General features: G+C 40.4%; 110 protein-coding genes, 1 tRNA gene and 1 pseudogene (2 of these 112 running past the window's edge). 61 read left to right on the top strand and 51 right to left on the bottom strand.

All coding sequences use genetic code 11. From position 1 onward, the window contains the following. Positions 1 to 894, top strand: the 3' portion of a protein-coding gene (locus tag MTN96_RS08090; protein ID WP_248531154.1) for a dipeptidase. The gene continues 594 nt to the left of window position 1, outside the view; only the last 894 of its 1,488 coding nucleotides appear in the window; its start codon lies off the left edge, out of view; it ends in the stop codon at positions 892 to 894. A gap of 74 nt (positions 895 to 968) precedes the next feature. On the opposite strand, the gene MTN96_RS08085 is transcribed toward MTN96_RS08090, so the two are convergent. Beyond that, positions 969 to 1,754, bottom strand: a complete 786-nt coding sequence (locus MTN96_RS08085) for a putative porin (RefSeq protein WP_055252978.1) — start codon at positions 1,752 to 1,754, stop codon at positions 969 to 971. Positions 1,755 to 1,993: 239 nt separating this feature from the next. Between MTN96_RS08085 and MTN96_RS08080 the strand changes: the two genes are divergently transcribed. Further along, positions 1,994 to 2,182: a 2TM domain-containing protein gene (locus tag MTN96_RS08080; protein WP_024034257.1), complete on the top strand. Its 189-nt coding sequence runs from the start codon at positions 1,994 to 1,996 to the stop codon at positions 2,180 to 2,182. Positions 2,183 to 2,240: 58 nt separating this feature from the next. Here MTN96_RS08080 and MTN96_RS08075 read toward each other — a convergent pair whose 3' ends face one another. The 3 genes from MTN96_RS08075 to MTN96_RS08065 form a co-directional block, all read right to left on the bottom strand. Continuing rightward, on the bottom strand, positions 2,241 to 2,678 hold the full coding sequence (locus MTN96_RS08075; protein ID WP_029773410.1) for an OsmC family protein: 438 nt from the start codon (positions 2,676 to 2,678) through the stop codon (positions 2,241 to 2,243). 146 nt (positions 2,679 to 2,824) lie between these two features. Further along, a complete protein-coding gene (locus MTN96_RS08070) occupies positions 2,825 to 2,962 on the bottom strand; it encodes a DUF2256 domain-containing protein (RefSeq protein WP_248531153.1) in 138 nt (45 codons plus the stop codon). Position 2,963: 1 nt separating this feature from the next. Next, entirely contained in the window at positions 2,964 to 4,466 is a 1,503-nt protein-coding gene (locus MTN96_RS08065; RefSeq protein ID WP_248531152.1) for a cryptochrome/deoxyribodipyrimidine photo-lyase family protein, read from the bottom strand. Positions 4,467 to 4,550: 84 nt separating this feature from the next. Between MTN96_RS08065 and MTN96_RS08060 the strand changes: the two genes are divergently transcribed. The 4 genes from MTN96_RS08060 (at position 4,551) to MTN96_RS08045 (ending at position 9,560) form a co-directional block, all read left to right on the top strand. Then, complete coding sequence (locus tag MTN96_RS08060) at positions 4,551 to 5,159, top strand: flavin reductase family protein (RefSeq protein WP_248531151.1); 609 nt, start codon at positions 4,551 to 4,553, stop codon at positions 5,157 to 5,159. 71 nt (positions 5,160 to 5,230) lie between these two features. Next, positions 5,231 to 7,159 (top strand): prolyl oligopeptidase family serine peptidase, encoded by a 1,929-nt coding sequence (locus MTN96_RS08055; RefSeq protein ID WP_248462578.1) that lies wholly within the window; start codon positions 5,231 to 5,233, stop codon positions 7,157 to 7,159. Between the two features lie 262 nt (positions 7,160 to 7,421). Continuing rightward, positions 7,422 to 8,876, top strand: a complete 1,455-nt coding sequence (locus MTN96_RS08050; protein WP_248531150.1) for an ATP-binding protein — start codon at positions 7,422 to 7,424, stop codon at positions 8,874 to 8,876. 9 nt (positions 8,877 to 8,885) lie between these two features. Beyond that, positions 8,886 to 9,560, top strand: coding sequence for a response regulator (locus tag MTN96_RS08045; protein ID WP_121637146.1), 675 nt, complete (start codon positions 8,886 to 8,888; stop codon positions 9,558 to 9,560). 18 nt (positions 9,561 to 9,578) lie between these two features. Here MTN96_RS08045 and MTN96_RS08040 read toward each other — a convergent pair whose 3' ends face one another. Next, a complete protein-coding gene (locus MTN96_RS08040; RefSeq protein ID WP_024034251.1) occupies positions 9,579 to 10,433 on the bottom strand; it encodes a PA4780 family RIO1-like protein kinase in 855 nt (284 codons plus the stop codon). Positions 10,434 to 10,687: 254 nt separating this feature from the next. Between MTN96_RS08040 and MTN96_RS08035 the strand changes: the two genes are divergently transcribed. Next, a complete protein-coding gene (locus tag MTN96_RS08035; protein WP_248531149.1) occupies positions 10,688 to 10,963 on the top strand; it encodes an EF-hand domain-containing protein in 276 nt (91 codons plus the stop codon). Positions 10,964 to 10,974: 11 nt separating this feature from the next. Beyond that, the gene (locus MTN96_RS08030) at positions 10,975 to 11,427 is read left to right on the top strand and encodes a hypothetical protein (protein ID WP_248531148.1); all 453 of its coding nucleotides are present in this window, start codon (positions 10,975 to 10,977) and stop codon (positions 11,425 to 11,427) included. A gap of 128 nt (positions 11,428 to 11,555) precedes the next feature. Here the strand turns inward: MTN96_RS08030 and MTN96_RS08025 are convergent, their stop codons facing one another. The 5 genes from MTN96_RS08025 to MTN96_RS08005 form a co-directional block, all read right to left on the bottom strand. Continuing rightward, positions 11,556 to 12,857, bottom strand: coding sequence for an MFS transporter (locus tag MTN96_RS08025; protein WP_248531147.1), 1,302 nt, complete (start codon positions 12,855 to 12,857; stop codon positions 11,556 to 11,558). 4 nt (positions 12,858 to 12,861) lie between these two features. After that, a complete protein-coding gene (locus MTN96_RS08020) occupies positions 12,862 to 14,802 on the bottom strand; it encodes a bifunctional diguanylate cyclase/phosphodiesterase (protein ID WP_248531146.1) in 1,941 nt (646 codons plus the stop codon). 146 nt (positions 14,803 to 14,948) lie between these two features. Beyond that, entirely contained in the window at positions 14,949 to 15,788 is an 840-nt protein-coding gene (yghU, locus tag MTN96_RS08015; protein WP_248531145.1) for a glutathione-dependent disulfide-bond oxidoreductase, read from the bottom strand. 90 nt (positions 15,789 to 15,878) lie between these two features. Beyond that, positions 15,879 to 16,460 carry a rhomboid family intramembrane serine protease gene (locus MTN96_RS08010; protein WP_248531144.1) on the bottom strand — a complete coding sequence of 194 codons (582 nt, stop codon included), beginning with the start codon at positions 16,458 to 16,460 and terminating at the stop codon, positions 15,879 to 15,881. Positions 16,461 to 16,564: 104 nt separating this feature from the next. Beyond that, positions 16,565 to 17,248: a type 1 glutamine amidotransferase domain-containing protein gene (locus MTN96_RS08005; protein ID WP_029773419.1), complete on the bottom strand. Its 684-nt coding sequence runs from the start codon at positions 17,246 to 17,248 to the stop codon at positions 16,565 to 16,567. A 164-nt stretch (positions 17,249 to 17,412) separates the two neighbouring features. Here MTN96_RS08005 and MTN96_RS08000 point away from each other — a divergent pair, with 164 nt between their 5' ends. Then, the gene (locus MTN96_RS08000; protein WP_024034243.1) at positions 17,413 to 18,336 is read left to right on the top strand and encodes a LysR family transcriptional regulator; all 924 of its coding nucleotides are present in this window, start codon (positions 17,413 to 17,415) and stop codon (positions 18,334 to 18,336) included. Positions 18,337 to 18,348: 12 nt separating this feature from the next. On the opposite strand, the gene MTN96_RS07995 is transcribed toward MTN96_RS08000, so the two are convergent. From MTN96_RS07995 to MTN96_RS07975, 5 genes are all read right to left on the bottom strand, one after another. After that, complete coding sequence (locus MTN96_RS07995) at positions 18,349 to 19,083, bottom strand: dienelactone hydrolase family protein (protein WP_248531143.1); 735 nt, start codon at positions 19,081 to 19,083, stop codon at positions 18,349 to 18,351. Between the two features lie 77 nt (positions 19,084 to 19,160). Further along, positions 19,161 to 20,492: a glycerophosphodiester phosphodiesterase family protein gene (locus MTN96_RS07990; protein WP_248531142.1), complete on the bottom strand. Its 1,332-nt coding sequence runs from the start codon at positions 20,490 to 20,492 to the stop codon at positions 19,161 to 19,163. Positions 20,493 to 20,547: 55 nt separating this feature from the next. Further along, positions 20,548 to 21,411, bottom strand: coding sequence for a carboxylate/amino acid/amine transporter (locus MTN96_RS07985; protein WP_248462566.1), 864 nt, complete (start codon positions 21,409 to 21,411; stop codon positions 20,548 to 20,550). 103 nt (positions 21,412 to 21,514) lie between these two features. Beyond that, positions 21,515 to 23,650, bottom strand: coding sequence for a M3 family metallopeptidase (locus MTN96_RS07980; protein WP_096042068.1), 2,136 nt, complete (start codon positions 23,648 to 23,650; stop codon positions 21,515 to 21,517). A gap of 211 nt (positions 23,651 to 23,861) precedes the next feature. Next, entirely contained in the window at positions 23,862 to 24,068 is a 207-nt protein-coding gene (locus MTN96_RS07975) for a hypothetical protein (protein ID WP_004587392.1), read from the bottom strand. Positions 24,069 to 24,265: 197 nt separating this feature from the next. Between MTN96_RS07975 and MTN96_RS07970 the strand changes: the two genes are divergently transcribed. From MTN96_RS07970 to yegD, 6 genes are all read left to right on the top strand, one after another. Continuing rightward, positions 24,266 to 25,129, top strand: a complete 864-nt coding sequence (locus MTN96_RS07970) for a mechanosensitive ion channel family protein (protein WP_024034237.1) — start codon at positions 24,266 to 24,268, stop codon at positions 25,127 to 25,129. Between the two features lie 409 nt (positions 25,130 to 25,538). Next, entirely contained in the window at positions 25,539 to 27,803 is a 2,265-nt protein-coding gene (locus tag MTN96_RS07965) for a TonB-dependent receptor (protein ID WP_024034236.1), read from the top strand. Between the two features lie 106 nt (positions 27,804 to 27,909). Further along, positions 27,910 to 28,209 (top strand): hypothetical protein, encoded by a 300-nt coding sequence (locus tag MTN96_RS07960; RefSeq protein ID WP_004587389.1) that lies wholly within the window; start codon positions 27,910 to 27,912, stop codon positions 28,207 to 28,209. A gap of 53 nt (positions 28,210 to 28,262) precedes the next feature. Next, complete coding sequence (locus MTN96_RS07955) at positions 28,263 to 28,919, top strand: HAD family phosphatase (protein WP_248531141.1); 657 nt, start codon at positions 28,263 to 28,265, stop codon at positions 28,917 to 28,919. Between the two features lie 33 nt (positions 28,920 to 28,952). Beyond that, positions 28,953 to 29,795, top strand: a complete 843-nt coding sequence (locus MTN96_RS07950) for a DNA ligase (protein ID WP_248531140.1) — start codon at positions 28,953 to 28,955, stop codon at positions 29,793 to 29,795. 61 nt (positions 29,796 to 29,856) lie between these two features. Then, positions 29,857 to 31,221, top strand: coding sequence for a molecular chaperone (gene yegD, locus MTN96_RS07945; RefSeq protein ID WP_248531139.1), 1,365 nt, complete (start codon positions 29,857 to 29,859; stop codon positions 31,219 to 31,221). A gap of 11 nt (positions 31,222 to 31,232) precedes the next feature. On the opposite strand, the gene MTN96_RS07940 is transcribed toward yegD, so the two are convergent. The 3 genes from MTN96_RS07940 to MTN96_RS07930 are packed head-to-tail and all read right to left on the bottom strand — an operon-like array spanning position 31,233 to position 33,589. Beyond that, on the bottom strand, positions 31,233 to 31,697 hold the full coding sequence (locus MTN96_RS07940; RefSeq protein ID WP_004587385.1) for a methylglyoxal synthase: 465 nt from the start codon (positions 31,695 to 31,697) through the stop codon (positions 31,233 to 31,235). A 60-nt stretch (positions 31,698 to 31,757) separates the two neighbouring features. After that, positions 31,758 to 32,399: a LysE family translocator gene (locus tag MTN96_RS07935; RefSeq protein ID WP_154944778.1), complete on the bottom strand. Its 642-nt coding sequence runs from the start codon at positions 32,397 to 32,399 to the stop codon at positions 31,758 to 31,760. Next, positions 32,396 to 33,589: a multidrug effflux MFS transporter gene (locus MTN96_RS07930; protein WP_248531138.1), complete on the bottom strand. Its 1,194-nt coding sequence runs from the start codon at positions 33,587 to 33,589 to the stop codon at positions 32,396 to 32,398. Before MTN96_RS07930 ends, MTN96_RS07935 begins: the two co-directional genes overlap by 4 nt. Before the next feature lie 183 nt (positions 33,590 to 33,772). On the opposite strand from MTN96_RS07930, the gene MTN96_RS07925 reads away from it, so the two are divergent. Then, a complete protein-coding gene (locus tag MTN96_RS07925) occupies positions 33,773 to 34,246 on the top strand; it encodes a hotdog fold domain-containing protein (protein WP_029773430.1) in 474 nt (157 codons plus the stop codon). A gap of 7 nt (positions 34,247 to 34,253) precedes the next feature. Here the strand turns inward: MTN96_RS07925 and MTN96_RS07920 are convergent, their stop codons facing one another. The 3 genes from MTN96_RS07920 to MTN96_RS07910 form a co-directional block, all read right to left on the bottom strand. Then, positions 34,254 to 34,745, bottom strand: coding sequence for a polymer-forming cytoskeletal protein (locus tag MTN96_RS07920; protein ID WP_004587381.1), 492 nt, complete (start codon positions 34,743 to 34,745; stop codon positions 34,254 to 34,256). Then, positions 34,735 to 35,898: a M23 family metallopeptidase gene (locus MTN96_RS07915; RefSeq protein WP_248531137.1), complete on the bottom strand. Its 1,164-nt coding sequence runs from the start codon at positions 35,896 to 35,898 to the stop codon at positions 34,735 to 34,737. The genes MTN96_RS07920 and MTN96_RS07915 overlap by 11 nt, the downstream gene beginning before the upstream one ends. Positions 35,899 to 36,036: 138 nt before the next feature. Continuing rightward, the gene (locus MTN96_RS07910) at positions 36,037 to 36,351 is read right to left on the bottom strand and encodes a YebG family protein (protein WP_024034226.1); all 315 of its coding nucleotides are present in this window, start codon (positions 36,349 to 36,351) and stop codon (positions 36,037 to 36,039) included. A 345-nt stretch (positions 36,352 to 36,696) separates the two neighbouring features. Between MTN96_RS07910 and MTN96_RS07905 the strand changes: the two genes are divergently transcribed. After that, positions 36,697 to 36,993, top strand: coding sequence for a ComEA family DNA-binding protein (locus MTN96_RS07905; RefSeq protein ID WP_024034225.1), 297 nt, complete (start codon positions 36,697 to 36,699; stop codon positions 36,991 to 36,993). Positions 36,994 to 37,004: 11 nt separating this feature from the next. On the opposite strand, the gene MTN96_RS07900 is transcribed toward MTN96_RS07905, so the two are convergent. Continuing rightward, positions 37,005 to 37,307, bottom strand: coding sequence for a DUF6170 family protein (locus MTN96_RS07900; RefSeq protein ID WP_054982151.1), 303 nt, complete (start codon positions 37,305 to 37,307; stop codon positions 37,005 to 37,007). Position 37,308: 1 nt separating this feature from the next. Beyond that, positions 37,309 to 37,827 (bottom strand): disulfide bond formation protein DsbB, encoded by a 519-nt coding sequence (dsbB, locus tag MTN96_RS07895; protein ID WP_248531136.1) that lies wholly within the window; start codon positions 37,825 to 37,827, stop codon positions 37,309 to 37,311. A 522-nt stretch (positions 37,828 to 38,349) separates the two neighbouring features. Here dsbB and fadR point away from each other — a divergent pair. Both fadR and MTN96_RS07885 read left to right on the top strand, forming a co-directional pair. Beyond that, positions 38,350 to 39,063 (top strand): fatty acid metabolism transcriptional regulator FadR, encoded by a 714-nt coding sequence (gene fadR, locus MTN96_RS07890; RefSeq protein WP_004587375.1) that lies wholly within the window; start codon positions 38,350 to 38,352, stop codon positions 39,061 to 39,063. A 235-nt stretch (positions 39,064 to 39,298) separates the two neighbouring features. Next, entirely contained in the window at positions 39,299 to 39,904 is a 606-nt protein-coding gene (locus MTN96_RS07885) for a peroxiredoxin (protein ID WP_004587374.1), read from the top strand. An 88-nt stretch (positions 39,905 to 39,992) separates the two neighbouring features. Here MTN96_RS07885 and MTN96_RS07880 read toward each other — a convergent pair whose 3' ends face one another. Beyond that, positions 39,993 to 42,590, bottom strand: a complete 2,598-nt coding sequence (locus tag MTN96_RS07880; protein ID WP_248531135.1) for a TonB-dependent receptor — start codon at positions 42,588 to 42,590, stop codon at positions 39,993 to 39,995. Between the two features lie 637 nt (positions 42,591 to 43,227). Then, the gene (gene smpB, locus MTN96_RS07875; RefSeq protein ID WP_004587371.1) at positions 43,228 to 43,707 is read right to left on the bottom strand and encodes an SsrA-binding protein SmpB; all 480 of its coding nucleotides are present in this window, start codon (positions 43,705 to 43,707) and stop codon (positions 43,228 to 43,230) included. Positions 43,708 to 43,852: 145 nt separating this feature from the next. On the opposite strand from smpB, the gene MTN96_RS07870 reads away from it, so the two are divergent. Both MTN96_RS07870 and MTN96_RS07865 read left to right on the top strand, forming a co-directional pair. After that, on the top strand, positions 43,853 to 44,290 hold the full coding sequence (locus MTN96_RS07870; protein WP_055253005.1) for a type II toxin-antitoxin system RatA family toxin: 438 nt from the start codon (positions 43,853 to 43,855) through the stop codon (positions 44,288 to 44,290). After that, positions 44,290 to 44,607 (top strand): RnfH family protein, encoded by a 318-nt coding sequence (locus tag MTN96_RS07865; RefSeq protein ID WP_024031817.1) that lies wholly within the window; start codon positions 44,290 to 44,292, stop codon positions 44,605 to 44,607. The genes MTN96_RS07870 and MTN96_RS07865 overlap by 1 nt, the downstream gene beginning before the upstream one ends. A 64-nt stretch (positions 44,608 to 44,671) precedes the next feature. On the opposite strand, the gene MTN96_RS07860 is transcribed toward MTN96_RS07865, so the two are convergent. Continuing rightward, entirely contained in the window at positions 44,672 to 45,031 is a 360-nt protein-coding gene (locus MTN96_RS07860) for an outer membrane protein assembly factor BamE (RefSeq protein WP_004587368.1), read from the bottom strand. 107 nt (positions 45,032 to 45,138) lie between these two features. On the opposite strand from MTN96_RS07860, the gene MTN96_RS07855 reads away from it, so the two are divergent. Beyond that, positions 45,139 to 45,453 carry a GIY-YIG nuclease family protein gene (locus MTN96_RS07855; RefSeq protein ID WP_004587367.1) on the top strand — a complete coding sequence of 105 codons (315 nt, stop codon included), beginning with the start codon at positions 45,139 to 45,141 and terminating at the stop codon, positions 45,451 to 45,453. Here the strand turns inward: MTN96_RS07855 and MTN96_RS07850 are convergent. The 3 genes from MTN96_RS07850 to ilvC all read right to left on the bottom strand — a co-directional run bounded on the left by MTN96_RS07850 (position 45,439) and on the right by ilvC (position 50,253). Further along, positions 45,439 to 46,617: a tetratricopeptide repeat protein gene (locus MTN96_RS07850; RefSeq protein ID WP_121637161.1), complete on the bottom strand. Its 1,179-nt coding sequence runs from the start codon at positions 46,615 to 46,617 to the stop codon at positions 45,439 to 45,441. The two genes, MTN96_RS07855 and MTN96_RS07850, sit on opposite strands and share 15 nt — an antisense overlap. Before the next feature lie 79 nt (positions 46,618 to 46,696). Next, positions 46,697 to 48,616 (bottom strand): methyl-accepting chemotaxis protein, encoded by a 1,920-nt coding sequence (locus MTN96_RS07845; RefSeq protein WP_024031820.1) that lies wholly within the window; start codon positions 48,614 to 48,616, stop codon positions 46,697 to 46,699. 164 nt (positions 48,617 to 48,780) lie between these two features. After that, positions 48,781 to 50,253 (bottom strand): ketol-acid reductoisomerase, encoded by a 1,473-nt coding sequence (ilvC, locus tag MTN96_RS07840; protein WP_029773436.1) that lies wholly within the window; start codon positions 50,251 to 50,253, stop codon positions 48,781 to 48,783. A gap of 139 nt (positions 50,254 to 50,392) precedes the next feature. Between ilvC and ilvY the strand changes: the two genes are divergently transcribed. The 6 genes from ilvY to MTN96_RS07810 all read left to right on the top strand — a co-directional run bounded on the left by ilvY (position 50,393) and on the right by MTN96_RS07810 (position 55,801). Beyond that, a complete protein-coding gene (gene ilvY / locus MTN96_RS07835) occupies positions 50,393 to 51,298 on the top strand; it encodes an HTH-type transcriptional activator IlvY (protein ID WP_121637162.1) in 906 nt (301 codons plus the stop codon). A 121-nt stretch (positions 51,299 to 51,419) separates the two neighbouring features. Next, on the top strand, positions 51,420 to 52,466 hold the full coding sequence (locus MTN96_RS07830; protein WP_248462546.1) for a GGDEF domain-containing protein: 1,047 nt from the start codon (positions 51,420 to 51,422) through the stop codon (positions 52,464 to 52,466). Positions 52,467 to 52,577: 111 nt separating this feature from the next. Beyond that, positions 52,578 to 53,441 carry a MipA/OmpV family protein gene (locus MTN96_RS07825; RefSeq protein WP_282451978.1) on the top strand — a complete coding sequence of 288 codons (864 nt, stop codon included), beginning with the start codon at positions 52,578 to 52,580 and terminating at the stop codon, positions 53,439 to 53,441. 1 nt (position 53,442) lies between these two features. After that, the gene (locus MTN96_RS07820) at positions 53,443 to 53,823 is read left to right on the top strand and encodes a DUF3019 domain-containing protein (RefSeq protein WP_024031825.1); all 381 of its coding nucleotides are present in this window, start codon (positions 53,443 to 53,445) and stop codon (positions 53,821 to 53,823) included. 14 nt (positions 53,824 to 53,837) lie between these two features. Next, on the top strand, positions 53,838 to 54,530 hold the full coding sequence (locus MTN96_RS07815; RefSeq protein ID WP_024031826.1) for a response regulator transcription factor: 693 nt from the start codon (positions 53,838 to 53,840) through the stop codon (positions 54,528 to 54,530). 23 nt (positions 54,531 to 54,553) lie between these two features. Next, positions 54,554 to 55,801, top strand: a complete 1,248-nt coding sequence (locus MTN96_RS07810) for an ATP-binding protein (RefSeq protein ID WP_248531134.1) — start codon at positions 54,554 to 54,556, stop codon at positions 55,799 to 55,801. A gap of 312 nt (positions 55,802 to 56,113) precedes the next feature. Here MTN96_RS07810 and MTN96_RS07805 read toward each other — a convergent pair whose 3' ends face one another. Both MTN96_RS07805 and MTN96_RS07800 read right to left on the bottom strand, forming a co-directional pair. Beyond that, a complete protein-coding gene (locus MTN96_RS07805; RefSeq protein ID WP_138577502.1) occupies positions 56,114 to 56,335 on the bottom strand; it encodes a DUF3820 family protein in 222 nt (73 codons plus the stop codon). Positions 56,336 to 56,739: 404 nt separating this feature from the next. After that, positions 56,740 to 58,314: a cation:proton antiporter family protein gene (locus tag MTN96_RS07800; RefSeq protein ID WP_248531133.1), complete on the bottom strand. Its 1,575-nt coding sequence runs from the start codon at positions 58,312 to 58,314 to the stop codon at positions 56,740 to 56,742. 266 nt (positions 58,315 to 58,580) lie between these two features. Here MTN96_RS07800 and MTN96_RS07795 point away from each other — a divergent pair, with 266 nt between their 5' ends. Both MTN96_RS07795 and MTN96_RS07790 read left to right on the top strand, forming a co-directional pair. Next, positions 58,581 to 59,324 (top strand): sporulation protein, encoded by a 744-nt coding sequence (locus MTN96_RS07795; protein WP_004587355.1) that lies wholly within the window; start codon positions 58,581 to 58,583, stop codon positions 59,322 to 59,324. A gap of 58 nt (positions 59,325 to 59,382) precedes the next feature. Next, positions 59,383 to 59,832, top strand: coding sequence for a GNAT family N-acetyltransferase (locus MTN96_RS07790; protein ID WP_248531132.1), 450 nt, complete (start codon positions 59,383 to 59,385; stop codon positions 59,830 to 59,832). Between the two features lie 101 nt (positions 59,833 to 59,933). On the opposite strand, the gene MTN96_RS07785 is transcribed toward MTN96_RS07790, so the two are convergent. The 6 genes from MTN96_RS07785 to MTN96_RS07760 form a co-directional block, all read right to left on the bottom strand. After that, positions 59,934 to 61,286: a sodium-dependent transporter gene (locus MTN96_RS07785; RefSeq protein WP_248531131.1), complete on the bottom strand. Its 1,353-nt coding sequence runs from the start codon at positions 61,284 to 61,286 to the stop codon at positions 59,934 to 59,936. A gap of 471 nt (positions 61,287 to 61,757) precedes the next feature. After that, positions 61,758 to 63,050, bottom strand: coding sequence for a HAMP domain-containing sensor histidine kinase (locus MTN96_RS07780; RefSeq protein ID WP_055253011.1), 1,293 nt, complete (start codon positions 63,048 to 63,050; stop codon positions 61,758 to 61,760). 17 nt (positions 63,051 to 63,067) lie between these two features. After that, positions 63,068 to 63,775: a response regulator transcription factor gene (locus MTN96_RS07775; RefSeq protein ID WP_054982162.1), complete on the bottom strand. Its 708-nt coding sequence runs from the start codon at positions 63,773 to 63,775 to the stop codon at positions 63,068 to 63,070. Positions 63,776 to 63,970: 195 nt separating this feature from the next. Beyond that, on the bottom strand, positions 63,971 to 64,354 hold the full coding sequence (locus MTN96_RS07770) for a DUF3019 domain-containing protein (RefSeq protein WP_248531130.1): 384 nt from the start codon (positions 64,352 to 64,354) through the stop codon (positions 63,971 to 63,973). Further along, positions 64,344 to 65,201 (bottom strand): MipA/OmpV family protein, encoded by an 858-nt coding sequence (locus MTN96_RS07765; RefSeq protein WP_004587349.1) that lies wholly within the window; start codon positions 65,199 to 65,201, stop codon positions 64,344 to 64,346. Before MTN96_RS07765 ends, MTN96_RS07770 begins: the two co-directional genes overlap by 11 nt. A gap of 87 nt (positions 65,202 to 65,288) precedes the next feature. Further along, a complete protein-coding gene (locus MTN96_RS07760; protein ID WP_029773447.1) occupies positions 65,289 to 66,092 on the bottom strand; it encodes a hypothetical protein in 804 nt (267 codons plus the stop codon). Positions 66,093 to 66,228: 136 nt separating this feature from the next. On the opposite strand from MTN96_RS07760, the gene MTN96_RS07755 reads away from it, so the two are divergent. Continuing rightward, positions 66,229 to 67,353 carry a serine hydrolase domain-containing protein gene (locus MTN96_RS07755; protein ID WP_374274993.1) on the top strand — a complete coding sequence of 375 codons (1,125 nt, stop codon included), beginning with the start codon at positions 66,229 to 66,231 and terminating at the stop codon, positions 67,351 to 67,353. A gap of 136 nt (positions 67,354 to 67,489) precedes the next feature. Here the strand turns inward: MTN96_RS07755 and yhbY are convergent, their stop codons facing one another. Beyond that, positions 67,490 to 67,786 carry a ribosome assembly RNA-binding protein YhbY gene (yhbY, locus tag MTN96_RS07750; protein ID WP_004587346.1) on the bottom strand — a complete coding sequence of 99 codons (297 nt, stop codon included), beginning with the start codon at positions 67,784 to 67,786 and terminating at the stop codon, positions 67,490 to 67,492. A gap of 88 nt (positions 67,787 to 67,874) precedes the next feature. Here yhbY and rlmE point away from each other — a divergent pair, with 88 nt between their 5' ends. The 7 genes from rlmE to MTN96_RS07715 all read left to right on the top strand — a co-directional run bounded on the left by rlmE (position 67,875) and on the right by MTN96_RS07715 (position 74,115). Beyond that, complete coding sequence (gene rlmE / locus MTN96_RS07745; RefSeq protein WP_004587345.1) at positions 67,875 to 68,504, top strand: 23S rRNA (uridine(2552)-2'-O)-methyltransferase RlmE; 630 nt, start codon at positions 67,875 to 67,877, stop codon at positions 68,502 to 68,504. Positions 68,505 to 68,570: 66 nt separating this feature from the next. Then, positions 68,571 to 70,514, top strand: coding sequence for an ATP-dependent zinc metalloprotease FtsH (ftsH, locus tag MTN96_RS07740; protein ID WP_004587344.1), 1,944 nt, complete (start codon positions 68,571 to 68,573; stop codon positions 70,512 to 70,514). 70 nt (positions 70,515 to 70,584) lie between these two features. Next, on the top strand, positions 70,585 to 71,430 hold the full coding sequence (gene folP / locus MTN96_RS07735; RefSeq protein WP_248531129.1) for a dihydropteroate synthase: 846 nt from the start codon (positions 70,585 to 70,587) through the stop codon (positions 71,428 to 71,430). After that, on the top strand, positions 71,430 to 72,770 hold the full coding sequence (gene glmM / locus MTN96_RS07730) for a phosphoglucosamine mutase (protein WP_004587342.1): 1,341 nt from the start codon (positions 71,430 to 71,432) through the stop codon (positions 72,768 to 72,770). Before folP ends, glmM begins: the two co-directional genes overlap by 1 nt. A gap of 80 nt (positions 72,771 to 72,850) precedes the next feature. Next, on the top strand, positions 72,851 to 73,600 hold the full coding sequence (tpiA, locus tag MTN96_RS07725; protein WP_248531128.1) for a triose-phosphate isomerase: 750 nt from the start codon (positions 72,851 to 72,853) through the stop codon (positions 73,598 to 73,600). 1 nt (position 73,601) lies between these two features. Further along, positions 73,602 to 73,949, top strand: coding sequence for a preprotein translocase subunit SecG (gene secG, locus MTN96_RS07720; RefSeq protein ID WP_004587340.1), 348 nt, complete (start codon positions 73,602 to 73,604; stop codon positions 73,947 to 73,949). 81 nt (positions 73,950 to 74,030) lie between these two features. After that, a tRNA-Leu gene (locus MTN96_RS07715) sits at positions 74,031 to 74,115 on the top strand. 292 nt (positions 74,116 to 74,407) lie between these two features. Here the strand turns inward: MTN96_RS07715 and MTN96_RS07710 are convergent. Continuing rightward, positions 74,408 to 74,621, bottom strand: a pseudogene (locus tag MTN96_RS07710) (hypothetical protein); the annotation flags it as partial. Between the two features lie 512 nt (positions 74,622 to 75,133). Between MTN96_RS07710 and MTN96_RS07705 the strand changes: the two are divergent. From MTN96_RS07705 to MTN96_RS07680, 6 genes are all read left to right on the top strand, one after another. Further along, positions 75,134 to 75,604, top strand: coding sequence for a hypothetical protein (locus MTN96_RS07705; protein ID WP_029773455.1), 471 nt, complete (start codon positions 75,134 to 75,136; stop codon positions 75,602 to 75,604). Between the two features lie 55 nt (positions 75,605 to 75,659). Further along, the gene (locus tag MTN96_RS07700) at positions 75,660 to 76,136 is read left to right on the top strand and encodes a hypothetical protein (RefSeq protein WP_024031845.1); all 477 of its coding nucleotides are present in this window, start codon (positions 75,660 to 75,662) and stop codon (positions 76,134 to 76,136) included. Between the two features lie 54 nt (positions 76,137 to 76,190). Beyond that, positions 76,191 to 76,889, top strand: coding sequence for a molecular chaperone (locus MTN96_RS07695; RefSeq protein WP_064386815.1), 699 nt, complete (start codon positions 76,191 to 76,193; stop codon positions 76,887 to 76,889). Positions 76,890 to 76,975: 86 nt separating this feature from the next. Further along, positions 76,976 to 77,617 carry a hypothetical protein gene (locus tag MTN96_RS07690; protein WP_248531127.1) on the top strand — a complete coding sequence of 214 codons (642 nt, stop codon included), beginning with the start codon at positions 76,976 to 76,978 and terminating at the stop codon, positions 77,615 to 77,617. Further along, on the top strand, positions 77,614 to 80,025 hold the full coding sequence (locus tag MTN96_RS07685) for a fimbria/pilus outer membrane usher protein (RefSeq protein ID WP_248531126.1): 2,412 nt from the start codon (positions 77,614 to 77,616) through the stop codon (positions 80,023 to 80,025). Before MTN96_RS07690 ends, MTN96_RS07685 begins: the two co-directional genes overlap by 4 nt. Beyond that, positions 79,979 to 80,860 carry a hypothetical protein gene (locus MTN96_RS07680; protein WP_248531125.1) on the top strand — a complete coding sequence of 294 codons (882 nt, stop codon included), beginning with the start codon at positions 79,979 to 79,981 and terminating at the stop codon, positions 80,858 to 80,860. The genes MTN96_RS07685 and MTN96_RS07680 overlap by 47 nt, the downstream gene beginning before the upstream one ends. Here MTN96_RS07680 and MTN96_RS07675 read toward each other — a convergent pair. Continuing rightward, the gene (locus MTN96_RS07675; protein WP_096042048.1) at positions 80,850 to 81,440 is read right to left on the bottom strand and encodes a LuxR C-terminal-related transcriptional regulator; all 591 of its coding nucleotides are present in this window, start codon (positions 81,438 to 81,440) and stop codon (positions 80,850 to 80,852) included. The two genes, MTN96_RS07680 and MTN96_RS07675, sit on opposite strands and share 11 nt — an antisense overlap. A 414-nt stretch (positions 81,441 to 81,854) precedes the next feature. On the opposite strand from MTN96_RS07675, the gene MTN96_RS07670 reads away from it, so the two are divergent. Then, on the top strand, positions 81,855 to 84,077 hold the full coding sequence (locus MTN96_RS07670) for a TonB-dependent receptor (protein WP_248531124.1): 2,223 nt from the start codon (positions 81,855 to 81,857) through the stop codon (positions 84,075 to 84,077). Positions 84,078 to 84,355: 278 nt separating this feature from the next. On the opposite strand, the gene MTN96_RS07665 is transcribed toward MTN96_RS07670, so the two are convergent. Continuing rightward, positions 84,356 to 85,120, bottom strand: coding sequence for an outer membrane protein assembly factor BamD (locus MTN96_RS07665; RefSeq protein ID WP_024031852.1), 765 nt, complete (start codon positions 85,118 to 85,120; stop codon positions 84,356 to 84,358). Between the two features lie 141 nt (positions 85,121 to 85,261). Between MTN96_RS07665 and rluD the strand changes: the two genes are divergently transcribed. From rluD to clpB, 3 genes are all read left to right on the top strand, one after another. After that, on the top strand, positions 85,262 to 86,239 hold the full coding sequence (gene rluD, locus MTN96_RS07660) for a 23S rRNA pseudouridine(1911/1915/1917) synthase RluD (protein ID WP_004587336.1): 978 nt from the start codon (positions 85,262 to 85,264) through the stop codon (positions 86,237 to 86,239). Then, entirely contained in the window at positions 86,239 to 86,970 is a 732-nt protein-coding gene (gene pgeF / locus MTN96_RS07655; protein ID WP_055253021.1) for a peptidoglycan editing factor PgeF, read from the top strand. The genes rluD and pgeF overlap by 1 nt, the downstream gene beginning before the upstream one ends. A gap of 97 nt (positions 86,971 to 87,067) precedes the next feature. After that, positions 87,068 to 89,644: an ATP-dependent chaperone ClpB gene (gene clpB, locus MTN96_RS07650; protein ID WP_004587334.1), complete on the top strand. Its 2,577-nt coding sequence runs from the start codon at positions 87,068 to 87,070 to the stop codon at positions 89,642 to 89,644. A 46-nt stretch (positions 89,645 to 89,690) separates the two neighbouring features. Here the strand turns inward: clpB and MTN96_RS07645 are convergent, their stop codons facing one another. After that, positions 89,691 to 91,238, bottom strand: coding sequence for a methyl-accepting chemotaxis protein (locus MTN96_RS07645; protein WP_248531123.1), 1,548 nt, complete (start codon positions 91,236 to 91,238; stop codon positions 89,691 to 89,693). Between the two features lie 617 nt (positions 91,239 to 91,855). On the opposite strand from MTN96_RS07645, the gene gshA reads away from it, so the two are divergent. Both gshA and MTN96_RS07635 read left to right on the top strand, forming a co-directional pair. Continuing rightward, positions 91,856 to 93,442, top strand: coding sequence for a glutamate--cysteine ligase (gene gshA / locus MTN96_RS07640; RefSeq protein ID WP_248531122.1), 1,587 nt, complete (start codon positions 91,856 to 91,858; stop codon positions 93,440 to 93,442). Positions 93,443 to 93,575: 133 nt separating this feature from the next. Next, positions 93,576 to 94,187: a transglycosylase SLT domain-containing protein gene (locus tag MTN96_RS07635; protein ID WP_024031857.1), complete on the top strand. Its 612-nt coding sequence runs from the start codon at positions 93,576 to 93,578 to the stop codon at positions 94,185 to 94,187. Between the two features lie 62 nt (positions 94,188 to 94,249). Here the strand turns inward: MTN96_RS07635 and MTN96_RS07630 are convergent, their stop codons facing one another. Both MTN96_RS07630 and MTN96_RS07625 read right to left on the bottom strand, forming a co-directional pair. Next, positions 94,250 to 95,518, bottom strand: a complete 1,269-nt coding sequence (locus MTN96_RS07630) for an HlyC/CorC family transporter (protein ID WP_004587330.1) — start codon at positions 95,516 to 95,518, stop codon at positions 94,250 to 94,252. 61 nt (positions 95,519 to 95,579) lie between these two features. Further along, the gene (locus MTN96_RS07625; protein ID WP_024031858.1) at positions 95,580 to 96,386 is read right to left on the bottom strand and encodes an inner membrane protein YpjD; all 807 of its coding nucleotides are present in this window, start codon (positions 96,384 to 96,386) and stop codon (positions 95,580 to 95,582) included. Positions 96,387 to 96,639: 253 nt separating this feature from the next. Between MTN96_RS07625 and ffh the strand changes: the two genes are divergently transcribed. From ffh to tyrA, 6 genes are all read left to right on the top strand, one after another. Beyond that, positions 96,640 to 98,019 carry a signal recognition particle protein gene (ffh, locus tag MTN96_RS07620; protein WP_024031859.1) on the top strand — a complete coding sequence of 460 codons (1,380 nt, stop codon included), beginning with the start codon at positions 96,640 to 96,642 and terminating at the stop codon, positions 98,017 to 98,019. A 250-nt stretch (positions 98,020 to 98,269) separates the two neighbouring features. Beyond that, positions 98,270 to 98,518: a 30S ribosomal protein S16 gene (rpsP, locus tag MTN96_RS07615; RefSeq protein ID WP_004587327.1), complete on the top strand. Its 249-nt coding sequence runs from the start codon at positions 98,270 to 98,272 to the stop codon at positions 98,516 to 98,518. Positions 98,519 to 98,535: 17 nt separating this feature from the next. Continuing rightward, entirely contained in the window at positions 98,536 to 99,072 is a 537-nt protein-coding gene (gene rimM / locus MTN96_RS07610) for a ribosome maturation factor RimM (RefSeq protein WP_004587326.1), read from the top strand. Beyond that, positions 99,072 to 99,839 (top strand): tRNA (guanosine(37)-N1)-methyltransferase TrmD, encoded by a 768-nt coding sequence (gene trmD, locus MTN96_RS07605; protein ID WP_248531121.1) that lies wholly within the window; start codon positions 99,072 to 99,074, stop codon positions 99,837 to 99,839. Before rimM ends, trmD begins: the two co-directional genes overlap by 1 nt. Positions 99,840 to 99,872: 33 nt before the next feature. Beyond that, positions 99,873 to 100,232 (top strand): 50S ribosomal protein L19, encoded by a 360-nt coding sequence (gene rplS / locus MTN96_RS07600; protein WP_004587324.1) that lies wholly within the window; start codon positions 99,873 to 99,875, stop codon positions 100,230 to 100,232. A gap of 251 nt (positions 100,233 to 100,483) precedes the next feature. Continuing rightward, positions 100,484 to 101,617, top strand: coding sequence for a bifunctional chorismate mutase/prephenate dehydrogenase (tyrA, locus tag MTN96_RS07595; RefSeq protein WP_248531120.1), 1,134 nt, complete (start codon positions 100,484 to 100,486; stop codon positions 101,615 to 101,617). 104 nt (positions 101,618 to 101,721) lie between these two features. Here tyrA and MTN96_RS07590 read toward each other — a convergent pair whose 3' ends face one another. After that, on the bottom strand, positions 101,722 to 102,879 hold the full coding sequence (locus tag MTN96_RS07590) for a chorismate mutase (protein WP_055253024.1): 1,158 nt from the start codon (positions 102,877 to 102,879) through the stop codon (positions 101,722 to 101,724). A 358-nt stretch (positions 102,880 to 103,237) separates the two neighbouring features. Here MTN96_RS07590 and MTN96_RS07585 point away from each other — a divergent pair, with 358 nt between their 5' ends. Beyond that, entirely contained in the window at positions 103,238 to 106,252 is a 3,015-nt protein-coding gene (locus MTN96_RS07585; RefSeq protein ID WP_248531119.1) for an EAL domain-containing protein, read from the top strand. 12 nt (positions 106,253 to 106,264) lie between these two features. On the opposite strand, the gene MTN96_RS07580 is transcribed toward MTN96_RS07585, so the two are convergent. Continuing rightward, positions 106,265 to 106,594, bottom strand: coding sequence for a stress response translation initiation inhibitor YciH (locus tag MTN96_RS07580; protein WP_248531118.1), 330 nt, complete (start codon positions 106,592 to 106,594; stop codon positions 106,265 to 106,267). 129 nt (positions 106,595 to 106,723) lie between these two features. Between MTN96_RS07580 and MTN96_RS07575 the strand changes: the two genes are divergently transcribed. From MTN96_RS07575 to MTN96_RS07560, 4 genes are all read left to right on the top strand, one after another. After that, positions 106,724 to 107,029, top strand: a complete 306-nt coding sequence (locus tag MTN96_RS07575) for an STAS domain-containing protein (protein ID WP_004587319.1) — start codon at positions 106,724 to 106,726, stop codon at positions 107,027 to 107,029. Further along, a complete protein-coding gene (locus MTN96_RS07570) occupies positions 107,029 to 108,678 on the top strand; it encodes a fused response regulator/phosphatase (protein ID WP_029773472.1) in 1,650 nt (549 codons plus the stop codon). The genes MTN96_RS07575 and MTN96_RS07570 overlap by 1 nt, the downstream gene beginning before the upstream one ends. 56 nt (positions 108,679 to 108,734) lie before the next feature. Continuing rightward, a complete protein-coding gene (locus MTN96_RS07565) occupies positions 108,735 to 109,394 on the top strand; it encodes a GAF domain-containing protein (protein ID WP_024031866.1) in 660 nt (219 codons plus the stop codon). A gap of 80 nt (positions 109,395 to 109,474) precedes the next feature. Beyond that, complete coding sequence (locus tag MTN96_RS07560; RefSeq protein WP_004587316.1) at positions 109,475 to 110,665, top strand: amino acid aminotransferase; 1,191 nt, start codon at positions 109,475 to 109,477, stop codon at positions 110,663 to 110,665. Between the two features lie 279 nt (positions 110,666 to 110,944). On the opposite strand, the gene MTN96_RS07555 is transcribed toward MTN96_RS07560, so the two are convergent. From MTN96_RS07555 to MTN96_RS07535, 5 genes are all read right to left on the bottom strand, one after another. Continuing rightward, the gene (locus tag MTN96_RS07555) at positions 110,945 to 111,790 is read right to left on the bottom strand and encodes a Tim44 domain-containing protein (RefSeq protein WP_248443113.1); all 846 of its coding nucleotides are present in this window, start codon (positions 111,788 to 111,790) and stop codon (positions 110,945 to 110,947) included. Positions 111,791 to 111,950: 160 nt separating this feature from the next. Continuing rightward, complete coding sequence (locus MTN96_RS07550; protein ID WP_029773475.1) at positions 111,951 to 112,703, bottom strand: DUF3379 family protein; 753 nt, start codon at positions 112,701 to 112,703, stop codon at positions 111,951 to 111,953. Next, a complete protein-coding gene (locus MTN96_RS07545; protein WP_039972214.1) occupies positions 112,703 to 113,260 on the bottom strand; it encodes a sigma-70 family RNA polymerase sigma factor in 558 nt (185 codons plus the stop codon). The genes MTN96_RS07550 and MTN96_RS07545 overlap by 1 nt, the downstream gene beginning before the upstream one ends. Before the next feature lie 63 nt (positions 113,261 to 113,323). Next, a complete protein-coding gene (locus MTN96_RS07540; RefSeq protein WP_248443119.1) occupies positions 113,324 to 114,988 on the bottom strand; it encodes a BatD family protein in 1,665 nt (554 codons plus the stop codon). Further along, a protein-coding gene (locus MTN96_RS07535; protein ID WP_248531117.1) for a VWA domain-containing protein crosses the window boundary here: on the bottom strand, positions 114,982 to 115,343 show its 3' end. It continues 1,543 nt past the right edge of the window; 362 of the gene's 1,905 nt are visible here — the last part of the coding sequence; its start codon lies off the right edge, out of view; its stop codon occupies positions 114,982 to 114,984. Before MTN96_RS07535 ends, MTN96_RS07540 begins: the two co-directional genes overlap by 7 nt.

Here is a 115,343-nt window from a genome sequence, read left to right as displayed (position 1 = left end):
TCATACCCAGTTGTAGTTGCCGAGAAAGGCTGGAGCTTAATTGCTCCTACCTTTAATGCTACCTCAAAACAAACCGGTATGTATGTGAGTGATTTAGCGGGTGGCGCGTTTAAAAGCCAAATACCAGAAGATGCAAGCTTAGTGCTGCATAACGCAAGCGCTGTAGTTATTAACTCATTAAAAGCTAAAGCTAAAACACTTAGTGAAGTTGAGTTTAACTTTGAAGAGCAAGCTGAAGGCTTAAAAATAACTGTAAAAGGGATGTCTGCGCACTCATCAGAGCCAGAGTCGGGCGTTAATGCTATTGCACACCTGAGCGAGCTATTTAAAAACGTAGCACTTGAAAATAATAGCGATGGCCAGCTTATAAAATTTGTAAATCAATTAATTGGTTTAGATATTCATGGTAAGCAATTTGGTAATATTGCCTACGAGCATGAATTCATGGGCCCAATGAGCGTTGCCCCTACCGTAATTGAACGCGATGGTAACGCGCTAACGTTAGCCATTAACGCACGCCGCCCAGTTGGTAAAGATGAAAACCTACTTAAAACGCAAATAAACAGCGCGATTAAGGAATGGGAAACTGCAAATAACGTAACGCTTACTAATGTCGAGACCATTATTGGTACACCTATGCTGTTAGATAACGCACCGCACGCACAAAGGCTGCTCGATATTTTTAAACATTTTACAGGTGACGAACAAGCTGACTTTGTATCAATAGGTGGCGGCACTAACGCAAAGCTATTTGATAATGCAGTATCGTTTGGCCCTTCAATGCCAGGCAAACGTTATACCGGCCACTCAGAGCATGAATTTATTACGCTTGAGCAATTAGCGCTTAATTTACGTATGTATACCGCAATGATGATAGAGCTAGGTAATATGTAAGCTATAGCTGTTTTAATATAAAAGCCGCCTTGTTTAGCTGAAGTGAATCCAGCAAGGCGGCTTTTTTGTATTTACTAAAACTGAGCTACAAAACTGAGATTGTATATATCGTAGTCATCGTTATCGGTGTAATTAGCTGTAAAATAGTAGTTATCGTTAATAAAGTATTTACCTTCAACAACTAAATCTGAGTCGTATAAACCAACGCCTACTGCAACATGCTTATTAAAGTAATAATTTGCCAATACATTAAAAATTGAATCATCGCCAGCATCGAGATAGTCAGCATTTATAGTAAAGTAGCGTTCATCGTAAAGGTGAGCAAAGTAACGTGATGATAAGTCCCACGACTCTATTTCATCATCCGTCTCAACAGTAAAACCAATGTAGTCGGTGTCATTAATTTGGTGATTATATTGTGCTTTAAATAAATAAACTGTATCGCCATATTCGTAATCTACCATACGTGCAGATACTTTTAGCGAATCAGCAAATAAGTAACCTATGCCAAGTGAATAGGTATCAGTATCGCCAATATTAGGTAGCTCTATGGTTGCAAAAGCATTACCGTAAAAGCCTTCTCCAAAAATCCCTTTTCTACTAAAACCATCTGAATTAAAGTAATTTAAGCCTATATTACTATCTGTATCTAGGTAGCCATAATCATCCCACACTCCCGAGCTTTGTTGCTCTTCAAAGTAATAATGCGTAGATAATCCGTACACATTATCGCTGTAATAGCGTGAATCTATTTTTGCGTAGTTGATTGTATTAAACCATTGCTTTGATGCTGATTGTTCAGCGTTTACTGATGCTGTACAGCTAAGTGCAAGCAAAGAGAGTGGCATTAAGTAGCGCATAAGTATCCTTTCTTATTAATTAAAGAGGTGTATCTAGAAAAGGTATTATATTAAATACTCTTTAAAATACATTTAAATAATTGTAAGTAACTGTATGTTTGTATAAGTATTTGTAGAGATGCGCTTGAAGGGGCTGCTATAAATTTATGACTAATGTCATATTAACTGATGACAAATAGCACCTTTCAGGCTTAAAAATTAAGGCAATAATAACCTTACATTTTAAGAGGAGAGCAAACATGAATACACCAGCATTTTTTGATAATTTAAAACGTTACTTTGTGGCTTTGGTATTTTTGACCGCGATAAACTTAATTACATCGCCAAATAATTTATGGGTAGTGTGGCCTGCTTTAGGGATGGGTATAGCACTGCTAAATGAGTTATTAAACTCAAATAACTCAAAAAGGGTTAGGGATGAGTGTTAAGCCAAGTAACAGGTTACCTGGCTTAACGCGTAAAACCGTAAGGTTTAAAAATTACGTTTTATGCGGTTGAGTCGAGCGTTGCGTTTAGGGAGATTTCGGTATTAAGTAGCTTTGAAATAGGGCAGCTTTTTTTAGTTTGCTCACACAATGCCTGAAATTGCTCGTTAGCAATATCTTTAATACGTGCGTTTACTTCAAGCGCTATATGGGTGACTGCAAAGCCGTCATCAACCTCATCAAGGCTTACGGTGGCTTTGGTATCAATTTTATCGGCTTTAAAACCGGCATCACCAAGTGCAAGCGAAAGCGCCATACTAAAGCAGGCACTGTGCGCAGCTCCCACTAATTCTTCTGGGTTGGAACCAGGCTCGTCTTCAAAGCGAGTATTAAAACCAAATGGTTGTTTATCAAGTGCGCCGCTTTGTGTAGAAATACTGCCTTTACCTGTTTTAATATCGCCTGACCAGGTTGAGTTTGCCGTTTTTTTAATCGTCATCATCTTCTCCTTGCGTTGCATGTAAGCTTTTCAGGCTGAGTAAGTGCTATTTACATAAAACACCTAAATACAGCCTTAAAAGCCGAGTTATTCATACCATTGCAAAATAGACGCCAGCTCACGCATAGCATAAAGGATTAATACCTTTACTTTTTATTACGTTTACAACGCTCTGAGCAGTAAATAACGTTATCCCAATCGCGCTGCCACTTTTTACGCCACGCAAAAGGCTTGTTGCAAACAGGGCACACTTTTTGTGGTAAGTGACTTTTTTTATGTGCCATATTAATTACTTTTTGCGGTGTTTTTGTGTGTGCGAGTAAGCCCTACATGCTTTTTTAATATATTAGGAATTGCACGTTTAACATCGGCGCGCTCGCGGTATTGCCATAAACGTTCGCGCGCTTGTTTGGAGGCTTGAGTTAAATCAAGCATTGGCTCGGGGTAGTCTTCACCAAGTTTAAAGTCGTTAAACAGCGCTTCCATTGGTGTTTGTTGCCAAGGCTCGTGTAAATATTCTATCGGCAGCTTTTCAAGTTCGGGGCACCATTTTTTAATAAAGGCGCCGGTTGGGTCTTGATCTTCAGATTGCTTAATTGGGTTGTAATGCCTAATGGTATTAATACCCGTAACTGAGGCCTGCATTTGTATTTGTGGGTAATGAATGCCAGGTTCAAAGTCTAAAAAGTAATTTGCCAAAGGTAAGCTTGCCTGCTGCCAGCTTATATTTAAATGATGCGTTACAAAGCTAACCAACATAGCGCGCATTCTAAAATTAATATAGCCCGTGGTTTTTAAACAGCGCATACAGGCATCAATAATGGGTATACCCGTTTGGCCTTGTGCCCAGCGTTCAATATCGTGTTGTACGTTGTCATCGTTTCTATATGGGAACTGATGATACCCCGCATTGAGCGCTTTAAATTCCATCGTACTCTCACTTTCAAATTTTTGCATAAAATGGCAGTGCCAATGCAAACGCGATACAAATGCAGCAAGCGGGCGCTTCCAGCCTTTTTTGCTTGGGTGTTTTGCATGGTATGCATCAATAGCCATTTGATAAACCTGTTTAAGGCTAATATTACCCCAAGCTAAATAAGGCGAAAGCCTAGAGCAATGAATACGGCTTAAGCTGGGGCTAGATATGCCTTTTTGATACCCCTTACCGCGCTCAGCAAAAAAGCTTTGCAATATTGTGTGCGCAGTTAAAGGCCCACCTACTTGAAAGTTGTCATCATTTTGCGTGTAGCTGTCGGGCAATTTAGGTGTTTGGTAGTTATTAAGTGTAATGGTTTTTATGTTTTTCCAATTAGGAATAGCAATAGGAGCCTGCATTGTTTGTTGCCAGCGTGCGTTCCAATTTTTACGGTTTTTTTTGCCACGAATAACGCCGCCCGTTTGTGACTCAAGCCAGTTAACTTTGTTAGCTTTACACCATGTAGCCACGGCTTTATCGCGTTCAAAGGTATTGTTTAAGCCAATTTCTTGATGGCTAAATATGTTTGCTATTTGGTATGTTTGATTAAGCGTGTTTAACAGTGTCAGCATGTTTTGGTTAAAAATATACAGCGTTGCTTTGTAGCGAGTTAGCTGCTGATTTATTTCGCCTATTGATTGATAAACAAAACGCCAATGGCGCGCATTATAATGTGCATCCTCAAGCATTAGTGGCTCAAAGTTGTATAGCAGTAACGTGGGTAAATCATCACTAAATGCATTTTTAAGTGGTTGATGGTCGCTAAGGCGTAAATCGCGTTTAAACCACACTATGTTTATTTTTTTGCGCATATTTAAAAAAGTGGCTGCAGTTATGAAATACTGTACGCAATACAGCGCTTTTACGATTTGCAGTACGACGTATAAAGGAAAATTATGTTTTTAGATTTAACGCAAAGCACGCAGCACAATGTTTACTCGTATTTAGTGGGGGGTATTAGCCCGCGTCCTATTGCTTGGGTAAGCACACTTAGTAAGGAGGGGATTGCTAATATTGCCCCTTACTCTTTTTTTACAGTGGCCAGCTGTAACCTGCCAGTGCTGAGCGTGACCCAAGTAAACCCACGCGAAAAAGCCAATAAAGACACGCTTTTAAACCTTCAAGCCACTAACAACTGCGTGGTTAATATTGTTAGTGAAGAGCTAGTAGAAAAAATGAATCAAAGCTGCGCTAATTATCCACATAATGTGAGTGAATTTGAGGCGGCAAATATTGAAACAATCGCCAGTACACACGTAACATCCCCAGGCGCCGCAGCGGCTAAAGTAAGATACGAGTGCACTTTAAGAGACGTTATTCAGATAAGCGACGAACCAGGTGGCGGCAAAGTTATGCTACTCAACGTGGTGGGGATTTATATTGACGATAACGTGTTAGTGAATGGCTATATAGATCCCACGCGATTAAACAGCGTAGGTAAAATGGGTGGAGACTACTTTAGCTCTACTAAAGATAAATTTGTACTAAAGCGGCCACAATTGTAAAATAACAGATTAACTTTATACACTTACTGTTAACTCATTAAGCGTTACTTATAAAAACAAATGGATATTGAATGTCTAAACTTTACCTCACTTTAGTATTTGCCCTACTTAGTTTTAGCTGCCTATCAGCCTCTGATAAAAAGCTACCCATAGAAGCGTTTGCAGGCTTAAAAAGCATAAGCCAAGTTAAGCTCTCACCAGATGGAAATAACATTGCGTATGTTAGAAACCTTGATGGCGATTTAGTTTTAATGGTGCAAAGCCTTACAACAGGCAAGGGCAAGCCGATTATTAAATCTGATAACCACACTGTATTTTTTGACTGGTTTAGTTGGGCAAATAATGATGTGTTGTTATTGGGCGCACGATACATTAAATATCAATTTGGTGGGGTTAAGTATGCGTCTACATTAATGTATTCGTATAATCTAAGTGATGATAAAGGAATAAAACTGGCTTTTAGAGCAAACAACACGCGTGATGAAAAGCAGCCTCAGTTTTCTGACCGAATTATTAGCTTTTTACCGGAGCAAGAAAATAAAATACTCGTGCAGGGCGACTTTAAAATTGCCAATACCCCTGCTGTGTATGAACTTGACCTAACTACCTTACGTAAAAAACAAATACAACGTGCTCGTGCAGATGTAACCAGTTGGTTTGCTGATAGACAAGGCAAGGTTCGTATTGCTAAAAAAATGGATGAAACACAATTCACTTACGAGCTGTACAACGAGCAAAATGAGTCGTGGCAAACACTATTTAGCTACGAAGTATTTAGTGAGCAAAGCATTTCGATACTTGGCTTTGATAAAGACCCTAACTTTTTATACATCACTGCGCTACATGAAGGGCGTGATGCATTATTTAAGCTTAATCTATCAACTAACAAACGTGAACTCATTTTTAGCGACGACAAGTACGATGTAGATGGCGATATTTTTTACTCCCGTAAAACTGGCGAAGTGGCAGGCTTTACGCATTCGCATTTAGAAGATGGTATTGCGTATTGGGATGAAGACTTAGACAAGCTACATCGCTCTTTACGAGCATCACTACCTAAAGATTCATTTGAAATGGATATTGTTAGCACCAGCGACGATCAGCAAAAATATGTACTGTATGTCAGCTCAGATAAAACATCAGGCGCCTACATGTTAGGTGACAGAAAGCGAGGTGATTTAACATTTTTTGCAGACGTTTACCCACACATTAACGAAAGCGTATACGCCGGTAAAGAGCACATTAGCTATAAAGCACGTGACGGGCTTATTATAGAAGGCTACTTAACGCTGCCTGTTGGCTATGAGAAAGGCGATAAGTTACCCACTATTATATTTCCACATGGTGGGCCTATGGCGCGAGACTATGCAGGCTTTGACTATTGGACTGCGCTACTGGCATATAATGGTTACGCCGTGTTACAGCCTAACTTTCGTGGCTCAAGTGGTTATGGTTATGACTTTTTAATGCAGTCGATCCAAGGTTTTGGTTTAGCCATGCAAGATGACTTACAAGATGGAGCTAACTGGTTAATAGACCAAGGGATTGCTCAGGCTGATAAAATTTGTATTGGTGGTGCAAGCTACGGTGGATATGCCGCCTTAATGGCTGTTATTAAACACCCTGAAACATTTAAATGTGCGGCAAGTTTTGCAGGGGTAACTGACCTTGAGCATATTGTGAGTAAAGCCCGCCACTTTACAAACAAAGACATAGTACGAAAACAGTTTGGAACAAATAGCGATAAGTTAGAGGCCAATTCGCCGGTCAATTTTGCTAAATCAATCAACAAACCTGTTTTACTTGTGCATGGTAGCGACGACAGTGTTGTCCCTATTTACCATAGTAGAGAAATGGAAGATGAACTAGATGACGAAGATAAAGATGTTACTTACATTGAGCTAGAAGATGGCGATCATTACTTGTCCTATCAGCCGCATAGAATTAAAACGTTACAAGCGTTTCTCGATTTTTTTGATAAGCATTTAAAAAACGATTAATAACAAAGGCGACTTAGGTCGCCTTTTTTGAGCGTAATTTTTCATATAATGCACATTGTTTGCACTTTTACTTGTTAACGTTATACGTTGTTGTTAAAGGCGCTATTTATAAGTCGCTATAATAGAACACGCAATTAATACAATTGTTATTACAGACTATTCTTTAAAGGGCTTAGAGCTTTTAAAAATACGTTTTAGCAGTAAAAAAATACGCAATAAATAACAGCTCAAATGCTTTTAGAGTCAGGTTTATAAAAAATAAATGAAAATTCATAACAAACTTTTTTTAATATTATTTAGCTTCACCTTTAGCATTATTGCAGGGCTAGTTGTGCTTATTCAGTACAGTATTGGCCAAGGTATTATTGATTTTGTAAACGCCAAAGAAGTAAAAGCATTAGAGCCATTAGCGGTACAGCTGGCTAATAAATACGCGCAAACTCCCTCGTGGGATAAAATTATAGGTAACGATCAGCGCTTTTTAAGGTTGGTTGAATCGCAATTGCAATCAAGCCAGTTTTTACCTAGTTTACGCGATATGCCACAGCGCCCAGAAATTCGCGGTGAACGCAGACCCAGACCCCCACAGCATATGGCGCAACGAGATCGACGCCCACCGCCCGAGCATGCCGCGCACTATGCACTACTGGATGAAAACCAGCAGCGTATTTTTGGTAAATTATTTGAGGATTTAAAGTACATTAAAACGCCCATAGAGCTTGAAGGTAAAACAATTGCTTACCTTGCTGTTTCAAAAAGAAAAAGCCTAGCAGATGGGTACGAGCTGGATTTTTTAAAGCAACAAACTAACTATTTATGGCTTATTGCGTTAACCGCAGGGCTACTTACCTTAATGTTGTCTTTTTTACTGGCAAGGCATTTAGTTGGCCCTGTAAAGCAAATAGCCAGTGGTATGCATAAGCTAACCAAAGGGCAGTACAGCACCAAACTTTTATTAGATAGAAAAGACGAGCTGGGCCAGCTTAGTGAAGATTTTAATACCTTGGCCTTTACGCTCGCTAAAGATGAGCAAGTACGTAAACGCTGGTTAGCTAATATTTCTCATGAACTAAGAACGCCAATGAGCATTTTACTCGGTGAGCTCGAAGCTATGCTGCTTGGAATACGTGAACCAAATAATAAAAATATAAGTTCTGCTAACGATGAAGCGCTGCATTTAAAACGCTTGATTGACGACCTACACATGCTAAACAGCGCAGAGCTAGGTGGCATGCATTACACCATGCAACCTACCGACGTAGGCTTTTTACTTAACTCCATAGAGCAAAAGTATCACGTTATTTTTGAGCAGCATGCTATTAATTTTTACCTTCTTAATAGTGCTAACAACACCACAGTAAACGCAGATAAAACACGTATACTGCAATTGCTAGATAATATATTAATGAATGCGGTGCATTACGCCCAGTGCTCAACTATTTCTTTAAGTGCCAATAACGTAAATATTAAAGGCCAAGCCTATTTAGAGCTTATAATAGAGGACAACGGGATAGGCGTTGAGCAAACGCATTTATCGCACTTGTTTGAATATTTATACCGTGTAGACAGCTCTCGCAATCGCCAAGAGGGTGGCTCTGGTTTAGGCTTGTCTATTTGTCAGCATATAGTTAAAGGTCATAATGGCCAAATATCAGCCGAAAAAGCCAGTATTGGCGGGCTTGGCATTGTTATTAAATTACCCTTATTAGTTCAGTAGAGGATAAATATGAGTGAGCAAATACTCATTGTTGAAGATGAAATAAAACTTGCCAATTTAATGAGCGACTTTTTAACAAGTCATCATTATCAAACGCACCTTATTCATCATGGTGATGAAGTACTTAGCTGGCTTGAAAGTAATAAGCCAAGTGTTATTTTATTAGATATTATGTTGCCAGGGCAAAGCGGTATAGAACTGTGCAAAGCGATAAGAAAGTTCTCTAATGTGCCCATTATTATGGTTTCGGCAAAGGTGGAGGAGATTGACCGGTTACTCGGACTTGAACTGGGCGCCGATGACTATATTTGTAAACCGTTTAGTTATGCTGAGCTGGTGGCGCGAGTAAAAGCAATTTTAAGGCGTGTGAATACCACAAAAGAGCCGATAAATAATGCCATGACACTGGATGAAAGTACTTACAGTGTAAACTATAAAAATAGCAGTATAGAACTAACTAATTTTGAATTTCAGCTATTTAAGCCTTTGTATTCAAACCCTAACAGAATCTATTCACGCGATAGCTTAATGGACACCATGTACGCAGACCAACGTATAGTTAGCCACCGCACTATAGACAGCCACATAAAAAAGTTACGTAAAAAGCTTGATGAAGTAACGCAAACCGACAGCGTTATTCAGTCGGTTTACGGTGTGGGCTATCGGTTTGTTCACCCTCAATAGCTAAACGTGAGCGCAGCTTTACTCATCGTCAGCGTTTTTAATACGCTCTAAACGGTCGAACTCTTCGTATTCGGCCGCTTGTATTTCATCGAGTACCGCATCTACGTCTGCAGATTCGTTACTGTCTTCAAATTCTCCGCTGAGCACAGTGTTTGGCGTTAAGCTGGCCTCTTCAAACAGTGCCCACATTTCTTTAGCGTAATGAGTGTTTAATAGGCTAGGTGCAAACTGCGCATAATAACGACGTATGTTGTTTACATCGCGCGTAAACATTGCTTGCGCACTGTTATTGGCTGCGGCGTTTACAGCTTGTGGAAGGTCAATAATTACAGGCCCTTTACTATCAACAAGTACGTTAAATTCTGATAAGTCACCGTGGATAATACCCGCGCACAGCATTAATTTAATATAATGAACCATCATACTGTACTGCTCAATAGCGTCTTGCTGTGTAAGGGTCACATGCCCTAACTGTGGAGCAACATCTCCGTCTTCATCGCACACAAGCTCCATTAACAACACACCATCAATACAGTAATAAGTATCAGGAACTCTGACGCCAGCGCGTGATAAACGTGAAAGCGCGTCTACTTCTGCATTTTGCCAAATTTCTTCTTCTAGTTGTCGCCCATAACTAGAGCGTTTACCCATGGCGCGGGCTTGGCGTCCGCCTCTTACTTTTCGGCCTTCTTGATACTGAGCTGCCTTTTTAAAGCTGCGTTTAACGGCATCTTTGTAGACTTTAGCACAGCGAATTTCGCCACCGCTGCGCACCACAAATACATCCGCTTCTTTACCGCTCATTAAGCGGCTTATCACTTCATCAATTAGGCCATCATCAACGAGTGGCTGGAGGCGTTTAGGTATTTTCACTGCGATACAACTAGAAAAATTGGAAGATTAAACATGTATGTTAATAAGTCCTTAGTATGTTAGCTCTCAAAACAGGTGTTGAAAGTGGTTTTAAGTAATTAGTTATCACAATAACCGAAATACCGAATAAGGTAAAAATAACATGATAAAAATCGGATTTATTTTTATTTCCTTATTGTTTGCACAATGTTTGCATTTTTTAAGCGTACTTTATATTCATACCCTTTATTAATATTTAACCCAAGGTGACCACGATGAAGCATTTTTCTACTTTTGCCGTTGCTGCATTATTATCAATGGCTTTTTCAGCCAATGTTGCAGCCAGAGGCGGTGATAACCCACCACCTAAACCTGACTTTTCAAGCATAGATGCAGATAGTGACGGTGTGATTAGCCTTGCAGAATTTAGCGAAAGTGCGCCACCGCAAGGCGATGCGCAAACTATTTTTGACGAAATAGATGCCGATGGGAATGGCGAAATTAGCGAACAAGAGTTAAGTGAACACAAGCCACCACGCCGCTCACGTTAAGGGAGAAAAATATGATCAACAGTATTGGTAGTTCAGCGAGTTTTATGACTCAACAATCTAGCCAAGTAAGCGCTTTAACTTCAGAGCAAACTGAGTTTGTTAAAGAAACACTTGCAGAATTTGATGCACAAAACCTAAGCACGGAAGATGCGCAAAGTATTCAAGCTGCATTTGAAGAGCAGGGGATTTCACCTACAAAAGAGTTGGCTGATTTAATGAGCGAACTTGATTTTGACGCTAAAAGTATTGGCGATGCAGGACGCCCTGAAGGGCTGCGCCCGCCACCGCCGCCGCAAAACTCGCTAGAATCTGTTGATACTGACGAAGTGGTTAGCTACTTAGATGAGTTATTAACTGAGTATTCAAGCCAGCTATCTGATGAAGATAAAGAATCAATTCTTTCATCGGTACAAGAAAAATTTGGTTTAAGTGAAGGTGATTCACTGCTAAATGTAACTGCTTAGGTGTTATAACTTGAGGTAAAGCTGACTGTTTATCCTTAGGTCTTAAGTCCAAAGCCCGGCAATTATTTTGTTGGGCTTTTTTATTATACCAATTCGCTTGATTGGTCACGTATTATTGCGCATTGGTATTACTCCGCTTGAGGCAAAAAAATCGCGCTAATAGCACCTAACAAACCGAGCAGGCTATACAGCAGAATAAGCTGTGCGGTTGATAAAAATGCTTCTAAAAGCCCTATACTGCCTAACATTAAAAGCAAAATGCCAATTACAGTATTACTAACCGACACGTAATCAGTGCGTTTATTGCCTTGTGCCATATCCACTAAATATGTTTTACGCCCGAGCCGTACGCCTTGATGAGCAATGCAAAGCAAAAAATAAAAACCAGGTATTACCCAAGCATATTCAAACAGCTGGCTATACCATGTGGCTATTACAAACACGCTCACGCCGTTTATGGTGACAATCAACGCACTGATCACAAGCACCTTTTGGCTAGAAAAATCGCTGAGTCTTCCCCATATTGGCCCAGAAATTAAACTTGCTAAGCCAGACACGGCTAAAAATACTGCCAATAATGAAAATTCAAACTGCTGAGAGCTTGCTAAAATAATATAAAAAGGCGCGCTTAGGGCTGAGCAAAGTAAAAAGGCGCGGGTAATTACAAAGTGTGCAAATTGTTTATCTTGATAAAGCAGCTTTAATTTACTTAGCGCATTTAAAAAGCCATTTTTACCGCCTTGTGTCGCCCCTTTGTATTCGTTTATGCGGCTATAAAAAAGTGCAGCAACAACCCACAAAACGGCGCCTAAACACAGCGCAATTAATACCGTATTTTGCTCTTTTTGCCCCGAAAAAAACCACATCATTAAACCAAAAGTGAGTGTGGCAAAGCCGGCAATACTTGCCGCCAGGCCACTAATATTGCCCCGCTTTTTTTTAGGAATAACTTTACCTAATACATCTTTAGCGGCAATAGAATTAAACCCGCGGGCGAGACTAAAGAGCACCAGCAGAGCTAAAATTGCATAGCCAGCCTGAGCGCCTTCTAACACAAATGAAACACCAACCATAGCGCCAATACATACCGCTTGGGCAAATGCACCGCAAACCCAGACCCACTTTCTTACAGAGAGTTTACGGATAATATTGGCTATCGCTAATTGTGGTAATAAAGAGCCCGATTCTCTTATAGGCACGAGCCACGCTATAAACGCGCTTGGCACGTTTAAGCTTTGCATTAACCAAGGCAGAGTTATTTTAGGGTTGAGGAGGGCATCGGCAAACTTACTAAAAAGCTGGCTTGTTAATAAAAGAATAAAGTTACCGGCCACTTCTTTGCAGTCATCTTCGTTTATGTCTTTACAGGCGCGTGCGTCTTCATCGTTGTTAAGGCGTTTATAGACTTGCTCTTTAGTGAGTTTTTTCATACTGCTAGCTACACAATTTGTTTTGCTCTTTGAGGTACGAATCTACAAAGTGTTGTTCCATAGGTTTAGAAAAGTAATAACCTTGTAGGTGAGACACACCAATTTCTTTTAGCATGTTGGCTTGCTCTAGGGTTTCTACACCTTCAGCGACTACTATAAAATCAAGTGTTGAGGCCATTTGCACAATCGCATGAATTATACTTAAGCCTCGCTTATCCATGTTTTGAATGAAGCTTTTATCTATTTTTACTATGTCTACACCAATATCTAACATGCTCGACAAGGAAGAGTACCCAGTACCGAAGTCGTCAATAGAAATACAAAATCCTTGTTTTTGAAGCTCTTTTACTGCTGCTAAAAAGGTGAGCTTATCTTCAGCAAACACAGATTCAGTGATTTCAAGGTGCAGGTTTTCTGGCTTTACGCCGTATTGATCAACGATATTTACAACCTTAGTGACAAAATCAGGGTCTTGAAGTTGTATTACAGATACATTAACGCTCACAGCAATAGGGGGTTGTACGTTTTTAAACGTGCAAGCTTGCACACACGCTTGCTCAATAACCCATAAGCCAAGTTCGGTTATGAGGTTGTATTGCTCGGCAATGGCAATAAATTCATCAGGAAATATCGCTTCGTCATTTAATTGCCAGCGTAAAAGTGACTCAAACGAGGTCACCTTCGCTGTTTGGCTATCCACAATAGGCTGAAACACTAACCGCAAGCCGTTGTCTTTTATTGCACTTGCCAAGCGCTTACTGAGTAATTGTTCGCGCTCTTGTTGGCGCTTTAAGTCATTGTTGTAAATATTTACGCAGCCTTTGGCAATACGTTTTTGATGGTACATAGCTAAATCTGCTGAACGAATTAACGCGCTTAAATCGCCTTCATGCTCAGGAAATAACGCTATGCCAATAGTGGCAGATACCCAGCTTTGGTATTTATATCGTTCATGCTCGGCACGAATGCTTTTAATAACCTTTTTGGAAAAATCAAATAAGTCTTGTTCATCCTCATAGGTTGTTAAAATTAAAAATTCATCTCCGCCCCAGCGGCATTTGTATAAGTGGCGGGTGCAAACGTTAGTGAGTCGCTCGGCTATTTCTTTAAGTACTTGGTCGCCAACTTTATGACCCATAGAGTCATTAATTTGCTTAAAGCCATCTAAGTCTACAAACAGTAAAGCGAGCTTTTCCTCGGGGTGATCTGCCAGTTGTTTATTTGCCACTTTTAAAAAAGCGGTTCGGTTTAACAAGCTTGTTAGTGGATCAGTATTTGATAAACGGTAAATTTCTTCTGTGCGTGTTTCTACTTTGCTTTCCATTTCGTTAAGTAGTTCGCGGTTTTGATTTCGTAACTTTATGGCCGTTTGGGTAAATGTGGCCGACTTATAAGAAGAGGCGACCATAATTGCCGAAAAAGTAATGCCCAAAAAGCCTAATACATAGTGGTAATAGTCATCAGATAAGGTTAGTACTATAGAGTAAGGCATTAATAAAATAATGCTGTAACACACCGAGGTAAAGCGACTACCCGAGAGCAAATTGGCTGAGCCACCAGCAAATGCCGACAAAATAGCTATTGTGGTGGTAATTTCAACGGTGGATGAGCTTTTATGAAACCACAGTGCGTAACATGACCACGAAATCGCGGTCGCTATACACCCCACCGAAAAGCGTTTTAAAAAGTTATTTGCATTAAAAGGCTGGTTAACTTCTTTGGTGTAGTTAAAGTAAATAACATCCATTAGCCTTGCTGCTAAAACAACCAGCATAAAAAAAAGCCAAATTATTTTTTCTTGATTTGTTCTTTCATCCGTTAGGTCAAATGCAAATACAAGTACAAAGCTAACTAACGCCGAAACACCAATGCCAGATAAAGCATTAGAATATAAAAGTTTTACGGCTTCTCTGCGTTCATCACTATTTAAATTTTTATATTGCACTCATTAAAGCCTTATGAAAAGTAATGCGGGTATAGCAGGTTACATTTTATAAAAACACAATAATAAATATAGTTTAATGACAGGGAAAATGCAGATTTTAAATAAAAAAATGCCCATAACACAATGTCTTGTTATGGGCTGTTAGATTAAAAGTCGCTGGCGTTATGTCGTTCGCTAAGTTGCTCTTCTTCAGGGCCCCAGGTGCGATTAACACGTTGACCGCGTTTAACAGCGGGGCGCTTTGCTATTTGCTCTGCCCAGCGCATTACATGAGTGTAAGAGGCAACATCTAAAAACTCAGCGGCGTCGTATAATTTTCCAAGCACCAACGAGCCATACCAAGGCCAAATGGCAATGTCGGCTATAGAGTATTCACTACCCGCCATGTATTCGTTTTCACTTAAGTGGCGATTTAATACATCGAGCTGGCGTTTAGTTTCCATAGTAAAACGGTCTATTGGGTATTGCATTTTTGTTGGTGCGTAGCTATAAAAATGACCAAATCCGCCACCTAAATAAGGCGCTGAACCCATTTGCCAAAATAGCCAATTACGGCACTCGGTCTTGGCTTTAAAATCTTTTGGGATTAGCACATCAAATTTTTCTGCCAAGTATTGTAAAATTGAACCCGACTCAAAAATGCGTGTTGGTGGCGTGGTAGAGTGATCCATTAGCGCAGGAATTTTAGAGTTTGGATTAATATCAACAAAGTCTGAGCCAAATTGGTCGCCTTCGCCAATGTTAATTAAATAGGCATCGTAGTCGGCATCGGTTAGGCCAAGCTCTAATAACTCTTCAAACATAATGGTCGCTTTTTGGCCATTAGGCGTGGCTAATGAATAAAGTTGAAACGCATGCTTGCCAATGTCTAAGGTTTTGTCATGAGTGGCGCCAGCAATAGGGCGGTTAATATTAGCAAATTTACCACCACTTTCTCTGTCCCACGTCCAAACTTTAGGCGGCGTGTATTCGTGTTCATTACTCATAAATAACCTCAATTTAAAAATGTAATTAATTTATATACTCATAGATAACAAGCTGGGGGCGTAAAAAATTAATTAAAGGCAATGAAAAAATTATCGTGCTTTTAATTTATCTGCTTTGGCAAGTTTATACCCTAAAAAGAACCCACTTAACGCACCAAAAAGGTGACTTTCGAACGAGACATGAAAGCGTTGTGGTAGCACGCCCCAAATAAAGCCGCTGTAAAGCACTGCCACTACTAGGGCAATAACAATAGACTTAAATGAGCGCCTAACCACGCCATAGCACAGTATAAATCCCCATAAACCATAAATAACGCCGCTTAATCCAACATGAAAACTACTTCGACCAAAGGCCCACACTAATAGCCCGCCAATTAACGCAGTAAATATAAACACGGTATAAAAGCGTTTTACACTGTATTGGCAAATTAGCCAGCTAAGTACAGCAAAAGGCAACATGTTGCTAGCAAAGTGCCACCAGCTGCCATGTAAAAATGGGGCGCATAAAATGCCGATTAACCCTTGAACGCTGCGAGGGTAAATACCTAAACCATTAAGCGTAATGCCAGGTAAACTATTGATCACTTGTAGTATTAGGCATATAAAAACTACGCTAAATATTGCAAATCGCGTACCGGTTATCAGTGAAGATGATGATGGGGTAGTTGGCATATAAACGCCTTAGTAGGATTATTTTGTACCAGTATAGGAGTATGTTTTCGCTATTAAAAGCGATTTAATAAGCGCGGCGTTATGCGCCGCGCACAGGGGGTATTTTAACCTAATTTGGTTAATAGCTTTTTCGCCGCAAGCTCTGAACTTGCTGGGTTTTGGCCTGTAATCACTAAACCATCTTCGAGCGCTAATACGCCCCAGTCGTCAGTTTTTTGATAATCGCCGCCTTTTTTAATGAGTTCATCTTCAACTAAAAATGGCACTACGTCTGTTAATTGCACGGCGGCTTCTTCTGAGTTAGTAAAGCCTGTTACTTTTTTACCGGCTACGAGCGCATTGCCCTGTGCATCTTTAACATTTAAAAAAGCGGCACTTGCGTGGCAAACAGCCGCTACTGGCTTTTGCTCTTTTACAAACTTTTCAATAAGTGAGATTGAATCGCTGTTATCTACTAAATCCCATAGTGGGCCGTGGCCGCCTGGGTAAAATACCGCGTCAAAGTCGCTGGCGTTTACTTCACTTAACTTTTTGGTGTTTGCCATAAGTGTTTGTGCTGCGCTGTCGTTGTCATAGCGCTTTGTTGCATCGGTTTCAAAGTCAGAAAGCGTGCTAGTTGGGTCAATCGGCGGTTGGCCACCCGCAGGGGAAGCAAGTGTTACCTCTGCACCAGCATCAACAAATGCATAGTAAGGTGCTGCAAATTCTTCTACCCAAAAACCTGTTTTTTCGCCTGTGTTGCCAAGCTCTGAATGTGAGGTAAGTACCATAAGTATTTTTTTAGCCATAACAATATTCCTTCGATTAGTGAGTAAATTAAAGCTTGGTGTTAACCAAGGTGCTGTAATAACTATATGCACTTAAAAGGATTTAAACAACGATGATAAATTTAACTTTATTGGTTTAATTGTTGATACAATTATTGGGTTGAATAATCATTGGTGGGTTTGTTATGAAAGTGTCGTTTGAGCAACTTAAGAGCATGGTGGTATTTGCGCAAATTGTCGAGCAGGGCAGTTTAACCGCGGCTGCAAAGCAGTTGGGGTTAACGCGTGCGGTGGTAAGTTATCACCTTAAAAAATTAGAAACGCAATTAGAAGTTACGCTGCTAAATCGATCAACACGTACTATGGCTTTAACTGAGGCGGGTATTGCGTATTATGAGCGCTGTAGAGTGATCACAGAACAAGCAAACGCAGCTAATCAGCAAATAGAAAACATTAAAAGTGAGCCACAAGGAGTATTAAAAATTAGCTGCCCTGTTAATGTAGGCATGCAACTAATTGTGCCTGCAATTAATACGTTTAAACGCCAATACCCCAAAATTGAAATAGACCTGCAACTAACCGATGATGTGGTTGATATTATAAAAAACGGCTTTGATATTGCTATTCGTGGGGTCGCTTTAAGCGACTCAAATTTACAAGCCACTAAACTAACAACCATGAGTACCTGTATTTGTGGCTCAGCTGAGTATTTTGAACACTTTGGCAAACCTAAAACGCCAGCTGAATTAGCCTTGCATAAATGGGTGGTGTACCAACTTAGCAGTAAAACATTAACCCTTAGCAAAGAGGGCAAAAAATACGATGTAATATTACAAGGCGGCATAAGCACCAATAATGCCGCGGCGCGTACCGCGTTTGTAGAGGCTGGGCACGGGCTTGGGCGCATTCCGTTGTATGATGCGTGGCCTAAAGTGCAAGCAGGGCTGTTAGAAATAATACTCGATGATTATAAAACAAAAGATATTGAGCTTTATGGCGTGTTTCCACCTGGGGCGGCAGGCTCCAAAAAGCTCAGGTTGTTTATTGATTATTTAAAAGCATATTTTGTTAAACAGCATACTGCACTGGGCATGCTAAAAAGCACGTAAAACCGCACTTAATTACAAAGTACGATTAAATAATGCAACCGCTTGTTGGTACATAGTAATTGCAAGCGCGGCATCGTAACGCTCGCCCTCATCACGCATAAACGCATGCTGTGCGTTTACTTCTTGCCAGTGGTAGTTAATACCCGTGGCTACACATTGCTGGTAAATTTTACTTCGGCCTTGTTGCGGTACATGTGGGTCTTGCTTACCCCAAATAAAGTGTATTTCACCTTGAATATCAGCCATGCGTTCAAACGAATTGTTACCTGCATTAGCAGTTAAGGTATCACTATGAATATCGGTGGCGTATAAACAAAATGCGGCTTTTATGTGTGGGTTTAATGCGGCTCTGTAAGCTAAATGCCCACCAATACACACTCCCATGGCGCCTACTGTGCCAGAGCAGTAATCTTGGCTTTGTACAAAGTCGATGAGTGCTTGTGTGTCGCTGTCGTGGTGCTCAAGTGGCTTTTGCCATTTATCGGCATTGCCTTTATCTTTACCCGCGTCATCGTACGCAAGTACAGTACCAATCGGGTTTAGCTCATGAAATACCTCAGGCACTAACACAACAAAACCATGGCTTGCTAAAATAGCAGCGCTGCGCGCAATAGGCGCGGTTTGCTGAAAAATCTCCGAGTAAAAAATAATACTTGGGTATTGGCCAGCTGCTTGTGGGCGGTAAACGGTAGTACGCATTAAGCCTGTTGGGGTGGGTAGGTCGGTATTATGTTGTTGGATTATCATAAAAGCGCTCAGTTAAATAATTAATAAGGTTATGGTAACTGAGCGCAAAAAAATAAACGACCACTGATACTGGTTTTTTAAATGCTTGCAGGCATTTTATTACAACTTGCGTAGTAGCTTACGGTCGCGGGCCAATCCGAAAATATACCCATAACCCCGACATCCTGCGCGAGTACATCAACCACCGTCATCATGTCGCCATCGTTATCGATAACATCGGCGATTGATTGATAGTAGTAGCCACCGCCCTCGTTAAGAGGCCCCGAGCGCTCAAGGCTCCATGCTATCAGTTCAAGCCCTGCAGCTTTTGCGTCAATGGCGTATTGTGAGGGGACAATATTACTTTCGTTGTCTATGGTGAGCATCATCCAAATAGGGGGCGCTAATATTTTAACGCCATCGGCTACTAGCTCTTCCATACTTGGTTGCCATGTTGCAGGGTTACTTGGATCAAAGCCCGCTTCGCTGTCACGGCCATCTAAATATACGCTTTGATTTGCAAAGTCGGGGTTGTTATTTATCCAATATTTCACATCATCAAGATTAAACGATTGCGGGTACACATCACTGCTTGGTACGTCCAATTGCGTGTACTCATCAAGCATTTTTTGCGCGTATTGCTGTTGTGTCATTCCCTCAAAAGGCATGCTCACTTGCGGAGATTTTAGCTCTGGGGTCATTTTTACATCCAAGCTTTTAAATAACTCAATACTTTGTTTATGAGTTACTAATGTTCCACTTGTGGCGTATAAATCGGTGCGCCAGCTGGGCGTGCCCTGCATATATTCACCAACAGTAGTGGCTTGGGTGTTGGCGCCATCCATTTTACCTTCAAGCGTTAAAAATTCGCTCAGGCTGATATCACTTGTGCAGCATTTAGCGGTGGCAGGCGTGCCACTTGCTGCGTTAGCTGGAGTAAAAGGCACACTGCATTTAGCGGCAAGTTCATCAATGGCTAATATATTGGTGGTGGTGTGCAAATCGCACTGAGAGTGGCGACACACGAGCTCTTTGTCGCTGGTAAAGGTTACATCGCACTCGACAATACCTGCGCCCATACGCGCCGCAGCTGTATAAGACTCCTTTGTATGCTCAGGGTATTGCATTGGCGCACCACGATGACCAATAGAAAAATCTGTACGGTAAAATGGCCCATCCGTACACGATTCTAATTTTGTTTTTAAATCGCTCTGTGCCATATCGTTAATAAGGTAGTCGGCACGAGTACCTAATTGAATATCAGGCGCCTCGCCTTTTGCAACTTCAACAATTACAGGCGTCGGTACTTCAACAACCTCAACGGTGGTATTGGTAACGACTACGTCTTTTTCTACAACTTCGACATCGTCGTCGCAGCCGCTCAGTAGCGCAAGTATTACTGAGCTTGTTATTAGGGTGAGATGTTTCATGTTTGTTCCTTAACGTTATTTTATTCAACCCTAATCGCATTCAATGACAAATTAGCTACAAGGATGTGACGTTCTGTTTATTTGTCCCTATTTGATTAATTACCAGTGCCGCTAACATAATTGCACCCCCCATACTTAAGCGCATAATGTCGGCATTTTTATTCCATATAAGCACGTTAACAATAATACCGGCAGGAATAAGCACGTTGTTCATAACGGCTAATGCTCCCACATTTACTTTTGTTGCTCCTTTGTTCCATAAAAAGTAACCAAGGCCCGAGGCAACAATACCTAAATATATTAAAATACCCCACTGAGTAGGTGTACTCGGCAATTTGCTTGTATTGCCAAATAAAGCGTAGCAAGCACTCGCCACCACTAAGGCGCCAATAAAAAACCAACCAAATACGGTTTTGTCATCCAACTGATTAGTGGCCATTAAACGTTTATAAGTTACTTGTCCGGTGGCAAAACTAATATTGGCACCCTGAACCAGTAATAAACCGATGATGAAATGACTATTGAGGCTTTCCCAGCGAATAGCTACCGCGCCCAGTACGGCAATAAGCGCAACCGCAAAAAAGCGAGGGTTAAAATGCTTATTAAATGCATCGTTTAAAAGCGTTATATAAAGCGGCGTCATAACGGTAAAGAGCAACACTTCGGGTACGCTTAAAAATAAAAAGGAGTGATAGTAAAAGCTGTACATAACACCTAGTTGCACAGCGCCTATCAGCATTAACTTAAGTGCGAGTGGTTTTGAGGTAAGTTTAGGTTTTAAAAAGGGTAAAAAAACCAATGTGGCTAATGCAACTCGTATTAATACGCTAAACCACGCATCAACTTGGCCTGCTAGGTACACACCAATTAAACTAAATGAAAAAGCCCAAAGTAGGGTAACTGCAAATAAATAGCCCATAATTGTCGTTTTTTATAATTTATAGTGTGGCTAGTTTATCTGTTATAAACAATAAAAGCCCGCAAGCGGGCTTTTATAAGGTTAAAATTAATAAACGAGGTTATTAATCAACTAAACCACGGCGCTTAAGAAGTGCGTCTGTCGTTGGTTTTTGGCCTCTAAACTCAATGTAGCTTTGCATTAAATCGCGGCTGTTACCTTTTGATAGGATTTCTTCACGGAACTTGTCACCGTTTTCACGGGTTAGGCCACCGTTATTTTCCATATGGGCAAACGCATCGGCTGCAAATACTTCAGTCCATAGGTAGGCGTAGTAACCTGCTGAGTAACCACCGGCAAAAGTATGGCTAAAGTAGTTTGATTTATAACGCGGTGGCACTGGGTAGTAATCAATACCGTGTGCTTTTAGCGCATCGCTTTCAAACTTTTGAACATCACTGATTTTTTTATCAGAACCAAATGAGTGCCATTCCATATCAAGTAAAGCAGCTGCTAAGTATTCAGTAGTACCAAAGCCTTGGTTGAATTTTTGCGATGCTAATACTTTATCAAGTAATGCTTGTGGAATTGGCTCACCTGTTTTGTAATGCTTAGCGTAGTTAGCAAGTACCGTAGGTTCAATCATCCAGTCTTCGTGTGCCTGTGAAGGAAATTCAACAAAGTCACGTGCTGTAGCAGTACCCGCTAGGCTTGGGTATTTAACATTTGAGAATAAACCGTGCGCAGCATGACCAAATTCATGGAACATAGTCGATACTTCGTCGAAGGTCATTAGCGTTGGCTCACCTTCAGCTGGTTTTGGAATGTTTTGTGCGTTGTAAATAACCGGTTTAGTGCCTTTTAAGCCGCTTTGGCTTACATATGCACTCATCCATGCACCGCCACGCTTACCTTCACGTGCGTATGGGTCCATGTAAAATAAACCAATAGCGCTGCCATCTGCGTTAAATACTTCGTACGCTGTTACATCTTCGTGGTAAACAGGTAAGTCTTTACGCTCTTTAAAGGTGATACCGTAAAGCTTGTTCATTGCGAAGAATAAACCATCATGGATCACAGAGTTCATTTCAAAGTAAGGCTTAACTAGCGCAGGATCTAGGTCGTACTTTTCAGCACGTACTTTTTCTGCGTAAAACGCCCAGTCCCATGGCTTAAGCTCAAAGCTTTCGCCAGAATCGTTAATTACTTTTTGGATAGCGGCCGCTTCTGCTTTGGCTTTTTCAACAGCTTTTGGTGCAAGGTCATCTAAAATGCCGTACACGTTGTCGGTTGTTTGTGCCATACGCGAAGTCATTACATACGATGCCCAATCTTTAAAGCCTAACAGCTCTGCTTTTTGTGCACGCAGGTTAGTTTCTTCAATAATGATAGGGCCGTTAGTTTTAGCAGCACGGTTTGTAGAGGCTTTAAAAATTTGCTCGCGTAGTTCACGGTTTTCAAGGCTTGATAAGATAGGCTGCTGAGTGGTATTAACCAAGGTGATCATGTAGCCGTCTTTGCCTGCTTTTTTAGCTGCGGCTGCAAGGCCTGCAATTTCACCTTCAGATAGGCCAGCAAGTTTAGATTTGTCTGTAACAACAATAACGTCTTCTTTAAACGATTTTAAAATGTTTTGAGAGAACGCAGTAGATAGCTCTGCAAGCTGAGCGTTTATTTCACGCATTTTTGCTTTTTCAGCATCGCTTAACTTAGCACCGGCTTTTACAAATTGCTTGTAGTAGAAATCAACTAAGCGTTGATCTTCAGCGTTAAGCGCATCTTTATTGTCGTAAATAGTTTGTACACGCTTAAATAACGCACCATTTAGGTAAATGTCATCAGAGTGAGCAGATAATACCGGCGCCATTTTTTTGCTTATACGTTGGTATTCGTCATCTGAAATTAAACCCGATAGGTTGTAAAAAGCAGCAGATACGCGGTTTAACAACTCACCAGATTTTTCCATCTCAACAAGTGTGTTTTCAAATGTTGCTGGTTCTGGGTTGTTTGCAATTGCTTGAACTTGCGCAGTGTGCTGAGCAATACCTGCATCAAAGCCTGCTTCGTAGTCTTTTGTACCAAACTTATCAAACTCTGGTGCCATGTATTGTAATGGGCTTGGTTTGAATAATACATTGTTTGCGTTCATATCTTGCACTTGTGCTGCGCTCTCTTTAGCTGTGTTCTGAGTTTCGTTAGATGAACAAGCAGATAGGATTAGGGCACTAGCAATAGTAGTGGCGATCAGTGTTTTACGCATAATAACTCCATAAAAAGATGAGCCGAAATAGGCTTTTCGAGTCGAAAACCCAGTTAACTTATCAAATTTTGGCGTTTATACAATAAAGTTTATCGGTATTAAGCGGGATTTAAACGCAAATTAGCTACTAAAAATGCGATTTGGAGGGAAAGTAGCCTTAAAAATAAACGTAAGGCTACTTAAATATTGTATTGTGTGTGTTTTTTAAAGGCTAGTTATAGCCAAGAACAAAGCGTTTTTCAGAACCAAAGCTATTAGATTGCTGGCCAAATTCTTTATTAATAGTAGCAAGTGTTTGTTCTTGCTCAGCAAGAAGGCACAAAATTTTATTGCGGTAATCTAGGCTGCTTTCAAACAAATTTAAATCTACCTGCGGCTGCAAAGTAGCGAGTCTTTGATTTAGAGTAAGTTGTGACATATGTAATCTCCAGTGCTTGTACACTATTTATATAGCACTCGGTGCAATAAAGAGTTAATAAATTGTTTAAACAAAAACGTTAAATCTATTAACTTAGCGTTTTAACACTATTATGCCGTGCTAAGCTTAGCGAAGACTGAACCACACTCATTTTTACTGAACAAATAACAAACAATAAATAATACTTTGGAAAATACATGACGCTCGAACACATTCAACATTATCTCAGCTTGGTTATTTTTACCTATAACGACGTACACATCACTGTGGCTAAGGTTATACAAGTTCCTTTAATTTTATTTGCTATGTGGTTTGTAGTAACGCGCATTGGCAAACTTATTAAAAAAACACTGCTGGCAAAAAAAATCAGCCAAGACGCGGTTCATCTATTTACGCGCATTTATTTTATTTTGAGTATCGCAATATTAATTTTCACCTCGTTAGAGGTTTTAAGTATTCCGCTTACGGCCTTTGCATTTGTATCAGGGGCCATAGCCATTGGGGTTGGATTTGGTGCGCAAAACATTATTAATAACTTTATTAGTGGCTGGATTTTAATGTGGGAGCGGCCAATTCGTATTGGGGACTTTTTAGAAGTAGGTAATGCAAAGGGCGTAGTAGAAACTATTAATACGCGCTCTACCCGCATTCGCCGTAACGATGGTGTGCATATGTTAATCCCTAATTCGCAACTTTTAGAAAACACAGTGACTAACTGGACCTTAATAGACGGTAATGCCCGCTCTTCGGTTAGCGTAGGTGTTGCTTATGGCAGCGATGTATTGTTAGTTAAAACGTTAATTCAACAAGTGCTTGATGATCATGATGCGATACTAACAAATCCAAAAGCCTCTGTTTTATTTGACGACTTTGCTGATAGCTCACTGGTGTTTAATGCAATTTTTTGGGTTTGTGCAGAGTCAGAAACCATGCTCAGAAAAGTACGTAGTGATATCCGTTTTAGTATCTATGCTGTTTTTGAAAAACACGATGTGGTGATTGCGTTTCCACAGCGCGATATTCACATTGATGGAGAAATTGCGTTAAAGCGTACTCAATGAATTTAGCCTTTAAAATTTAGCAAGCATTAACGGGTTTTAACTGCGCGTTTCTAGTTTGGGTTTATTTGTAAAAATACGCAGTTTGCTACTTTAAAGTGACTTTTGAAAGAAAGGACATATGTCCGCATTATTAGTCTTTTGCATCTAAAAGCGGGTAAAAAAGCTATAAAATGAGGTTAAATGTTGCAAAAAAGTTTACTTTTTTGTACATATTTATGCAGTAAATTTGTAATACGATGGTATAATCTTCATCGTTCGTTCAGCCTCATTACTCCGTTTTTGTACTCTCGGTGATGAGGCCCGCGCGCCATAAAGCTAGACGCGAAAAATTGTACGAGCCCGCAATGAATACATTGCGCAACACAAAAAACCGTTGAACAAGAGTGCATACAAAAGGTTTATACCCGACATGAAAGCAATCAAAAAAACTGCAATAGCGACCATAATTAATGCTGCTTTATTATCTGCAGCTGGTACCTCTGTTTCTACTCTTGCTGCTGAAGAAGAAACTGCAAAAAAAAATAACCAATTAGAAGTTATTCAAGTTACTGCTCGTAAACGTGTAGAAAATGCACAAGAAGTGCCTGTTGCTGTATCTGCATTACAAGGTGATAACCTTGATGCTTATAGTTCTGCTGGTATGGATATTCGCTTTATGAGTGCGAAAATCCCAAGTCTTTCAATCGAATCATCGTTTGGACGTTCTTTCCCTCGTTTTTATGTTCGTGGTCTGGGTAATACCGATTTCGATCTTAATGCCTCACAACCTGTTTCATTAGTTGTTGATGAAGTGGTTCAAGAAAATGCCATTTTAAAAGGCTTTCCAGTATTTGATGTTGAGCGTGTAGAAGTACTACGTGGTCCACAAGGTACTTTGTTTGGCCGTAATACGCCGGCTGGCCTAGTTAAATTTGATACTGTTAAACCAAGCCAAGAATTTGAAGGTTATGGTGCTGTTTCTTACGGTAGCCGTGGCGCTGTAGATACTGAGGGCGCTGTAGGTGGTGCATTAACTGACCGTTTATCTGCACGTGTTTCTTTGCTATGGCAAGATAAAGATGATTACATCGACAACCAAGCGCCTGGCTTTGAAGCGAAAGACGAGCAAGGCGGCTACACAGAAAAAGCAGCGCGTATTCAGTTTTTATACGAAGGCGATGACTTTACTGCTCTTCTAAACTACCACACGCGTGACTTAGACGGCTCACCAATTGCGTTTCGTGCAAACGTTATTGAATCAGGCTCAAACGATTTAGTAGATAACTACGAGCATGACGTTGTTTATCAAGATGCCGCGGTACGCAATACCCAGCAAGTTGAATCTGAAGGCGCAAGCTTAAAGCTTGAGTGGGATATTAGCGATGAATACACGCTAACCTCTATTTCAGGTTGGGAAAGTGCAGAAATATACTCACGTGCAGATATTGACGGCGGTTACGGTGCTTCTTATATCCCTGATTACATGGGTCCAGGTTTTATTCCGTTTTCTTCAGAAAGTGCGGATGGTATTCCAGAGCAAGATCAGTTAACGCAAGAGCTTCGCCTTGCTAGTAACTTCAGCGGTGACTTAAACTACCAAGTTGGTCTTTTTTACTTTGATGAAGAGCTTACAATCGAAAACTTTAGTTACGATACGTTCTCTTCACCTGCTGGCGCTTTAAACGGTTATGTTCAGCAACAACAAGACACAACAGCATGGGCTATTTTCGGCTCTGTAGATTACATCTTCTCAGATAAATTAAAAGTAACAGCGGGTCTTCGTTACTCTGATGACGAAAAAGATTTTGTTGCAGACCGTACAATTAGCCCAATTGGCGGTGGTGCTTTATACGTAGAGCGTAGTGTAAGTGACAGCCATGTAAGCTGGGATTTATCTGCAAACTACAAAGTTAATGACGATGTAAACTGGTACAGCCGTGTAGCAAACACGTTCCGCGCACCTAGCTTACAAGGTCGTATTTTATTTGGTGATGACGTAACAACGGCTGAGTCAGAAACCGTTACTTCATTCGAAACCGGTATTAAATCAGACGTGCTAGACGGCCAAGGCCGTGTAAATGCAACGGTATTTTACTACACAATGGACGACCAACAGCTTACTGCTGTAGGTGGTGGTGCTAACTTTAACCGCCTAGTTAACGCTGATAAAACAACAGGCTACGGTTTTGAGCTAGATACAGAATGGGTATTAAGCGATGAGTTTAATGCAACATTTAACTTAAGCTACAACAAGACTGAAATTAAAGATGATGAGTTAGCTGTAGCGGTATGTGCTCAATGTATCGTGAATGACCCTATTAACGATGCAGGTTTAGCCGTACTAGATGGCAACAGCTTACCGCATGCTCCTGAGTGGATCTCTAACTTTACCCTTCGTTATACGAAAGAACTTGAAGATGGTAATTTCTTCGCATTAGGTGATATTTCTTACCGTAGCGAAATTAACATGTTCCTATACGATTCAGTAGAATTTGAAGGTAAAGCATTAACAGAAGTAGGTTTACGTGCAGGCTACGAGTGGGCTGAAGGTGACTACGAGTACCAAGTATCTGCATTTGTTCGTAACTTATTTGATGAGCAACAAGCAATTGGTGCGGTAGACTTCAATAACAATACGGGTATTGTTAATGAAGAGCGCTACATTGGTGCTGAATTTAAAGTTAACTTCTTCTAAAGATAACCTTAAATTTTATTAATTTTTAAAAGCCTGCCTCGTGCAGGCTTTTATGTTTTTATAAAGCTGGTAAAGTAGCGTTAATTAACTTTAATGAGATAGAAAAATGGCTGGATTTTGGAACTACCGTGTAATTTTTTGTGAAGCAACGAAAGACGAAGCAGCGCAATACCAAATACACGAAGTAGAATATAACTTAAATGGTAAAGTAACTAATTGGTCAGAAACAGGCGCAGCACCTTTTGGTACAACGCTAGATGAGTTAGCAGCTGATGCCGATCGTTTAAAAACGGCGCTAGAAAAACCAGTACTTAAGGTTGTGCGCAAAGCCCGAGGCTACGAACTGGTTGATGTTGAAACCGGTGAGGAAGCATTTGCTGAGCCACCTGCTGGCTTAACAGCATAATATTATAAAGGCGCCTAGGCGCCTTTTTTAACGTTAAAATTTAAGGAATGAGGATGAGCTTAAACGCAGTATTGTTTGATATGGATGGCACGCTAGTTGACTCTGAAAGCATGCACTTTGAGTGTTGGAGCCAGCTGCTTGCACCCTACAATGTAAGTTATAACGAAGTGGAGTTTTGTCAGCGCTTTTCAGGGCGCCCAACGTTAGAAGCAGCAATTGATATTAAAAATGAGCATAATTTAGACGTCAGCGCACAGTTTTTAGCAGATGAAAAATATCGGTTATTTGGTGAATACGTAAAAACTAATTTACCGCCTGTTATGCCTTTTACTGAGCAAACCTTACACGCTGTTAAAAACAGTGGGCTAAAAATGGCGTTAGTAACCGGTAGTGCTCGCAGCGAAGCCATGCCTATTTTAAAAGGGCTAGGTTTTTATGAGTTATTTGATACTGTAGTGACAAAAGACGATGTAACAAATCCAAAGCCAGCAGGCGATCCTTATCTTTTAGCGCTTGAGCACATACATGTAGCCCCAGAGCATGCAATTGCTGTAGAGGACACCTTTACGGGCGTTTGTGCTGCATCTAATGCACAGGTTAGAGTCGTTGCGATTGCAAATCATCATACAATTGACCATGACTTTAGTAAGGCGACGTACAAAATGGCTGACCTAGGTGAGTTTTGGCAGTGGGTCGAATCTCAACTATAGTTATAGCCTTATTTTATTTGCAGGGATGCAGTAATGGCTCAGCTAAAGTACTTACTTTTCATTGTCATCTTTATTGGCTCATCGCTTGTTTTTGCGGCGCAGCCTCAGGTGTTATTGGCAAAAGTATATGATGAATCTAAACATGGCAATATTAGTGAATACCTCGTCAGTGAAAAATTTGATGGTGTAAGAGCAATATGGACGGGCGATAAATTTATTACCCGTAAAGGAAATGCGATTAACGCCCCGAATTGGTTTACGGCGCCATTACCAAATGTTTGGTTAGATGGGGAGTTGTGGATAGCGCGCACTCAATTTTCTTTGGTCAGTGGGATTGTAAGAACCAAACGCCCCAGTAATTCAGATTGGCACGCTATACGCTATCAAATATTTGATATGCCAGACTCAACCCTTCCTTTTAGTGCGCGTTATAAAAACTACCAAGCCTTGGTAAAACAAATCAATAAGCAGCATATAACTGCAGTTAAGCAACACCGCTTTACTAGCACAGCCCAATTAACAGCGTACTTTGAAGATTTAACTAAGCAAGGGGCTGAAGGGGTGATGCTGCATTTAGCCAATGCTAAATATAAAAGCGGGCGCAGCAATACATTATTAAAGTTAAAGCCCTATCTTGATGCTGAAGCGGTTGTGATTGCACATTTACCGGGTAAAGGAAAATACACCGGTATGTTAGGTGCATTAAAAGTAAAAACACCTCATGGGCAAATATTTAAAATAGGCACGGGCTTTAGTAACAAACAGCGCCAAACACCTCCGGCTATAGGCAGCACGGTAACGTATCGGTACCACGGGTTAACAAAGCATGGCTTACCACGTTTTGCGAGCTTTTTAAGGGTGAGGGAGGGCCATTAGCGTTTATAATGTTGGCAAAGTATGCTAAATTGCGCGGCCTTTTTCTAATGTATGGTGAAGTATGTTTGTAGGTTTTGATTACGGTAGTTCTAATTGTGCCATGGGTGTTATGGAGCAAGAGGAAGTACAGTTAGTGCCACTTGAGCAAGGAAAACATTATTTACCTTCTACTCTTTATACGCACCATAGCGCATTAGTTGTCGACTTTGTGGCAAAGCATGTAAAAGGCACTGCCCACGAGCATAACTTTTTAACGCAGCGCCAAGCTTTATTAAATACACTCCCGCGTATTAAGTCAGATCTTGATTTAGAACCTACAGATGAAACGCTTTTTATTGGCCGTGAAGCCATTAGTGAATATGTGCAGTTTCCTGAAGAAGGCTACTTTGTAAAATCACCTAAATCGTTTTTTGGTGCCACAGGCTTAAAGCAAGGGCAAATTAATTTTTTTGAAGATATTGCTACCGCAATGATTTTAAAAATAAAGCAACGCGCGGAGCTTTCACTTAAAACCCCCCTTACGCAAACGGTTATTGGTCGTCCAGTTAACTTTCAGGCTGTTGGCGGTGAGCAGTCAAATCAGCAAGCCGTAGGTATTTTAGAGCGCGCAGCTAAGCGTGCGGGCTTTAAAGATGTGGAGTTTTTATACGAACCGCTTGCAGCAGGGATTGATTACGAAAGTAGTTTAGTGGACGACCAAAAAGTGCTGGTTATTGATATTGGCGGTGGTACCAGCGATTGCTCGTTTGTACAAATGGGGCCAAGCTTTAGAGGTAACAGTGAGCGCGATGATGACTTTTTAGCCCACAGCGGTAAGCGAGTTGGCGGGAATGACTTAGATATAGCGCTTAGTTTTCATGGTTTAATGCCATTGCTTGGTTTAGGCAGTACCTTTAAATCCGGCCTACCTTTACCAAACCAACCTTTTTGGCAAGCCTGTAAAATTAATGATGTAAATTTACAAAGTCAGTTTTATAGTGAAAGCCACTATCGAGAACTCACTGCCCAATTACGCGATGTCAGTGCACCTGCGCTTTTCAAACGCTTAATTCATCTACAGCAAAATAAACAGGGCCATCAGTTAGTACAGCAAGGTGAGGCGGCTAAAATAGCGCTTTCATCGGCAGATGCTTTTGATTGCGATCTTCGCTTTTTAGATAATGACCTTAGTAAAAACCTATCGGTTAGCGATTTAGCGGTTGCAGTAGAAAGTAGTATTAGCCAAATAGTAACGTTAGCAAAACAAGCAATTACCGATGCAGGAACCACCCCAGACGTTATTTATTTAACAGGGGGGAGTGCGCAGTCACCACTTATTAAAGCCGCGTTAAGTGAGCATTTAGGTGATATTAAAATGCTGAATGGCGATCACTTTGGTAGTGTAACGGCTGGCCTAACAAAATGGGCCAGCATGCTTTATAAGTAGCTTAAAAGGCTTTAAAGACTGATTTGTCGGGTTGCGAGGTATTTTTCGTAATCTGGCAAAGTACGTTCAAGCTCAGTGTCCATTAAGGGCGAGCTTAATAACATGTCGGCGCTGACTTCATTACAGGCCACAGGAATATTCCAAACAGCAGCTAAACGCAGTAATGCTTTAACATCAGGGTCGTGTGGTTGTGATGCCAACGGATCCCAAAAAAACACCAATACATGAATTTCGTGCTCGGCAATTTTAGCTCCTAGCTGTTGATCGCCCCCCATAGGACCACTTAATAGCTGAATAACCTCTAGCCCGGTGGTTTTTTCGATTAAATGGCCTGTGGTGCCAGTACCGTATAAGGTGTGTCTGCTTAAGGCTTCTTTGTGTTTTTCGCACCATAATTTAAGCGCGGCTTTTTTACCATCATGCGCAACTAAGGCAATATTTTTATTAGCGGGTAGCGATTGTTTTTTTTGTTCCATGCTGCATCTTATTTTGTTGAGTAACCAAGGCTTTGGTTAAGTAATACCAATTTAGTGTAATTAGTATAATAAATTAATGGCCAGTGCAATAAATACCATGCCGGTCACTCGGTCTATCCAAAGTTGGCTATGTGGGTATTTTTTGAAAAATTGCGCTATTTTGTCGCCAAAGTAAATATACGTACAGTCAATTGGGAAAGCAAAAATAGGGTAGAGCAGGCCAAAAAATGCTAATTGAAACGTTGCCGATGATAAGCTTGGGTCTACAAACTGCGGGATAAAAGCAATAAAAAACAACGCGACTTTAGGGTTTAATACCTCGGTCATCATGGCTTGAAACATGACATTTGGCTTTTTACTGGTGCTTACATGGGGCTTATCATCACTAGCGCAATCGGCGGTATTTGGCTGCGAAAAAGTGCTTTTAATCATCACAAACCCTAAATAGCACAAATAAGCCGCGCCTAAGTACTGTACTGCACTATAAGCGGTGGGCGAGGCTTTTAACACCGCGCTTAATCCAATAACAGCAAAAAATGTGTGTATTACTCCACCTAAAGCAAAGCCAAATGCGCTTTGCATACCTGCCGCTCTGCCATTGGCAAATGTTTGCGCCATTAAAAATGCGTTTGATGGTCCAGGGGCCACCGCCATTAAAAAGCTCGCTAGTAAAAATGATGCTAAAAAATCAGGGTTGATCATGTATTAACCGGGTGCAATGTATGGGCTTTTTTACTCATTAAAATTAGCCAAAGTGGTGCCAGTAACAATAAATGAAAAGCAATTAGCCAAGGTGTGCTAAGGCCTAAATATTGCGTTAAAAACACAAGCACACTAGCGCCACTCATTTGCATAGCACCAATTAAGGCAGAGGCTGTACCGGCTTGTTTAGGAAAGCGCGATAACGCCATACCAGCCGCAGAGCCTAAGCTTAGGGCAAAACCAAGTGCTGCAATTAAAATAGGTAGCATAAGTGCAATGGCCGATTCTATATGGCTAAGTGTAATCATTAATATGCCAGATGACACCAATACTGTAACCCCAACACGCAGGGCTTTTTGGCTATTACGTTTAATATAAATGGGGGTAATAAAGCTGGCTACAATACTTAATACGGCATTGAGCGTAAACCAAAAAGTAAAGTCGGCAACGGTGCCCCCTAAGTGCGTAATTATCCACCCAGGTGCCAAGGTGACATACACAAGAATCGCCGACATGGCGACCATACACAGTAAGCTATTAAATAAAAATATCGGTGTTTTTAATATTGGCACAAAGCGGCGTAAGTCCAATATATGCCCTTGGTAGTGACTATCAGCAGGGCGGGTTTCTCTAAATAAGGTGAGCGTAATAACTAGGCCCGCTAACGCAAATAAGGTTAAAAACATAAAGTTCATGCGCCAGCCAAATTGCACGGTAAGCCAAGCACCTAAAATAGGCGCAAGCGCAGGAATAAAACACACTATTCCATTTAAATAGGTAATCATTTGCCCGCTGCGTTCGCTGCCGTATTTATCACGTACAATGGCAAAAGCAACCACAAACGTAGCACATGCACCTAACCCTTGCAGAGCGCGTGCAAACATTAATACAGCAAAAGAGGGCGCCATGTAGGCAAGTAAGGCTGAGCCTGCATACAAGCTAACACCTACAACCGCTACCGGCTTTCGGCCAAACTTATCAGCAAGCGGCCCTGCAATTAATTGCCCTAAACCCACAGTAAGCATAAAAATAGCCACTGTTTGCTGAACCTGCTGTTCGGTTACGTTAAATTGCGTGGCAATAGTTGGAAAAGCGGGAAGATAAATATCAATTGCCATAGGGCAAAATATTACGAGTAACGCTAAGATGAGTAATAAAATTAAGTTAGGTTTAGCGGGCTGTGTTTGCATTAGGTCTCCTTTTGCTGGCTATTTTAGGTGCCCGCTTATAAAAAAGAAAGGGCTTATGAGTGAGCCACGCTTTATTGTGATAAATATTTCATGACATTAGGATTAACAGCGCGGTGAATTGCGCTTTTTTTAACTGGTCTGATGTGTTAATTTGAATTTATAAACACAAAATGGGAAATAACAATGAGTAATAAATCAGCCCTTTTAAAAACTTGGCTTAAATTTAAACGCTTACCTTTTGGCAATTGGTTGTTTAGCAAAGCGGTATGCATAAAAGCCCCGTATTTTGGCTCAATGAAACCTTACGTACTCGATTTAAGAGAAGGGCACTGTAGCGCTGTCGTAAAAAACCGCCGTAGTGTGCATAACCATATTGGGACTATTCATGCTATTGCACAATGTAACTTAGCTGAGCTGTGTGCTGGTGTAATGGTAGATGCCACCGTGCCTTATAAAACGCATCGCTGGATCCCAAAAGGAATGACGGTACACTATTTAGCAAAGGTTGATACCGATGTAACTGCTATTGCAGAAATCGACTTGCCTCGCCAATGGGTAGATAAAGAAGATTTAGTAGTGCCAGTTAAGCTTTACAATACCCGCAATGAACTGGTGTTCACTGCAGATATTACGATGTACATAACCGAGAAAAAGTAATGAGCGCTTAATTAGATTTGGCTTTATCAGCGGCTTGCTTATTAACAAACGACAAGTCGCTATCAGCATCATCAAGCAAAGTTTTTACTTCTTTAGCCGGCTTTAAATCTTCGCTAATAAGTTCCGGTTCTTCTTTTTCAAAGCGCTGTTTTAAGCTGCCTTCAATAATGGCTCCAGCATCAATACTTAGTGTATCGTGAAAAACATCGCCATGTACGTGAGCACTGCTTTGAATATTCACTTCACTTGCGTTTAGTGAGCCAATAATTTTGCCTTTTACAATGACACTTTTAGCTTCAACTACACCTTCAACAATGCCGGTAGAGCCAATTACCAGGTGCTCTGCCTTTATATCGCCATCAATTCGGCCATCTAGCTGCACTTCGCCCTGGCTGGTAAGTGTGCCAGTTAAGCGCACATCTTCAGAAATAATAGAAGGGGTATGATTTACTCTTTTTAACGTAGTTTGACTACTTGGTTGCTTTTTTTTACCGAACACGAGAAAGCGCCTTTGTTATTTTTAGAGGATTGACATGTTTGCCATCGAGTAACACTTCATAGTGTAAGTGGGTGCTGGTACTTCTGCCAGTACTGCCCATTAATCCAATTACCTCATTTTTAGCAATTGTTTGGCCTTTTTTCACTTTAATTTTATTTAAGTGGCCAAAACGGGTGACCAAGCCATTTTTGTGCTCTAGCTCGATAAAGTTACCATAGCCGCCATTTTTACCAGCGCGCAATACACGTGCATCAGCAGGGGCAAAAATTTCGGTTTTATGCCAGCCGGCTAAATCAACACCTTTGTGAAAAGCGCGGCGGTTGTTCATCGGATCTTTACGTAACCCAAAGTTGCTCGAAATATAGTATTTAGCCGCAGGCAAGGGCAGTGAGTTAGGCAGCTCTGTTAAAAAGTTTTCAAGGTTGTTAAGTAATAATAGCTTATCAACAATGGCTAAAAACTGCCCTGGTATTTTAGTTTCGTCAAATACATCTAACGGGCCACCTTGCGCACTGGTTTGTGCGCCCAGTGCTAAATGTTGTTCAAGGGCTGATTCTAAGCCTGCGCCTTTTAACATCGCTAAAATTGCATCATGGCGTTTATTAATTTGCGCATCAATAAGCGCAAAATTGTGCTCGTAGTATTTATTTAAGCGCTCGTAACGTGCGGCAAAAGTGATTGGCGTTAGAAGGCTGGCATGTTTGTCTTTCGGCTCTTCATCTACAAGTGGTTCATGAAACTCGCCTTTGTCTTGATTAACAGGCGACTCAAGTTGTTCTTCTAGTTTTATTGCCTCTTTACTAATAGATGCGGGGAGGGATTCAATCATACCTTGCAAAAGTGCTTGCTTTTGCTCTAGTACAGCAAGTTGTTCTAATTGCTTAGCGTGCAGTGCTTTTTGTTCTTGGACCTGTTTTTGCCACGCTTGTTGTTTGTCAATTTGGCTTTGTTCTATGTCGGTAATTTTATTTGTTTGGCTATAAACACGAAAACTAGAAATACCGACCCAAGTAATAGTGCCTAAAATAAGCAGTACTGTAAAAAGCTGAAACCAAGGCGCCAAAACAACATGCTTAACTTCGCCATTTTGACGAATAAGCAACTGACGGGCTGGGAAAAATTTTTGGTAAAAAGACTTAATAAATACTGACATGGCACATAAACACTCGCTATTAACCGGATTAATGTATCAATTTCAGTCTAAAAAGCCAGAAAAAATTTGTAACTGTTCAAAAATTAATAAAAAAGGGCTGCTATTTAGTAGCAGCCCTTTATTTAAAATAGTCACAAATTAGCTAGCTTGTTGCTCGTCGTTATCTTTTATTGATGCTACGTTGTCGGCTTTTTTAGCTTTAGCTGTACCTTTTGTTGTGGGCTCTTTTGCGCCTTTTAACACCGCCATAAAGTCATCTTTACTCTTTGCAATTTCAAGCGCAAGCGATTCAACCTGTTGCTCGCTCAGTGGCACATCTACTTTTTCCAGCATTACTTCAAGCGATTCTGCTATATCGAGCATTTTGTCATAGGCATCCGCTTCTTTTTTAGTAGTAAACGTCATTCGCTCAACTCCGTTTCGTTCTACAACATATTTAACAACAACAGCCATGATCTCTCCTGCTTGATTGCGTGGTAATGTGGTTACTGACCCGTAGGTCACTGTTTTTATATACAGTAAATGTTTGTGTGTAAAATTGCAAGTATTCGGTGCATTTTTAGCTTGTCATCAATTTGACAAAAAAGCGTAACTTTACTTTAGTTAAGCAATCACTTGTTGTACCAGCTGCATTTTAGGTTTTCGGATTTAGGTGATTATGCACTGGAAATAATATAAGTGATGCGCGTTGCTCCTTATTTAACATTATTTCCTCAAATAAAAATTAAGCACATGTTTAAAGCCAAATTAGCCGTTTAACTATAACGCTTTGGTATAAACAAAAATAAGGAATAACAAATGAAAAATCTATTAACGCTACTTATTATTAGCTTTTTAAGCTTTAGCGCGTTTACCCACGCTAACCCTGTTGAAGATAAGCCTATGGTTGAAATGCCGCAAGCGCCGGTTATTAATATTAATAGTGCCGATTCAGAAATGCTGGCCAAGTTGCCTGGTATAGGTAAGAAAAAAGCGCAGGCTATTGTTGATTACAGGGTTGAAAATGGTGAATTTTCCCAGCTGAGCGATTTAACTAACGTAAAAGGAATAGGTAAAAAGCTTGTAGCTAAACTAGAAGGAAAAGTGTCTTTATAATAGGCAGGGCGCTAAGCGCCCTGTGAATACTGCTCAAGTGCTTTGGCTAAATATTTTTTAGCGAAGTTTATTTCAATCGGGGTGGTTAAAAGCGGGTAAAACAGGCCACCTAAAATTAAAAAGGGAATGAGTTCCCACCCTTTAAAAACAGTAAATAACAAAAACAATGGGCTGAGCAATATCAGCTTTACTATTCTTAATAACACTCTATCGGTGGCAGGTAGCATACTTAGCGCAATAGCAACAACGGCTTGTCGCTGCCTCACTTTAAGGTGCTTTAGTTCAGGCAGCTGACTGGTAAAAAACGTAAACATATTAAATAGTCTTTTTAGTAAGTAAGCGAGTGGTAACAATTACAAAAAGCGTGATAGTAAATAACGCAAATAGTATTTCCATCCATGCTGGCATACTTAATCCCGCAAATTGCCAATCGATATTACCGCAATCCCCTGTGGCTTGAAAAAAGCTTGGGATCCATTCATGCAATGGCATAAATGAAGGAAAGTTTGGCTCAAACTCACAGCTAAATGCAAAGGGATCGGTGGTTGTTTGCATTTCAATGTGCTCACGTGCAATAAAGTAACCCCACACACTTGATACACCCCACACTAAATAAGCGATAGCGCGTACTAATTTACTTTGTGGTTTAGTTGCGCCAATAATGCCTGCCACTAATAAGCCTAATACCGCAGTTCGCTGGTAAATACACATAATGCATGGAGCAAGGCCCATCTGGTATTGAAAAAACAGTGCGGTGACTTCTAATAAAAATACAATGCCTGTAAATAGTAGCCATGGAGTACGTTGAGTAGGGAGTTGTGCTAGCCAGTTCATAAAAAATCCGCATTGAAATAAGACGTTGAATTATGTACTAGGATAAAGTAACGAGCAACAAAAAGGGTAAAAAAGCTACCGAAGTGGCTTTTTTTAAGATGAAATTAATAAGCGGTTATGGCCAATCCTATTTAGGGAAAGGTTAAGCTTTTTTTGCTAAGTGAACATGTAATATAAGATTGGTTCGCTAAAAAGGCTTGTTTAAACGTCACAGTGAACAGGCTCTGCTGTATGCAATATTTTGAATGTACTTGCTGCCGCACACGGGAATTATTGTAGTAATGTAATGGTTAAGCAAAAACAGCAATGGTATTAATGTACCTACTATGAATAGGGTTAATTTATTTAGCGAATTAGGCCTAATTTAAGCATGTTGAATTTTATTATTTACTATTGCGAAATTTTCAGCGGTTGGTTGGCACTTATATCAACGAGTTTACTTGTTAGTTATATTTCATCTGGTACAATCTGTCAGTTATTCGTATAAAACGATGAGTTGTGATTAATTCGAGTGGGAATTGAATGAGAATTTTTAAAGCTAAAAGCCCAGCAGGATTTGCTGAAGAGTATATAGTTGAATCTATCTGGAACGGCGATTTCCCTCCAGGTTCAATTCTACCTGCAGAGCGTGAGCTTTCTGAGTTAATTGGTGTAACCAGAACAACCTTACGTGAAGTACTGCAACGTTTAGCACGCGATGGCTGGCTAACTATTCAGCACGGCAAGCCAACCAGAGTGAATAACTTTTGGGAAACATCGGGTTTAAACATACTCGAAACGCTGGCGCGCTTAGATGAAGACAAAATGCCAGAGCTGACCGATCAGTTATTATCTGCACGTACTAATATTAGTGCTATTTATACCCGTGCAGCGATAAAGCTTAACCCTGAGCGTGTTATTGAAATTTTATCAAAAAGCGATGAACTTGAAGACACTGCGCAAGCTTTTGCAGATTACGATTACAAAGTACACCACGAATTAGCTGTCGCTGGTAATAACCGCATATACGTACTTATACTTAACGGTTTTAGAGGGTTTTACTTTAAAATTGGTTGTCATTATTTCTCAGACGCAGGCACTCGCCAGTTAGCACGTCAATTTTATAAAGATCTAACAGTTTTGGCTGAAAACCGTGAGCATGATGGCGCGATTTCAATGATGCGTAAGTTTGGCCATCAAACCGGTGAAATCTGGCAAAATATTAAAGGCGATATGCCTTCCGATATCATGGATTAACCCATTTTTAAAACCTGCAAATGCAGGTTTTTTTATAGGCGTAATAAAGTTTTAATATCTGTTCGGTATTTTCGATTGTGCACATCGCTAAATACGATTGTTCTTTTTTCCTTATTAAATTTAAAATGCCACGTAATTATGTGTTGGCGCTATTGTTTTTTTATTTTTAGCGCCCATATAAGTATCAGCATTGCGTATGCAATCGACAACAAACTCAAAATATTTGGAGAATAAAATGGGTGTATTAGTAGGCCGCCAGGCACCAGACTTTACCGCTGCAGCTGTACTAGGTAATGGTGAAATTGTAGATAGCTATAACCTTCATGAAACAATTAAAGGTAAAAAAGCAGTAATCTTCTTTTACCCACTAGATTTCACGTTTGTATGTCCTTCAGAACTTATCGCATTTGATAAGCGTTATGAAGAATTCCAAAAGCGTGGCGTAGAAGTAATTGGTGTTTCTATCGATTCACAATTCTCACACAACGCATGGCGTAACACTGCTGTAGCAGACGGCGGTATTGGTAAAGTTCAATACGCACTAGTTGCAGACGTTAAGCACGAAATTTGTAAAGCATACGATGTTGAGCACCCTGAAGCGGGCGTTGCATTTCGTGGCTCTTTCCTAATCGATGAGGAAGGTAACGTACGTCACCAAGTAGTGAACGACTTACCACTTGGTCGTAACATCGACGAAATGATCCGCATGGTTGACGCGCTAGCATTTCACAGCGAAAACGGCGAAGTATGTCCTGCTGGTTGGGAAGAAGGTAAAAAAGGTATGGACGCAAGCCCTGAAGGTGTTGCTAAGTTCCTATCTGAAAACGAAGGCGAGCTATAATTTAGCCCCTACGTTTTAATAAAAAAAACCGCCATATGGCGGTTTTTTTGTTTTTAGCATAGCCCATTTAATAATGGGCTATATTAAATTAAAACGAGAAGGTTACTTTAGTGTAGAAGTAACGACCACGAGGGTTGTGTACACCCGATGCATACCCGTAAAGGTCGGCATCGCCATCACCAATGGCAAATGGTGGCTCTTCGTCAAATACGTTATTTACACCAAGCGACACTTTAGTTGCATCACTTACACGGTAAGATGTTTGTAAATCTACCAGTGCTTGCGAGTCAACCATACGCGATGTATTGCTATCAAAGTCTAAATTACCGTCAAAGTCTATATCTGGGGTATCTTCAAACTCGCCTACGTAGCTAATATTTACGTTGGTATTAAATTGGCCAATTTCCCAGTTAGTAGAGAAAATCCAGCGGTGCTCTGGGTAATTGTATTCACCCGTGTAATCGCGGCCGTCTTTTTCAAACTTGTTTTGGTACGCCCATTCTAAGTTAAATTTAAGCAAGCCTAAATCATCCAGCGAATGGTTGTAATTTGCTGATAAATCAACACCTGACACTTCTTGCGAAGAGACGTTTTCAAAGGTGCTGTATATTTTTTGAATGGTGCCTAAGCTATTACCACCACTAGGTGCTAAGCGTACACACACCGTGCTATCTTGGTTATTACACTCAGAGTTATAAATTGGGCCAAATTCTTGTTCATCAATTTTATTATCTTGGGTAATACTCCACACATCTACGCTTAAACCAAACTCAGCAGAAGGTGCCCAAATAAAGCCAACGTTCCATGATTCTGACTCTTCGGCTTCTAAGTCAGGGTTACCCGCAAATTCAATGTTGTAATCTAGCGCGTCACAATCAAGGCCAGTTGCTTCACAGCGATAAGTATCTACAAAAAACTGACTTTCTTGTGATGGACCTAAACCTACTTGTGCAAGCGATGGCGCTCTAAACCCTTGTGCCCACGAACCACGAATGGTTATTTCGTCGGTAGGTGCCCAACGTAAAGCGACTTTAGGGTTAGTTGTATTACCAAAGTCGCTGTAATCATCGTAACGGCCAGCGAGCTGTAGCTCTAGGTTTTCAGCAAGTGGGATTGAAAATTCCACATAGGCTGCGTATTGGTCGCGCTCTGCTGCAGCAGACACAGACTCAGTACCAAAAATTAAACCGCGCTGAAATTGGTCATCCGGTGTATCGGTTACATCTTCTTCACGGTATTCAATACCCGCGGCCATCATAACCACATCATCACCAAAGCTGAATGCTTCACCAGAGATGTTAGCGTCGAATGAGGTCATATGAGACTCACCGCGGCGTACTAAGCTTGTGGTAATTCTGTCAATAACTTCTGGGCTGTTATAGGTGCCACCAAATGGGTTGTAGTTACCGGCATCAATCTCTTGTTGTAAAAAGTCGGTGCGAACCCAACCTTGCGAGCGATCGCCTGTTTGAAGTGATTTACTACGGCCTTTTTGAACCGCAGCTTCCCAGCTCCATTCCTTAATTTCGCCTCTTAGGCCAGCTACAAAGCGAAGCGTGTCTGATTCAATATCCCATTGGCGAGCGCCCGCATCAACCGTACGGTATCGGCCAATTTGAATATCTTCACCAAACGGGTTGTTAGGGTGGCTAGCGGGTACTGTTAAACCTGCATCTTCATCTAGTGGAGTAGGCGCACCGGCTGCAACTGAGGTATTATGCTGCACTGCCATTTCTAAAAAGCCGGTAATACCATTATCAAAATTGTATTCAAATTGAGAAATAGCACCTACGCGCTCAGATTCAGGGGCGATGTAGCCAAATGGGCCGTAATCAAATAAACAACTACCGCTTGATGTGGCGTTTTCTGCAGGACAATCTGGGTCAATTGTTTTTACACCATCAACATAAAAGTAGCCTGGAAAGCCACGAGAAGAGCGAAAGTCTTCGCCGCCATAAGGCGATTGGTTAGCGGTGCCTAAGCTGCCCATTTCATCTGACGAAAGCGAGGTGTTTTTAAAGTAATCAATAATAATTGAGGCGCTGCTTTTTTCGCTAGTTGTACCCCATACTAAACTTGCTGTTGTTTCTTCGTAATTAGGGCCATCGGTACCACCGTAGCCTAAGTTTAGTTCAACGCCATCTATATCTTTTTTCAAAATAACGTTGACTACGCCCGCTACAGCATCAGAGCCATAAATTGCTGATGCGCCATCTTTTAAAATATCAATGCGTTCAATCGCCGATACCGGAATACTATTAATATCGACAAATGAGTTTGTTATACCTTCGGCAAAGGCACTAATAGCCACACGGCGGCCGTTGATTAGTACCAATGTAGCATCAGCACCTAAACCACGTAGGCTGACCGCGGCAGATCCATTTGCAGTTGAATCTTGGTTGTTGCCGCGTGTTGAGAAAGTACCGCTGCCTGCAACAGGCATTCTTTCGAGGAGTTGTTGAAGGTTATCGTAACCCATGTTTTCGATATCTGCTCTGCCAATAGATTGTACTGGCGAAGGCCCTTCGATATCGGTGCGTTTTATGCGCGAACCTGTTACTTCAATGCGTTCTACTTTTTTTGCTTCTTCAGCAGCATAAGCTGTTGTTGTAAACCCTGCTGAAAGTGCGATTGTAGCACCTGCAATTATGCTAGGTGTAAATGCAATTGAGCGATACCAGCCCATAATAGAAAATATGTGCTCAGAGTGCAGTTCTGCAGCTTTTTAGGAAGGCGTCGCGATGTAGTCATAATGGTTTTATTTCAAAGAGTGGCAACGCAGCTAAAATGCTGCAGATGCACTCCCGAGGGGCGAGTTTTAAAAGTGCTTACACTACGTTTTTTGAATTTAAAATAGAAATACTATTCCTTTCATTCAAATGCCTTGTTTAAGCACTTTTAAACTCTCGCTGAGCGTCTATTTTCTATCAAGGGCTGGTATAAATCCTTAAGTCCTTGTTGATATGTTATAAATTTAGTTGCTTAACAAGCGCTGACATTAATATCATGTAACTTAAGTGTTATCAATCTACACCCTTTGCGATTTTAGTATGAGTTTTTGTAGAGTATTGAGGGAAAAATATTCAATAATAGAAACAACGAAAAGGGATAGACAAGGCTAAATTACTCGCTTTGTACCATAAAATTTGCGCACTAAAATGGACAGGCATCTAAAGAAATTAAAAAAATAAATAAAGTGTAATAATTTATTTATATCACGCACAGGGATGAATTAAATAAAGCTGAGGGGAATTTGATCAGGTTGTTTTAAATTTAACCGGTGAGAAATTAAAAAAAACGCCTAAATAAATTAGGCGTTGTGTTTATACTTTATGTTTCATGAGGCGTTCTTTCTCACGCGACCAATCTTTATTTTTGCCGTCTTCACGTTTGTCATGCATTTTTTTACCTTTTGCTAAGTGAAATTCAAGTTTCACCCAACATTTTTTCCAATACATGGCAGTGGCAACAAGTGAGTAGCCATCTCGTTCAGTGGCACCGACTAATCTATCAAGCTCTTTGCGGCTTAATAACAGTTTACGGTATCGCATTGGATCGCAAATAACATGAGTCGAGGCGCTATTTAAAGGCTGAATTTGACTGCCTAATAAAAAAGCTTCGCCATTTTTAAGATGAATATAAGTTTCTGAGATGTTTACCTTACCAGCTCGGATACTTTTTACTTCCCAGCCCTGTAGTTCAACACCTGCTTCAAACTTGTCGTGTAAAAAATACTCATGACGCGCTTTTTTGTTAAGCGCGATGGTATTACTGTTCGATTTTGATGATTTGTTCTTAGCCATAGTGCCCTATAATATACGTATTAAGAGATGTTTTACATCGATTTTTTATATGTGCCTTTAAAATAATCTGGTGAACTTAAGACCATGAAAATTTGGGGAAACGCGCAAAGCTTGCTAAAATTCGCCCACACAGTTGGGAGTGAGTATGCCACAAATAGAAAAAAGTGCGCTGGTTATGTACAGCACTAAAGAGATGTTTGACCTAGTTAATGATGTAGAAGCTTATCCGCAGTTTTTACCTAATTGCTCAGACTCTAAAATCGTTTCGCAGCACAATAATAACATGACCGCGAGTTTAGAAATATCCAAGGCGGGTATAAAAAAGTGGTTTACCACTGAAAACACCTTTATTGACGAGCAAACCGTGCAATTAAGGCTGGTTGATGGCCCATTTAAAACTCTTAAAGGGCGTTGGCATTTTCAAGCGTTAGATAAAAAAGCCTGTAAAGTTGAGCTTAAGCTTGAATTTGAATTCTCTAGCAAGCTTATCGAATTGGCGTTTGGTAAAATTTTTAATGATGTAGCTAAAAATATGGTTAGTGCATTCACGCAACGTGCAAAAGATGTATACGGAGCAAGATAATGATTAGCGTTGAGATAGTTTTTGCATTACCGACTAAAGCAACCACATTAACGGTGGAAGTAGCGCAAGGAACCACAGCCGAACAAGCTGTTATTCAATCGGGGATCATTGATAAGTGCCCTGAAATAGACCCAACTGCGCTTACTTTAGGTGTATGGAACAGAACAGTAAAAGCGCATTACGAATTAAAAGATGGCGACAGAATAGAAATTTACCGTCCACTAATTGCAGACCCTAAAGATGCTCGAAGAAAGCGTGCTGAAAAAGCAAAAGAGGAAGGCCGAGCAAATAAAGTTACCGGTGGGCGTCCTTTATAAAGGTCATTAATGTAGTAAATAAAAAAGGTGAGCCATGCTCACCTTTTTTTAATAACTAGAGCGTTTACTGCTCTAGCGGAGTATCAAAGTTTTCTGGTTGATCATAATCACCCGAAACAGCAACTAGTTGATCATTTTCAAATTTAACCAGCAACTCTTTATGCTGCTCATTATCGCGGCCTTTGTTAAAGCTGTACACATAACGCCAGGTACTATTATCAAACGCATCTTCTGCTATTGGACGACCTAATACATAAATAACTTGCTCTCGTGTCATGTTTACACGAAGCTTATCTACATCTGATTGCTCTAAAAAGTTACCCTGTGGGATATTGATTCTATATACCCAGCTAGAACAACCTGCTAAAGAGCTGAATGTGAGAGCAACGATAAGCCAAAGAGAAAAAGTTTTTAACGACTGCATTGTTAGTTGTGATCCTTATTTTTTATAATCTGCATGATACCGATTAGTCACTGAAGGTAAAACCCTTTTAAGAAATTGTTTTTAGTTACGAGGGTTAGGGTAAAGTTTTGACCACAAACACACAAAAAAGTTTAAGTATAAATATAAGCAAAGCACACAAAGTACCCTCAACGTGGTATTTGTATATAGTGCAAACGCGTTTAGGCCACTGGTATACAGGTATAACAACCAATGTTGATAAGCGCTTAGCCACGCATCAAGCGGGTAAAGGCGCAAAAAACTTAAAAGGCAAAGGCCCTTTAGTTTTAATTCATCAACAAAAGGTGGGCTCAAAAAGCGAAGCCAGTAAGTTAGAGTGGCAAATTAAAAAATTAAGTAGGGCCCAAAAAGAGCACTACGTACAACAGCTAATGACTAAGTGAAGCTGTGGCATTTTTTAATGCTTTTAATTTATTACGATAGCGGGCTTTGTCATAGTTAAACTCGGCGTTTATACCCGCTAAACGCATATAATGTGTTGCCTGCTTTATATTGCCGGTAAAATAATATGCTCGCGCAAGGCCAAAGTGGCTTTCGTGTAACTTAGCGTCAATTTTATAAGCGCTTTTAAAATGCTTAATCGCTTGAGAGTAATTTTTAAGTACCAGTTCACTATTACCCAATGATATATGGTAATACGGGTTAGCTTGGCGCTTTTTATTGAGCTGTTTTAGCATTTGCTGACCTTGTTTAGCACGGTTACTTAAGGTGTACAGCACAGCGAGATTACCTATGGCAGTATGGTTATTTTTATCAAGCAATAATGCATAGTTATATGCCTGTTCAGCTTCTTTTAAATAATTAAGCTGCCTAAATACAATACCTAAATTTCCCCAGCCACCACTGTATAATGGGGCGGCTTCAACGGCGGCACTAAAGTAGCTATAAGCTAAATTATAATTTTTATTTACTAACGCTTGAGCGCCTTTATTGTTATAAAACATAGCCGTAACAAACTCTTTGCTTATTGGGCTGGTTTTAAAGCGTTGTTTTCTTATATTCGGGTCGAAGTCTATGGTTAACTGTTTATCACGTTGATAAACCATTGTGGCTGGTATTGTTTGCATAAGCGCATTGTCAATTGATAAATTAATATGCCCTGTCAGTAAATTAACCCCTTTATTCATTGCCCAATATTCAGGAATATGAACCTTTTGAAAGCGCGCTTTTATACCTAAATAATCGGCTAAGCTATACGCTAATATCGATAACGACAGGCAATTAGCATTTAAATTAGCGTAGGTTTGCGATGCACTCAATGTGGCGCCACTTTGATAGGTTAATGAGTTATCGCCGTTTTTTAATAAAAAACTTAAAATACTGTTCGCTAAGTAATGCGCGCTTCGCTTACTGGTTAAGTGGGCATCAAGTTGGGAAGTGATTGTTTTGTCGAGCTTAAATATGTCTTGCTCGGTTTCGACGTTAATACGGTTAAATGTTGGATGGTTTGCTAGGGCAAGCGGCGGCGGTTCACGCACCGTGGTGTTACATGCGCTTAAATATAAGCAACTACTTAGTAATAATGCGTTAAAACAAGATATGTTCATAAACCACCTCCAACATATTACATCTATAAGTGTAGATGCAATATGCGCAGGTGGTTTATTAAAGTGTTACAAAACGTGTTTAGTGATGTTTTTCAAAGGTGGCTACGAGTGCATCAAGGGCTTGAGCGCTATTTGCTAAATCGCGAATTGCTTGCTCGGTGTTTATTTGCTCATTCATAGCACGGTCACTAATTTCACTTATTTGCTCAATATTACGTCCTACATCAGCAACCACGTTACTTTGCTGCTCAGTTGCGGTGGCAATTAAGGTAGCCATGTCGTTTATTTGATTTGCTGTTTCGCTTATCGCATCAAGCAATTCAACAGAGCTTTGCATTGCGCCTACGCTTTGTTGGGCTTTTTGCTTAGATTGACTAATATCGTTTACTACATCTTCAGAAATAGTGGTCAACTCTTCAATCATTGACTGAATTTCGGTGGTTGATTGCGAGGTACGATTAGCAAGCGCGCGTACTTCATCGGCCACCACTGCAAAGCCTCTACCATGCTCACCAGCCCGTGCCGATTCGATGGCTGCGTTTAAGGCCAGTAAATTAGTTTGCTCTGAAATGCCGCGAATAGAGTCAACAATACTCGCTATATCAATTGTTTTTTTAGAAAGCAGTGTTACTTGCTCGGTAATGCCGTCAATATCAGTGGCAAGCGCTGAAATTGTAGCTTGGCTTTGCAGTACTTGCTGATGGCTTTGGCTGGTGTTTTCTTGACTGCTTTGCGTTAACTTAGCTGCATTAGCCGCACTTTGTGCTATTTCTTGTACAGTTGCGCCCATTTCGTTAATGGCTGCAGCAACCGAAATGGTTTGCTCTTTTTGATTATCAATAGACTGCGAGTTGTTTTTTGCTTGTTCAAATACATGATTAGAACTTTGGCGTATTTCTGTACTTTCGTTGGCGACTTGCTTGATGGCAGTTTCAATTTTATGAATAAACTGGTTAAAGCCATGGCTTAAATTGTTTAGCTCTGGCTGATTAGACTCTGGCAAACGGTACGCTAAATTAGCATCGCCTGATCCTAAACGTGAGAACAGCTCGGCCATATCCGAAAGCGGTGACGCTAAAGAACGTGCTAACAAGTAACTTAGCATGCTAGCAACTAGGGCTATCACTAGCGTAAAGGTAAATATTTGCCACTCCAATGTACCTACTGTCGCAAACACCTCACTTTTAGGTACTTGGGCTAATACGTATAAGTCGGTATTGGCTATTGGCATGGCTGCTAAAAATGTGGCTTCGTTATTAAGTGATAATTCTGTAATTGCAAAACCAGAAGGGTTATACAAAGTACTATGAACATTACTGCCATAAAGTGTGTCTATGTTTACTTTAGCCACTTTATTTGCATCTTTATGTAACTGAATTAAGCCGCTTTTATCTGCAATAAATACAAAGCCTGTTTGCTCAATTTTAAATTGTTGTAGTAGCTTTTGCATGTCGGTGATGCTTTTTGCAAGCCCCGCTAATCCAAGCCCATTTGTTTGTTGATGATTTACAAACATTTTTACATCAGTCGGGGATTCTTGATAAATACTGATTGAGTACGGATTATTTGAGTTGGTAAAGCCAAAAAACCACCCATCAGCCGCGTCGTTTTTAAGCACGCGTAAAAATCCGTGTTGGTTCCAATATTGTGCTGTATCACGGTTAGCCCACGACGCCGTTGCTAAATCAAACTGCTTTGCTACGCGGTTTAATTCTTTAAGCAGTAGTGTGTCGTCTTGGTTATTTGAGCGCGCCCACTCTAAGATAAATTCATTTGATGATAGTTGCTGTGCAGCACCTAGTAGTTCGTTTATTTCGCCACCAATTTGATTACTAATACTGTGTAATTTGCTGGGTAGCTCAGATTCAATCATACGTCGTTCTATAATATCTTCAGAGCTATATAAAGACGTTAAACCAATTAATGCAGCGACACAGATTGCAATGGTACTGCCTAAAATGGTGATTTTTTGAGTGATAGTTAGGTTTTTTATCGTCATATTATTTAACTTTACAACTAGGTAGATAGCCATGTTAGCACATTATTAATTAAGCGCTAATTATTGCAATATATCTAAAAGGGTATACTCGCTTTTTATTATTACTAGCACGAAAAAGCCCACAGCGTACGCATGTGGGCTTGGTTTCTAACAAGCGAAACTAGTTATACAATTTTCTTCATTGCTGACATGTAGCCGCGTAGTCTAGCGCCAACAATTTCAACAGGGTGCTCACGTAGTGCAGTGTTAATTTGAATCAATGTTTGGTTATCTACTTGGTTACTTTGCTCATTTAAGCCTTTACCAATAACATCGGTGTCGATGTTTTTCATAAAATCGGCCAATAATGGTAAACACGCATGGTTGTATAAGTAACAGCCGTATTCTGCAGTATCAGAAATAGTACGGTTCATTTCGAATAACTTTTTACGTGCTATTGTGTTGGCAATTAATGGTGTTTCGTGTAAAGACTCATAATAAGCCGACTCGTCGATAATACCTGCTGCAGTCATGGTTTCAAATGCAAGCTCAACGCCCGCTTTAACCATAGCAACCATTAAAATACCGTTATCGAAAAACTCTTGCTCAGAGATTTCTACATCACCAGCAGGGGTTTTTTCAAAGTTAGTTTCGGCAGTTTCTGCACGCCATTTTAGTAAGTTTGCATCGTCGTTTGCCCAATCTTCCATCATTACGCGTGAGAAAGTACCGTCGATAATGTCATCTTGGTGCTTGTTATAAAGCGGGCGCATAATAACTTTAAGTTCTTCGCTTAGTTCAAACGCTTTTACTTTTGCAGGGTTTGATAAACGGTCAAGCATGTTAGTAACGCCGCCGTATTTAAGGGCTTCGGTAATTACTTCCCAGCCGTATTGAATTAGTTTTGATGCGTAACCCGCATCAATGCCTTTTTCAATCATTTTATCAAAACATAAAATTGAACCGGTTTGTAACATGCCACAAAGAATTGTTTGCTCGCCCATTAAGTCTGATTTAACTTCAGCGATAAACGATGACTTAAGTACACCGGCACGATGACCACCGGTACCCGCAGCGTAGGCTTTAGCTTGTGCTAAGCCGTGACCTTGTGGGTCGTTTTCTGGGTGAACTGCAATAAGAGTAGGTACACCAAAGCCGCGTTTGTATTCTTCGCGAACTTCAGAGCCAGGACACTTAGGAGCAACCATGATTACCGTAATGTCTTCACGAATTTGCATGCCTTCTTCAACAATATTAAAACCGTGCGAGTAAGCAAGTGTAGAGCCTTGTTTCATTAAAGGCATAATGGCAGTTACAACGGCCGTATGTTGCTTATCTGGTGTTAGGTTTAATACTACGTCAGCGCTCGGAATTAGCTCTTCGTAGGTGCCTACAGTAAAACCGTTTTCAGATGCATTTAAGTATGACTGACGACGCTCATCAATTGCTGATTGACGTAACGTGTACGATACATCTAGGCCTGAGTCACGTAAGTTTAAACCTTGGTTAAGACCTTGTGCGCCACAGCCAACAATAACCAGCTTTTTACCTTTAAGTGCATCAACACCATCGGTAAATTCACTTGGGTCCATAAATTCACATTGCGCTAATTGAGCTAACTGCTCGCGTAAAGGTAAGGTATTAAAATAATTCGCCATGTTAGTGTCCTATAATTCGTGTTTGTTAGATGCAAAGCGTATTTGCTTTGCTTAAACACACCATAAAAAAAAACTTTGCTTGCGTAAAATGATATATTTGCACTAAAGTATTTCAAAAAATGAAACATAGAGGCGTGTAATGGATCATAAGCATTTAAATTACTTTTTAGCGTTAGCTAAAACGCTCCATTTTGCCAGGGCGAGCGAGCTGTGCCATATAAGTGCACCTACATTAAGTCGCAATATTAAGCAGCTTGAAGATGAGGTCGGCGTTGCTTTATTTATACGCGATAACCGAAGTGTAAAATTAACTAAAGAAGGGGAGTCGTTTATTGATTACGCCACCTCTACACTGGCTAATTGGCAGCGCTTTAAAGCGAATGTGAAAGACCCAACCCAGCATATTTACGGTAATGTGAGTATTTATTGCTCAGTCACCGCCTCGTATAGTTTTTTGCATCAAATATTAGAACAACTCCGCGCGCAGCATCAGCATATAGAAATAACGCTAAATACCGGCGATCCGGCGTTGGCAATAAACCGAGTACTGGATGCCCATGAATCAATGGCTATTGCTGCACGGCCAAGTAAACTGCCTGCCCAAATTGCTTTTGTTAATATAGGTCACTCTCCACTGGTTCTTATTGGCCCTAAAATTCAATGCCCGATCAGCGAAAAAATAGCGAAAAACGCCCCACATATTGATTGGTCAGAACTGGAGTTTATTGTACCTGAGCAAGGTTTTTCTAGGCAGCGGTTAGAGCAGTGGTGGCGGAAAAATAATGTGCATGGAAAAATTTATGCACAAGTAGCAGGGCACGAAGCTATGGTGTCTATGGTGAGCCTAGGATTAGGTGTCGCCATGGTTCCCAAAATAGTGCTAGATAATAGTCCGCTACAAGACAAGGTACACGTACTGCCTAGTGAAAATTACCAGCCAGAAGGGTTTGATATTGGTTTGGCGGTGCTAAAAAAAGAACTTAACGACCCTGCAATCAGTGCATTATGGAATATTGCACAAACTTTAGGCGCAAATGTTATTTAAGCTTTTAACGATTAATATAATTCAGTAAATAGTATGATTAACAGTTGCGTATGAGTTTACTATTACTTAACATGAAAGCTTAATAATAAAAAATAATGACGCACGAGAGTTTATAATAATTATGGATCATGCTGTATCGCTCGCTCATTCTGCTCAATGTTTAAAAAAAGCAATTCCTCTGATGGTAAAATACCGAATGCCGGTAACGCCTATCAATTACGCTATTTGGTATTGCTATGTGCAAGGCAGTAAGCCAGCATTAAATGCTGAGCTTGATCACGTCATTGCTGAGCAACAAACATGTACTCAAAATAAAGCAAAAGAAATTTTTGATAAGCATTTAAGCGAAGATGACTTAGTGTTTTTTCAAGAAATGGCTGATCGCTTCCATGGCACTATGGAGCAAGTACAGCATGATATAAGCGTTACCCTCGATCATTCTAAAAGCTTTACCACGTCGTTGGTAGATTCTCAAAATGAGTTGGCAAGTTTAGCTAATGTAAATTCGTTTAACGAAATACTCGGTTGTGTTGAACGCTTAACCGACGAGTCGGTGGCTATGCAAGACTATGCGCGAGAATTTCAAACTAAGCTTGCGGTAGCCTATAACGAAATTAAAGATTTAAAAGAAGCACTTAACCTTTCTCAAGAAGCAGCCGATACAGACCCCCTGACAGGCTTTTTTAATAGAAGAAAGTTTGATGATGATATTCAGCAGTTTTGTCAAACCTATTCAGAGCAAGCTGACGAGAGCGTATTGGCGGTACTAATCATGTTTGATATTGATCACTTTAAGCGTTTTAACGACGATTTTGGTCATCAAAAAGGCGATGAAGTACTTAAATTAGTAGCCAAAAAAGTTTCGCAAAATATTTCCGATAGCCTGAATGTTTACCGCTATGGTGGTGATGAGTTTTGTATTACCGGGTATTTTGACAGCATCAACGAGATTATGGTGTTTGCTGATAAAATTCGTTTAGATATTGCCTCATTAACTATCCGTAAAAAAGACGATGTAAATTCTAAACGTGCAATTTCTGCAAGTTTTGGGCTCGCTATTTTACGTCCATTCACGAAAGGTTCGGTACTTATTGAGCGCGCCGACCGTGCTTTATATATAGCTAAAACACATGGTCGCAACCGTATTGAAATAGCCTCTGATATTTAAATGTGATACGCATGTATAAAAATTGTGAATGATTGTAACCAGGTGGCGCACATTTGTGCTTACCTTGCTAGTATGGGTGACTTACTTATTTTACTCATTTAGATTAGGTTAATGCGGCTCAATACTTTTATTTACATTTTTTGCTTTGTGGTGTGTCTTGTTTGCGTGCCTAGCACAGCTTCGCAGGCCTACAACGAACAAGAGTATGCACAGCAACATATTACTGTTAAGAAGTGGCATGTAAATCTAAGTGTCGGCGCGGGTGTTATTACCAACCCTCTGCATGGCGGAAAAAACGTCCCGCTCCCTGTGATCCCACGCATTGCTTTTTATGGCGAGCGCTGGTTTTTCGATAATGGTCGCCTTGGCTACACACTTGTAGAAAATCAAAAGCATCATTTTAATATCGTTTCAGAACTTAACGCAGAGTCACGCTTTTTTATTGATTGGCATCCTAATAACCTCTTTGTTTTACCAGCAACCGCAGGTGCTTCTGCATTAGCGCAAAATAATCCTCAGCCTAAAAAAATAAATATCGATAATATTGATAATCGCCATTTAGCCCTAGATGCTGGGGGCAGCTATCATTATGTGCAGCAAAATCATGTGCTATCGATACAGTTATTACACGATATAAGTAATGTTTATAACGGTACTCGAGGCGCTATACAATGGCAGTACCACAGTGAAGTAGGGCGTTTAAAGTTAAAGCCAACGCTTGGGGTTAACTATAAATCAGCTGAATTAAACAGCTACTATTATGGTTTAAAAGCACACGAAACCTCATTAGGTAAAATTGACGTTGGTAGTAGCTGGCAACCTTATGCTAAAATCGACGCCAGTTGGCCATTGAGTGAGGCTAACAGTCTTCGTTTTCATGTAGCATATTACGACTATTCAGCTATGGATGGCAGTCCGCTTTTTGAACGTAACTATTCAATGACTGCTTTTATAGGATTCGATCATACTTTTTAATATGAAGTATTTAATGTTGATTGTGCTTACAGTTTTTCTGTTTAGCCCTCCCGTTGTAGCGCAAAATGCGTCTTTAAAGGTCTCTCCCAAAGTGTGTGTTGTGTCTGAGCAGCAAGCGTTTTGCGATCTTGATTTAAAGTTTAATTGGCAGCAACCATCGCCAAGCGATGCATGCCTGTACCAACAAAACAAACTGATTAAATGCTGGCAACAGCAGGCTGTTGGTGAGTTTGAGTATAAAGCGCGTGTTCAGGTAGAGACCATATACTCCTTAATCAATCCTCATACCGGTGTGTTAATTGCTAAAACACACGTTGAAGTGCAAAGTGCTGATGCTAAAAAAAGTAGGCGCAGGCTTCGCTCTCCATGGAGCTATTTTTAATTTAGGAGCAACTCATGCCAAAAATTTTACTTGTTGAAGATGACCTAGGTTTACAACAACTAACAAAAGATTATCTTGAACATAATGGCTTAGAAGTAGACGTATTAAGCCGTGGTGATGAAGTATTTAGTTATCTTGAGAATAACGCTGCTGATTTAATGATTTTAGATATTATGTTGCCAGGTAAAGATGGCTTTAGCGTATGTCGACAAGTACGTGATAAGTTTTCGTTGCCAATTTTAATGCTTACTGCAAAAGGTGAAGACTTTGACCAGGTAATTGGCTTAGAGCTTGGCGCAGATGATTATGTGGTAAAACCTGCAGAACCGCGTGTTTTACTGGCGCGTGTAAATGCATTACTGCGTCGCGGGCAACCCGTGGTTAAGGCCGCAGAAGAGATTCAGTTTGGTGATTTAGTCATTGATAAAACCAGCCGAATTGTTAAATTAAACGAAAACGAAATAGTACTTACATCGCATGAGTTTGAGCTATTATGGCTACTTGCCTCAAATGCAGGCGAAGTACTAAGCCGTGAACATGTTCATCAACATATGATTGGCCGTCAATACGATGGGCTTGACCGTACCGTTGATGTACGCGTGTCACGAATTCGCAAAAAGCTAGGTGATAACAGCGATAAACCTTACCGTATAAAAACCGTGTGGGGGCAAGGTTACTTGTTTGTATCAGACGCCTGGGAAAAATAATATATGAAGGTAAATAAGGAATAATGGGCAAACTATTTATAAGTTTATATGTTTATATCATTGTTTCTTTATTTATTGTTAGTGGTGTTATAGAACAAATTTGGCCTTACGAAGAGACGCAGCAGCAAGTGCTGTTAGATGATGAGTTTGGCCAAGCACTTTGGTTATTATCGCAAACCGATGATGGGCTAGATAAGCTAAAACACAGCTTTGAAAGCCAAGTTATTGCCCGCAAAGATCTTATTTTACCCCTTAAGCAGCAAGCCTCATTAGATAAAAATCATTACCTGTACCTGTATGATAAAAAGCAGCGCATAGTGTGGTATGTTGAGCTTGGTGATAACAAACTACTTCAAATTGGTCCAGTAGGCGTTATAAAAGCACCTGAAAGTTCTGTTATCCCGTATTTAATGTTACTGGCTATTGTAGGGTTACCTGTGGGGCTGTGGAGCTTTTTACTATGGCGTGATTTTTCTAAATTAAGCCATGCGTGCGAAGCGGTAGATGGCTCGCAAGACTTTAACTTAAGCAGTCCTTCTAAATCGTTTTTTTTACCCGTTACTGATACTCTAAAAGTAATGCAGCAGCGCATAGAGCATCTTCTTAGTGCGCAACAAGAACTAACCTCCTCTGTATCTCATGAATTTAGAACGCCTCTTGCACGATTAAAATTTGGTATAGCCATGTTAGAAGAAACACTGCAATCGGAAAAAGGGCAACATTACCTAACTAATATGCAGGCAGATATAAGCGAACTTGAAGCGCTTGTGTGTGAAATGCTTGAATATGCTCGGCTTGATTCGCAGCAACCAAGCTTAGTGACAAGCGACGTTGATTTGGCGGCCTTAACACAATCGGTCATTAATAAGCTAAATTTTGCAAGCGGCATAGAGTTTAATGCGGTGTTACCACAGGCTTTAGTGTACAAGTGTGATGCGCACTTTATTGCGCGTGTAATGCAAAACCTGGTGGGCAATGCGTTAAAGTACGCTGTTAGTCGTGTTGATGTCACACTCAAAGCGCAGGGTGATGCAATTTACTTTATTGTGGAAGATGACGGAGAAGGTATTTTAAAAAGCGACAGAGAAAGCGTATTTAAACCTTTTACTCGTTTAGATAAAAGCCGTGATAAAAGCACAGGGGGCTTTGGTTTAGGCTTAGCAATAGTGGCAAAAATTGTATCGTGGCATAAAGGGCACTATTCAATCACTGACTCATCGCTTGGTGGCGCTAAGTTTATAGTTACCTTACCTAATACCTATCCGCAATAATACTTAATCATTTTGTAGGGACAAATGTGTCGCTACCTACGTTAAAAATTCTCATTTACGATTGCATGGATGCAGAAGGTAGAGCAATGCAGGAGTAATTGCCGAGAACAACTAAATAGCAAATTTTTTGCTTAGCTATCAACACGTTTTTCCATCCTCAAAATAGATCACTTTATTATGCGGATTGGTATAAAAGTAACTTACCTAAAAACGCCAGACATAAAAAAAGCGCCTAAGGCGCTTTTTGTGGTTAAAAACCAAAATCAACAAGTAGCAAAATAGTAGACCCGGCTACGTGGAAAAAGTTCTCAATTATTTTTTATTTTTTTTAAGTAGGGGCATCAGCATTTGCTCAAGCCCGTTTAATTTAACCTCGTACATCATTGCAAGCTGCGCTCCGAGTTTACTTTCTGGAAACCCTTGCTGTTTAAACCACACTAGGTAGGGCTCTGGCAAAAGCAATAAGGGTCTGCCTGCGTATTTTCCAAAGGGCATAATTGTATTAATGGCGAGCTTGAGTTCGGCTGTATCCATAATAAGTCAGTAATTGATAAAACGTATAATAGTAATACTACTGCTTATTAATAATAAACGCATTAAATAGTGGCTGGGTAAGCGGGCAAGTAAACAGAAATAAAATAGGCTGTGACGGGCAAGAAACAGCCTATTGAACGAGGGAGTAGGCCCTCTGATTGAATAAATTTGTGTTGATAAATAAATGCTTACCTTGCATTAATTAGCTGGAGTCTAATTATGCGACATAGGTGCGAAGGCGTTTATTTAAACAACACCGGTAGTTTATCTGTTTTTTTACAGATAGAGAGAAGTAATGTAAAGGAATGTAAATAAAATGAGTTTTTAAACTAAAACTAATAAAAAAGCCTTATTAAAAATAAGGCGTTTTCATTTGGTTGTTTTTATTGTTTAGTATAAAAGTGCTATTTTTCAAATAGCTCTTGCTTTACGTGCTCGGCAAAACCACTTCCTGCTTCTAAATAAAAGTTATAGGTCGAGTTTACGCCCATTTGTTCAAGCTCTTTTTGTTGATCAGGGTAATTGGCGATAGCTGTTACTTGGCCGTTATAGCCTGAGGCTTGTAATTGCTCTAGTGCAAAAATATTTTGCATATGCTTTGGCATAGCTAACATCACCATTTCAACATGAGAGTGGTTAACGCGCTGCCAAAAGTCAGGGTCGGTGGCATCGGCAAGGAGTACCTTTCTATTGCGTTTAATATGTTTTTCTACCACCTCTGGTTTTATATCAATGCCCGCCACTACATTAGGGTGAGTCGCATTTATTGTTTCGTAGGCACCTGTACCTATGCGTCCCATACCAAATATAACGATTTTAGTGTCGTTTAAATTAACGGGTAGCTCTTCAGCTAAGCGGGTTTTGCTTTCGAATTTTAATAACCAGCGCTCAATTTTTACGTATAACTCGTTTGAGCGTTTATTAAGAGGCGATGCAATAACAAAGGTAATAGACACCGCAATAGCCATTACCGCCAGCCACTCTGAGGTGATCATGCTTGTAGAGGCTGCCACAGCACACACAATAAGGCCAAACTCACTAAAATTAGCAAGGCTAAATGCAGTGAGTAACGAGGTGCGCGCTCTGAGTTTAAAGGTATTCGTAAACACATAATAAAGTAAGGTTTTAACTGGCAGCACAAATATAAGGATTAACGCTACAATTAATGAATTAGCTGTAAGCTCTGCGTTTAAACCAATACTTAAGAAAAAACCGACCAGCAAAATATCTTTTAAATTAAGCAGCGATTTTGAAAGCTCTCCCGCCTTTTTATGTGGCGCAAACATCATCCCCATAATTAGCGCGCCTAAATCGCCCTTTAAACCTGCAAAATCAAAAGCGTTATAACCGGCTACCAACGCAAAGAAAAAGCCAAATAACGGCAATAGCTCACCATGTTTAGAGCGGTTAAGCACTGCATACATAAGTGGGCGCACTAAAGGGAGTGCAATAATTAAAGCAAGAGCCCACATATTAGGTACTTTGCCGGTGCTAATGGCTAAAAATATAACCGCAAAAATATCCTGCATAACTAAAATGCCAATGGCTATTTTTCCGTGTAGGCTTGCCATTTCACCGCGCTCTTCAAGTACTTTTACCGCAAATACAGTGCTTGAAAAGCTTAGCGCAAACCCAACTAATAAGGCACTTTGCCAGCTTAAATCAACAAACATAGGCACAGCAAAAATACCTAGCAGTAACATAAAGCCACTAAATAATGCACTGCTAAAAATAATGTGTAGGGTAGCGGGTGCCCATACTTGGGGCTTGATTAAGCTGTTTACTTTAAGTTTTAAGCCAATACTAAATAAAAGAAGTGTTACACCCAGTGCCGCAATGGTATCGAGTAGTTCGGTGCTTTTATAGCCAGATAAATTTAATGCAAAACCGGCAAGTAAAAAGCCAATAAGGGGAGGAAGTTTTAATTGATAAACACCAAAGCCACAAACAAACGCGGCGGCAAAATAGATTAGTTCCATAATTCTTAATATCACTTCATTTGGGATTGCAGTGTAGCGAAAATTTTATACCATTGAAAATAAAAATAGCCCTAAAAATGAGCGCGTTTAATCAATTACTTGCCCAGCTACGTATAAAAAATGCACATTAAACACGTATTTAATCGTAAATAGCATGTAAATAACATTTTTTCACTGACATTGGCTTTTAAATATGGTTAAGATGCTTTAACGAAGGAGTTTAAGCTTGAGCAACAAACTGAGCCGCTCAGCTTAAGGAGATAGATATGTTTAAAAAGATTTTAGCGTCGGTAGGTATTGGCGCTGCAAAAGTAGATACAATTTTAGAAACTGAGCATCTTCAGCCAGGGCAACTTTTTAACGCTAATATCGTTATAACTGCAGGCGATGTGGCTCAAGAAATTGCTGGCCTTGATTTGTTTTTAATGACTCGCGTTAAAGTTGATGGCGAAGAAGGTGAGTACTTTACTAATCATGTAATTGATCAGTGGCGTATAACCGACATAGGCACTGTTGAGCCAGGCGAAGTTAAAAGCATTCCATTTGAAGCGCGCCTTCATCCAGAAACGCCAATTACCGAAATTAATGCCGGCTACAACCAATCACATGTATGGATTGAAACAGGCCTTGATATTGATTTAGCACTAGACCCTACAGATAAAGATCACTTGCATATTTACCCTAACGAAGCTGTTAAAACCTGTATGCAAGCAATGGATAAATTAGGGTTTAGTTTATTAAAAGCTGATGTTGAAAAAGGCCATTTACGTGCGCCTACTTTTCAGTCGGTATCGGGGTGTTATCAAGAGTTAGAGTACAAGCCTAATAGCCGCAGCTTATTTGGTATTCAAGAAATTGAATTATCGTTTGTACCAGAAGCACACAAAACGCATGTTTTAATTGAGCTGGATAGAGCATTTAGAGGCGATGGTTATGTTGATTTAACCATAGAGCACGACCATGTGAATTTATCGCAGTTGTGCGACCAATTAGAGCGTTTGTTTGCCTAAGTGATGCGTAGTTTAACTAAACCCAGCTTAGGCTGGGTTTTTTATTTTAGGATTTTATATGTCGTTTAAATGTGCGTATTTTGATGCGCTTGATACGCGTACTTTATTTACGATAATGCGCGGCCGTGTTGATGTATTTGTAGTAGAGCAAACATGCCCTTACCCTGAACTCGATGAGGTAGACATTAACCCTAGTACTCAGCATTTATATGCAATTGCAGATAATAGTTTATTAGCTTATGTCCGCTGCTATGAAAAAAACGAGCAGTACAGTGCAATAGGCCGTGTACTGGTTTGTAAAAGTGAGCGAGGTAAAGGGCGGGCTACTGAGCTTGTAAATGCGGCCATAGCATGTTGCAAAAAGCAGTGGCCACAGCGTCATATTTATATAGGCGCACAAACCTATTTATTAGCATTTTATCGATCTTTTGGCTTTACAGAAGTAGGGGAGCAATACCTAGAAGATGGCATCCCTCATCAAGATATGGTGCTAAATACACTAAGCTAATTTATTACGAGTAAATTTAAGCTATTAAAAAGCCCACTTAACGCGTGGGCTTTGCTTAATTTAGTACTTAACCTGAACTCGGGTAAGTTAAAAATAACGTTTTAACTTAACACCGAATGTAAAAACACAGCACCAATAGCTATAGGGCACACAAACTTAGTGTATACAGGCCATACTTTCCAAAATAGTGTGTTATGAACCTCAGGGTTACCTTGCTGTATTGCTTTTAGTAGTGAGCCACGGTACCAAATCCAGCCAACAAAAATACAACACATTAAGCCAAGTAAAGGCTGAGCAACTTTAGTTGTTAGGGTGATCACTAAACCAAATAAGCTTCCTAAGTTACATACTATGGTAATGCTCACTGCGCTTATTAGCGCGCCAATTAGCCATGTAGCCTGCAGGCGGCTCATTGCAAAGCGTTCCACAGTATACGATACCGGCGCCTCTAACATTGAAATAGAGGAGGTAAGTGCGGCTATACTCATTAGGGCAAAAAATGCAAAGCCTATAAATAAACCCACAGAGCCCATACCATCAAACAATGCTGGTAGCACTTGAAACACGAGTGTGTCTTCAGAGAGAAGTTTGCCTGTAGATGAAAAAATTTCTACGCCTTGAGCTTGTGCGACATACATGGCAGGTATAATTAAAAGGCCCGCTACAAACGCGATAAACACATCTATTAAGGTTACATATGCGCCTAGCGTGACTAGGTTTTCTTTTTTACTTATGTAAGAGCCATAAATAATCATCACGCTGGTGCCTAATGACAAAGAGAAAAACGCTTGACCGAGTGCACTTACGAGTAAATTTGCATCAAATATAGATGAAAAATCAGGCACTAAATAGGCTTTAAGCCCTTGCATAGCACCTTCTTGGGTCATAACGTAAGCAATTAGGGCAAATAAAATACCTAAAAGCGCAGGCATCAGACGCTTAGACCATTTTTCTATGCCGTTTTCTACGCCACGACTAATAATAGCCACGGTGAGTATGATAAATACCACTGTAAAAATGATGTTTCGTGTAAGTGACTGCTCACTTAACCACGTTGAAGCTTGGTTTGCACCAGCTAAAGTAGTGATAGGTTCAATTGTTGCGCTGAGCATCCAGCCTGCCACAATGGCATAAAAACTTAAAATAAAGCCCGCACATAAAATTCCGCCAAAACCCACGATAAAAGCAAAGCGCTTTTGCCACGCGTGTGATGTTATTTTTGTTAAAGAAGACACCGCATTAGCTTGTCCGTGGCGGCCAATTATAAGCTCAGCCATAAGTGCGGGGTATGCTAAAAAGAACGCGAGTACCAAATAAGCGACTAAAAAAGCGGCACCACCATTGCTAGCTGTTTGGGTAGGAAAACCCCAAATATTACCTAAACCTACTGCAGAGCCTGCGGCGGCCATTATAAATCCAAAGCGAGAGCTAAACTCACCTCTAACTGCGCTCATATTGTTGTACTTCTCTATTTTTTGACGGCGCTGACAATTTACTGGAATTGCAAATAAATAAAAAGTACTTATTTGCCCAATTGTGACAATAATTATCGTCTGGTGTGTCTATCACGCGATGCATTTAATTAATGTTATCAACAGGTTTAGAATAAGGAGTTGATTTTGTGTAATAAATTTTAGGGCCTGTTTACCTTTCGAGGTTAAATTTGCAGCAGTCTGTTTGGTGTTTAGGCAAGGCAGAGCCTATGTAGTGTGGTTGTTCCCCATAAATAGGCGATAACGACGTATAAATGCCAAACAGGCGCTGCCCTAAGGGTTCTGCCTAGGGGCTATTTACTCTTTGTTACTCGGTTTTTACGTAGCCCACTAGGTTACAAACCTCGCGCCGCGATTAAACAGCCCCTAGATAGAACAAATTATAACCCTAAAAGGCCAACAGGCCCTAATTACAGTTGTGTAAATAATATTTTACGAATCGTGATGCTGGCCAATTTTAAGGGTAAAACACGCCCCTTGAAGCCGCGCACTTTTACTAACGCTTACACTGCCGTGATGCCAATCTGCCACTTTTGCAACAATGGCTAAGCCTAAGCCATAACTTTTATCAGCACGGTTACGGTGGCTTTCTTCTCTAAAAAATGGGCTAAAAACGTTATTAAAGTTCTCTGGTGCGATGCCTGGGCCATCATCTTCAACTGTAATATATAAATAATGCTCATCGCGCTTTGCACTGACATAAATAGTGTCTTTTGCAAAGTCGCAGGCATTGCCAATTAAATTACTAATAGCTCGGGCAAGCCAATGTAAGTCAGCAAAAACCATATCGTCACTACTGTTTAGTTGTATTTTAAGTTGGCTGGTTTCAATTTTAGGCGAAAGCTGTGTAAGTAAATCCTCAAGATAGTGCGATAAATTAGTTTGCGAGTAGGTGAGCTGGTTGGCATTTTGCTCTAGGGTTGCAAAGGCTAAATAGCTTTTAAGCATCGATTCCATATGATCAAGATCGTTTTCCATACGCACAAGGTATTGCTTAACTTTAGGCATGTCTGCGCTGTCGAGCGCTGCATCTAAGCCAAAGCGTAAACATGCGATAGGGGTTCTAATATCGTGCGATAAGCTCGATGCCATTAATTTGTTTTCCGCCACGAGCTTTTCTATCTGGCTAGCCATGCGGTTAAATGTAAGCTCAACATCTCTTATGTAGGTAAAGTGAGAGACCTTTATTCTCGCTTGCACATCTCCTGCGGCAAATTTTTTAGCCGCATCGTTTAATACTGTTAAGCGTTTAGCAAGTGGGGCAATAATAAAGCCCATAAAAATGCAGAGCCCAGCATAAAACAACAAAGTTAAAATAATATCGTTGCGCTGATCTGTTTCAAAGCCTTTGTCTAGGCGCATGGAAAGATGATAAGGCGACAATACTTCGCTACTGTAGAGCATATAAAAACCTTGCTGGTCTTCTAAAATAAGGCCGCTTTGGGTATGCATTTGTAGTATTAAAGACGGTGGCAGGGCAAGGGATTCATTGTTTTTGTAATCAAGCTTTACATTAAAGTCGTTTGCCAATTGCTTTACATAAGCTGCGCGCTCTGAGGTCGCTACACTACTCAAATGTTTACTAAAGCCGTTGATCATTTGGCTTTGTAGGCTAAATTCATCATGCGGTGTTTGAGTTTGTTGGCTAAATGCATCGATTAGCCAGCCCAATACAACAATAGAAAGCAGCGCACTACCGAGTAGTGAAATGTAAAATTTTTTCATTTAAACCGCCACGGTTACTATTCCCACGCAGTGGCAACAAGTAAATAACCACGCCCCCAAATTGTTTTAATTTTTTCTGGGTTTTGCGGGTCATCATGAAACTTTTTGCGCAGCGCAGATATTAGTACATCAACACTTCTATCAAGCCCATCGTATTCACGGCCTTTGGTTGCTTTAAACACAGCATCACGCGAGACTACTTGGCCTGCATTACTGGCTAAATAGTGCAGTAGGAGGTACTCAGCACTAGAAATAGCCATATCTTGATTATTAAGCGTTACACTGCGTGATTGAGTATCAATACTGAGTGCGCCTACAGTAATCACACTCTCGTTAGTGGTTACTTTAGTCGGTTCGCTGGTAAGGCGCAGTGCTGCTTTTATACGGGCCAGTAATGCGCGAGGGCGCACTGGTTTCATGATGTAATCACTCGCACCTACTTCTAAACCAATTACTTCATCCATTTCATCATCGCGGGCGGTTAGCATAATAATGGGCGCGGTGTAAAAGCTACGTAGCTCTCTGCACACACTTATACCGTCTTGGCCTGGCAACATAATGTCGAGCAACACTATGTTAGGGTTTAAGTTTTTTACCTGGCTTATTACTTCATCGCCTCGGTGGCAAACATGGGTGGTATAGCCTTGCTCGGTTAAGTACTCTGCAACCCATTGGGCTAAAGAGGTGTCATCTTCAACTAATAAAATAGTGCCGTAATTATCCATAAAGCTTCCTTAGTGTTAGAGGGTTGCCGTGTGTGGATTGAAACTCGCCCTTAAATAACCCTAAGGGCTGCATAAGTTTGGGATTTGTGCTGCGTTAGAGCCTATTTAGGTGAACGACCACACTTTATAAGCGCTGACTTACTTAATTACCAAACACATTGCTGTAAAATCAATCACGAAATGTCATACCTCTAATTAGAACAAGCGCCAGCGGCGTTTTTTTTGTCTATTTTGATAAACCCACTGCAGTTTAACCTCTGTTGTGGCAATAACTTGGGCTGTATTACTATCAAACAATTCAAAAGAAATACTTTGCTGGGAGTCGAAGGTATATTCAAATACGCCTTGTTGCTGCTTTAACCAGCATTGCATTATATATTTCGATGTTGCGTCTCTTAGGCAGTAATTACCAATAGTTGCTTGCTGCCAGCTAAGGGTTACATCAGCGTAGCAATTGCGGCCTTCACGTAGTGCAACACAGGTGTCGGGCAGCGCAATTAATGGGGCCGTTTTATCTGTTGTTTTAGCAGATGAAATAGCAGGGAAGATCAATAATAAACAGATCCATCTAAAATACATAACGTAGGCCTACCTTGGCTTTATGTTGATACCCTTGAGAAATAATGGGGCTGTCGTCTATTTCTTTTGAAAACCACGTTGTTAACCAGCCAGACAAAAACACCCAATCTTGAGAAATAGGGTACTCAGCATGAAATTCAAACATAATACTGGTACTGCCATTAGGGGTGTAAATAGGGCGATTAGCGGTGGCTTCGTCTGCATCTATACCAAAGTAATAGTTAGTAAAACTGCCCGAATAAGCGCTAATACCCACCCCAGATCTAAACTCCCAATTACGCCATGGCAAAATATGGCTAAAAAAGGTGTTAAACACCCAGCCATTATGTGTACCTGTAATATCATGTAAAAACTCAAACGAAATTTGCGAGTTTTCAAAGCGGCGCGTTAATCTTAGCCCAGCATCAAAATCGTAATTACGCGATTTTATACCCGCAAGCTCTTCTATTACACCGTGGTTGTAAAAACCTAAACCTTTGTCATCAAAGCCAGCCTGAGTATTGGTGCCTAATATATCCAAGCCCCAATCAAATTTATCTATAAGGCTGTAACCCACAACTAAGCCGCCGCTTAACTGGTTATGATCAAAGTCGAGATAAAAGTTTTCGTAGGAAATAGCCAGGCTTAAATCGAGTTCAATGCCATCGTCGTAGGAATCAAGGCCAATTAGGTAAGAGTCTTCTACATAATAACCAGCCCCAGCGCTCCAATCCCACGCAAAACCTTGGGTGGGCTCTAGCGTGTTATCAGCATAGTATCGATTGCTTGCCTGGCTTTGAAAGCTCAAAAAACTGGCGCAAAGCAATACGCTATTAATAAAAGTATGCTGTAAGAAAGCGTTTTTCATCCCTGGGGACCTAATTATTATTTGTTATTAAGCGTATTATATTGGTAAGTGAATCCTTGAATCTGTAAAAAAATGTAGTTTTTTACGTTATTGCACTTTTATTTTGTCAATTAAAATACTGCTTAAGTAATATTGCATCATAGGCGTTAAGGCACTCACCTCTGTACGCGTACATGGGCCTTGTAGTTTAGTTAAGCTGCTTAATTTAGTAATGGTTTTAAAGGGCGGTACAGTTACTTCCTTACCTGCGCGCGCTATACGGGCTTGCTCGGTATTTTGTTGATGTACAAATGTTGCCACTTCTAACTCATTAGTAATTTTTTGCTCTTGGGCAAAGCTAAACAATAAAGGCTCACGGTGGAAGCTTGCGCTGTCTATTGATGATTTTGCAAACCACACCACATCGCCAGAGGCGCGGTGCGTAATGCGCATGCTCACTTGCGCTAGTATGGTGGCGCATTGTTGAGTAGGGTATTGCTGCGCTACTTTGGCAAATAAAGGGTAAGGGTTTTCAGGTTGAGTTAACGCATATTTTGTATCGTCAGTAAATGCTAAATCTAACTGATGAATAGCTAACGTGTAGTCACTGTTTTTGCTATCAGTCACTTCTAAGCCTTTATCGTTCAAGGCTTGTGTTATTTGCTTTAATAGCGTGTCTGTTACGCTTGCTTTATCGGTTGTAATACGCACTGTTTGGCCGCGTGTTACTTTGTGCGCCGGTAACTGTACAGACTTAACTTTTGGCGATGCGTGCTCTGTTTTATACTCAAGCTGGTAAGTTTCGCTCTTTAATGTTGGCTTTAACGGTAAAGCCAAAGGCTCGGCCGGCTGTTTGGTAATTGCACAACCTGCTGATAATAATATAAAAAGTGATACAACTATAAAACGCATAAATACTTAACATCCACTTAAAAAGCCAATAATCGCAACATTGTACGTTAGTCCTATCAAAACTTCATGATATTATGCACATAGATGTAGTTAAAAAAGAATAAATTTGTAACGAATGAAGTATCTCACTAATTTTATGTACGTTTGGGTCGCTATTTGTCTATCTTTACCGCTTCAGGCAATAGCTAAAGCAGACTCAAGCTGGGATGGATTCGTAAAACAGTATGGACGCTACGCAGAAAAAAAACTCAACAGTAAAGGTATTCCTGGCGCTGCGCTTTCGATAGTGAGTATTGGTAACGCTGATTATATCCACACCATGGGCCGCACTAAGGCAAGAAGTGGCACACAGGTTAACCGCCACACCCGCTTTAGGTTGGCTTCTGTGTCAAAAACATTTGCAGGGTCGTTAACTGCAAAGCTTGCAAGTGAAGGGTTAATAGATTTATTTAAACCGGTAAGTGATTATATACCTGCCTTTAAAGGCACGGTTTATAAAGACAATTTAAAAGTGTTTCACTTATTAAGCCACTCCAGCGGGTTGGTCCCTAATGCGTATGACAATTTAATCGAATCAAGAATGAATTACCCCGATATTGTCGAAAAGCTATTAACAGTAAAGCCCATTTGCGAACCAGGCCAATGCTATGGCTATCAAAATGTGATGTTTAGTTTAATTGATGATGTAATTTACAGCAGTACCAATAAAAAATATGACCAGTGGTTGCAAGAGGGGATTTTTACACCATTAAAAATGAGCGATACTAGCTTAGGCTACGATGCAATGGTGCAGGACAAAAATTATGCGCTGCCGCACGTTAGAGGCAAAAAGCGTTGGTACACAGCCAAGCTGAAAAAAAACTATTATAAAGTTGGTCCGGCTGCGGGCGTAAATGCAAGTGCCACCGATATGGCAAAATGGTTAAATGCGCAATTAGGGCAAAACCTAGATGTACTTTCTTTAGATGCACTTGCTACACAAACACGTCCTTATACACTTACAAAAAAAGAGCGTTATAGACGAGTATGGAAAAAGGAATTAGAACAAGCTTATTATGGATTAGGCTGGCGTGTTTATAACTACAACGATGAAACGCTTTATTATCATAGTGGCTGGGTGCAAGGCTATCGCAGTGATTTGGTGGTTATACCGCATTTAAATGTGGGTTTTAGCTTGATTGTTAACGCGGAAACAGGCGTGATAAACGAATTAACTACTGAATTTTTAGACCGTTTATTAAAATACAAACGCACTAAATAAAACAGGCCTAAAATTGCTTAAAAAGCGCCGTGCTTTAAATTTATTGTTTAAAGGTAAAAAGCATAAATAAGCGCATATAATAAAAAAACCAGCTTAATGCTGGTTTTTTTATAAAAAGACTCACTGCACAATTAACTTATGCGCGTGGTAATTGAATCTTTTTTTCTGCACTTTGACGATACAATACAACAGTGTGACCTATTGTTTGTAGCTTAGTAGCGCCGGTTTCACGAACGATTGCATCAAAAATAAGTGCTTTTGTTTCACGATCGTCAGTAGGTACTTTTACTTTAATCAATTCGTGAATTTCTAATGCACTTTGAATTTCGACTACTACGCCCTCGGTTAAACCGTTAGAACCTAGTAAAACTACAGGCTTAAGGCTATGCGCCTGACCTTTTAAAAACTGCTTTTGTTTGTTTGATAATGTCATGTTTATACAAATTTTGCTGAATATGGCTTGAATTAAGGGTATTCTAACGCCATCTAAAGAATATTACTAATTAGTTGCGTGTTAATTTATGACAAATAAAAAACATTCAGCCAGTTCAAAGCGATGGCTGAAAGAACATTTTGATGATCAATATGTTCAGCAAGCGCAAAAAAAAGGCTGGCGTTCTCGAGCTGTTTTCAAATTAGATGAGATCCAAAATAAAGATAAACTGCTTCGCCCTGGTATGACCGTTGTTGATTTAGGTGCTGCACCTGGCAGCTGGTCACAATACTTAGCCGAGAAAGTATCTGATAAAGGTCAGGTTGTTGCGTGTGACATATTACCTATGGACTCACTTGCGGGGGTTGACTTTTTACAAGGCGATTTTCGTGAAGAAGCCGTACTTGATGCATTGTTAAAACGCATTGATGGTAAAAATGTTGATGTGGTACTCTCTGACATGGCACCAAATATGAGCGGTAATAACTCGGTAGATCAAGCGGGTAGCATGTATTTGGTAGAATTAGCACTTGATATGTGTCATCAAGTATTAAAGAAAAATGGTGCATTTGTTGTTAAAGTGTTTCAAGGTGAAGGCTTTGATCAATACTTGCAAGACGTTCGTAATAGTTTTAAAGCAGTGAAAATACGCAAACCTGATGCCTCACGTGCCCGTTCTCGGGAAGTATATATAGTAGCGACCGGCTACAAACTGTAGTACAGTTGCTTGGCGTTTAGTTGAATTTAAATTAATTGGATACAAGAGGTTAACCCCTTGAGCGATATGGCGAAAAATCTAATACTCTGGCTGGTTATTGCAGTTGTGCTAATGTCAGTATTTCAGAGCTTTAATGGCGGCGATCAAGTTGATCGTCAAACAAGTTACACTCAATTTGTAAAAGACGTGCGTAGCGGCTCTTTACAAGAAGTTATTATTGACCGTGGAACGGGTAATATTACAGGTACTAAAAGCAGTGGTGAGCGTTTTCAAACCACAATGCCAATGTACGATGAAGATTTAATTAATGATTTACTTAAAAATGATGTAAATGTGAAAGGCGTTCAGCCTGAAGAACAATCGTTTTTAGCAAGTATTTTTATCTCTTGGTTCCCAATGTTGCTGCTTATAGGGGTATGGATATTCTTCATGCGTCAAATGCAAGGTGGTGGCGGTAAAGGCGCAATGTCGTTTGGTAAAAGCAAAGCGCGCCTGATGAGCGAAGACCAAGTTAAAACAACTTTTGCTGATGTAGCAGGTTGTGATGAAGCAAAAGACGACGTAACAGAGTTAGTAGACTTTTTACGTGACCCTTCTAAGTTCCAAAAACTTGGTGGTAGTATTCCTAAGGGCGTACTAATGGTGGGTCCTCCTGGTACGGGTAAAACATTACTTGCAAAAGCCGTAGCCGGTGAAGCAAAAGTACCGTTTTTCACCATTTCAGGTTCTGACTTTGTTGAAATGTTTGTTGGTGTGGGCGCATCGCGTGTACGTGACATGTTTGAGCAAGCTAAAAAGGCTGCACCCTGTATTATCTTTATAGATGAAATTGATGCCGTAGGCCGTAAGCGTGGCGCTGGCATGGGTGGGGGACACGACGAACGTGAACAAACACTAAACCAAATGCTAGTAGAAATGGATGGTTTTGAAGGTAACGAAGGTATTATCGTTATAGCGGCAACTAACCGCCCTGACGTACTAGACCCTGCATTACTTCGTCCTGGTCGTTTTGACCGTCAAGTAGTGGTTGGCTTGCCTGATATTCGTGGCCGTGAGCAAATTCTTAAAGTACATATGCGTAAAGTGCCATTAGGCGATAACGTAGAAGCGGCAGTTATTGCACGTGGTACGCCTGGTTTTTCTGGTGCTGATTTAGCAAACCTTGTAAACGAAGCCGCACTTTATGCCGCACGTGGTAATAAACGTGTTGTAAGTATGGCTGAGTTTGATGCTGCTAAAGATAAAATCATGATGGGTGCTGAGCGCAAGACCATGGTGATGAGTGAGCAAGAGAAAGAAATGACGGCTTACCATGAAGCGGGCCATGCTATTGTTGGTCGTATGGTGCCAGAGCACGACCCAGTTTATAAAGTGTCGATTATTCCACGTGGCCGTGCCCTTGGTGTAACTATGTACTTACCTGAACAGGACCGTGTTAGCCATTCTAAAGAGCTTTTAGAGTCAATGATTTCAAGCCTTTACGGTGGCCGAATTGCTGAAGCACTTATTTATGGCGAAGACAAAGTAACAACGGGTGCGAGTAACGACATTGAGCGTGCAACAGATATTGCACGTAAAATGGTAACTCAGTGGGGCTTGAGTGAAAAACTAGGTCCGTTACTTTACGCTGAAGATCAAAACGAGATGTACATGGGTGGCGGCGGTGGTCGCGCAATGAGCATGTCTGATGAAACAGCTAAAGTAATTGATGCCGAAGTACGCTTATTCTCAGACCGTAATTATCAAAGAGCAGAAGATATATTAAAAGAAAATATTGATATTCTTCATGCGATGAAAGATGCATTAATGAAATACGAAACAATTGATGCTAAACAAATTGATGATTTAATGGCGCGTCAGCCTGTGCGTGAACCACGTGATGCACATGACCGTTTAGACGATAAGCCAACTAAAACAGTCGCACCTCAAGAAAAGCCGGTTGATGAAAGCCAAAAACCGGATGATTCATCGAAAAAAGATGAAACAAACCTTGATGATAAAGCTGAATAATCGTTAAAATAATACTTTAAAAGCCCCGTACTTCGGGGCTTTTTTGTATCAAATAACTAAAAGGTTGGCGATGACTAACATAATAAACCTTCCCCGTGGGCGTAAACTTAATTTGGAAAAACCATGTGTGATGGGTATTTTAAATGTGACCCCAGATTCATTTTCTGATGGTGGAAAGTTTTTAGATACAGCGCACGCGGTGCAACAGGCAATGCAGTTGTTAGACGAGGGTGCAACTATCATTGATATTGGCGGGGAGTCTACACGTCCAGGCGCGCCAGATGTTAATTTAGACGATGAACTTAATCGTGTGATACCTGCAATAAAAGCCATTAGAGCTAAAAGTGACTGCGTTATATCGGTAGATACCAGTAAAGCGCAGGTCATGGAGCAGGCGATTTTAGCAGGTGCTGATATAGTTAACGACGTACGTGCATTACAAGAGCCCCACACCCTTAGCACACTCGCTAAGTATCCCGATGTAGCAATTTGTTTAATGCATATGCAAGGGCAGCCACGGACAATGCAAAGTGAACCCACTTATACTGACTTGCTAGCGCAAATTAACCTCTTTTTTGAGCAGCGCATAAGCGCATGCGAAACAGCGGGTATTAAGGTGGAGCAACTTATCCTCGACCCAGGTTTTGGCTTTGGCAAAACCCTAGAGCATAATTATGAAATACTTGCTAAATTTAATGCATTTAATAAATTTGAACTACCGCTTTTAGCAGGTCTTTCACGCAAGTCGATGATAGGTAATTTGCTAAACAGAAAAACAGATGAGCGATTAGCGGGCAGCTTAGCCGGTGCGCTAATTGCCGCGCAAAATGGCGCAAAAATTATTCGTGTACACGATGTAAAAGAAACAGCAGATGTGCTTGGTGTACTCCAAGCTTGCGAAAAAGGAGCTTTATAATGAGCGAAAGAAAATATTTTGGTACCGATGGGGTACGTGGTTTAGTGGGCACAGCTCCAATTAACCCTGAGTTTGCAATGAAATTAGGCTGGGCCGCAGGTCGAGTTTTGTCTCTAAGTGGAACAAAAAAAGTAATTATAGGTAAAGATACCCGTATTTCAGGTTACATGCTAGAAACCGCGCTTGAAGCTGGTTTAATTGCCGCAGGAATAGATGTCGTACTGCTTGGGCCAATGCCAACGCCCGCTGTTGCATATTTAGCGCAAACGTTCAGAGCCGAAGCAGGTATTGTAATTAGTGCATCGCATAACCCTTATTACGATAACGGGATTAAGTTTTTTAATGGCCAAGGCTTAAAATTGGATGACGACGTTGAGCTACAAATTGAAGCGATGCTTGATGAACCAATGACCTGTGTTGCCTCAGATAAACTTGGTAAAGCCTCGCGCTTAGTAAGTGCTGATGGGCGCTATATTGAATTTTGTAAAAGCCAATTTCCACAAGGCTTATCACTTGAAGGTTTAAAAGTTGTACTAGATTGTGCCAATGGCGCAACCTATCATATTGCACCGTCGGTAATGCGTGAGCTAGGCGCTGAAGTGATTACTCATGCATGTGAGCCTAATGGGGTGAATATAAACCATGAATGTGGTGCTACACACGTTGATACGTTAAAGCGCAAAGTGCTAGAGCATAAAGCCGATGTGGGTATTGCTTACGATGGTGATGGTGATCGCGTAATGATGGTTGATCACAACGGTCGCGTATTTGACGGTGATGACTTAGTTTACATTATTGCCTGCCAAGCGGCTGAAGATCATATGCTAGGTGGTGGTGTTGTTGGCACGGTTATGTCGAACATGGGGCTTGAAAATGCATTAAAAGCAAAAGGAATTGAATTCGCGCGCAGTAAAGTTGGTGACCGTTATGTAATGGAAATGCTGCAGCAAAAAGGGTGGAGAATTGGCGGTGAAAGCTCAGGCCATGTATTAAACCTTGATTTAATCACCACGGGCGATGGTATCATTTCAAGCCTTCAGGTATTGGCTGCAATGGTGGCTCAAAATCGCACATTACAAGATTTAGGGGCTGGTTTTACAAAGTACCCAATGAAAATGATTAATGTACGTTACACACCTGGCACAGACCCTACACAAGCACCAGAAGTACAAGATGCGGTTGCGCAAGTAGAGCAAGCTTTAGGCGAAAAAGGCCGTGTTTTACTCCGTAAATCAGGCACTGAACCGGTAGTACGTGTTATGGTTGAAGCCGAACAAGAAAAAATAGTCATAGACAGCGCGCAAAAAATTGCAGCAGTTGTCGAATCTATGAGCAAATAAACTGATTGAGAACAATAACCTCTTGTAACTTAGGGCGAGAAAAGTTAATATCTCGCCCGCTTTCTAATCTGGAGTGGAAAATGGCAATACGTAAGGCAATGGTCGCAGGTAACTGGAAAATGAATGGCTCTTTAGAGCTTGTCACTCAACTGTCTGATGCCATAAACAGTGTTAAATCAAATGAGATAGACATTGTTTTATTTCCTCCATTTCCATTAGTATCAGCACTGGTTGGCAGTGGTGTTACCACGGGTACCCAAACGCTCAGTGAAAATACCCCAGGCGCCTTTACCGGTGAAGTGGATGCTCAGCTTATTAAAGATTTAGGTGCTAAGTACGTACTCGTAGGTCATTCAGAGCGACGCAGTATTTACAAAGAAAGCAATGCCACCGTAGCCGCAAAATTTGCCCGTGCACAGCAAGTGGGACTAACACCTATCTTGTGTATTGGTGAAAGCGAGAGCGAACAAGAAAACGGTCAAACCGAACACGTGGTTGCTGCACAAATTGATGCAGTAATTGAGAAATTAGGTGTAGCAGCACTGAAAGATTCTGTGATAGCATACGAGCCCGTTTGGGCCATAGGCACAGGTAAGACTGCATCGCCAGAACAGGCACAAGCTGTTCATAAATTTATCCGTGACAAAATTGCTTCATTAGATAGCGATTTAGCACAAGGGCTTACCATCTTATATGGTGGTAGCGTTAACGAAAAAAATAGCGAATTATTATTTGCACAACCAGATATAGACGGCGGCCTTATTGGCGGTGCTAGTCTAAAAGCAGATTCGTTCACTGCAATCTGTAACAGTGCAAAAGGGACCGTATAAGATGTACGAAATTTTATTAGTAGTTTATTTAGTTGTTGCTTTAGCTTTAGTTGGTATGGTTTTAATCCAGCAAGGTAAAGGCGCAGACATGGGTTCTTCATTTGGCGCCGGTGCTTCGGGCACAGTTTTTGGCTCATCAGGTGCAGGTAACTTCATGACCAAAACAACAACAAGCTTAGCAACAGTGTTTTTTGTTTTAAGTATTGTGTTAGGTAACTTAACTGCCGGTCAAATTAAAAAGACCGATGAGTGGGAAAACCTTGAAGCAGCACCTGCAGTAGAAACTGTAGCGCCAGCAGAAGAAGACGTACCTGTTACTCAACAGCAGAGCTCTGACGTACCAAACTAATTTAGCGTAAAGCTAACGTTAAAAGACTTATACTCCTCAAGTAAGTCAATAAGTTTAACACCTAAGCGAAAGCTTAAAAATGCGGATGTGGTGGAATTGGTAGACACGCTACCTTGAGGGGGTAGTGCTTTCGGGCGTGGGGGTTCAAGTCCCCCCATCCGCACCAAATTATAAAACCAGTAGCAGCAATGTTACTGGTTTTTTTATGGGAAATTTTCAACCTGCTCGCTTATTAATCGCTTATTCCTTTTAAGGTTTATTTACTTACAATGCTTTGTAGGCACATAATTTAAAAAGCATAATTTACTGTAGTATTGTTTAATGAACTAGCCTGCGTACATTGCTTCTTATTGGCTCCCTCATCAGATAATAAAGCGCTGCTATCACTATATTTATAAGTAACTTACACCTAATCAAAAGTAACGCCATAGCTATCTTTATCACGCACAATTATTTCCGCTGATCATTTCCTGAAGATTGGCAGATAACTATTAATGCAAATATACCCACATTTTTAAATGAGATATCGTCATCAGACCCGTATAAAGTTTGATCCCTGTCTAGACTTTTGCCACCCACTATAGATGCAAAGCCATTTATACAAACTTCAGCACTCGTGTAACTAGGTGCAAGTACGGCATATCTTGCTACTGCTACAGATAGTTTTTTAATATATATTTCTTACTTGTCATTTAGCTGTTGATTTCATGGGGATTATAGAAGTGATTTTAGTTTTTATCTAATAATTTTAGCTAGTTAGTAAAAAAGAATTAAGCATTTTGTTTATATTGAAGTTTACAATTGTTGGTTATCGGCTTTTGGCAATCAAAGTTGTTGATTTTATTGAAGTTAAAAATTACTTAAATTTATCAAAGTTGTTTATCTAATTATTTATAAAGTTGTAACTGTTGTTTAATTGGTTGTTTATCCTTTATTCAACTTATGTTTTGCTTGTTTATAAACATTAAACATAGCGCTAAAGCGGACTTTAAGAGAGTGATAATAATAAAGAGGCTACCTTTATCGATTACGAATCACTTAAATGTTTATACCAAACGGTATGCTTAGCTACAGTGTATTTAGTCTTACCCTCTGTTTTGTAATCAAATAACAACTTTCTAAACCTGAATTTTAGCTTAACATTACCACTGTATTAGCAAGGTAGTTCAAAGGAAGTGACAGTGATGAAGAGGCTTGCATGGTTAGTATTATGTTGCTTTGCATCCAATGCATACAGTAACGATGAAGTAAGTATTACATTGGTGGGGCATATTTCTCCGGTGTGTGAATTTACCTCACAAAATAATAACCTAGAGTTTTCTTCTAGTGGCGTTGCTAATACAACATTAGAGATTAACTGTAATTCGCCAATGAGAATATCAATGCAGTCTCTTAATGGTGGTTTAAGTCATGAGCAAAGCAGTAGAGTAAGTTCATATAATATTAACTGGTCATTGGAAGGTGCCAACAAAAGTGTGTCTGTATCGGCACAGGCAACCAAATCGACATATAGCTTTAATATTGATGATATCTTATTTGATAGCATTGCTGAAATTCAGTTAACTCTAGATGACCCCTTGATATATGCAGGAAGCTACCAGGATGTGATCCGCATAGAAATGACACCATCAGTAGTATCGGGTGGCGTGCTTTAAACGCACATTTATTAAACATAACAAACTATATGTCACATGGATAAGGAATATAACAATGAATAAACTAATCGTAATTTCAGCAATCGCAGCACTATCTTCAGGTTCAGCACTAGCAGAAAACTTAAATGTAGGTGGTGCCGTTGAGTCTGTATGTGAAGTAAGCAATATTGCAACAACACACTACTTTCCAGCTCTTGCGTTGGGGAATACAAAAACAGTTAATTTTGACTTGAAATGTAATGATGTGGATGGTGCAACACTTACTTTAACTACTTCTGAGGGACACCTTCAAAACGCTGATCACGAAGACAGAGGTGTAGGATACACTGCTCATTTAACAGCAGGTCCTTATGACTTTACTTTGTCAGCTGAAGATGGAACGAATGATCAGAGTGCTTTTCAAAGCAATGGTGGAAGTAACACATTAGCAACGACAGGCGTAACAGGAATGATTGACCTAGAAGTTACTCAGACTCCTGTATATGCAGGTACGTATGCAGATACTTTAATGCTAACTGTAACAGCAAACTAAAGTTAAATAGAAAAGGCAGTGACTATGCACTGCCTTTATTCAGGAGGGAATTCTATGCATATTTTACTTATCTTTATATTTTGTTTGCTTTCATTTTCAGTCAATGCCTTTCAAGTGAGACCTATGGTAGCCGATCTCAGCTCTCAAGGTAGTCAGTCGCAGCAAACACTTCGAATAATAAACCCATCTGATAAACCCTTAACTATTGATGTTTCTGCTTTTAATATGAGTATAAGTGATAATGGCGTTGAGTCTTTAGAGGTAAACGAAGAAGACTTCTTAATTATTCCTATGACAACGATTATCCCACCGGGAAATAGTCAATCGGTAATCGTTCGATATATTGGGGAGCCCATTATTAACCACTCTAAGTCTTATCGAATCACCGTAGAACAAGTGTCAGTTAACTTGAACGAAAATGCCCAATCTGGTGTTGGTATGTCACTTAGTTTTAGAACGCTATTTAACGTTGTTCCCGATAATGCTAAAGCTAACCTAATAATTAAAGAAAAAAAACAATTAGCAGAAAATCAATGGGGTGTGTCGTTAGAAAACCAAGGGAACAAATATGTACGCCTTTCAAAAGGTCAGTGGAATATTAAATCTAAGGGTAAAGTATTAACTTTAGAAGGAATGGATCTAAGTAGAGCCCTATCAGGTAAGATTTTACTTCCAAATTCAAAAAGCAATATTTCAATTTCAATACCAAAAGAGTTTCAAGCTGCTGATAGTGAGTTAGAGGTTATATTCTAATGTTTTGTGTTCAGTGGTTCTCCCGATGTTTAATGATACTAATATGTAGTATTTCTATTTCGGTAGAGGCTCTGGAAGTAACACCTATGGTGATTACATTATCACCGGATAAACCCTCAAAAATACCTTCTAGTTTTATTTACAATCAATTACCTAGAGAGATTGCATTTGATATTGAAGTGTTTGAAATTAATTTTTCTGAATCTAGCCCATCGTTAAAAAAGTTGGAAGATTCTCCATTATGGGTCTTTCCTCCCTCTTTATTTTTACAAGAGGGGCAAGGTCAGAAAATTCAATTTAGGTGGGTTGCTGAGAGTTTTCCGAAATATGATAAAAGTTATCAAGTAAGTTTAGTTGAGCAGCCTTTGGCTTCTAATATTGGTAGTGATACCTCGCAACTTAAAATATTAATGAATGTAAATTTAGTTGTTCACGTAGACAGGGATATATATTTACCTAACTTAAAAATACTGACTTCTAGAATAGAAAGTGGGGAGGTTTTAGCCCAAGTCAAAAATGAAGGAGAGGGGGCTGCGCGGCTCAGTGACTATAAAATTAAAGTAACTACAAATAAATCCGTTGTAACTACTTTTGAAAAACAAGCTTTATTGGAGAAGGGGTACGATGTTTTTTTTGCGCCTTATGCCACACAGACCATAAAAGTTAAGCTACCTGAACATATTGAAAGCCGTGAGGTAGAGTATTTAAGTTTAGATCTGGTGCAATGAAAACTTTAGCAGTGTTCCTCTTTGCTGTATTTTTTTTACCACTTAGCGTGTTAGCACAAATAAACCCTTCTAGCAGGGCAATTGAACTTAATGTGTCAGTTCAATTAAATAAAAGCCCTATAGGTCAAGTCTCCCTTAAAGTTGATAAAAATGATGCCCTTTTTTTAAAGTGGGACGAATTAGAGCCACACCTTCGCGAAATTTTACTTGAAGAAAAAGAGAGGGAGCTATTTAAGGTATTAAAAGGCAATACTTTAGCGGTAACTTCATTAAGGGAACTAGGTTTTAGTGTTGTGTTTGATATGAGTGATTTTAGTTTGGATGTTGTTGTTCCCGTAGAGTTAACTCGCCCACAAAAATTAAGTGCGCAAAAACGAAGGAAAAAGTTAAAGGCTATCGAGCCAGCTAACACTAGTGGTTTTATTAACGCTTATGCAAGCTACGTACATCAAGATGATAAGGAACAGCAGCAAGTTCAAGAGCAATATGCATTACGCTCAGAAATTGTAGCTAGTTGGCAAGGGTGGGTGTTAGAAAATGAATTTGAATATAATAAAATATCGCAGCCTGCTTCATCAAACTTTAAGCGGCAAGGAACTAGGCTTATTCATGATCTACCAAATTTAGGTATGCGTCTTTCTCTCGGAGACAACTTTAGTTCAGGCGGTTATTTCCAAAACTCCTCTCGCTTGTTAGGCTTTTCAATAGCACATGATTTTTCTCTATTATCAGACAGGCCCATAAGGCCAACTGCTTCACGTAGCTTTACTCTTCAAAGCCCTTCAAGTGTAGAGGTATATGTCGATGAACGAATTATTCAGCGCCTTAATTTGGTTGCGGGTATTTATTCTTTAGGTGACATACCTTTGAGCGAAGGCAGCAATAATATCTCTCTAAAAATTACTGATATAGCTGGCGTTGTGCGCTATGTAAACTTTGATGTTGCAACTGGCTTAGATCTATTTGCACAAGGGCAGCTTGAATATGAAATTCACTTAGGCGTTCCTGCTGAGGCTGGCGATAAACTCGAGTATGAACTAGATTCTCCCTTCCTCAGTGCCTATCTGGATTATGGCCTGACCCCAAGTTGGACTGCAGGAGTTACAGCGCAGGGAGATAAATACGCGCAACAAATTGGCTTTAAACAAATCTATGCAGCTCAAATAGGGCAACTGGCATTTGAGGGCGCATTTAGCTTCGCGGAACGCCAAGGATACGCTTACCGTACTGTTTATAGTAGCTATAATATAAGCAACTTAGGAAGTGAGCTAACGCTCGGTTATGAATACAGTTCAAAAGACTTTACAGCTTTAGGTTTTAGGTCTCAAGATACGTTTAATAACCGCTATAGAGAACACTATGCACAGGCGAGTTATAGTTATTATGTTAACGATAGAACGTTAGCCTCTTTTTTTACAAATATTTCCCGAGATCATCAAAGTGTTCAATTTGATAAATCGCTGGGAGTCAATTTCTCAGGCGACTTGGTAAATAGTCAGTGGAGATATACTGCAGGGGCGCAATGGGATGAGTTAAAAGGTGAGCGAGAGTGGGGTATAAATTTATCATTTACCTATAAATTTAATAATCAGCATAGAGTTAAACTATCCCACCAGTCTAGACGTGATAAAACGAGACTAGAATTTACTCAAGACAATAATCAGCGTTTTGTCGGTGCTTTGAACTTTCGAGCTGGCTTAGAGAGCAACGAATTAAATAAAACTATCTTTGATTTAAACATGCAATATAACGCAAACCGTTTTGCTGCTAACCTTGAACATGCAAGTTTTTATAAAGATTTAAATGCTCGCTCTGCTTATCATCAAAGTCGTGTAAGCCTCTCATCTAGTATAGCTTTTGCAGATGATGCATGGGCATTTGGAAAGCCTATATACGATAGCTTTGCTTTGGTTAACGCCCACAAAAGTTTAGAAAATAAAGTGATTACATTAGGCCGAGTTGAAAATGACTATAGAGCTGATAATAGAGATTTCAAAACTATATTACTTAATGATTTGAGCTCTTATGACAATATCAACATTCCTGTTGATATTGATGATCTAGCCCCTGGCTATGATATAGGCTCTGGCATGCTTAGCTTTTACCCTAAATACAAAACTGGACATAAAGCAATAATTGGGACTGCAGCAAATATTTCTGTTATTGCAACTCTTCGGAGTAAGGACGAGATCCCCTTAGCCTTAATGGTGGGAAAGGCTATTTGTCAAGATAAAGCATCGGCCAAAGAGTATACATTCTTCACAAATAAGCGGGGCCGCTTTGCAATAACTGGCCTTGCTCCTTGTCAGTATAAAGTGACCTTACAAAATAAAGATAGTACTACATTTTTAATAGAGGTTCATGATGCAGAGCAACTTCAACGAAAAGGGGTTATTTATGTTCATTAAAATTGTGTATTTAGCAATAAGTATATTTTTACTAACTATGGCAAGTAGAGTTCATGCTCAGTGTGATGCAAGTATTGGTGAAATTGAATATTTGTTCGATGACCTGTCATTTTATCACGTAAAATCACAAGTCGATGCTGAGAAGACAATTCGAGTAGACACAATAAATACGTCGGATTGTACTTTGTATTTTAGTCTTTCTTCGCAAAACCAAGGATACCTTAAAAGTAACTCTCAATTTATTGACTATCAAATACGTCTAGAAAATCAGTTGTTAAGTAGGAGCATTAATCAGGTTAAGCTTAACAATAGCAAAGTAGATATCAGGCTAGTGATCCCCGCAGGGACGCCAGTAAAAGCAGGGTATTACACTGATAGGCTTGAGTTGAGGCTCTATGATGAAAATAAGCAAACCGTAGATGAAATAGAAATCGAGATTGAAACTAATATTCAACCCCGAACTAATTTATCTTTATTAGGTTATAACACTTTTTCTAATACTGTTTATTTGGGAGAATTGAAGCCAGCAGAAAAATACACCATGTTACCTAGCTTACAAATAGTGACTAATACGGATGTTCAACTTAATGTAACCTCAGAGAATAAAAGTCGTTTATTACACTCTATTTTTAGTAATAAATATGGTATTAGCTATACATTGCAGTTAGGCTCAGAAGAAATTAACTTAGTAAAAGCTTCAAGTCTAAACTTTTCGTATTCTGGCCAGACTGAGTTTTACATTCCGCTTAGCATTCAATTGGAGGACTTCACACGTCAAGCCGCTGGAGAGTATTCAGATGTTATTCGTTTTCAAATAAGCCCACTCAATTATTGACTTTACTTAAGTTTTTTTGGCACCACAGCAATGCTTGTTGTTTGTTTTTTACAGATATTTTTTGATAAATTTTATGTAAATGCACTCTGACAGTGGCTTCACTTATAAATAAGCTATCTGCAATAGCGGTGGAGTGTAGACCGGAGAAAAGCAAGTTTAATACTTTAATTTCTTTACAAGTAAGGTTACTTGATTGCAGGGTGGTTTGCTGTTCACTGGCTAACATTTGTCTCATCCAGCTGTCTGTCACATCACGGGGAAACCAGAGCTTACCTTGTTCAATAGCTTCAAGGCCTTGTTGAAAAAGTGAGTCATCTGAACTTTCGTAAAAAAGTCCCTTTAAATTAGGCCATTCTTTTAAAGCTAATACGTCACTATTTTTTGGAACATCAAAAATAACTAAGCTTTTATAACCGTTATCTTGCATAAACTTATTGATAAGTTCATAAGTTGTGATTACATTAAGTGCTTGGTAATTAACCAATAAAATGTTGTAGTTAGCTGCCACACAGAAAAGTGAAGTATAGTCTGGACTATTAAAGCACTTTATATAGCGTATTGGAGTATTTTTAATATCCATAATTTCTGTCCGTAGATGCAATAGTAATACTATATTGCTATTTTTGGTTAATATCAATCATAGTGCATAGTTCGATAAGCTATACGTAGCTTTGATTAATGTGCTTTGTGGAATAATGGTTCTCCTATATGTAAACATAAAAGGTGCACAAAATTAGAGTGTGTATAACGTGATTACTTTTTAGCAAAAGGCCCATTTTTTTGTGTAGGTTATCCAACAATAATCAAAAGTTATAATTAATTTGTACCTGTATGTTTATTAAATGAAAATTTTTATACATTTCTTCACAAATATGTAATATAATACCCTTCCAGAGGAAAGATGCTATTAGGCGTCTTTTTTTATGCCCAAAACTTATTGCCCAAGCCAATAAGTTCGCATAACTAAATTATACGGTATCCTTTGGAGAATATTTTGAAACTACGCAAACTCTCACAGTTAAGCCTCGCAATTGTCGCTGCACTAACTACCTCAGTAAATGCTGAAGAAGCTAAAACAACAGCAAAACAAGACGCGTTTGAAAAAATCGAAGTTACAGCTCGTAAACGTACAGAGAGCTTGTTTGAATCTCCAACCGCTATCACATCAATTGGTGCTAACCTAATTGATAAAGCCAATATGAGTAACCTAGAAGATATTGGTAAATACGTTCCAAACTTAAATATCACTCGCTACGGTGTAGGTAATGCGGCGCATGCCTCTGTATTTATTCGTGGTATTGGTCTACAAGATCACATAATTACAACCGATCCGGGTGTAGGTGTTTATTTAGATGGTGTTTACTTAGGCCGTCAAATGGGGTCAAACTTATCGTTACCAAATGTAGAGCGTGTTGAAGTTCTACGTGGACCACAAGGTACATTATATGGTCGTAATACCTTAGGTGGCGCAGTAAATGTAATTACTAAGCAACCAGGTGATGAAGGGATTGTTTCAACTACAGCTAAAATTGGTAGCCGCGGGCGTATTGCTGGCGATGTATACTTTAATAACTCGCTAACAGATGAAGTAAGTATGTCTGCAAGTGCATCATACAAAACGCGCGATGGTGTGGGTGAAGCTGTCAATTTAGCTAACCCAGAAAAAGAAATTGGTGAAGAAGAAGAGTTTAGCGGTCGCATAGCCCTTAAATGGCAAGCCAATAGCGATTTAGCGTTTACTTTTTCACTTGACGGTGTTGATAATGAGTCGGGTCAATCGCCTTACACTATTGAGTTAACTGAGCCGCTTGATGCAAATGATGTATTTAATGGTGACTTTCCTTTATTAACACAGGATATGATCCCATCTGACCCAGATGATTTAGGCACTACCGTTGCTGGTATTGAATCTACGTCTTACTCAGGGTGGGGTACGTCATTTACTGCTGATTGGGCAATTGATGATACGTACACGGCTAAATTTATTTCAAGTTACCGTACTTCTGAATACGAAGGTGGACTTGATGATGATGCGTCACCTCTTAACTTATCTGAGTTCCCAGAAGAGGGTGGTGCAGACCAATACTCGTTTGAAATTCAACTAAATGCGACTTACGACAATATGGACTTTGTATCAGGCCTTTACTTCTTTAATGAAGATGGCTTTACACGTTCAGGTCCATTTGTATTTAGCCCATTCAATACACCTAATGGCTTATTAAACGATGGTGTTACACCTTCATTTGGTGGCTATGGCGATTTTGAAATTAACCAAGAAACAAACTCATATGCTGTATATTTTAATACAAGTTACGATTTAACAGATGATTTAAGTATTGGTGGTGGCCTTCGTTACTCAAAAGATGAGAAAGATGCCGATGCGATTTTCCCAACATTTGCTGAACGTAAATACGTAAGTGCAGAGTTTGACGCTGTAACATGGGATGTAAACGCATCATATCAAATCAGCAATAACATGAATGTATATGGTCAAATTCAAAAAGGGTACCAAACAGGCGGTTTCCCTCCACGTCCATTTGGCGGCCCCGATCAGTTTGTATCGTTTGATGAAACTAAAGCAATTAACTACGAAATGGGCTTAAAAGGTCAGGTACATGAAAATGTATCTATGATGTTGGCTGTATTTGTAACAGATTACACTGACCTTGCTTTACCATTTTCTGACCCTACTGCAGGCGGTGGTTTTGTAACGATTGTTGAAAATGCAGGTGAATCTAAAGCGCAAGGTATTGAGCTTGAAACTACCGTTGCCATTACAGACGATTTCACAATTCGCAGCTCTGTAGGTTACTTAGATTCTGAAATTACAGAAGTAGATGCAGGCGTACAAGGTATTGGTAAAGGTGATTCACCAGCATTAACACCACGTTGGACTGTAATGATTGCCCCTTCTTACTTTATGGATTTAGACAGCGGTGCAACCGTCGCATTTAACGCTAACTACTCTTTCAGAAGCGAAATGCAAGGCCAGTCGGTTTACAATGAAAGCGAGACTATTGATTCGCGTGAATTAGTTGGTTTTAATATTTCTTACACTAACCCTTATGGCGATATGGAAGTAACCTTATACGGTGAAAACGTATTAAATGAGGTTTACGATGTAGGTCGTTTACAACAGTCAGGTTTTGTTGGTGTAATGCGCAGTAATGACCGTAGCGAGTTTGGTTTAAAATTCAAAAAAGACTTTGAGCTTTAATAACCCGCAATGAGTTAATTAAAAGGTAAGCTTAGGCTTACCTTTTTTTCCACCTGTAAAAAGCAAAACTTAGATCAATAGTGAATCCCTTTTTTAAAAGCGCTATACAAGCGTGTAGTGCAATTGCTATTGATCTATTCAGTGTGGTGCGATGGCTAACCGCTAAGTATTAAAAAGTGCCACTGCCACCAACAAAACCTATTTTTAGGCAATAAAAAAGCCCTCAGAGAGGGCTTTTAAACAATCAACATAGGTTTAAATAAAAACCTCTGCCATTCTTATTTGTTAGATTCATTGTATTCACGCGTTAGTCTTGCGTGCTCACTTAAATCTGTCAGGCCAAGCTTTTCGTAGCTTTTTTCCATCATCTCAAGTGCAGGCTCTAAATAGCTGCTTTGCGAGTAATGCTCAACAACGTACTTACCACGATTAGCGGCCGCTAGGTAAGCTTCACGTTCGTAGTAGTAATTAGCCACTTTTAGCTCGTAACGCGCCATGCGGTTTAAAAGCCACACTAAGCGACGTTTAGCCTCTGGTGCGTAATCACTCTTTGGAAAGCGTTTTACAAGCGTTGATAAATCGGTAAATGCAACACGTGTACGGTTTGCATCGCGGTCAGCTCTGTCTATGCCAAAATACTCTTGGAAGGCATTTTTATCTGCTTTAATGTTAACCAAGCCACGCATGTAGTACATGTAATCTAAATCTTTGTGGTTTGGGTTTAAACGAATAAAGCGGTCAATGGTCGCTAATGCTTGCTCTGTATTACCTGATTGGTAATGGGCATACACTAAATCCATTTGTACTTGCTTTGAGAAAGGGCCAAATGGGTAGCGTGAATCAATAGCGGTTAACAGCTCAATTGCACGGGCGTATAAACCTGAGTCGAGCGTTTGTTTTGCATCTTCATACAAAGCGTGTGCAGATTTGTTAGGAACGCGTTGGATATCTTCTTGGTCAGGCGCAGAAGAACAGGCCCCTAAAGTAAGTACAGAAGCTGAAAAAACAATGGCGAATGCACGTTTCCCTATTTTATTTATCATTTTATTTGTTACCTTCGATGTCTTCGGCTAGGCCACGGCGGTAAAACCGAGTAAACTATGCGTATTATATTATGCTTTTATTAAAAGCGATTCTAACCCAGTCAGGCACAGCTTGCACTGGTAAATTGGGTAAAGTTACTAATGTCAGAACAAATTTCACTTCAAGCCGAGGTTCCTACCGAGTTAGGTGGTAAACGTCTAGACCAAGTATTAGCGCAATTGTTCCCTGATTATTCACGTTCACGTATAAAAACATGGATATTGGATGATAAAATCACCGTTGACGGTGAAATCTATAACACACCACGAGAAAAACTACTCGGTGGTGAAGTTGTAAATGTTGAAACCAGCATTGAAGCACCACGCGAATACGAAGCACAAGATATCAAATTAAACATTGTTTATGAAGATGATGATATTTTGGTTATCAACAAACCTATGGGCCTAGTCGTTCACCCAGGTGCAGGTAACCCAGATGGCACAGTGCTAAATGCATTGCTGCATCATTTTCCGGATATTATTAACGTACCGCGTGCAGGTATTGTGCACCGTCTAGATAAAGACACCACAGGCTTAATGGTGGTGGCTAAAACTATTCAGGCGCAAACACATTTAGTTAAAGCACTGCAAAAACGCGAAAACTTTACGCGTGAATACGAAGCTTTATGTAATGGTACTATGACCGCAGGTGGCATGGTTGAAAAGCCGATTGGCCGTCATCCAACGCAGCGTACACACATGGCAGTTCACGAAATGGGTAAGCCTGCTATTACACATTACCGTGTTGCTGAAAAATTCCGTGCTCATACACGTTTACGCCTTCGCCTAGAAACCGGCCGTACACACCAAATTCGTGTTCATATGGCGTATATAAACCACCCGTTAATTGGTGATAGAGCCTACGGCGGGCGTCCTCGTCCACCTAAAGGTGCTACGCCAGAGCTGTTTGAAATGTTACGTACATTTAATCGCCAAGCCTTACACGCAGTAAAATTGAGTATTGCGCACCCTATTACGGGCGAGATGATGACCTGGCAAGCGCCTATTCCAGATGACATGGTGGCAATGACTCAGGTGCTTAGAGAAGATACCAAAGCTAACCCTAACATAGAGTATTAATGGCTTTTTTGTCAGCACCTTGGCCTAATTTAACCTCGGTAGGTACGCTCAGTACCACACGAGAAGGCGGCGTGTCAAAGCCGCCTTTTAATAGCTTAAATTTAGGCCTACATGTTGATGATGATCCAGAGCATGTGCTAAAAAACCGTGCTTTGGTTGAGCAATCCCTGCCAAACCCGCCACTGTGGCTTAATCAAGTGCATAGTGGCGATGTGCTCTGCGTTGATGCAGATTTTAATTTTCAAACATTACACAGTGCTGATGCGTTGTATACAAAAGTTAAAAATCAGCCTCTTGCTATTATGAGTGCAGATTGCCTGCCTATTCTGTTTGCAAGTCATGATGGCCATGAAGTTGCAGCAGTGCATGGTGGTTGGCGCGGCCTTGAAAAAGGGATCATAAAAAATACGCTTGCCTGTTTTAGCGCGCCTAGTAAGCAAATATATGCGTGGCTTGGGCCTGCTATTGGTGCTGAGCAATTTGAAGTGGGCGCCGAGGTTGCTACGCGATTTATTGCAAAATCCTCGTTGTTTAAAGAGGCGTTTAAATTACAAAGCAATAATAAATACTTGTGCGATATTTACCTAATCGCTCGCATTGAGCTTGAGCAATTAGGCGTTATTAATATTAGCGGAGGCGATTATTGTACTGTTTCTCAGCCATCATTGTTTTTCTCTTATCGGCGAGAAGGTAAAACAGGACGTATGGCAAGTTTGATCTGGCGCAAATAAAACACTATTTCCCCACAATATTCTTCTTAACACCTTGAACAATTCTATTAACATACCCATTTATTAAGCAATTAGTTTATTAAATAGGTAAACCCTCATGCGTTTAGATAGATTCACAAGTAAATTTCAATCTGCGCTTTCAGATGCTCAGTCGCTAGCATTAGGGCGCGATCATCAATTTATTGAACCCGTACATTTAATGTATGCGCTTTTACAGCAAAATGGCTCTAGCGTGCGCGCCTTGCTTGCACAAGCAGGCGTGAGTGCAGATGAGCTCAACACCAAGCTTTCTCAAGAAATAGAAAAGCTGTTTAAAGTTGAAGGAGTAGGGGGCGACGTACAGCTTTCTAATAACATGGCTTCGCTTATTAACTTATGTGATAAATATGCGCAAAAACGTAAAGATAAGTATATTTCGAGCGAATTATTTGTATTAGCTGCCTGTGACGACAAAGGCCCTTTAGGTGATATTTTTAGAGCGCTTAATATCACTGCAACTAAAATAGAAAGTGCCATAAAAGCAATTCGCGGTGGCCAAAAGGTCGATGACCCCAACGCCGAAGAAACCCGACAAGCACTTGAAAAATACACCATTGATTTAACCGAGCGCGCAGAGCAAGGTAAGCTCGACCCCGTTATTGGGCGAGATGACGAAATCCGTCGCACGATTCAAGTTTTGCAGCGTCGTACTAAAAATAACCCCGTGCTTATTGGTGAGCCAGGGGTAGGTAAAACGGCCATTGCTGAGGGGTTAGCGCAGCGCATTATAAATGGCGAAGTGCCAGAGGGCCTAAAAAGTAAGCGTGTTTTATCGCTAGATTTAGGCGCGCTGGTGGCGGGTGCTAAATACCGTGGTGAATTTGAAGAGCGTTTAAAATCGGTGCTCAACGAGCTGGCTAAAGAAGAAGGCCAAGTGATTTTATTTATTGATGAAATTCACACCATGGTGGGCGCAGGTAAAACCGATGGCGCTATGGATGCTGGCAATATGTTAAAGCCAGCGCTTGCTAGAGGGGAGCTACACTGTGTGGGCGCCACTACGCTTGATGAATACCGCCAATACATAGAAAAAGATGCCGCACTTGAGCGTCGTTTTCAAAAAGTATTGGTTGAAGAGCCCTCAGTTGAAGACACCATTGCCATTTTACGCGGCTTAAAAGAGCGCTACGAGTTACATCACTCGGTGGATATTACTGACCCGGCAATTGTCGCCGCTGCGCATTTATCGCACCGTTATATTAGTGACCGACAATTACCAGATAAAGCCATTGATTTAATTGACGAGGCTGGCTCGTCAATTCGTTTGCAAATAGATTCTAAGCCTGAGTCTTTAGATAAGCTTGAGCGCCGTATTATTCAATTAAAACTTGAAGATAACGCTTTAGCTAAAGAAAAAGACGATGCAAGCCAAAAGCGGCGCAGCGAAATGCAGCAGCTCATTACCGACTTAGAAGCGCAATACCGAGAGCTTGATGAAGTATGGAATGCAGAAAAAGCCTCGTTACAAGGCACGCAAGTAATTAAAGCTGAGCTTGAACAAGCGCGCCTTGATTTAGAGGTTGCCCGCCGAGCAAGCGATTTACAGCGTATGTCGGAGCTGCAATACGGAAGAATTCCAGAGCTTGAGCGAAAACTTGATTTAGCCTCGCAAGCTGAAATGCAAGAAATGAGCTTACTAAAAAACCAAGTAGGCGAGGACGAAATTGCAGAAATACTTTCTCGTTGGACCGGGATCCCAGTATCGCGAATGCTGCAAGGTGAGCGAGAAAAACTGTTAAAAATGGAAGAGCAACTTCACAGTAAAGTGATAGGGCAGGACGAAGCAGTTGTTGCGGTCGCGAATGCGATACGACGCTCTCGTGCGGGGCTTGCCGATCCTAATCGACCGATAGGATCATTTTTATTTTTAGGACCCACTGGGGTGGGTAAAACAGAGCTTACTAAAGCGCTTGCAGGTTTTATGTTCGATACAGAAGATGCCATGGTGCGTATCGACATGTCAGAGTTTATGGAAAAACACGCTGTAGCACGTTTAGTGGGGGCGCCTCCCGGTTATGTTGGTTACGAAGAAGGCGGCTATTTAACCGAAGCCGTTCGCCGTAAGCCTTATTCTGTAATTTTGCTTGATGAAATAGAAAAAGCGCATCCCGATGTATTTAATATTTTATTGCAGGTACTCGATGATGGCCGCCTTACTGATGGGCAAGGGCGTACGGTTGATTTTAAAAATACGGTTATTATTATGACCTCAAATTTAGGCTCAGATATTATTCAAGAGCAAGCGGGTACAAACGACTACGCAACGCTTAAGAGCAAAGTTATGAATGTGCTCGTTAACGAATTTAGGCCAGAATTTATAAACCGTATTGATGAAACTGTCGTATTTCATCCGCTTGCCAATGAGCATATTAAAGAAATTGCCGATATTCAGCTTGTTAAATTGCGTGAGCGTTTAACAGAAATGGGCTACTTATTAGAGATCAGTGATGCGGCGCTTGAAAAAATTGCCTCTAGCGGGTTCGACCCTGTTTACGGTGCTCGGCCATTAAAACGAGCTATTCAGCAAACAATTGAAAACCCACTGGCTCAGCAGCTATTAGGGGGGGAGTACAACCCTGGTGATATTGTCGTGATAGATGCAAATGAGCAAGGCCTGATTTTTTCAAAACGCTAATACAGACGCACAATAAGCCGCTAAGCAGGCGGCTTATTGCCTTGCTTTATACTTTAAATGTATAAAGTAGGTTGTTTACTTTTTGAGAGCCGGCAACTAATTCTGCGGCATCTTTAGCAACGTCAAAACTTAAAGCTAAGTTTTCGTTACTCACCTCTTTTATATTATCTACATTATTAGCAATATCATGGCTCACCATCTGCTGCTCCTCTGCAGCCGTCGATATACTATTTGTTAGCAAAGCTATTTCACTAATTTGATTGAATATACTATCGAGCTCTTGGTGTGTTTGCTCGGTTGTTTGTACGCAGCCCTCAGCTTGTAGTTTTGTACTTTGCATTACCTTTGACCAATTAACTAATGTATCTTGTATATCTTTAATCGAGCTGTGAATTTGCCCCGTAGCACTTTGTGTACGAGATGAAAGGGCACGTACTTCATCAGCAACTACGGCAAAACCACGGCCATGCTCGGCTGCTCTTGCGGCTTCTATTGCAGCATTAAGCGCTAGTAAATTAGTTTGCTCAGCAATACCTTCTATCTCATTCATTACTTGGCCTATTTTATCTGCTTCCTGCGCGAGGTTATTAGCCGTATTGGCAGCATGATCTACGTGAGTTGCCAGCTCAGATACCATTTTTTTATTATCAGCAATATGTTGTTTTATATCCGCGCAGCTGTGCTGAGTAGAATTAACTTTGTCGGCGGTAGTTGTTGTACTATTAGAAATCTCACCAATAGTGGCGGTCATTTGCGCCATAGCAGTGGCGATTTGTGTAAGCTGTGTGCTTTGCGCCTCAATGCCTTTTTCGGTGAGCGACGATTTATCATCTAGGTTTTCAGCAATGTTATTAAAGGCATAGGTAGCATCTTTTACGCGCCCTAATACAGTTCTGAGCTTAGCAAGTAGCATTTGCTCTTTATAGTCACTCACACTTAGCGGTGAGTTATCGCAAAAAACATAGCGCGAGATAGAGTCAGAATGCTCTTTATAGGTGTTTAATTTAGCAGGGGTTGCCACTAGCTCTTGATAGTTTAAGGCCAAAATAAGCACGCAAATTAATACGTTGATAACCGCTGCTATGGTTGAAAAGGCAAACCCACTCATTATTAGCCAGCTAAATACAATGGCTAACGTAAGGATTTGGCGCAAGTGTGTGCGTTCTTTAAAATTAAAAGCGGCTTTACCGCTATTTAATTTTTCGTATAGTTTATGGGCTGTTAAAACATGTTTTTTATCTGGTTTTGTACGTACAGATTGATAGCCAACTAACTGATCACCTTCAAAGATAGGGGTTACAAATGCATCAACCCAGTAATAGCGCCCATCTTTACATCGATTTTTTACTATGGCGCGCCATGAGTGGCCGCTTTTTAGCGTACTCCACATTTCTTTAAATGCTGCTTTGGGCATATCTGGGTGGCGCACAATATTATGATTTTTACCAACGAGTTCTTGGGCACTAAAGCCTGCTACATCGCAAAATGCCTTATTTGCATACGTAATGACTCCTCGTAAATCGGTTGTGGATACCAATTGCTGAGCATCACTAAAGTGAACCTCTTCATTTATTAAGCTTTGATTATGACGCATGTTAGTTTTAACCATCCTTTTTAATTAACTTGTCATTGTATTGGGTAAACAAAAAGAGGTGAAGTAAAGGCGCTGCGCTAAATAAAATTGTCATCAAAATTGCGACTTTTTATGATCTATATCAAATACTGCGTTTAAAATGTTAAAGCTTATGAAGAGTAATCTATTAATTCAGGGTCTTTATGTTTTGGGGCGAGTTGATTTTTGGTGGCTGAATTTACAGTAGTGTGTTTGGTTTTTAGGCAAGGAGTAAGAGCAGGACGCGAAAGCTTTGTTCGGTTTTTACTTATTCTTACATGGATGTAAGTCATTAGAATAACGCAGGGCAGTTATCGAGCCCATTAGGTTACAAATATCGCGCTGCGATTGAATCGCCCTTAGTTCAAACAAATTTCAATTCACAAAGGCCAACACGCCCTAGCAAAGCGATTGTATATTAGCGTGAGCAGTGGCAAGATTAGCTTGCTGGTTGATGCTTATTGTATCAAGCGCATGCTCAACAGGGTAAATAGCTAAAAATTTTGAAAAATTATATTGTTCTTAACAATTTAATCTTGAGTATGGGCAATTAGCCCCCATAACCCTAAGATTAAGCCACGTGGCCGAGGAAGCATTTTTTGACTATACATGATTTATCTAGCGCGCTAAACGCGTTATCAGCAACACCGCATCAGCACGCAATTAAAGGGATCAAACGTGGTATTGAGCGAGAGTCGTTGCGTATTAAAGGTAATGGCGCCATTTCCACTTTAGGACATCCTAAAGGCGTAGGTAGTGCATTAACAAACGGACATATTACTACCGACTTTTCAGAGTCATTACTTGAATTTATTACCCCTGTTAGTGAATCAGCGACAGAAACCTTAGCGCAATTAAAAGACCTGCAAAAGTTTACACTTGAGCACATGGGTGATGAGCTTTTATGGCCCATCAGTATGCCATGCTTTATTGAAGATCAAGATGATATCGTACTGGCTCAATTTGGTAACTCAAATACTGCGCGTATGAAAACCCTATACCGTGAAGGATTAAAAAACCGTTACGGTAGTATGATGCAAGCGATTGCGGGTGTTCATTTTAATATTTCTTTTCCAGAAACACTTTGGCAATCTTTACACACCTTAAAGCAAAGTGAGCAAAGCCTAGAAGCATTTATTTCGGATGGTTATTTAGCGCTTATTCGTAATTTTAAACGCGAGCTTTGGTTAATTAGTTACTTGTTTGGTGCCTCACCTGCATTATGTAATTCTTTTTTACAAGGGCGCAAAACTGACCTACCGTTTAAAAAGTTAGGTAAAGGCACACTTTATTTAGAAGTAGGAACCGCGCTACGCTTGGGTGATTTAGGTTACACCAACAGTGCGCAATCTTCATTACGCGTAATGTATAACTCGCTTGATGAGTACGTTTCTGGGCTTAAAAAAGCAATCAACACGCCTTCTGACTTATACGGCGATATTGATGACTACACCACAGCAACACCTAAGCAGCTTAATAAAAATATTCTGCAAATCGAAAACGAATTTTATTCGCCGATCCGCCCTAAACGTAATGCTAAAAGTGGTGAAAAACCAACGGATGCATTATTAAGAGCAGGCATTGAATATGTTGAAATTAGAGCGCTGGATGTAAACCCGTTTAGTGAAACCGGCATTGATATAGAGCAAATTCATTTTTTAGATGTGTTTTTAACGTATTGTTTGTTAAAAGACTCTCCAGAAATGCAGTGGAAAGAGCAAGCCCGCAGCACTGAGAATTTAGATACAGTGGTTAATCAGGGGCGTCAGTTAGGTGTTATGCTTAACGACAACAACCAACAGCGTACGTTACAAAGTTGGGGGAGAGAAATTTTTGACCAACTAAGTGAAGTCGCTGAGCATATGGATAAGGCGTATGGAGTGACCTATTACAGCGAAACCATCGCACAAATGGCTACTTGGGTTGATAACCCAGCGCTGACTTTTTCAGGGCGTTATGTGCGCGAGCTAGAAAGTGCGGGTATAGATAACGGTTTATTTGCTATTCAATTGGCTAATAAATATAAGCAAAGCCATGCGCACGCCAACTACAATGTGTTTTCTAAAGAATGGCTAGAGCAACAAGTTGTACTCTCGGATAAAGCGCGAGAAGAAATAGAGAGCGCCGACACGCTAAGCTTTACTGACTTTTTAGATGAATATTTTAATGCCAAAGCACCCGCTTAAGCTTTTTTAAGCAAAAAAAACGCAGCCCAAGGTGGCTGCGTAAATATTCTTCAGGGATGAAACAATGCTATACTGCTGCATTCATATACTCAGACCCACGCTTTTTTAAAAAGTTCAGTGAGATCTTATAAAAATGAAAAAAAATGCAATTATTTTATCTTTTGCCCTCTCTTTAGCTGGGTGTGCCACTGCGCCGCCAAAGCAACCTAATGATCTTTGTAAAATTTTTGAAGAAAAGTCAGACTGGTACTTTGATGCAAAAGATGCACAAGAAAAATGGGGCTCACCTAAACATGTTCTTATGAGCATGATGTACCAAGAAAGTTCGTTTCGTCATGATGCCGCACCACCCATGGAGTATTTTTTATGGATAATTCCAACTGGGCGTGCCAGTGATGCTTACGGGTACTCACAAGCAAAAACTCCAACTTGGTCTGACTATATTCGTGAAACGGGTAACAGTGGGGCTGATAGAGATGATTTTGACGATGCAATCGACTTTATGGCATGGTTTGTTTATAAAACACATAAAGTAAATGGTATCTCTAAATGGGATGCTTACGCCCAATACTTAAATTATCACGAAGGGTGGGGCGGTTATAAGCGCGGTACCTATAAAAAGAAAAAGTGGCTAATGAGTGTTGCTAATAAAGTAAAACACCGCGCAAGCCGTTATGGTGCGCAGCTTAAACGTTGTGAAGAGGAACTTGATAAAGGCTGGTTTGAGCGACTGCTTTTTGGCTAACTACATATCTTAAAAGCAAAAAAAAGGAGCCAAGGCTCCTTTTTTTAATGCATTATTTACACTTACAACTTACGTTGATTTGGCTTAATTTTTACCTGTTTGATCATATTCTCTTTTACCTCTAACACCTCAACAGGGTAGCCGGCTATTTTAAGGCTTAAATTAGCATCTGGAATATCTTCTAGGTATTCTACAATTAAACCGCTGAGTGTTTTAGGGCCATCAAGAGGAAACTCCCAGCCCATCTCTTTGTTTAAGTCGCGCACGTTAGCGCCGCCATCAACAAGGTAAGAGCCATCGCTTTGTGTGGTCACTTCTTCACTTGGCGTACGTGTTTGCGTGGTAGTAAAATCGCCAACCACTTCTTCAAGAATATCCTCAAGGGTTACGAGACCTTGTATGTCGCCATATTCATCAACCACTATACCAATACGTTCTTTTGATTGTTGGAACTTTAATAGCTGGGTATTTAGGGACGTCCCCTCAGGAATAAAGTAAATCTCACGTACAGCACGCAATAATGACGGTTTATCAAATTGCTCTTTGGTTAAAAGACGAAGAGCGTCACGCGAATGGATAAAACCTACCGCGTCATCAATATTGTCGCGATAAAGTAATACACGGGTGTGCTGAGCATGAGTTAATTGGCGGCTAATGAGCTTCCAATCGTCATTAATATCAATCGCCACTATTTCGTTACGAGGGATCATAATATCTTCAACGGTCACTTGCTCTAAGTCTAAAATAGAGGTCAGCATGCTTTGGTGACGAGCTGGCAGTAATGCGCCTGACTCATTCACCACTGTTTTAAGCTCTTCTTTACTCATGCTGTGCTCATCTATTTGTGCTGAGCTGATACCAAATAGACGTAAAATACCGTTGGTCATCCAGTTAACAACAACCACAAACGGGAATAGTATTTTGAGTAATCCTTTGAGAATTATAGAGCTTGGAAAGGCTACTTTTTCAGGGTACAACGCAGCAAGCGTTTTTGGGGTTACTTCTGCAAATATTAGTACCACTAGCGTTAACACTCCGGTTGCAATACCAATACCTAAATCACCGTATAAACGAATACCAATGATAGTAGCTACCTGGGCAGCAGCGATATTTACAAGGTTGTTACCAATTAATATTAGGCCAATGAGTCTATCAGGACGGCTAAGTAATTTACTGACTCGTTTAGCTGCGCGATGTTCCTCTTTTGCAAGGTGGCGCAAGCGTATACGATTAATTGACATGATCCCGGTTTCTGAACCCGAGAAATAAGCAGAAAAAAGCACCAATAAACCTAAAATGATAAACAAGGTACTTGTCGATATGTCGTCCAACGATGGATCCTTTTTTTATAAACCAATGCGTATTAAGCTAGAGTGAGCTGACAGAGTCAAGTTAAAACTTATTTAACACCACTTCTTGTATAAAACGGCTGCCAAAATAAGCAAGTGTGAGGATAAATGCAGCGACCATGATGGTAATAACCACAGGTTTTCCACGCCAGCCTTTTTTCATATGCCCAAGCGCCACAGTTACAAAAATAACCCATGCGACAAGCGATAAAATGGTTTTATGGATAAATTCTTTTGCAAACATCCCATCCAAAAACACAAACCCCGTTAATAAGGCAAAGGTAAGTAACACCGTACCTAAGTTTAATAGTTGATAGAGCTGACGTTCTACCACCATTAATGGTGGCAAATGACTATGCACAATTGCTAAATCTTTACGTTTTAAGCGTTTATCAATAAAGTAAAACTGCACGCCGTATAAAGTGGCAATAATTAACACGCAATATGCTAACAGTGATAGCGATATATGTGTGATAAGGCCTATTTCAATATTAAAGCTTTGTAATAAAATATGGTGCGGTATAAACAAACTTGCAATGGTGAGTAGGGCTGCAAAGCCATAGACAACCGGTAACAGCAATGTAGCAGGGAACTTTAACGACACCGCAGTAACCGACACCACAATAACCCAGCAGGTCAGCAGTGCAACATTAACAATACTTAAATCTTGCCCGTCGGAGCGAAACACCGAATTAACCAACAGCAGCATGTGCGCTAGTATAGCCACGGTACTTAAAATAACCGTTACCTTTTGGCTAGGACCTTGTTGATGAAACAGGCGTGTTAACACGTGAGACGTTGCTAACACATAAAATAAACTGGCAATAATAGTTAAACTAATAATCAGCATTGTGCTTGGGCCACTTATAATTAGAGTCAAATAATTCTTGTTGTTATAAGCACATTGTATTTTATAGCAAAGCAATTGCATAGACCTAAAAAAAGAAACTCAATAAGCTGTGCTTCAATACTGTATTGTGCGCCATCATTTACGGTATACTGTTTTTAATTGAAATTTAATACTATTGCTCCCATCTAATAAGTAAAATGCAAATAAGCGTGAGCTTATTGGGTCAATATAAACGTCTTATCGGAACCGTTACATGTTTGAGAACCTCCAAGAACGATTAGGTAAAACCTTAAAAAATATTAGTGGCCGCGGCCGTTTAACAGAAGACAACATTAAAGACACGCTACGTGAAGTACGTATGGCGTTTTTAGAAGCTGATGTTGCGTTGCCTGTTGTTCGCGAGTTTGTAAAGCAAGTTAAAGAACGTGCCGTAGGTGTTGAAGTAACTAAAAGCTTAAGCCCTGGCCAAGTATTTATAAAAATAGTGCGCGAAGAGCTTGAAAAAGCGATGGGTGAAGCCAACGAAGAGCTTAGCCTAAATGCACAGCCGCCAGCTGTTGTTATGATGGCTGGTTTGCAAGGTGCGGGTAAAACAACCAGTGTTGGTAAGCTTGCTAAGTTTTTAAAAGAGCGTAAGAAAAAGTCAGTGCTAGTTGTTAGTGCCGATGTATACCGTCCGGCGGCTATTAAACAGCTTGAAACACTTGCCAGCGAAGTTGACGTGGATTTTTTCCCAAGTGATATTTCGCAAAAGCCAGTAGATATCGCCACCGCTGCTATTTCTCATGCTAAAAAGAAATTTATAGACGTTGTTTTAGTTGATACCGCCGGCCGTTTGCACGTAGATAACGAAATGATGGGCGAAATTAAAGACCTTCATAAAGCAATCAACCCAATCGAAACATTATTTGTGGTTGATGCAATGACGGGTCAAGATGCGGCGAATACCGCTAAAGCATTTGATGAAGCGCTACCTCTAACCGGTGTTATTTTAACTAAAACAGATGGTGATGCACGCGGTGGTGCTGCTTTATCTATTCGTCATATTACCGGCAAGCCAATTAAATTTATGGGTGTGGGTGAGCGTACAGATGCACTAGAGCCTTTCCATCCCGATCGTATCGCATCGCGTATTTTAGGCATGGGGGATGTACTTTCATTAATCGAAGAAGTCGAAATGAAAGTCGATAAGGAAAAAGCAGCTAAAGTCGCTGAAAAAGTATTTAAAGGCAACGGCTTTACCCTTGATGATTTTGCAGAGCAATTAAAGCAAATGAAAAATATGGGTGGCATGATGTCGATGCTAGATAAGCTGCCTGGTATGCAAAACTTACCCGATGCTGTAAAAGGCCAAATGGGTGACAAAACCTTCATTCAAATGGAAGCAATCATCAGCTCTATGACCAAACAAGAGCGTGCGCGTCCTGAGATTATTAAAGGCTCTCGTAAAAAACGTATAGCCGCAGGCTCTGGTACACAGGTACAAGAGATAAATAAACTGCTAAAACAGTTTACGCAAATGCAAAAAATGATGAAAAAAATGAAAGGTAAAGGCGGCATGCAAAAAATGATGCGCGGCATGAAAGGCATGTTACCACCTGGAATGATGGGTGGCGGTGGCCCTAAATTTTAATGTAGCGCTTAAATAGCCGCTATATAATGTATAACAAAAGGGCTAATTGGCCCTTTTTTGTTGAATAAATTATGCGCGTGGTGCATGATAATCTATTAATTGTGGCTCAGATCACAGTTTAACCTACTAAAGTGGCTTTTTGCTTCACTTCTTACTTGCATTGTTGCTAAAAACTCGTACAATTCCCCAGCTCCCCATACTGGGGAGTAAATCTTATTAATGAAAACAGTCAATCTATTTAGAGGACGGTATGGTAACTATTCGTTTGCAACGTGGTGGCGCTAAAAAACGCCCTTTCTATCAAATTGTGGTTGCGGATAGCCGTTTCTCGCGTGACGGTCGCTTCATCGAGAAAATTGGTTTCTTTAACCCAATTGCTTCAGGTCAAGAAGAAAAACTTCGTTTAGATTTACCTCGTGTTGATCACTGGGTAGGTCAGGGCGCAGGTCTTTCTGATCGTGTAGCTAAGTTAGTTAAAGACGCTCGTAAAGCGGCTTAATAGGCGTAAGTGTAACCATGAGTCAAGAGAACACCTCATCAATTATTGTCGTAGGAAAGCTCGGTGCCCCATATGGTATAAAGGGCTGGCTTAAGGTACATTCATTTACTGATGATCCCCAAGGGATCTTCGATTTCAGCCCGTGGTTGATAGGGCAACAAGGTAAATGGCAGACCTTAGAAGTGGTCGACTGGCGTCGCCACAACAAAGGCTTTATCGCTAAAATTGCGCAAGTAAACGACAGAGACGAAGCAATGGCTTATACCCATGCAGAAATATCTGTTGATTCAGCGCAATTACCAGAACTCCCGCAAGGCGAGTTTTATTGGCGAGATCTCATTGGCATGTCGGTTGTAACTGATAAAGGTTACAATTTAGGCACTGTTGATGACCTGATGGAGACAGGATCGAATGACGTACTGGTTGTTAAGGCAAACAGTAAAGATGCATTTGGTCAAGCTGAGCGTTTGATTCCTTTTTTAACTGATTCAGTAATTAAAGAAGTTAAATACGAAGCGAGAGAAATTACCGTAGACTGGGATCCTGGGTTTTAATGACTCAAACTAGTTCATTATGGGTAGGGGTGATAAGCCTTTTCCCAGACATGTTTGATGCTATTACACACCAAGGTGTCACTGGTCGCGCAGTGAAAAATGGCTTAATTGACTTTAACTGCTGGAATCCACGTGACTATGCTTTAGATAAGCACAGAACCGTAGATGACCGTCCTTACGGGGGCGGCCCAGGTATGTTAATGATGGTTGAACCATTAAAACAAGCCATTCTTGAAGCTAAAAAAGCGGCAGGTGATGGCGCAAAAGTAATTTATATGTCCCCGCAAGGGCGCAAATTAGATCAGCAAGGGGCTAGCGAACTCGCAAACTCTGAAAAGCTGATTTTGATTGCCGGTCGCTATGAAGGTATAGACGAGAGAATAATAGAGTCATACGTTGACGAAGAATGGTCAATTGGTGATTTTATTTTGAGTGGTGGTGAATTACCTGCCATGACATTAATTGATGCAGTAGCGCGATTAGTGCCAGGCGTGTTAGGTCATAACCAGTCAGCAGAGCAAGACTCATTTTCGGATGGCTTGCTAGATTGTCCTCACTATACACGGCCAGAAACATTGGACGACAAACAGGTGCCTGCTGTACTACTCAGTGGAAACCACCAAGAGATAGCAAAATGGCGGCTTAAGCAGTCATTAGGCAGAACTTGGCTACGACGTCCTGACTTGTTGCATAACCTAGCTCTGACTGAGGAGCAAGCGGTATTACTCGCACAATTTCAGCAAGAGTACCAAAAAGCTTGTGGCTAGAAGACAGTTACACCTAGGAAAGTGAGAAACATAATGGCAAAAGTAAACCAAAATATTATTAAAGCGCTTGAAGAAGAGCAGCTTAAAACAGACGTACCAGCATTCGGCGCTGGTGATACAGTAGTTGTACAGGTACGTGTAAAAGAAGGTAACAAAGAGCGTCTACAGGCCTTTGAAGGTGTTGTAATCGCTAAGCGTAATCGTGGTCTTCACTCAGCATTCACAGTTCGTAAAATTTCGAGCGGTGAAGGTGTTGAGCGTGTATTCCAAACGCACAGCCCTCTTATTGATAGCGTAACAGTTAAGCGTCGCGGTGCGGTTCGTCGTGCTAAGCTTTACTACCTACGTGAGCGTTCTGGTAAATCTGCACGTATTAGAGAAAAACTTAACTAATACGCGCTGTTTATCAACGCAAAGAAAACGGGTTGCAGCCTCACGGTTGCAACCCGTTTTGGTTTTTAAGCATTAAATAACATACTACCTCTTCACAAAAGCATCCCTCTGTATTAAGTAATCTTCACTCTCGTTGTTACATTAGCCTTTTAACCCATACTTGATCCTGTTAGTATTTAACGTATTGATTAGTTTACTTAAATGTAAATATATATTTACGAAATGAGTTGTTTATAGGTGGAATGAGAAACGTGGCTGAATTAAGTGATTTATCACAATTACGAGATGGCATAGATGAGTGCGATGCGCAATTAGTTGCTTTACTTGCAAAGCGAAATGCAATAACCCAAAAAATTGGTGCTATTAAGCAGCAAAATGGCGCCCCCCTGCATGCCCCTGAAAGAGAAGCTACTTTGCTAGCGGCTCGTCGTGATGAAGCGATTAAACAAGGAGTCAGCCCTGAACTTGTTGAAGACATATTAAGGCGCATGATGCGCGAAGCCTATCAAAACCAACAAGCTAAACTTGCCTGTGCAGCCCCTGATTTATCACCTATTGTAATTGTAGGTGGGCAAGGGGCAATGGGCCAGTTATTTGCTCAGCAGTTTATTCGTTCAGGTTATGAAGTTAAGATTTTAGATAAAGATCAGCAAAACGATGCTAAAGCCATTTTAACTGGCGCAAAATTAGTGATGATCAGTGTGCCTATCAATGCACTTGAGGCCGTTGTTGCTAAGCTACCTAAACTTGATGATGACTGTTTGCTTGTTGATATTACCTCAGTTAAGCAATCACCCATTAAGGCATTAAAGGCGGCGCACTCTGGGCCCGTTGTTGGCCTGCACCCTATGTTTGGCCCTGATATTTCTCACTGGGTTAAACAAACCGTTGTTGTGTGTGAAGGCCGAGCGCATGATGCTGCAAAAGGCTTACTACAGCAGTTGCAAGTATGGGGTTGCCAACTTGTAGAGCTAGATGCTAAAAAGCATGATGAAGCAATGCAAATAATACAAGTAATGCGCCACTTAACGACCTTTGTTTATGGGCAGTTTTTAGCAAAGCAAAGCCATACGCTTGAGGAACTAAGAAGCTGCTCGTCTCCTATTTATCAGTTAGAGCTGATGATGGTAGGGCGCTTATTTGCACAATCTCCTGAGCTATACTCAGATATAATGTTGGCCCAGTTTGATAATGTTGAGAGTTTATTAGCGCAATACCAAGAGACCTTTGCACAAACTCTTGAAAAGCTAAAAGCGGGAGATAAAGGCGCACTCATCGATGCATTTGCTGATGCTAAAGCGTATTTTTCAGATTCTACCGCGCACTTTTTAACGCAAAGCCGTAGCCTGCTAAATAAAGCAAATGACGCCAAGGTATTAGATTAAAAGGGTTAAAAATGTGTAGTTACTTAAGCTATACGTTGAAAGCATTTTAAATGAGCGATTAAAAAAGGGCCTACTTAGGCCCTTTTTAGTATTTGCGTGTTAGGTTAGGTATTTACACTCACAGCTTGTAAAGACTCACTTTGATAACAGCCTAAAACGCGCACATATTGAGTATGCTCTTTTAGCTCCTCTAAGGCATGTTGTACTTGGCTATCGGCAAGGTTTGCTTCTAAGTCCACATAAAACACTTCTTCCCACGGGTTACCCGGTACAGGACGAGACTCTAGTTTAACTAAGTTTATTTGATGTTGCTTAAACACCATTAACGCATCAGCCAATGAACCTGCTTGTTGTTTAGTGGCCATAATAAGGCTGGTTTTAGTCGGTATTTGTTTAGATACCTGCAGAGGTTTGCGCGCCACAACGATAAAGCGGCTGTGGTTTTCACTTTGATTCGCAAGGTTTGATTTAATCACTTCAAGGCCAACGTTTTTACCTGCCTGCGCTGAGCCAATAGCCGCACTATTTGGCGTATTTAAAGCTGACTGTAGAGCACTTGAGGTTGAATCACAGGTTTCATGTTGTAAATCACCGAGGCCTTGTAAAAAGCGACTACATTGAGCAAATGGCTGAGGATGGGCATAAATTTTAGTTAATTGGCTTAATTCGGTATCTGGCGTGGCAAGTAAGCAGTGCTCTACACTGTGTGTAACTTCACCTACAATTGATACTTGAGCATGCTGTAATAAATCAAATACTTCGTTAATACTGCCCGAGCTGGTGTTTTCTATAGGCAGCAAACCAAAATCCGCTTGGCCATTTTCTACTTTGCCCGTAATTTCATCAAACGAGGTACAGCCAATTTCGACTAACTTACCAGGGCGGCGGCTAAAGTATTTATGACACGCTAGCTGACTGTACGTGCCTTGCCCGCCTAAATAAGTAACGCGATGTGTTTCGCTTAATGCATCGGGGTTTAAGTTTTTTTGCAGCATGGCTTGCTGATGCAGCACAGAGTCTTCCAAAATGGTTTGAAAAACGTTATTTACATAATACGCATCTAGACCAAGCGACTTGCCATAACCAATCAGCTTTTCGAGTAAGGCTAGTTCGCGCGCTTCATCACGAATCGGTTTGTTATTCGCAATTTTATACTCAACAACACCATGGCTAATACGGCGGCGCTTAGCTAATAACACCAATAGATCGGAGTCTATTTCGTTAATATCGTGTCTGAGCGCGTTTAAAACATCGTTGGTCATTTTGGTTTCCTCATTCCAAAAATAAGTTGCTTAGTGCAACTAAAACAAAAAAGCCTCCCAAGTGGGAGGCTTTGCTATTCGATTGATTTTATCTCACAAACAGTTCAGCCTCTTTTATATAAAGAAGCTAAAAAAAGAAAAAAAAGTGCAAGATAAGATAATTTTCATGCTGTTAATGTATGAGGTGTTACTAGCAAAGTCAACAAGCAAGCCAGTTTAAATAGACATAATGAATAATTATCAGCTCCTAGCTAACATTTAGATAAAATTTACAAATAGTTTATAAATATGAATAGGGATCTGGTATATTTCAGGTATTAGCTAAAAATAACAACAACTAAAATAGTAAGGTTGGCCTGTGGTGTATAGACGCCCTCCATCGCGTTTTGGACTAAATTCTTTAAGTGTAAAGCTGTCGTTGCTTATATCTGCAATTTGTTTAATTGCCGGTGTGTGCGCTGCCGCGCTGATGCTTAAATCTGAAGAAAAACAATTAGTTTTCGAAGAGCATGAAGTACTTAAAAGCTCCACCGAATTACTTATCAGGCAATTTGACGCACTAATCAAAACAAAATCAGTCGTTGCCAAACAGGCTAATAATGTTGTGTCGGAGCAGCTATTTAGTGATAGTTCAGCAATCAATTTATCTAACAAAACCCAGTTACAATTTAATAGCGACGGCACTATACGCAGTGCATCGAGCGACGGCCTTTCAGCCGCATTTCTTCCTCAGCAGCATTATTCTCCTTTTTATAAGCGTTTATTTAATAACTCAGAGTCGTTATGGAAAGTCATTTCACCAACCTTAATTCACGACTTTTTTAATTTTTATATGATCACCAAAGACGATTTCATCCGTGTCTCGCCTCCCAATTGGGCGTTAAACGCACCGGCTGAACTCAGAGGCTCTAATGGTGCAACATTTAAGTATGTACAAAGTGATTTAAACCCCAGCAGAGAACCCGTTTGGTCTAAGGTTTATTACGATAAAGTATGGCATAAATGGGTTATTAGTTTGCTTGTCCCCTTGTATGTTGATAATGAATTTTTAGGCGTGACCGGCAGCGATATAGATTTAAACACGCTGATTTCATTTTTACCTGTGGGCGATAAAGAAAAACATTTACTGGTATTTGATAAAAAAGGCCAGCTGCTTGCGCACCCGAGTCTTAACCCGGCGCTACAAGCAAGTTATGGCAGCAAAGATAAAACAATAACAACAAACGAATTTGTTAATCCGCAATTGCAAGCCATTATAAATGAAGCAATTACCATGAAATTACCAGAGTATGCTAATTCGTTTGTACAAAACGATGAAGCACACATTATTAATATTCGTAAAATTGATAAATTAGACTGGTATATTGGGGTTTATAAAAAACGCTCATCAACGCTCTCTGCTCTGCAAGATTTAAAACTGAAGTTTTTTGGCTTGTTTGTGCTTTATGCGGTCTTGGTTGCCTTATTGTTACACCAAGCGCTGTATCAGCTAGTGCTTCGCAGAATTCACACATTAGTACATGCAGTTACTGGCTTTGGTAAAGGGCAATTACTAACCGAATTCCCGCCAGAGAACAAAGACGAAATAGGCACGCTAAACGGCTCATTTAGAGATATGACCGTAGAAATTCGTAAGCTTATAGATGGGTTAAACCAGCGAATTACAGAAAAAGAAATTGCCGAGAAAGCCGCTAATAGGCTCTCTAAAGCCGTTGCCTTCTCAGGAACCGGTGTGGTGATCACCGATGAAAACTTTGTTATAGAATACGTTAACCCCAAAATGCTTGAGATGACAGGCTACCCAGAGAGCCACTTTAACCGCGCGCCGCTGTTGAATATTATCGCATCTGAGATGGCCATTTTGGTTGAAGATATCAATATCGACCTTCGCAGTAGAAACTACTGGCGTGGTGATACCTTGATTCAGGGCAATGATAAACAGCCTATTTGGGTATCGTTAAGTGTTTCTCCTATTCGCGAAGACGGCGGTGAGATCACCAGTTATGTAGCCTCCGCACAAGATATTTCGTTTGTTAAAGAAAGCCAGCGCAAAATGGAGCAGCTTGCGTACTTTGACACGTTAACGGGCTTAGCAAACCGAACCTTTTTTAGAATGCAGCTGCGTAAATCAATGGCTTTGGCTGAGCGCGGCCATTATGCGTTTGCACTTTTTTACTTTGATTTAGATGAATTTAAACGCATTAACGATACGTTAGGCCACGATGCAGGCGATCAGCTACTAATTGAAGTTGCTAACCGCCTTAAAACACGCTTACGCGCCGAAGATACAATTGCCCGCCTAGGGGGCGACGAATTTGCTGTATTACTCAGTGGTATTGAAAGCCAAGAGCATGCCAGTGATGTCGCAAATACTATTCAAAAAACACTTAATGTGCCTATAAAGCTTGGCAATAACGAAGTAATAGTCAGCGCCAGTATCGGTATTACAATGGCCCCTTACGATAGCCTAGAAGAAGATCAGCTTTTAAAACATGCTGATTTAGCAATGTATGAGGCAAAAGCAAAAGGGCGTAATACTTACCACTTTTATAGCCAAGAGCTTAACGCGGCTGCCAATGAAAGGCTGTTCATTGAAAACGAATTACGCCATGCAATTAAAGAAAAACAGTTTGAGGTTTATTATCAGCCGCAAATAAACTCATTAACTCAGCACGTTGTAGGCTATGAAGCGCTACTACGCTGGTTCCACCCTGTAGAAGGGCTTATATCGCCGACCAAGTTTATTCCTATTGCTGAGGCAACAGGACTCATTGTTGAACTCGGTGAGTGGGTATTACAGCAATCGTGCGATTTTGCGGTGCGTTTAGCGCAAGATGGACGAGATAACAACGTATCTATTAATTTATCGGCACGTCAGTTTAAAGACGCTAATTTAGTGCCCATGCTCAGCAGTATTATTAAACAAACCGGGGTAAGTGCTAAGCGGTTACACTTGGAGCTTACCGAAAGTATGCTAATGGGCAATGTTGAAGCTGCCATTACGCAGTTACACGAACTAAAAGCACTGGGTATTTCAATATCGATTGATGATTTTGGTACTGGCTATTCGTCGCTAAGTTACTTAAAACGATTCCCGGTCGACATATTAAAAATTGACCGCTCGTTTGTAAAAGATATCCCTGCAGATTCTAATGACATGGAAATTACCGCCGCTATTATAGCCATGGCGCAAAAGCTTAAATTAGACGTAGTTGCAGAAGGGGTTGAAACGATTGAACAAGTAGAGTTTTTGCAAAATAATAATTGTTATATTGTGCAAGGGTTTTATTACTGCAAACCGATTGCTGAGAGCGAACTGCCAGCGTTATACAAAAAATTAAACGATGCGCCTAACCTTGCTAGTAGCAAATAAAAGGTTGCGGGTTTAGCCACCCGCAATTTTTACTTTAAATTTAAGGGTTTCTAAAATCCCTTTTAGTTTTTCGCGATCATCGCCTTGAACTTCAATAATGCCTTCTTTTACCGCGCCACCTTGGCCCATTTTACTTTTTAAGGTTTTAGCTAGCTTTTTTAGATCGTGCGTTTTTGGATCTATACCCACAACCAACATCACACCTTTACCTTTTCGGCCCTTAGTTTGGCGCTCTATGCGGATAAAGCCATCTTTAAATAGTTTTGCAGTGGGTTCTTGCTCAACCTTTGGCTGGCTAATTCGGCCCATATCGGTTGAATATACTAAGCGGTTATCACTCATAATTTACCTAAATAAACGTTTTTATTGATGTATTAAATAATAACAAATTTGCTGGCGAGTGTTTTTATTTTTGCTAAATACTTTTAACAGGTTATATTTAGGTCAAAGGAAATATTATTGGAGTTTATAATGAGTTTAACAAAGAGTTTATCGGTTGATGAAAGTACTTTAACGATACAAATTAAAGGCAAATTTGACTTTAATTTAGTGCAATCATTTCGCCAAGCCTATGCCCAAATTGAGCCTAAAACAAATAAAGTGATTATCGATTTAAGAGAGACCGACTACATGGATAGCTCTGCTCTTGGTATGTTGCTTAACATGAAAAAAACCATTGAAAGCCAGGTACAAACAATAGAGATCAGTAATTGTCAGCCTCAGCTTAAAAAAATACTGCAAATATCACGTTTTGATAAGAAGTTTGATATTAACTAATGACCCACGTACTTATTGTTGACGATCAGGCGCTTAATCGCATCCTGCTCGAAAAAATGCTGCTCGAAGAAAACTATAAAATATCAATTGCGTTTAACGGCCTAGAAGCACTTGAGGTGTTAGAAAAAGAAGCGATTGATATTGTTCTACTCGATGTACTTATGCCGGTAATGGATGGCTTTGAAGCTGCAAAGCTGATAAAGCAGCGATACAACGACGTTTATCTACCTATTATTTTTATTACTTCGCTTGAAGATCAAAGCAGCTTTGAGCGTTGTTTAGAAGTAGGCGGGGATGACTTTATTCAAAAGCCGTTTGAAAAAGTAATTTTAAACGCAAAAATTAAAGCGCACAGTCGTACACGCGAATTAAGTAAAAAAGCCCATCAACAAAACACCTTACTTGAGTATCATCGCAATCAAATAGAGCGCGAGCACGAAATAATTGAGCACATTTTTAATAACTCGCTCGAAAACCAAGATAAGTTTAAAGACCATTTAGACTTTAGCCTTTCTCCTGCTTCTATGTTTAACGGTGACATGTTTTTAGTCGCGCAAAGCCCAATAGGCAATTTATATTGCATGTTGGGTGATTTTACCGGGCATGGGTTAGCGGCCGCGATTGGAGCATTACCTGCATCACGGGTGTTTTATACTATGGTGCAAAAAGGCATGGCTGTTAACGATATCGCCTCTGAGATCAATATATTACTGCATAATTTACTGCCAGAGCACATGTTCTGCGCGGCGACTATTATTGAGCTCAGTGCCTCGGGAAAAAGTATTTCAGCATGGCTTGGTGGCTTACCAGATGCGTACTTAATAAATACCGATGGTGAAGTAAAGCAAACGCTTGAGTCGCAACATATGGCGCTGGGGATTTTAGACCGCGATGAATTTGAATATGAACTAATTAATTTAGAAGTTGATAAAAACACCCGTTTAGTGCTTTCAACCGATGGCATAATAGAAACTAACAACGACGCCGATATTTTTTACGGTGAGCAGCGCTTTTTAGCAGCACTTAAAAGCAAGCCGATGATCAGCAGTCAGCGTGTTATAGATAATGTAAATACCTTTGCCAATGGCAGTGAGCAATTAGACGACTTAAGCTTAGTGCTGCTTAATTGTTTGCCGCTAACCCCAGAGCCTGAGGCCAAAGAGGCGTATTCTAATTTGGCATTTAACTTTTCACTTAGCTTGAACGCGCAGCAAATTAAATGCACAGACCCTGTGTATGATGTTGTTAACGTATTAAGCAGTGTTGAGGGGCTTAGATCGCATCGCTCAAATATATTTTTATTGCTCTCTGAGGCGTATAACAATGCACTTGATCACGGCGTGTTAGGCCTTGATTCAGACATAAAAAAACAAGACGATGGCTTTTTTAAATACTATGAATTAAGAGAGCAAGCACTGAGTAAAATGAAAGAGGCGATGATTATTATTGATATGCGTTATTGCCCAGATACTTTGTGTTTGTACTTTATTATTTGTGACTCGGGTAGGGGGTTCTCAAGTGACTCCTCTACACGTACCGAACTCAACGCAGAGTTTGGCCGTGGCTTATCGTTACTCGAAGAGGTGGCAGAAAAAGTCACGTATAACGCAAGTGGTAACCAAGTCGAAATGTGTTACAAGTTGCTATAGCTCAGAAAAAATTTCCATGTTATTATCTAAAAAATTTTAGATGTATGGATGGCCAAATGATTTCTTCTTACCTTGATATTGCGCAATTAAATATAGACCCACAATTAATTGCCAAAGAGCTAGAGCAGCTAGAACAGTATATTGCGGCAAGCGCGCTGCCGTCTGTACGTTGGGAGTATCAAATTCCTGAACTCGGTGAAGGCGGTGCGTGTAGTTTGTTTGGTTATTTACAAGATGAGCCATTTAAACTTACTGATCACGTGAGCGCGACTTCACAAAACGAGCAAAAACTAGCAAACCTACAAAATATAGTTAATTACATAGAGCAGCAAACTCAGGTCGATTGGTATGGTATTTATCAAGCCGTTGATACAGCTCAGGGTCCGCAATTATTAAAGCTGGCGTATCAAGGTGCGCCAAGCCGTCCACTGTTTCCTCTTACTGAAGCATTTGCAGCAGGCAGCAATAATGTACAAGTTGCATTGTCTAAGCGCGGGCGTGTAATTAACAACGTAGAAAACTATTTAGCTCAAGGTGGCGAGTATTATACGTGCGACCCTAAAGTGAAAGCTGAAACCTGTTTACCCTTATTTAATGAGCAACATGAATGCGTCGGTATTATAGATGCAGAGGCATTTAGTAACGACTTTTTTGATAGCCGTACACTGGCTGTATTAGTTGCGTGCTGCATTAAAATTCCTCACTTTCTAGTGTAAATATCACTAGCCAAGAAGGTAAGCTTTTATGTTAAGCTTACTACAACAGCCAACCCCTAATTAATGATAAGAGATAGCTAATGTTCTCAGAATTAAAACCATTACCAACAGATCCTATTCTTGGCCTTATGGCAGCCTATAAACAAGATACAAACCCTAACAAGATTGATTTAGGTGTAGGTGTCTATAAAGATGAGCAAGGCAACACACCGGTATTAAAAGCGGTAAAAAAAGCTGAAGCATTTCGTTTAGAAAACGAAACAAGCAAATCTTACATTGGTTTAGCGGGTAACTTAGACTACTGTCAAAAAATGGAAAACCTATTACTAGGTGAGCATCAAGCACTTTTAGCAAACCGCGTACGTACTGCACAAGCACCAGGTGGTACAGGTGCACTTCGCGTTGCCGCTGAATTTGTTAAGCGTTGCAATAAAGACGCAACAGTGTGGGTAACTACGCCAACATGGGCAAACCACATTAGCTTGTTTGAAGCTGCGGGCTTAAACGTTAAAGAATACCCGTACTACGATTACGAAAACAAAGATTTATTGTTCGACGACATGATAAACACCCTTAAGCAAGTACCAAAAGGAGATATTGTGCTACTTCATGCTTGTTGTCATAACCCAAGTGGTATGGACTTAAACGAGACACAGTGGAACACAGTTGCTCAGCTTGCAAAAGAAGTTGGCTTTACACCACTTATTGATATTGCTTACCAAGGCTTTGGCTCATCACTTGAAGAAGATGCACGTGGACTGCGCATTTTAGCTGATGCAGTAGAAGAGCTAATTATTTGTTCATCATGTTCTAAAAACTTTGGTTTATACCGTGAGCGTATTGGTGCGTGTTCAATTATTGCAAAAGACACTGCAACCGCTGATATTTCAAATTCAGTGCTATTAAGCGTTGTTCGTAGTATTTACTCAATGCCTCCAGCGCACGGTGCTGACATTGTAAACACTATTTTAAGCAGCACAGAGCTTACACAAATGTGGCACAGTGAGCTTGATGAAATGCGTAATCGTATTAATGGTTTACGTAGCTTAATTAAAGAAAGCTTAGCAGCAAAAGAGATAGAGCAAGACTTTTCGTTTATTGAACGTCAACACGGTATGTTTTCTTTCTTAGGTATTAATAAAGAGCAAATTGCGCGCCTACAAAAAGAATACGGTATTTACATTGTTGGTTCTAGCCGCGTAAATGTAGCGGGTATTAGTGATACTAACATTGAGTATTTCGCAAACGCCGTTGCTGACGTTTGTAAATAATACTATTACTTAACAGTAATAAAAAACCGCCCAGCCTCAACTTTAGGCTGGGCGGTTTTTTTTAGCTGTTATTTATACCAATTAGCCAGCGTTTGCCACCAATACCAATCCGCAATAATACTTAATTATTTTGCGGGGCTAAACGTGTCGCTACCTGCGTTAAAAAGCTCTCATTTAGAACACCTAAATAGCGATTTTTTTGCAGAGCTATCAACACGTTTATCTACTCTCAAAGTAGATCACTTAATTAAGCGAATTGGTATAACTATAATTACAGCACTATTCGCTATCGATTAAGTCTTCTACGCCTACAATCAGCCACGGTGCATCTGAGGTGGTAGCACGCTCAAGGTGCCAAATCTCTAAAATAGGCTCTTCTTTTTTATCGTCTAAGTCGCGGTATTTGCCTTTAAATTGCACACTTACTTGCCACGAATTTGCTGTTGTTTCAGCGCGCACAAGCTCGGCATCAATAAACATCACCTCAGTCGCTACCCGTTCAATCGCTTCGCGCTCAGTTTTAAACTCTTGAGCTAACGATGGGCTTAAATACTCAGCCATCGTGGCGTAATCTGCATTATTCCACGCAGTTTGCATAGTGTGATAGTGGCTACGCGCGCCTTGTAAAAAGCCATTTACGTCAAAATTAGGGGGTAAATTGAAAGGTACTTGCTCAGTGTGTGCGCTTTGCTGGGTAAAACCACTGCTGGTAGGTTGCTCTGGGGCTGCTTGCTTAAAAGCAGAGTGCCCCGTAGCGTGAGTATCGGCTAATTGCGGGGAGTGGCGAGCGCGCATAAACCCCGTAATAAGTTTAAACAAAATAAAGGCAACGCCTGCTAATAAAATAATTTCTAATAGCTGCATGCCCTCAAAGTTATCTCCTAGCATAGCGGCAATTAAACCGCCGGCTAACAATCCGCCTAATACGCCGGCCATAATGCCTTTTTTACTGCTTTTTGTCTTAGCTGCAGGTGCTGTGGTATCGGCTTTTTGCTTTTGTGTGGTTTGTTGTGTTGCTGGGGTTGTACCGCGTTTACTACTACCAAACTTTTTGCGTGCGTGTGCATCAAAACTTGCTGTACACAGTAGTGCAAGTAATGAAAATATAACGATGATGTTCTTCATGTAATTCCCTAAGTTAAACTGAGCGGTGAGTATAATTAACTTTTCAGTAAAAATTAATAATTACATTTAAAATCAATTGTTTTGGATGAAAAATGAGCGCTGAATAGGCACAAAAAAACCGCTCAGTGTTACTCAGCGGTTTTTAGTCGTTAAGCGCTAGTTACAGCCAGCGAATGGCATTGGTAACCCGCTCGTTGTACACATTAATTGGCGCGCCGGAATTAGCCACTAAAATAGTATCGGCTTTGTCGCCTCGATTAATATGACCAGCAAAGCGCGCATCATGAAAATCATCTTCGCCATACCCAAACGACTTATTCTCAGAAGGAACAATAAAGACCGTCATTGGGCCAAAGTCCGACTCAAAAATTAAGTGCAGACCTTTTTCACCTTTAAAGTCGCAAAACATCGCATAAGTAATTTTACCTGGCAGCTCTTCTATATGAGCGCCAAGCAGTGCAAGCTTATCGTTAACGCTTTGTAGGCTAATAGCATTGGTTTTTTCAAGGGCGGTAATTTCATGGTAAACATGGGTTAAAGCATGTTCGCCTGCTTCATGAGCAATGTGTTGCTCTGTGCTAAAAAAGAATGCGCCAATAGCTACAAAAAAAGACGCGGCTAGGGCTAAGTGAACACGGTCAAACTTAAAACGTGAGCGTGCATCTACAACGTTATCCCCAGTTGCTTGCTCTTCTTGCATTGCTTTTTCTTTTAACGAGGTGTTTAAAAGAATACGCTCAGCAAGGTTGTCAGGCACAGGCACATCTAACGCATCTTGAATTTGTTTATCAAAGTCTTTCATATCGCTTATAAAGTTTTGTCGCTCAGAGCTCTCTTTAGCAAACTCTAAAAGCTCCTTATCTAAATCGTTTGGCTGCGCAATAGTGCGTCGACGAAACTCAAGTTCATCCATTATTTTGATGCCCCTTTAAGTTGTTCATCATCACGGCTTAAAGCCTCTTTAAGTTGGTTTCTGGCACGGTACAAACGAGTCATAACCGTGTTTTTATTTAAATCGAGAATCTCTGCTATTTCTTCACCAGAGCACCCCATAACAACTTGCAGAAGTAAGGGTTCTCTGTATTCATCAGATAGCAGCGCAATTTGGCGTTGGATAACCGTTTGCTCCATTTCATCATCTAACGAATGGCTGGTTTCATCGACAAGTGTATCGTTTTCTACATCGCTGTAGTCAAACTGCTTGCGCTCAAAGCGACGTGCATTTTCTCTGCGCAAAATAGTCAGCAGCCACGGCTTGGCGGCTTTTTGATCCAATAATGAGTCAAGCGAGCGCCAAGCACGTAAAAACGTTTCTTGTACTAGGTCATCTGCAATATGTGGGTCACGGCATAACCAATAAGCAAAGCGATAAAGCTCCTTATTATATACATGGACCAAGGCTTCATAGCGCTTTTGTTTCTCTGCCATATCAACTAAGACCTGATTATTTGATTTTTTCTTTCCAAGCATAAGTACTTTTTTAATTAAAATTTATTATTTAATGCATGAAAAGACCTAAATTTATCAAACTAGTTAATAAAGGTCTTTTAATACAGCTTGTTGCGACTTTGTACGTTGAACTTGGTGCTGCTCAATTATGTTAATAATAGCATTAAGATCGACATCTGCACTGCTATTTGCATAAAGAGCTGACTGTAAACGGTTAACCTGCGTCGCCAGTTCATCATTATTGATGTTGTGTATTAACGTATCTATCGCAGCCACCTTTTTGCCCGTAAGCTTAATCGCTACCTCATTTAGTTCGCTATAAAATGCATTGAGATTATTTGATTTAGCTGCATTTTTAAGCGCGTTTAATGAAAGCGTTTGGGCTTTATTTACAGATACACTGTTATTTTTTTGCTCATTATTAGTAGAACGGCTTAACCAATAAAAAATTGCAGTGATTATCCAAAAAATATACCCAAGCACGGCAATAATAATTAACCAAAGCGGAATAACATTTTGCGGCGCGGCTATTGTTGTATTGGGCTGCTGTGTATTACTTACTTTGTTAGCAGGCAAAGTTGGCTCACCTGTATTAAGGTTGTCGTTTGCAATAGCACCTGGGTTTATAGCATTGGCGCTAGGAGTTACCGTTATAGTGCGCTCAGGCAATGTAGCGTAACTAATGCGGTTTATTTTGGTGTTATACCAAGGCAGTGTTATTTCTGGGAGGGTATAAGTGCCCGCTTTTTGTGGTAATAACGCAAATGACGCTGTTTGCTGAGATACAACCCGTCCGTTTCTTACGGCATTGTTTGTTTCTACATCATCGGGGTAACTGCGAATCCCCGCAATGGTTTTCATATCAATTTCGGGCAGTTGCTCTTTAGTAACCCCTAACGCGGTTAAGGTAATAGTGCGTGTAATAGGCGTGCCAACTTCTACTGTATTTTCATCAGGCTGCCACTGCTCATCAATATTAACTAACTCACTGGGTAGCCATGCGCCTTTATAGTTTGCCGGAATAGGTTTTATCTCAAGTTGCTGATCATCCCCTAAAGCCGACACCTCTAATTGGCGGTAATTTTGCTGTACACGGCCTTGAAACGTAGGGCCAACAATAGTGTATACACCACTTTTTTGCGGTTGTAGTAAGTATTCTCGGGTGATCACTAAATAACGTTTACCATCTACAAGCTCATAGCTTTCGGTTTGTTTACCTAATTGAGTAAGCTGTGCATCTTGCATACTGGGCGTACTTAGGCTGCCATCAAGCAGCTCTTTTGCTAGGTAGAGTTTAATCGTATATACGCCAGCTTCTTGAACAAACAACGAGTCACTTGAGAGCGATGTTTTTAAAAAAATATCGTTATTTTTATCAGCATCGGCAGCGCGTTTTGCCACTTTTAATTTTATTGGCTGCGAGCTTAAACCGGCCACGTTAAAAGCCGGAATGGTGTATTCACCTTCATTACGGGTCATTAACTTAACAGACCAGGTTGTTTGCTTGTTAATGCTGCCATTTATAATGTTGGTGCGCGTACTTAAACTTGTTGGCCCAACCACAAAGTCTTTAAGTAACACCGAGGTGTCGGGTTGCTCGCTTTTTATTGTGTCGTCAACTGAAATGTTAAGCATAAAAAATTCGCCAGCAAGGACTGGGTTTTTATCTACACTTGCCTCTAATTTGGTGGCGGCCCATGATGGCATCGCACTTAATAGCAATAAACAGCAAAATAATCGCATTACCATGATTTTTCTACTCCTGTAGGGCGACGTTGATATTGTCTTTTTTGGGCTTCTAATTGCATTTTATTCCGTAATAAAATTGCCGGATCGTCCGGTACTTTTCTTAATAACTGGTTAAGCTGCTGGGCTTTTTCTTTCTCTTCGTTGGTGAGCTCACTCGCTTGTGCTTGCGCGGCTTGTTGTTGAGCGTTTTGCTTTTGCTCATCGGTTAACGTTTGCTGCTGCGCTGTTTGCGGCTGAGTATTTTCAGCTTGTTCTTCGTTTGTTTGCTCAGGCTGTTTTTGCTCTTGATTAGCTTGTGGCTGAGTTTCTAGTTCTGGCTCATTTTGTTTATCTGATTGTGAACCCGACTCAGCAC

This window comes from Pseudoalteromonas sp. 2CM28B, from assembly GCF_023161935.1.
This window is presented reverse-complemented; position numbering and strand designations above follow the sequence as displayed.

What these genes read in the sequence shown, in the direction of transcription:
- MTN96_RS08085 (WP_055252978.1), bottom strand. Translation starts at nt 1,754, where the DNA reads ATGCGCTACTTAATGCCACTCTCTTTGCTTGCACTTAGCTGTACAGCA.
- MTN96_RS08080 (WP_024034257.1), top strand. Translation starts at nt 1,994, where the DNA reads ATGAATACACCAGCATTTTTTGATAATTTAAAACGTTACTTTGTGGCT.
- MTN96_RS08075 (WP_029773410.1), bottom strand. Translation starts at nt 2,678, where the DNA reads ATGACGATTAAAAAAACGGCAAACTCAACCTGGTCAGGCGATATTAAA.
- MTN96_RS08070 (WP_248531153.1), bottom strand. Translation starts at nt 2,962, where the DNA reads ATGGCACATAAAAAAAGTCACTTACCACAAAAAGTGTGCCCTGTTTGC.
- MTN96_RS08065 (WP_248531152.1), bottom strand. Translation starts at nt 4,466, where the DNA reads ATGCGCAAAAAAATAAACATAGTGTGGTTTAAACGCGATTTACGCCTT.
- MTN96_RS08060 (WP_248531151.1), top strand. Translation starts at nt 4,551, where the DNA reads ATGTTTTTAGATTTAACGCAAAGCACGCAGCACAATGTTTACTCGTAT.
- MTN96_RS08055 (WP_248462578.1), top strand. Translation starts at nt 5,231, where the DNA reads ATGTCTAAACTTTACCTCACTTTAGTATTTGCCCTACTTAGTTTTAGC.
- MTN96_RS08050 (WP_248531150.1), top strand. Translation starts at nt 7,422, where the DNA reads ATGAAAATTCATAACAAACTTTTTTTAATATTATTTAGCTTCACCTTT.
- MTN96_RS08045 (WP_121637146.1), top strand. Translation starts at nt 8,886, where the DNA reads ATGAGTGAGCAAATACTCATTGTTGAAGATGAAATAAAACTTGCCAAT.
- MTN96_RS08035 (WP_248531149.1), top strand. Translation starts at nt 10,688, where the DNA reads ATGAAGCATTTTTCTACTTTTGCCGTTGCTGCATTATTATCAATGGCT.
- MTN96_RS08030 (WP_248531148.1), top strand. Translation starts at nt 10,975, where the DNA reads ATGATCAACAGTATTGGTAGTTCAGCGAGTTTTATGACTCAACAATCT.
- MTN96_RS08025 (WP_248531147.1), bottom strand. Translation starts at nt 12,857, where the DNA reads ATGAAAAAACTCACTAAAGAGCAAGTCTATAAACGCCTTAACAACGAT.
- yghU (WP_248531145.1), bottom strand. Translation starts at nt 15,788, where the DNA reads ATGAGTAATGAACACGAATACACGCCGCCTAAAGTTTGGACGTGGGAC.
- MTN96_RS08010 (WP_248531144.1), bottom strand. Translation starts at nt 16,460, where the DNA reads ATGCCAACTACCCCATCATCATCTTCACTGATAACCGGTACGCGATTT.
- MTN96_RS08005 (WP_029773419.1), bottom strand. Translation starts at nt 17,248, where the DNA reads ATGGCTAAAAAAATACTTATGGTACTTACCTCACATTCAGAGCTTGGC.
- MTN96_RS08000 (WP_024034243.1), top strand. Translation starts at nt 17,413, where the DNA reads ATGAAAGTGTCGTTTGAGCAACTTAAGAGCATGGTGGTATTTGCGCAA.
- MTN96_RS07995 (WP_248531143.1), bottom strand. Translation starts at nt 19,083, where the DNA reads ATGATAATCCAACAACATAATACCGACCTACCCACCCCAACAGGCTTA.
- MTN96_RS07990 (WP_248531142.1), bottom strand. Translation starts at nt 20,492, where the DNA reads ATGAAACATCTCACCCTAATAACAAGCTCAGTAATACTTGCGCTACTG.
- MTN96_RS07985 (WP_248462566.1), bottom strand. Translation starts at nt 21,411, where the DNA reads ATGGGCTATTTATTTGCAGTTACCCTACTTTGGGCTTTTTCATTTAGT.
- MTN96_RS07980 (WP_096042068.1), bottom strand. Translation starts at nt 23,650, where the DNA reads ATGCGTAAAACACTGATCGCCACTACTATTGCTAGTGCCCTAATCCTA.
- MTN96_RS07975 (WP_004587392.1), bottom strand. Translation starts at nt 24,068, where the DNA reads ATGTCACAACTTACTCTAAATCAAAGACTCGCTACTTTGCAGCCGCAG.
- MTN96_RS07970 (WP_024034237.1), top strand. Translation starts at nt 24,266, where the DNA reads ATGACGCTCGAACACATTCAACATTATCTCAGCTTGGTTATTTTTACC.
- MTN96_RS07965 (WP_024034236.1), top strand. Translation starts at nt 25,539, where the DNA reads ATGAAAGCAATCAAAAAAACTGCAATAGCGACCATAATTAATGCTGCT.
- MTN96_RS07960 (WP_004587389.1), top strand. Translation starts at nt 27,910, where the DNA reads ATGGCTGGATTTTGGAACTACCGTGTAATTTTTTGTGAAGCAACGAAA.
- MTN96_RS07955 (WP_248531141.1), top strand. Translation starts at nt 28,263, where the DNA reads ATGAGCTTAAACGCAGTATTGTTTGATATGGATGGCACGCTAGTTGAC.
- MTN96_RS07950 (WP_248531140.1), top strand. Translation starts at nt 28,953, where the DNA reads ATGGCTCAGCTAAAGTACTTACTTTTCATTGTCATCTTTATTGGCTCA.
- yegD (WP_248531139.1), top strand. Translation starts at nt 29,857, where the DNA reads ATGTTTGTAGGTTTTGATTACGGTAGTTCTAATTGTGCCATGGGTGTT.
- MTN96_RS07940 (WP_004587385.1), bottom strand. Translation starts at nt 31,697, where the DNA reads ATGGAACAAAAAAAACAATCGCTACCCGCTAATAAAAATATTGCCTTA.
- MTN96_RS07935 (WP_154944778.1), bottom strand. Translation starts at nt 32,399, where the DNA reads ATGATCAACCCTGATTTTTTAGCATCATTTTTACTAGCGAGCTTTTTA.
- MTN96_RS07930 (WP_248531138.1), bottom strand. Translation starts at nt 33,589, where the DNA reads ATGCAAACACAGCCCGCTAAACCTAACTTAATTTTATTACTCATCTTA.
- MTN96_RS07925 (WP_029773430.1), top strand. Translation starts at nt 33,773, where the DNA reads ATGAGTAATAAATCAGCCCTTTTAAAAACTTGGCTTAAATTTAAACGC.
- MTN96_RS07915 (WP_248531137.1), bottom strand. Translation starts at nt 35,898, where the DNA reads ATGTCAGTATTTATTAAGTCTTTTTACCAAAAATTTTTCCCAGCCCGT.
- MTN96_RS07910 (WP_024034226.1), bottom strand. Translation starts at nt 36,351, where the DNA reads ATGGCTGTTGTTGTTAAATATGTTGTAGAACGAAACGGAGTTGAGCGA.
- MTN96_RS07905 (WP_024034225.1), top strand. Translation starts at nt 36,697, where the DNA reads ATGAAAAATCTATTAACGCTACTTATTATTAGCTTTTTAAGCTTTAGC.
- MTN96_RS07900 (WP_054982151.1), bottom strand. Translation starts at nt 37,307, where the DNA reads ATGTTTACGTTTTTTACCAGTCAGCTGCCTGAACTAAAGCACCTTAAA.
- dsbB (WP_248531136.1), bottom strand. Translation starts at nt 37,827, where the DNA reads ATGAACTGGCTAGCACAACTCCCTACTCAACGTACTCCATGGCTACTA.
- fadR (WP_004587375.1), top strand. Translation starts at nt 38,350, where the DNA reads ATGAGAATTTTTAAAGCTAAAAGCCCAGCAGGATTTGCTGAAGAGTAT.
- MTN96_RS07885 (WP_004587374.1), top strand. Translation starts at nt 39,299, where the DNA reads ATGGGTGTATTAGTAGGCCGCCAGGCACCAGACTTTACCGCTGCAGCT.
- MTN96_RS07880 (WP_248531135.1), bottom strand. Translation starts at nt 42,590, where the DNA reads ATGGGCTGGTATCGCTCAATTGCATTTACACCTAGCATAATTGCAGGT.
- smpB (WP_004587371.1), bottom strand. Translation starts at nt 43,707, where the DNA reads ATGGCTAAGAACAAATCATCAAAATCGAACAGTAATACCATCGCGCTT.
- MTN96_RS07870 (WP_055253005.1), top strand. Translation starts at nt 43,853, where the DNA reads ATGCCACAAATAGAAAAAAGTGCGCTGGTTATGTACAGCACTAAAGAG.
- MTN96_RS07865 (WP_024031817.1), top strand. Translation starts at nt 44,290, where the DNA reads ATGATTAGCGTTGAGATAGTTTTTGCATTACCGACTAAAGCAACCACA.
- MTN96_RS07860 (WP_004587368.1), bottom strand. Translation starts at nt 45,031, where the DNA reads ATGCAGTCGTTAAAAACTTTTTCTCTTTGGCTTATCGTTGCTCTCACA.
- MTN96_RS07850 (WP_121637161.1), bottom strand. Translation starts at nt 46,617, where the DNA reads ATGAACATATCTTGTTTTAACGCATTATTACTAAGTAGTTGCTTATAT.
- MTN96_RS07845 (WP_024031820.1), bottom strand. Translation starts at nt 48,616, where the DNA reads ATGACGATAAAAAACCTAACTATCACTCAAAAAATCACCATTTTAGGC.
- ilvC (WP_029773436.1), bottom strand. Translation starts at nt 50,253, where the DNA reads ATGGCGAATTATTTTAATACCTTACCTTTACGCGAGCAGTTAGCTCAA.
- ilvY (WP_121637162.1), top strand. Translation starts at nt 50,393, where the DNA reads ATGGATCATAAGCATTTAAATTACTTTTTAGCGTTAGCTAAAACGCTC.
- MTN96_RS07830 (WP_248462546.1), top strand. Translation starts at nt 51,420, where the DNA reads ATGGATCATGCTGTATCGCTCGCTCATTCTGCTCAATGTTTAAAAAAA.
- MTN96_RS07825 (WP_282451978.1), top strand. Translation starts at nt 52,578, where the DNA reads ATGCGGCTCAATACTTTTATTTACATTTTTTGCTTTGTGGTGTGTCTT.
- MTN96_RS07820 (WP_024031825.1), top strand. Translation starts at nt 53,443, where the DNA reads ATGAAGTATTTAATGTTGATTGTGCTTACAGTTTTTCTGTTTAGCCCT.
- MTN96_RS07815 (WP_024031826.1), top strand. Translation starts at nt 53,838, where the DNA reads ATGCCAAAAATTTTACTTGTTGAAGATGACCTAGGTTTACAACAACTA.
- MTN96_RS07810 (WP_248531134.1), top strand. Translation starts at nt 54,554, where the DNA reads ATGGGCAAACTATTTATAAGTTTATATGTTTATATCATTGTTTCTTTA.
- MTN96_RS07805 (WP_138577502.1), bottom strand. Translation starts at nt 56,335, where the DNA reads ATGGATACAGCCGAACTCAAGCTCGCCATTAATACAATTATGCCCTTT.
- MTN96_RS07800 (WP_248531133.1), bottom strand. Translation starts at nt 58,314, where the DNA reads ATGGAACTAATCTATTTTGCCGCCGCGTTTGTTTGTGGCTTTGGTGTT.
- MTN96_RS07795 (WP_004587355.1), top strand. Translation starts at nt 58,581, where the DNA reads ATGTTTAAAAAGATTTTAGCGTCGGTAGGTATTGGCGCTGCAAAAGTA.
- MTN96_RS07790 (WP_248531132.1), top strand. Translation starts at nt 59,383, where the DNA reads ATGTCGTTTAAATGTGCGTATTTTGATGCGCTTGATACGCGTACTTTA.
- MTN96_RS07785 (WP_248531131.1), bottom strand. Translation starts at nt 61,286, where the DNA reads ATGAGCGCAGTTAGAGGTGAGTTTAGCTCTCGCTTTGGATTTATAATG.
- MTN96_RS07780 (WP_055253011.1), bottom strand. Translation starts at nt 63,050, where the DNA reads ATGAAAAAATTTTACATTTCACTACTCGGTAGTGCGCTGCTTTCTATT.
- MTN96_RS07775 (WP_054982162.1), bottom strand. Translation starts at nt 63,775, where the DNA reads ATGGATAATTACGGCACTATTTTATTAGTTGAAGATGACACCTCTTTA.
- MTN96_RS07770 (WP_248531130.1), bottom strand. Translation starts at nt 64,354, where the DNA reads ATGTATTTTAGATGGATCTGTTTATTATTGATCTTCCCTGCTATTTCA.
- MTN96_RS07765 (WP_004587349.1), bottom strand. Translation starts at nt 65,201, where the DNA reads ATGAAAAACGCTTTCTTACAGCATACTTTTATTAATAGCGTATTGCTT.
- MTN96_RS07760 (WP_029773447.1), bottom strand. Translation starts at nt 66,092, where the DNA reads ATGCGTTTTATAGTTGTATCACTTTTTATATTATTATCAGCAGGTTGT.
- MTN96_RS07755 (WP_374274993.1), top strand. Translation starts at nt 66,229, where the DNA reads ATGTACGTTTGGGTCGCTATTTGTCTATCTTTACCGCTTCAGGCAATA.
- yhbY (WP_004587346.1), bottom strand. Translation starts at nt 67,786, where the DNA reads ATGACATTATCAAACAAACAAAAGCAGTTTTTAAAAGGTCAGGCGCAT.
- rlmE (WP_004587345.1), top strand. Translation starts at nt 67,875, where the DNA reads ATGACAAATAAAAAACATTCAGCCAGTTCAAAGCGATGGCTGAAAGAA.
- ftsH (WP_004587344.1), top strand. Translation starts at nt 68,571, where the DNA reads ATGGCGAAAAATCTAATACTCTGGCTGGTTATTGCAGTTGTGCTAATG.
- folP (WP_248531129.1), top strand. Translation starts at nt 70,585, where the DNA reads ATGACTAACATAATAAACCTTCCCCGTGGGCGTAAACTTAATTTGGAA.
- glmM (WP_004587342.1), top strand. Translation starts at nt 71,430, where the DNA reads ATGAGCGAAAGAAAATATTTTGGTACCGATGGGGTACGTGGTTTAGTG.
- tpiA (WP_248531128.1), top strand. Translation starts at nt 72,851, where the DNA reads ATGGCAATACGTAAGGCAATGGTCGCAGGTAACTGGAAAATGAATGGC.
- secG (WP_004587340.1), top strand. Translation starts at nt 73,602, where the DNA reads ATGTACGAAATTTTATTAGTAGTTTATTTAGTTGTTGCTTTAGCTTTA.
- MTN96_RS07705 (WP_029773455.1), top strand. Translation starts at nt 75,134, where the DNA reads ATGAAGAGGCTTGCATGGTTAGTATTATGTTGCTTTGCATCCAATGCA.
- MTN96_RS07700 (WP_024031845.1), top strand. Translation starts at nt 75,660, where the DNA reads ATGAATAAACTAATCGTAATTTCAGCAATCGCAGCACTATCTTCAGGT.
- MTN96_RS07695 (WP_064386815.1), top strand. Translation starts at nt 76,191, where the DNA reads ATGCATATTTTACTTATCTTTATATTTTGTTTGCTTTCATTTTCAGTC.
- MTN96_RS07690 (WP_248531127.1), top strand. Translation starts at nt 76,976, where the DNA reads ATGGTGATTACATTATCACCGGATAAACCCTCAAAAATACCTTCTAGT.
- MTN96_RS07685 (WP_248531126.1), top strand. Translation starts at nt 77,614, where the DNA reads ATGAAAACTTTAGCAGTGTTCCTCTTTGCTGTATTTTTTTTACCACTT.
- MTN96_RS07680 (WP_248531125.1), top strand. Translation starts at nt 79,979, where the DNA reads ATGATGCAGAGCAACTTCAACGAAAAGGGGTTATTTATGTTCATTAAA.
- MTN96_RS07675 (WP_096042048.1), bottom strand. Translation starts at nt 81,440, where the DNA reads ATGGATATTAAAAATACTCCAATACGCTATATAAAGTGCTTTAATAGT.
- MTN96_RS07665 (WP_024031852.1), bottom strand. Translation starts at nt 85,120, where the DNA reads ATGATAAATAAAATAGGGAAACGTGCATTCGCCATTGTTTTTTCAGCT.
- rluD (WP_004587336.1), top strand. Translation starts at nt 85,262, where the DNA reads ATGTCAGAACAAATTTCACTTCAAGCCGAGGTTCCTACCGAGTTAGGT.
- pgeF (WP_055253021.1), top strand. Translation starts at nt 86,239, where the DNA reads ATGGCTTTTTTGTCAGCACCTTGGCCTAATTTAACCTCGGTAGGTACG.
- clpB (WP_004587334.1), top strand. Translation starts at nt 87,068, where the DNA reads ATGCGTTTAGATAGATTCACAAGTAAATTTCAATCTGCGCTTTCAGAT.
- MTN96_RS07645 (WP_248531123.1), bottom strand. Translation starts at nt 91,238, where the DNA reads ATGCGTCATAATCAAAGCTTAATAAATGAAGAGGTTCACTTTAGTGAT.
- MTN96_RS07635 (WP_024031857.1), top strand. Translation starts at nt 93,576, where the DNA reads ATGAAAAAAAATGCAATTATTTTATCTTTTGCCCTCTCTTTAGCTGGG.
- MTN96_RS07625 (WP_024031858.1), bottom strand. Translation starts at nt 96,386, where the DNA reads ATGCTGATTATTAGTTTAACTATTATTGCCAGTTTATTTTATGTGTTA.
- ffh (WP_024031859.1), top strand. Translation starts at nt 96,640, where the DNA reads ATGTTTGAGAACCTCCAAGAACGATTAGGTAAAACCTTAAAAAATATT.
- rpsP (WP_004587327.1), top strand. Translation starts at nt 98,270, where the DNA reads ATGGTAACTATTCGTTTGCAACGTGGTGGCGCTAAAAAACGCCCTTTC.
- rimM (WP_004587326.1), top strand. Translation starts at nt 98,536, where the DNA reads ATGAGTCAAGAGAACACCTCATCAATTATTGTCGTAGGAAAGCTCGGT.
- trmD (WP_248531121.1), top strand. Translation starts at nt 99,072, where the DNA reads ATGACTCAAACTAGTTCATTATGGGTAGGGGTGATAAGCCTTTTCCCA.
- rplS (WP_004587324.1), top strand. Translation starts at nt 99,873, where the DNA reads ATGGCAAAAGTAAACCAAAATATTATTAAAGCGCTTGAAGAAGAGCAG.
- MTN96_RS07590 (WP_055253024.1), bottom strand. Translation starts at nt 102,879, where the DNA reads ATGACCAACGATGTTTTAAACGCGCTCAGACACGATATTAACGAAATA.
- MTN96_RS07580 (WP_248531118.1), bottom strand. Translation starts at nt 106,594, where the DNA reads ATGAGTGATAACCGCTTAGTATATTCAACCGATATGGGCCGAATTAGC.
- MTN96_RS07575 (WP_004587319.1), top strand. Translation starts at nt 106,724, where the DNA reads ATGAGTTTAACAAAGAGTTTATCGGTTGATGAAAGTACTTTAACGATA.
- MTN96_RS07570 (WP_029773472.1), top strand. Translation starts at nt 107,029, where the DNA reads ATGACCCACGTACTTATTGTTGACGATCAGGCGCTTAATCGCATCCTG.
- MTN96_RS07565 (WP_024031866.1), top strand. Translation starts at nt 108,735, where the DNA reads ATGATTTCTTCTTACCTTGATATTGCGCAATTAAATATAGACCCACAA.
- MTN96_RS07560 (WP_004587316.1), top strand. Translation starts at nt 109,475, where the DNA reads ATGTTCTCAGAATTAAAACCATTACCAACAGATCCTATTCTTGGCCTT.
- MTN96_RS07555 (WP_248443113.1), bottom strand. Translation starts at nt 111,790, where the DNA reads ATGAAGAACATCATCGTTATATTTTCATTACTTGCACTACTGTGTACA.
- MTN96_RS07550 (WP_029773475.1), bottom strand. Translation starts at nt 112,703, where the DNA reads ATGGATGAACTTGAGTTTCGTCGACGCACTATTGCGCAGCCAAACGAT.
- MTN96_RS07545 (WP_039972214.1), bottom strand. Translation starts at nt 113,260, where the DNA reads ATGCTTGGAAAGAAAAAATCAAATAATCAGGTCTTAGTTGATATGGCA.
- MTN96_RS07540 (WP_248443119.1), bottom strand. Translation starts at nt 114,988, where the DNA reads ATGGTAATGCGATTATTTTGCTGTTTATTGCTATTAAGTGCGATGCCA.